The organism is Streptomyces flavidovirens DSM 40150 (assembly GCF_000429085.1).
In the GTDB taxonomy this organism is placed as follows: domain Bacteria; phylum Actinomycetota; class Actinomycetes; order Streptomycetales; family Streptomycetaceae; genus Streptomyces; species Streptomyces flavidovirens.
The window spans coordinates 112,553-226,805 of sequence record NZ_AUBE01000006.1; the positions used below are offsets into that span (position 1 = coordinate 112,553).

The 114,253-nt window shown below is 71.1% G+C and carries 100 protein-coding genes, 2 pseudogenes and 2 riboswitches (2 of these 104 cut by a window edge); of the genes and pseudogenes, 34 read left to right on the plus strand and 68 right to left on the minus strand.

What is annotated here, in order from left to right; genetic code table 11:
• Together G412_RS0111660 and trpS are read right to left on the minus strand one after the other, a co-directional pair.
• Nucleotides 1–182, minus strand: partial view of a 2'-5' RNA ligase family protein gene (locus G412_RS0111660; protein ID WP_028812257.1) — the 5' end (the start) only. The gene continues 412 nt to the left of window position 1, outside the view; 182 of the gene's 594 nt are visible here — the first part of the coding sequence; the start codon lies at nt 180–182; the stop codon falls past the left edge of the window.
• Nucleotides 183–312: 130 nt separating this feature from the next.
• Complete coding sequence (trpS, locus tag G412_RS0111665; RefSeq protein WP_037648534.1) at nt 313–1,326, minus strand: tryptophan--tRNA ligase; 1,014 nt, start codon at nt 1,324–1,326, stop codon at nt 313–315.
• 106 nt (nt 1,327–1,432) lie between these two features.
• Between trpS and G412_RS37930 the strand changes: the two are divergent.
• A pseudogene (locus G412_RS37930) lies at nt 1,433–1,606 on the plus strand (siderophore-interacting protein); the annotation flags it as partial.
• A gap of 370 nt (nt 1,607–1,976) precedes the next feature.
• Here G412_RS37930 and G412_RS0111675 read toward each other — a convergent pair.
• Nucleotides 1,977–3,248, minus strand: coding sequence for a serine hydroxymethyltransferase (locus G412_RS0111675; protein WP_028812260.1), 1,272 nt, complete (start codon nt 3,246–3,248; stop codon nt 1,977–1,979).
• Between the two features lie 41 nt (nt 3,249–3,289).
• Nucleotides 3,290–3,381: riboswitch (ZMP/ZTP riboswitch) on the minus strand.
• A gap of 119 nt (nt 3,382–3,500) precedes the next feature.
• Between G412_RS0111675 and rocD the strand changes: the two genes are divergently transcribed.
• Entirely contained in the window at nt 3,501–4,706 is a 1,206-nt protein-coding gene (gene rocD, locus G412_RS0111680) for an ornithine--oxo-acid transaminase (RefSeq protein ID WP_028812261.1), read from the plus strand.
• A gap of 129 nt (nt 4,707–4,835) precedes the next feature.
• On the opposite strand, the gene G412_RS0111685 is transcribed toward rocD, so the two are convergent.
• Both G412_RS0111685 and G412_RS0111690 read right to left on the minus strand, forming a co-directional pair.
• A complete protein-coding gene (locus tag G412_RS0111685; RefSeq protein ID WP_028812262.1) occupies nt 4,836–6,023 on the minus strand; it encodes a glutathionylspermidine synthase family protein in 1,188 nt (395 codons plus the stop codon).
• A gap of 37 nt (nt 6,024–6,060) precedes the next feature.
• Nucleotides 6,061–6,348: a hypothetical protein gene (locus tag G412_RS0111690; RefSeq protein WP_028812263.1), complete on the minus strand. Its 288-nt coding sequence runs from the start codon at nt 6,346–6,348 to the stop codon at nt 6,061–6,063.
• Between the two features lie 127 nt (nt 6,349–6,475).
• Here G412_RS0111690 and G412_RS0111695 point away from each other — a divergent pair, with 127 nt between their 5' ends.
• A complete protein-coding gene (locus G412_RS0111695) occupies nt 6,476–7,351 on the plus strand; it encodes a DMT family protein (RefSeq protein WP_037648648.1) in 876 nt (291 codons plus the stop codon).
• Between the two features lie 160 nt (nt 7,352–7,511).
• On the opposite strand, the gene pdxR is transcribed toward G412_RS0111695, so the two are convergent.
• Nucleotides 7,512–8,918 (minus strand): MocR-like pyridoxine biosynthesis transcription factor PdxR, encoded by a 1,407-nt coding sequence (gene pdxR / locus G412_RS0111700; RefSeq protein ID WP_028812265.1) that lies wholly within the window; start codon nt 8,916–8,918, stop codon nt 7,512–7,514.
• Between the two features lie 47 nt (nt 8,919–8,965).
• Here pdxR and G412_RS0111705 point away from each other — a divergent pair, with 47 nt between their 5' ends.
• Nucleotides 8,966–9,475, plus strand: a complete 510-nt coding sequence (locus tag G412_RS0111705) for a carboxymuconolactone decarboxylase family protein (RefSeq protein ID WP_028812266.1) — start codon at nt 8,966–8,968, stop codon at nt 9,473–9,475.
• Nucleotides 9,476–9,543: 68 nt separating this feature from the next.
• On the opposite strand, the gene G412_RS0111710 is transcribed toward G412_RS0111705, so the two are convergent.
• The 10 genes from G412_RS0111710 to G412_RS0111755 form a co-directional block, all read right to left on the minus strand.
• On the minus strand, nt 9,544–10,521 hold the full coding sequence (locus G412_RS0111710) for an ABC transporter substrate-binding protein (protein WP_106964081.1): 978 nt from the start codon (nt 10,519–10,521) through the stop codon (nt 9,544–9,546).
• Nucleotides 10,522–10,578: 57 nt separating this feature from the next.
• Nucleotides 10,579–12,585, minus strand: coding sequence for an ABC transporter permease (locus G412_RS34095; RefSeq protein WP_037648537.1), 2,007 nt, complete (start codon nt 12,583–12,585; stop codon nt 10,579–10,581).
• The gene (locus G412_RS34100) at nt 12,582–13,679 is read right to left on the minus strand and encodes a quaternary amine ABC transporter ATP-binding protein (RefSeq protein WP_051338295.1); all 1,098 of its coding nucleotides are present in this window, start codon (nt 13,677–13,679) and stop codon (nt 12,582–12,584) included. Before G412_RS34100 ends, G412_RS34095 begins: the two co-directional genes overlap by 4 nt.
• The gene (locus G412_RS0111725; RefSeq protein WP_028812268.1) at nt 13,679–15,211 is read right to left on the minus strand and encodes a GMC family oxidoreductase; all 1,533 of its coding nucleotides are present in this window, start codon (nt 15,209–15,211) and stop codon (nt 13,679–13,681) included. Before G412_RS0111725 ends, G412_RS34100 begins: the two co-directional genes overlap by 1 nt.
• A gap of 135 nt (nt 15,212–15,346) precedes the next feature.
• A complete protein-coding gene (locus G412_RS0111730; protein ID WP_028812269.1) occupies nt 15,347–16,849 on the minus strand; it encodes an aldehyde dehydrogenase family protein in 1,503 nt (500 codons plus the stop codon).
• A 140-nt stretch (nt 16,850–16,989) separates the two neighbouring features.
• Complete coding sequence (locus tag G412_RS34105; RefSeq protein ID WP_037648539.1) at nt 16,990–17,928, minus strand: hypothetical protein; 939 nt, start codon at nt 17,926–17,928, stop codon at nt 16,990–16,992.
• 4 nt (nt 17,929–17,932) lie between these two features.
• Nucleotides 17,933–18,319, minus strand: coding sequence for a hypothetical protein (locus G412_RS0111740; protein WP_244282914.1), 387 nt, complete (start codon nt 18,317–18,319; stop codon nt 17,933–17,935).
• Nucleotides 18,306–20,147: a hypothetical protein gene (locus G412_RS0111745; protein ID WP_028812271.1), complete on the minus strand. Its 1,842-nt coding sequence runs from the start codon at nt 20,145–20,147 to the stop codon at nt 18,306–18,308. The genes G412_RS0111740 and G412_RS0111745 overlap by 14 nt, the downstream gene beginning before the upstream one ends.
• Before the next feature lie 122 nt (nt 20,148–20,269).
• On the minus strand, nt 20,270–20,818 hold the full coding sequence (locus G412_RS0111750; protein WP_028812272.1) for a hypothetical protein: 549 nt from the start codon (nt 20,816–20,818) through the stop codon (nt 20,270–20,272).
• Entirely contained in the window at nt 20,818–21,063 is a 246-nt protein-coding gene (locus G412_RS0111755) for a helix-turn-helix transcriptional regulator (RefSeq protein WP_028812273.1), read from the minus strand. Before G412_RS0111755 ends, G412_RS0111750 begins: the two co-directional genes overlap by 1 nt.
• A gap of 113 nt (nt 21,064–21,176) precedes the next feature.
• Here G412_RS0111755 and G412_RS0111760 point away from each other — a divergent pair, with 113 nt between their 5' ends.
• Nucleotides 21,177–21,368, plus strand: a complete 192-nt coding sequence (locus tag G412_RS0111760) for a hypothetical protein (protein WP_028812274.1) — start codon at nt 21,177–21,179, stop codon at nt 21,366–21,368.
• Nucleotides 21,369–21,474: 106 nt separating this feature from the next.
• On the opposite strand, the gene G412_RS0111765 is transcribed toward G412_RS0111760, so the two are convergent.
• The 4 genes from G412_RS0111765 to G412_RS0111780 all read right to left on the minus strand — a co-directional run bounded on the left by G412_RS0111765 (nt 21,475) and on the right by G412_RS0111780 (nt 25,847).
• A complete protein-coding gene (locus G412_RS0111765) occupies nt 21,475–22,464 on the minus strand; it encodes a malate dehydrogenase (RefSeq protein ID WP_028812275.1) in 990 nt (329 codons plus the stop codon).
• A gap of 339 nt (nt 22,465–22,803) precedes the next feature.
• The gene (locus G412_RS0111770) at nt 22,804–23,922 is read right to left on the minus strand and encodes a helix-turn-helix domain-containing protein (RefSeq protein WP_028812276.1); all 1,119 of its coding nucleotides are present in this window, start codon (nt 23,920–23,922) and stop codon (nt 22,804–22,806) included.
• A 420-nt stretch (nt 23,923–24,342) separates the two neighbouring features.
• Nucleotides 24,343–24,948: a DUF3017 domain-containing protein gene (locus tag G412_RS0111775; protein WP_028812277.1), complete on the minus strand. Its 606-nt coding sequence runs from the start codon at nt 24,946–24,948 to the stop codon at nt 24,343–24,345.
• Between the two features lie 20 nt (nt 24,949–24,968).
• Nucleotides 24,969–25,847 (minus strand): bifunctional methylenetetrahydrofolate dehydrogenase/methenyltetrahydrofolate cyclohydrolase, encoded by an 879-nt coding sequence (locus tag G412_RS0111780; protein WP_028812278.1) that lies wholly within the window; start codon nt 25,845–25,847, stop codon nt 24,969–24,971.
• Between the two features lie 225 nt (nt 25,848–26,072).
• On the opposite strand from G412_RS0111780, the gene G412_RS0111785 reads away from it, so the two are divergent.
• Complete coding sequence (locus G412_RS0111785) at nt 26,073–26,720, plus strand: RDD family protein (protein ID WP_028812279.1); 648 nt, start codon at nt 26,073–26,075, stop codon at nt 26,718–26,720.
• Between the two features lie 105 nt (nt 26,721–26,825).
• Here the strand turns inward: G412_RS0111785 and purH are convergent, their stop codons facing one another.
• Nucleotides 26,826–28,388 carry a bifunctional phosphoribosylaminoimidazolecarboxamide formyltransferase/IMP cyclohydrolase gene (gene purH, locus G412_RS0111790; RefSeq protein ID WP_028812280.1) on the minus strand — a complete coding sequence of 521 codons (1,563 nt, stop codon included), beginning with the start codon at nt 28,386–28,388 and terminating at the stop codon, nt 26,826–26,828.
• Nucleotides 28,385–29,032 carry a phosphoribosylglycinamide formyltransferase gene (purN, locus tag G412_RS0111795; protein ID WP_028812281.1) on the minus strand — a complete coding sequence of 216 codons (648 nt, stop codon included), beginning with the start codon at nt 29,030–29,032 and terminating at the stop codon, nt 28,385–28,387. Before purN ends, purH begins: the two co-directional genes overlap by 4 nt.
• A 259-nt stretch (nt 29,033–29,291) precedes the next feature.
• On the opposite strand from purN, the gene G412_RS0111800 reads away from it, so the two are divergent.
• Complete coding sequence (locus G412_RS0111800) at nt 29,292–30,083, plus strand: hypothetical protein (protein WP_028812282.1); 792 nt, start codon at nt 29,292–29,294, stop codon at nt 30,081–30,083.
• A 25-nt stretch (nt 30,084–30,108) separates the two neighbouring features.
• On the opposite strand, the gene G412_RS34110 is transcribed toward G412_RS0111800, so the two are convergent.
• On the minus strand, nt 30,109–31,746 hold the full coding sequence (locus tag G412_RS34110) for a cell division protein PerM (RefSeq protein ID WP_157839080.1): 1,638 nt from the start codon (nt 31,744–31,746) through the stop codon (nt 30,109–30,111).
• Nucleotides 31,747–31,862: 116 nt separating this feature from the next.
• On the opposite strand from G412_RS34110, the gene G412_RS0111810 reads away from it, so the two are divergent.
• Nucleotides 31,863–33,119, plus strand: coding sequence for a helix-turn-helix domain-containing protein (locus tag G412_RS0111810; protein WP_028812283.1), 1,257 nt, complete (start codon nt 31,863–31,865; stop codon nt 33,117–33,119).
• Nucleotides 33,120–33,203: 84 nt separating this feature from the next.
• On the opposite strand, the gene sucD is transcribed toward G412_RS0111810, so the two are convergent.
• The 8 genes and pseudogenes from sucD to G412_RS0111845 all read right to left on the minus strand — a co-directional run bounded on the left by sucD (nt 33,204) and on the right by G412_RS0111845 (nt 42,992).
• The gene (sucD, locus tag G412_RS0111815; protein WP_028812284.1) at nt 33,204–34,088 is read right to left on the minus strand and encodes a succinate--CoA ligase subunit alpha; all 885 of its coding nucleotides are present in this window, start codon (nt 34,086–34,088) and stop codon (nt 33,204–33,206) included.
• 21 nt (nt 34,089–34,109) lie between these two features.
• Nucleotides 34,110–35,291 carry an ADP-forming succinate--CoA ligase subunit beta gene (gene sucC, locus G412_RS0111820; protein WP_028812285.1) on the minus strand — a complete coding sequence of 394 codons (1,182 nt, stop codon included), beginning with the start codon at nt 35,289–35,291 and terminating at the stop codon, nt 34,110–34,112.
• Nucleotides 35,292–35,695: 404 nt separating this feature from the next.
• Entirely contained in the window at nt 35,696–36,655 is a 960-nt protein-coding gene (locus G412_RS0111825; RefSeq protein ID WP_028812286.1) for a hypothetical protein, read from the minus strand.
• A gap of 106 nt (nt 36,656–36,761) precedes the next feature.
• Complete coding sequence (locus G412_RS0111830) at nt 36,762–37,616, minus strand: hypothetical protein (protein WP_157839081.1); 855 nt, start codon at nt 37,614–37,616, stop codon at nt 36,762–36,764.
• Between the two features lie 79 nt (nt 37,617–37,695).
• Complete coding sequence (locus G412_RS40795; RefSeq protein WP_078606946.1) at nt 37,696–38,754, minus strand: VWA domain-containing protein; 1,059 nt, start codon at nt 38,752–38,754, stop codon at nt 37,696–37,698.
• 282 nt (nt 38,755–39,036) lie between these two features.
• Nucleotides 39,037–41,349: pseudogene (locus G412_RS40800) on the minus strand (DUF5682 family protein); the annotation flags it as partial.
• A complete protein-coding gene (locus tag G412_RS0111840) occupies nt 41,346–42,467 on the minus strand; it encodes an ATP-binding protein (protein WP_028812288.1) in 1,122 nt (373 codons plus the stop codon). The pseudogene G412_RS40800 and the gene G412_RS0111840, both read right to left, overlap by 4 nt.
• A gap of 102 nt (nt 42,468–42,569) precedes the next feature.
• On the minus strand, nt 42,570–42,992 hold the full coding sequence (locus G412_RS0111845) for a hypothetical protein (protein ID WP_028812289.1): 423 nt from the start codon (nt 42,990–42,992) through the stop codon (nt 42,570–42,572).
• A 135-nt stretch (nt 42,993–43,127) separates the two neighbouring features.
• On the opposite strand from G412_RS0111845, the gene G412_RS0111850 reads away from it, so the two are divergent.
• Both G412_RS0111850 and G412_RS34120 read left to right on the plus strand, forming a co-directional pair.
• Entirely contained in the window at nt 43,128–44,468 is a 1,341-nt protein-coding gene (locus G412_RS0111850) for an SWIM zinc finger family protein (RefSeq protein WP_078606923.1), read from the plus strand.
• Nucleotides 44,469–44,484: 16 nt separating this feature from the next.
• Nucleotides 44,485–46,344 (plus strand): DUF5691 domain-containing protein, encoded by a 1,860-nt coding sequence (locus tag G412_RS34120; RefSeq protein WP_244282915.1) that lies wholly within the window; start codon nt 44,485–44,487, stop codon nt 46,342–46,344.
• Nucleotides 46,345–46,440: 96 nt separating this feature from the next.
• Here G412_RS34120 and icmB read toward each other — a convergent pair whose 3' ends face one another.
• Nucleotides 46,441–46,854: a coenzyme B12-dependent isobutyryl CoA mutase small subunit gene (icmB, locus tag G412_RS0111860; RefSeq protein WP_028812291.1), complete on the minus strand. Its 414-nt coding sequence runs from the start codon at nt 46,852–46,854 to the stop codon at nt 46,441–46,443.
• A 361-nt stretch (nt 46,855–47,215) separates the two neighbouring features.
• Here icmB and G412_RS0111870 point away from each other — a divergent pair, with 361 nt between their 5' ends.
• Entirely contained in the window at nt 47,216–48,073 is an 858-nt protein-coding gene (locus G412_RS0111870; protein ID WP_028812292.1) for a lipase family alpha/beta hydrolase, read from the plus strand.
• Nucleotides 48,074–48,299: 226 nt separating this feature from the next.
• Nucleotides 48,300–49,931: a M23 family metallopeptidase gene (locus G412_RS0111875; protein ID WP_028812293.1), complete on the plus strand. Its 1,632-nt coding sequence runs from the start codon at nt 48,300–48,302 to the stop codon at nt 49,929–49,931.
• Nucleotides 49,932–50,074: 143 nt separating this feature from the next.
• Here G412_RS0111875 and pcrA read toward each other — a convergent pair whose 3' ends face one another.
• A complete protein-coding gene (gene pcrA, locus G412_RS0111880; RefSeq protein ID WP_028812294.1) occupies nt 50,075–52,531 on the minus strand; it encodes a DNA helicase PcrA in 2,457 nt (818 codons plus the stop codon).
• Between the two features lie 309 nt (nt 52,532–52,840).
• Nucleotides 52,841–53,004: riboswitch (cyclic di-AMP (ydaO/yuaA leader) on the plus strand.
• A gap of 7 nt (nt 53,005–53,011) precedes the next feature.
• Here pcrA and G412_RS0111885 point away from each other — a divergent pair.
• Complete coding sequence (locus G412_RS0111885) at nt 53,012–54,229, plus strand: C40 family peptidase (protein WP_028812295.1); 1,218 nt, start codon at nt 53,012–53,014, stop codon at nt 54,227–54,229.
• 62 nt (nt 54,230–54,291) lie between these two features.
• On the opposite strand, the gene G412_RS34125 is transcribed toward G412_RS0111885, so the two are convergent.
• Nucleotides 54,292–55,236, minus strand: coding sequence for a zinc metalloprotease (locus G412_RS34125; RefSeq protein ID WP_208857861.1), 945 nt, complete (start codon nt 55,234–55,236; stop codon nt 54,292–54,294).
• Nucleotides 55,237–55,618: 382 nt separating this feature from the next.
• On the minus strand, nt 55,619–55,972 hold the full coding sequence (locus G412_RS0111895) for a hypothetical protein (RefSeq protein WP_028812296.1): 354 nt from the start codon (nt 55,970–55,972) through the stop codon (nt 55,619–55,621).
• 393 nt (nt 55,973–56,365) lie between these two features.
• Here G412_RS0111895 and G412_RS0111900 point away from each other — a divergent pair, with 393 nt between their 5' ends.
• The 3 genes from G412_RS0111900 to G412_RS0111910 all read left to right on the plus strand — a co-directional run bounded on the left by G412_RS0111900 (nt 56,366) and on the right by G412_RS0111910 (nt 58,457).
• Nucleotides 56,366–57,430 carry a C40 family peptidase gene (locus G412_RS0111900; RefSeq protein ID WP_028812297.1) on the plus strand — a complete coding sequence of 355 codons (1,065 nt, stop codon included), beginning with the start codon at nt 56,366–56,368 and terminating at the stop codon, nt 57,428–57,430.
• A gap of 132 nt (nt 57,431–57,562) precedes the next feature.
• Complete coding sequence (locus G412_RS40125) at nt 57,563–57,712, plus strand: hypothetical protein (protein WP_167546453.1); 150 nt, start codon at nt 57,563–57,565, stop codon at nt 57,710–57,712.
• Nucleotides 57,713–57,863: 151 nt separating this feature from the next.
• Nucleotides 57,864–58,457: an NADAR family protein gene (locus G412_RS0111910; protein WP_028812298.1), complete on the plus strand. Its 594-nt coding sequence runs from the start codon at nt 57,864–57,866 to the stop codon at nt 58,455–58,457.
• A gap of 4 nt (nt 58,458–58,461) precedes the next feature.
• Here the strand turns inward: G412_RS0111910 and G412_RS34130 are convergent, their stop codons facing one another.
• Nucleotides 58,462–59,685: an MFS transporter gene (locus G412_RS34130; protein ID WP_037648544.1), complete on the minus strand. Its 1,224-nt coding sequence runs from the start codon at nt 59,683–59,685 to the stop codon at nt 58,462–58,464.
• A gap of 70 nt (nt 59,686–59,755) precedes the next feature.
• Between G412_RS34130 and G412_RS0111920 the strand changes: the two genes are divergently transcribed.
• Nucleotides 59,756–60,133, plus strand: a complete 378-nt coding sequence (locus G412_RS0111920) for a MerR family transcriptional regulator (RefSeq protein ID WP_028812299.1) — start codon at nt 59,756–59,758, stop codon at nt 60,131–60,133.
• Nucleotides 60,134–60,136: 3 nt separating this feature from the next.
• Here G412_RS0111920 and G412_RS0111925 read toward each other — a convergent pair whose 3' ends face one another.
• On the minus strand, nt 60,137–60,832 hold the full coding sequence (locus G412_RS0111925; protein WP_028812300.1) for a LuxR C-terminal-related transcriptional regulator: 696 nt from the start codon (nt 60,830–60,832) through the stop codon (nt 60,137–60,139).
• The gene (locus tag G412_RS0111930; RefSeq protein WP_028812301.1) at nt 60,829–62,121 is read right to left on the minus strand and encodes an ATP-binding protein; all 1,293 of its coding nucleotides are present in this window, start codon (nt 62,119–62,121) and stop codon (nt 60,829–60,831) included. Before G412_RS0111930 ends, G412_RS0111925 begins: the two co-directional genes overlap by 4 nt.
• Before the next feature lie 225 nt (nt 62,122–62,346).
• Here G412_RS0111930 and G412_RS0111935 point away from each other — a divergent pair, with 225 nt between their 5' ends.
• Both G412_RS0111935 and G412_RS0111940 read left to right on the plus strand, forming a co-directional pair.
• Nucleotides 62,347–63,708 (plus strand): PspC domain-containing protein, encoded by a 1,362-nt coding sequence (locus G412_RS0111935; protein WP_028812302.1) that lies wholly within the window; start codon nt 62,347–62,349, stop codon nt 63,706–63,708.
• Nucleotides 63,695–63,970 carry a hypothetical protein gene (locus G412_RS0111940; RefSeq protein ID WP_244282916.1) on the plus strand — a complete coding sequence of 92 codons (276 nt, stop codon included), beginning with the start codon at nt 63,695–63,697 and terminating at the stop codon, nt 63,968–63,970. Before G412_RS0111935 ends, G412_RS0111940 begins: the two co-directional genes overlap by 14 nt.
• On the opposite strand, the gene G412_RS0111945 is transcribed toward G412_RS0111940, so the two are convergent.
• The 5 genes from G412_RS0111945 to guaA form a co-directional block, all read right to left on the minus strand.
• A complete protein-coding gene (locus G412_RS0111945) occupies nt 63,919–64,410 on the minus strand; it encodes a DoxX family protein (protein ID WP_244282922.1) in 492 nt (163 codons plus the stop codon). The two genes, G412_RS0111940 and G412_RS0111945, sit on opposite strands and share 52 nt — an antisense overlap.
• Before the next feature lie 202 nt (nt 64,411–64,612).
• Complete coding sequence (locus G412_RS40470) at nt 64,613–65,878, minus strand: hypothetical protein (RefSeq protein ID WP_028812305.1); 1,266 nt, start codon at nt 65,876–65,878, stop codon at nt 64,613–64,615.
• A 110-nt stretch (nt 65,879–65,988) separates the two neighbouring features.
• Nucleotides 65,989–66,777 carry a class II aldolase/adducin family protein gene (locus tag G412_RS0111955; RefSeq protein ID WP_028812306.1) on the minus strand — a complete coding sequence of 263 codons (789 nt, stop codon included), beginning with the start codon at nt 66,775–66,777 and terminating at the stop codon, nt 65,989–65,991.
• Between the two features lie 69 nt (nt 66,778–66,846).
• A complete protein-coding gene (locus tag G412_RS0111960; RefSeq protein ID WP_028812307.1) occupies nt 66,847–67,437 on the minus strand; it encodes a Uma2 family endonuclease in 591 nt (196 codons plus the stop codon).
• 188 nt (nt 67,438–67,625) lie between these two features.
• On the minus strand, nt 67,626–69,209 hold the full coding sequence (gene guaA, locus G412_RS0111965; RefSeq protein ID WP_028812308.1) for a glutamine-hydrolyzing GMP synthase: 1,584 nt from the start codon (nt 69,207–69,209) through the stop codon (nt 67,626–67,628).
• Nucleotides 69,210–69,519: 310 nt separating this feature from the next.
• Here guaA and G412_RS0111970 point away from each other — a divergent pair, with 310 nt between their 5' ends.
• Nucleotides 69,520–69,837: a chorismate mutase gene (locus tag G412_RS0111970; protein ID WP_028812309.1), complete on the plus strand. Its 318-nt coding sequence runs from the start codon at nt 69,520–69,522 to the stop codon at nt 69,835–69,837.
• Between the two features lie 542 nt (nt 69,838–70,379).
• Entirely contained in the window at nt 70,380–71,552 is a 1,173-nt protein-coding gene (locus G412_RS37950) for an LAETG motif-containing sortase-dependent surface protein (protein WP_028812310.1), read from the plus strand.
• A gap of 109 nt (nt 71,553–71,661) precedes the next feature.
• On the opposite strand, the gene G412_RS0111980 is transcribed toward G412_RS37950, so the two are convergent.
• The 6 genes from G412_RS0111980 to G412_RS0112005 all read right to left on the minus strand — a co-directional run bounded on the left by G412_RS0111980 (nt 71,662) and on the right by G412_RS0112005 (nt 84,133).
• Nucleotides 71,662–73,515 carry a GMC oxidoreductase gene (locus tag G412_RS0111980; RefSeq protein ID WP_028812311.1) on the minus strand — a complete coding sequence of 618 codons (1,854 nt, stop codon included), beginning with the start codon at nt 73,513–73,515 and terminating at the stop codon, nt 71,662–71,664.
• A gap of 28 nt (nt 73,516–73,543) precedes the next feature.
• Nucleotides 73,544–75,160: a succinic semialdehyde dehydrogenase gene (locus G412_RS0111985; protein ID WP_028812312.1), complete on the minus strand. Its 1,617-nt coding sequence runs from the start codon at nt 75,158–75,160 to the stop codon at nt 73,544–73,546.
• 143 nt (nt 75,161–75,303) lie between these two features.
• Complete coding sequence (locus G412_RS0111990; RefSeq protein WP_037648552.1) at nt 75,304–76,899, minus strand: serine/threonine-protein kinase; 1,596 nt, start codon at nt 76,897–76,899, stop codon at nt 75,304–75,306.
• A gap of 130 nt (nt 76,900–77,029) precedes the next feature.
• A complete protein-coding gene (locus G412_RS41385) occupies nt 77,030–80,116 on the minus strand; it encodes a protein kinase (RefSeq protein ID WP_028812314.1) in 3,087 nt (1,028 codons plus the stop codon).
• 150 nt (nt 80,117–80,266) lie between these two features.
• Nucleotides 80,267–82,189 carry a serine/threonine-protein kinase gene (locus G412_RS0112000; protein ID WP_028812315.1) on the minus strand — a complete coding sequence of 641 codons (1,923 nt, stop codon included), beginning with the start codon at nt 82,187–82,189 and terminating at the stop codon, nt 80,267–80,269.
• A gap of 234 nt (nt 82,190–82,423) precedes the next feature.
• A complete protein-coding gene (locus G412_RS0112005) occupies nt 82,424–84,133 on the minus strand; it encodes a glycerol-3-phosphate dehydrogenase/oxidase (protein ID WP_028812316.1) in 1,710 nt (569 codons plus the stop codon).
• Nucleotides 84,134–84,365: 232 nt separating this feature from the next.
• On the opposite strand from G412_RS0112005, the gene G412_RS0112010 reads away from it, so the two are divergent.
• The gene (locus tag G412_RS0112010) at nt 84,366–85,628 is read left to right on the plus strand and encodes a nucleotide sugar dehydrogenase (RefSeq protein ID WP_028812317.1); all 1,263 of its coding nucleotides are present in this window, start codon (nt 84,366–84,368) and stop codon (nt 85,626–85,628) included.
• A gap of 106 nt (nt 85,629–85,734) precedes the next feature.
• Nucleotides 85,735–86,220: a hypothetical protein gene (locus G412_RS0112015; RefSeq protein ID WP_028812318.1), complete on the plus strand. Its 486-nt coding sequence runs from the start codon at nt 85,735–85,737 to the stop codon at nt 86,218–86,220.
• Between the two features lie 174 nt (nt 86,221–86,394).
• Here G412_RS0112015 and G412_RS0112020 read toward each other — a convergent pair whose 3' ends face one another.
• The 4 genes from G412_RS0112020 to G412_RS0112035 form a co-directional block, all read right to left on the minus strand.
• Nucleotides 86,395–87,519, minus strand: coding sequence for a GuaB3 family IMP dehydrogenase-related protein (locus G412_RS0112020; protein ID WP_028812319.1), 1,125 nt, complete (start codon nt 87,517–87,519; stop codon nt 86,395–86,397).
• 106 nt (nt 87,520–87,625) lie between these two features.
• Nucleotides 87,626–89,128 (minus strand): IMP dehydrogenase, encoded by a 1,503-nt coding sequence (gene guaB, locus G412_RS0112025; RefSeq protein ID WP_028812320.1) that lies wholly within the window; start codon nt 89,126–89,128, stop codon nt 87,626–87,628.
• Between the two features lie 136 nt (nt 89,129–89,264).
• Nucleotides 89,265–89,840: a sigma-70 family RNA polymerase sigma factor gene (locus G412_RS0112030; protein ID WP_028812321.1), complete on the minus strand. Its 576-nt coding sequence runs from the start codon at nt 89,838–89,840 to the stop codon at nt 89,265–89,267.
• Nucleotides 89,841–90,093: 253 nt separating this feature from the next.
• Nucleotides 90,094–90,705 (minus strand): response regulator transcription factor, encoded by a 612-nt coding sequence (locus G412_RS0112035; RefSeq protein WP_003948568.1) that lies wholly within the window; start codon nt 90,703–90,705, stop codon nt 90,094–90,096.
• A gap of 391 nt (nt 90,706–91,096) precedes the next feature.
• On the opposite strand from G412_RS0112035, the gene G412_RS37955 reads away from it, so the two are divergent.
• Entirely contained in the window at nt 91,097–91,423 is a 327-nt protein-coding gene (locus G412_RS37955) for a WhiB family transcriptional regulator (protein WP_028812322.1), read from the plus strand.
• Nucleotides 91,424–91,535: 112 nt separating this feature from the next.
• Here the strand turns inward: G412_RS37955 and G412_RS0112045 are convergent, their stop codons facing one another.
• Nucleotides 91,536–92,432: a LysR family transcriptional regulator gene (locus G412_RS0112045; RefSeq protein WP_028812323.1), complete on the minus strand. Its 897-nt coding sequence runs from the start codon at nt 92,430–92,432 to the stop codon at nt 91,536–91,538.
• Nucleotides 92,433–92,512: 80 nt separating this feature from the next.
• Between G412_RS0112045 and G412_RS34140 the strand changes: the two genes are divergently transcribed.
• The 8 genes from G412_RS34140 to G412_RS0112085 all read left to right on the plus strand — a co-directional run bounded on the left by G412_RS34140 (nt 92,513) and on the right by G412_RS0112085 (nt 100,289).
• Nucleotides 92,513–93,220, plus strand: a complete 708-nt coding sequence (locus tag G412_RS34140) for an MOSC domain-containing protein (protein WP_078606926.1) — start codon at nt 92,513–92,515, stop codon at nt 93,218–93,220.
• Nucleotides 93,221–93,230: 10 nt separating this feature from the next.
• Complete coding sequence (locus G412_RS0112055) at nt 93,231–94,004, plus strand: SDR family NAD(P)-dependent oxidoreductase (RefSeq protein ID WP_028812324.1); 774 nt, start codon at nt 93,231–93,233, stop codon at nt 94,002–94,004.
• Nucleotides 94,005–94,158: 154 nt separating this feature from the next.
• Nucleotides 94,159–95,244, plus strand: coding sequence for a substrate-binding domain-containing protein (locus tag G412_RS0112060; RefSeq protein ID WP_028812325.1), 1,086 nt, complete (start codon nt 94,159–94,161; stop codon nt 95,242–95,244).
• A gap of 108 nt (nt 95,245–95,352) precedes the next feature.
• Nucleotides 95,353–96,675, plus strand: coding sequence for an ABC transporter substrate-binding protein (locus tag G412_RS0112065; protein ID WP_028812326.1), 1,323 nt, complete (start codon nt 95,353–95,355; stop codon nt 96,673–96,675).
• 7 nt (nt 96,676–96,682) lie between these two features.
• On the plus strand, nt 96,683–97,576 hold the full coding sequence (locus tag G412_RS0112070; protein ID WP_028812327.1) for a carbohydrate ABC transporter permease: 894 nt from the start codon (nt 96,683–96,685) through the stop codon (nt 97,574–97,576).
• On the plus strand, nt 97,573–98,442 hold the full coding sequence (locus G412_RS0112075) for a carbohydrate ABC transporter permease (protein WP_028812328.1): 870 nt from the start codon (nt 97,573–97,575) through the stop codon (nt 98,440–98,442). Before G412_RS0112070 ends, G412_RS0112075 begins: the two co-directional genes overlap by 4 nt.
• 59 nt (nt 98,443–98,501) lie before the next feature.
• Complete coding sequence (locus G412_RS0112080; protein ID WP_028812329.1) at nt 98,502–99,530, plus strand: hydroxyacid dehydrogenase; 1,029 nt, start codon at nt 98,502–98,504, stop codon at nt 99,528–99,530.
• 63 nt (nt 99,531–99,593) lie between these two features.
• On the plus strand, nt 99,594–100,289 hold the full coding sequence (locus G412_RS0112085; RefSeq protein WP_028812330.1) for an ester cyclase: 696 nt from the start codon (nt 99,594–99,596) through the stop codon (nt 100,287–100,289).
• An 83-nt stretch (nt 100,290–100,372) separates the two neighbouring features.
• On the opposite strand, the gene groL is transcribed toward G412_RS0112085, so the two are convergent.
• From groL to G412_RS0112105, 4 genes are all read right to left on the minus strand, one after another.
• Nucleotides 100,373–101,998 carry a chaperonin GroEL gene (groL, locus tag G412_RS0112090; RefSeq protein ID WP_028812331.1) on the minus strand — a complete coding sequence of 542 codons (1,626 nt, stop codon included), beginning with the start codon at nt 101,996–101,998 and terminating at the stop codon, nt 100,373–100,375.
• Between the two features lie 94 nt (nt 101,999–102,092).
• Nucleotides 102,093–102,401: a co-chaperone GroES gene (gene groES, locus G412_RS0112095; protein WP_028812332.1), complete on the minus strand. Its 309-nt coding sequence runs from the start codon at nt 102,399–102,401 to the stop codon at nt 102,093–102,095.
• Nucleotides 102,402–102,629: 228 nt separating this feature from the next.
• Nucleotides 102,630–103,493 (minus strand): polysaccharide deacetylase family protein, encoded by an 864-nt coding sequence (locus G412_RS0112100; protein WP_028812333.1) that lies wholly within the window; start codon nt 103,491–103,493, stop codon nt 102,630–102,632.
• Nucleotides 103,490–104,428, minus strand: coding sequence for a polysaccharide deacetylase family protein (locus G412_RS0112105; RefSeq protein WP_037648554.1), 939 nt, complete (start codon nt 104,426–104,428; stop codon nt 103,490–103,492). Before G412_RS0112105 ends, G412_RS0112100 begins: the two co-directional genes overlap by 4 nt.
• Nucleotides 104,429–104,510: 82 nt before the next feature.
• Here G412_RS0112105 and G412_RS0112110 point away from each other — a divergent pair, with 82 nt between their 5' ends.
• The gene (locus G412_RS0112110) at nt 104,511–105,710 is read left to right on the plus strand and encodes a THUMP-like domain-containing protein (RefSeq protein ID WP_425274470.1); all 1,200 of its coding nucleotides are present in this window, start codon (nt 104,511–104,513) and stop codon (nt 105,708–105,710) included.
• A gap of 161 nt (nt 105,711–105,871) precedes the next feature.
• Here G412_RS0112110 and G412_RS0112115 read toward each other — a convergent pair whose 3' ends face one another.
• The 5 genes from G412_RS0112115 to tsaB are packed head-to-tail and all read right to left on the minus strand — an operon-like array spanning nt 105,872 to nt 109,060.
• On the minus strand, nt 105,872–106,498 hold the full coding sequence (locus G412_RS0112115) for a hypothetical protein (protein WP_028812336.1): 627 nt from the start codon (nt 106,496–106,498) through the stop codon (nt 105,872–105,874).
• A gap of 34 nt (nt 106,499–106,532) precedes the next feature.
• Nucleotides 106,533–106,781: a hypothetical protein gene (locus G412_RS0112120; protein WP_208857866.1), complete on the minus strand. Its 249-nt coding sequence runs from the start codon at nt 106,779–106,781 to the stop codon at nt 106,533–106,535.
• A gap of 11 nt (nt 106,782–106,792) precedes the next feature.
• Entirely contained in the window at nt 106,793–107,890 is a 1,098-nt protein-coding gene (tsaD, locus tag G412_RS0112125; RefSeq protein WP_028812338.1) for a tRNA (adenosine(37)-N6)-threonylcarbamoyltransferase complex transferase subunit TsaD, read from the minus strand.
• Nucleotides 107,883–108,383 carry a ribosomal protein S18-alanine N-acetyltransferase gene (gene rimI, locus G412_RS0112130; RefSeq protein WP_037648662.1) on the minus strand — a complete coding sequence of 167 codons (501 nt, stop codon included), beginning with the start codon at nt 108,381–108,383 and terminating at the stop codon, nt 107,883–107,885. Before rimI ends, tsaD begins: the two co-directional genes overlap by 8 nt.
• Nucleotides 108,384–108,400: 17 nt before the next feature.
• Complete coding sequence (tsaB, locus tag G412_RS0112135; RefSeq protein WP_028812340.1) at nt 108,401–109,060, minus strand: tRNA (adenosine(37)-N6)-threonylcarbamoyltransferase complex dimerization subunit type 1 TsaB; 660 nt, start codon at nt 109,058–109,060, stop codon at nt 108,401–108,403.
• 112 nt (nt 109,061–109,172) lie between these two features.
• Here tsaB and G412_RS0112145 point away from each other — a divergent pair, with 112 nt between their 5' ends.
• Nucleotides 109,173–109,742: a hypothetical protein gene (locus G412_RS0112145; protein ID WP_425274467.1), complete on the plus strand. Its 570-nt coding sequence runs from the start codon at nt 109,173–109,175 to the stop codon at nt 109,740–109,742.
• Between the two features lie 23 nt (nt 109,743–109,765).
• Here G412_RS0112145 and G412_RS40130 read toward each other — a convergent pair whose 3' ends face one another.
• The 5 genes from G412_RS40130 to G412_RS34145 all read right to left on the minus strand — a co-directional run.
• Nucleotides 109,766–109,933 (minus strand): hypothetical protein, encoded by a 168-nt coding sequence (locus G412_RS40130; protein ID WP_167546455.1) that lies wholly within the window; start codon nt 109,931–109,933, stop codon nt 109,766–109,768.
• Between the two features lie 127 nt (nt 109,934–110,060).
• Nucleotides 110,061–110,576 (minus strand): tRNA (adenosine(37)-N6)-threonylcarbamoyltransferase complex ATPase subunit type 1 TsaE, encoded by a 516-nt coding sequence (tsaE, locus tag G412_RS0112155; protein WP_028812342.1) that lies wholly within the window; start codon nt 110,574–110,576, stop codon nt 110,061–110,063.
• Nucleotides 110,548–111,780 (minus strand): alpha/beta fold hydrolase, encoded by a 1,233-nt coding sequence (locus tag G412_RS0112160; protein WP_028812343.1) that lies wholly within the window; start codon nt 111,778–111,780, stop codon nt 110,548–110,550. The genes tsaE and G412_RS0112160 overlap by 29 nt, the downstream gene beginning before the upstream one ends.
• 13 nt (nt 111,781–111,793) lie before the next feature.
• Nucleotides 111,794–112,936, minus strand: coding sequence for an alanine racemase (alr, locus tag G412_RS0112165; RefSeq protein WP_028812344.1), 1,143 nt, complete (start codon nt 112,934–112,936; stop codon nt 111,794–111,796).
• Nucleotides 112,937–113,127: 191 nt separating this feature from the next.
• A protein-coding gene (locus G412_RS34145) for a bifunctional ADP-dependent NAD(P)H-hydrate dehydratase/NAD(P)H-hydrate epimerase (RefSeq protein WP_051338299.1) crosses the window boundary here: on the minus strand, nt 113,128–114,253 show its 3' portion. Its footprint extends 416 nt past the window's final position; only the last 1,126 of its 1,542 coding nucleotides appear in the window; its start codon lies off the right edge, out of view; the stop codon is at nt 113,128–113,130.

A 114,253-nucleotide genomic window follows, 5' to 3' on the forward strand; every position in this document is an offset into this window, starting at 1 on the left:
TGCGCGAGGTGCGTCTCGACGGCCGGCAGCAGCGCCGCGTCGACCTCGGTGGGCGGCAGGAGGGTGACATGCGTGGGGATGCCGTGCGCGGCCGGGTCCCCGAAGCTCACGCGCCGCTCCTGGAGCAGGCTGCCGTACGGCTCCGGGACCGCGATCGAAACGCCGAGCGTTACGGTCCCCACGTCGTTCTCCTCCGTCGTCCGGTACGTCCTGTGTGTGCTGGGCTTGTGGTCCTGCCAGTGTGCAGTGTGGCGGGCGCGCCGCCCCCGTGGCCAGAGTCCTTGGTCGGGACATCCGGCCGGCTGCCCGCCCTCAGTGCTTGGCGGGCAGCAGCCCGACCTTCTCGTAGGCCTGGGCGAGGGTCTCCGCGGCGACCGTACGGGCCTTCTCGGCGCCCTTGGCCAGGATCGAGTCCAGCGTCTCCGGGTCGTCCAGATATTCCTGGGTGCGGGTCCGGAACGGCGTGACGAACTCCACCATCACCTCGGCGAGGTCCGTCTTGAGCGCGCCGTACATCTTGCCCTCGTACCTCTTCTCCAGCTCGGCGATCGTCTCGCCGGTGAGCGTGGAGTAGATGGTGAGGAGGTTGCTGACGCCCGGCTTCTCCACGGCGTCGTAACGGATCACGGTGTCCGTGTCCGTGACCGCGCTCTTGATCTTCTTCGCGGTCACCTTGGGCTCGTCGAGCAGGTTGACCAGGCCCTTCGGCGTCGACGCCGACTTGCTCATCTTGATCGCCGGTTCCTGGAGATCGAAGATCTTCGCCGTCTCCTTGAGGATGTACGGCGCCGGGACGGTGAACGTGTCGCCGAAGCGGCCGTTGAAGCGCTCGGCGAGGTCGCGGGTCAGCTCGATGTGCTGGCGCTGGTCCTCGCCGACCGGGACCTGATGGGCCTGGTAGAGCAGGATGTCCGCGACCTGGAGGATCGGGTACGTGAAGAGGCCGACGGTGGCGCGGTCGGAGCCCTGCCGGGCGGACTTGTCCTTGAACTGCGTCATGCGGGAGGCCTCGCCGAAGCCGGTGAGGCAGTTCATGACCCAGCCGAGCTGGGCGTGCTCGGGCACGTGGCTCTGCACGAAGAGCGTGCAGCGGTCCGGGTCGAGGCCGGCGGCCAGCAGCTGGGCGGCGGCGAGCCTGGTGTTGGCACGCAGTTCGGCAGGGTCCTGCGGAACCGTGATCGCGTGCAGGTCGACGACCATGTAGAAGGCGTCGTGCGAATCCTGGAGAGCGACCCATTGGCGTACGGCGCCAAGGTAGTTGCCGAGGTGGAACGAGCCTGCGGTGGGCTGGATGCCGGAGAGCACGCGAGGACGATCAGAGGCCATGAACTCATTCTCTCAGGTGTGGAACCCGACTCGGCTCTCCGGTGTATCAAGAGTGTGAGGACGCGGGCGGGGGCCCTGGAGGGGGACCGCATCGGCATCGACGATGCTGGGGCGCTTCAGGGACGGCTCGGCCTTCCGGCCGTGGTTGCTGCGAATTGTCGCGAATGAGACGAGAAACACAGTGCGCTCGGCGAGTCGCCTGCGGGCCGCGACGGGGCGGGAGGCGGCGCTGCTGGGCGCCGGTCCGGTGATACCGGAATCGGCCGATCCGGCGGTCGCGGAAGCGGTGCCCGTACCGGTGGCGGAGCCGCTGCGGCGCGGTGAGCGGGTGCGGGCCCGGGCGCGGCGCGGGTGGCGGATCGGGCAGACGGCCCTGTGGTTCCCGGAGGGCCACCGGCTGACGCTGGGGCTCCTGGACGACAAGAGCCGGCCGTACGCGCCGCAGGTCGGGGCGGCGGGGCCGACGGTCCTGTGGCAACGGGCCGAGGGTCTGGCGCTGCGGCTGGAAGGCGTGACCACCATGGAGCGCGCGTGGAAATCGCGGCCAGGCGGGATCAGGGTCAGGGGGACCCGGGCCCTGATCCCGCCGGGGCCGCATCGGCAACTCATCGATTCGTAAAGGGGGTTGCGCCTTCCGAGCGCGAGGGACGTCAGTCCCTCGAAAGGCCCGGTGCCGGGAAGGCGGCCATGAGGTCCGCGACCTCGGCGCGGATCGTGGCGAGTGCGTCCTCGTCGCCGGTGCGGGCGGCGGTGACGCCCCGGTCGATCCAGTCGGCGACGGCCGGCATGTGCTCGGTGGCGAGACCGCGCGAGGTGAGGGAAGGAGTGCCGATGCGGACGCCGGAGGGGTCGAACGGCTTCCTCGGGTCGTAGGGGACGGTGTTGTAGTTGACGACGATCCCGGCCCGGTCGAGCGCCTTCGCCGCCACCTTGCCGGGCACGTCCTTCCGGGTGAGGTCCATCAGGATCAGGTGGTTGTCGGTGCCGCCCGAGACCAGGTCGAAGCCGCGGGCGAGCAGTGCCCCGGCGAGCGCCTTGGCGTTGTCGACGACCGCGTGCGCGTAGTCACGGAAGGAGGGCTGGGCCGCCTCGTGGAGGGCGACGGCGATGGCGGCGGTGGTCTGGTTGTGCGGGCCGCCCTGGAGGCCGGGGAAGACGGCCTTGTCGATGGCCTTCGCGTGCTCCTCGCGGGACATCAGCATCGCGCCGCGCGGGCCGCGCAGGGTCTTGTGGGTCGTCGTGGAGATGACGTCGGCGTGCGGGACCGGGGACGGGTGGGCGCCGCCGGCGATGAGGCCTGCGATGTGGGCGACGTCCGCGACGAGCACGGCGCCGGACTCACGGGCGATCTCCGCGAAGGCCGCGAAGTCGATGGTGCGGGGGAGGGCGGTGCCACCGCAGAAGATCAGCTTCGGGCGCTCCTTGAGCGCGAGGTCGCGGACCTCGTCGAAGTCGATGAGCCCGGTGTCGGGGCGTACGCCGTACTGGACGCCGCGGAACCACTTGCCGGTGGCCGAGACACCCCAGCCGTGGGTGAGGTGGCCGCCCATCGGCAGGGCCATGCCCATCACGGTGTCACCGGGCTCGGCGAAGGCGAGATAGACGGCGAGGTTGGCGGGCGAGCCGGAGTAGGGCTGGACGTTGGCGTGGTCGACGCCGAACAGGGCCTTGGCGCGGGCGGTGGCGAGCCGCTCGACCTGGTCGATGTTCTGCTGGCCCTCGTAGTAGCGCCGGCCCGCGTAGCCCTCGCTGTACTTGTTCTGCAGGACGGTGCCGGAGGCTTCGAGAACGGCCTGCGAGACGTAGTTCTCGCTCGGGATCAGGCGCAGGGTGTCGGCCTGGAGTCGTTCCTCGGCGCCGACCAGTGCGGCGAGTTCGGGGTCCGTTGCGGACAGGGCGGGGTGGCTGAGGGGGAGATTCATCGTGTCCTCCGGGGCGAGCGGTCAGTGTCCGGTCGTGATCCCAGGGGTGCCCAGGCGGGCGGCACCTCGTGCTGTTGTTCCCCGCACGGATTCCCCGCGGTCTGTTCCGCGTACGCCAGTCGCCGTGCGTACCGGCCACCCTAGCGGCCGCGGCGCCAAGCATGGTTTCTTCGTCCGGCATACGAGCGACGATAGAAAGGGGCACCAGCCTGCCCCTCGCCGGATGGATTTGTTTCGACGATCGGAGACCCCGTGTCGACCACCCAAGCCGCCATCGCCTCTGCCGAGGCGCACAGCGCGCACAACTACCACCCCCTCCCCATCGTCGTCTCATCGGCGGACGGAGCCTGGATGACCGACATCGAGGGCCGCCGCTACCTCGACATGCTCGCCGGGTACTCCGCGCTCAACTTCGGCCACTGCAACCGCCGCCTCATCGATGCCGCCAAGGCGCAGCTCGACAGAGTGACGCTGACCTCGAGGGCTTTCCACCACGACCGGTTCGCCGAGTTCTGCGCGCGGCTCGCCGAGCTGTGCGGCATGGACATGGTGCTGCCGATGAACACCGGGGCCGAGGCGGTGGAGACCGCGGTGAAGACGGCCCGCAAGTGGGGTTACCAGGTCAAGGGCGTGCTGGACGGCACGGCGAAGATCATCGTCGCGGCCAACAACTTCCACGGCCGTACGACGACCATTGTCAGCTTCTCCACGGACCACGAGGCCCGCGCGGACTTCGGCCCCTACACGCCGGGCTTCGAGATCGTGCCGTACGGGGACCTGACGGCGCTCGACGCGGCGATGACGGGAAACACCGTCGCCGTGCTGCTCGAACCCATCCAGGGCGAGGCGGGGGTCCTGGTGCCGCCGGCCGGGTACCTGGCGGGCGTAAGGGAGTTGACCCGCGAGCGGAACGTGCTCTTCATCGCGGACGAGATCCAGTCCGGCCTCGGGCGTACGGGCAAGACCTTCGCCTGCGAGCACGAAGGCGTCGTCCCCGACATGTACGTCCTCGGCAAGGCGCTGGGCGGCGGGGTCGTGCCGGTGTCCGCCATCGTGTCGTCGGCCGAGGTGCTGGGGGTGTACGGGCCGGGCGAGCACGGTTCGACGTTCGGCGGGAACCCGCTGGCCTGCGCGGTCGCACTGGAGGTCATCGCGATGCTGCGCACGGGCGAGTTCCAGCAGCGCGCCACCGAGCTGGGTGACCACCTCCACCAGCAACTGGGCCTGATGGTGGGCGGCGGCTCGGTGGAGGCGGTGCGCGGCCGGGGGCTGTGGGCGGGCATCGACATCACACCGTCGCGCGGCACCGGCCGGGAGATCTCCGAGAAGCTGATGGACCGGGGTGTCCTGGTCAAGGACACGCACGGTTCGACCATCCGGATCGCCCCACCGCTGGTGATCAGCAAGGAGGACCTGGACTGGGGTCTCGACCAGCTGGGCGCGGTGCTGGCGGGCTAGGAGGCGGGGGAAGGGAAGGGTCCGCCTGCGATCGTGCGTTCGCCGGGCCGTGGCAGCTACGGCACGGCCCGGCGAACGCACGGCAGGGGTGCGGAGAACGGCCCGTCGGCTGCCGGCTGCCGGCTGCCGTCAGAGGATTACGTGCGGCAGGAAGCGGGCGTACTCGTCCGTGATCAGGCCCGACGACTCGCGGATGCCGAGCCCCGCCGCCTCGTCCTCGACGACCCACGCACCGAGCACCACACGGTTGCCGTCGAAGTCGGGCAGGGGCGCCAACTCCTGGTAGCAGACGGGCTGTCCCTGCGCCGCAGGAGCCGTGCCCGGCTCGTGGATCGTGACGCCCGCCCCCTCGCGGCCGAGCAGCGGCTTGGCGACGTAACCGGGGCCGTCGGGGGCGGCCAGCTCGCGGGGGCCGTCGAGGTAGGCGGCGAGCAGGTTCGGGTGGCCGGGGTAGAGCTCCCAGAGGATCGCGAGCAGCGCCTTGTTGGAGAGCAGCATCTTCCAGGCCGGCTCGATCCACAGGGTGGTGCCGGTGCCGCCACCGTTGTCGAGGGTGTTCAGGACGTGCGGCCCGAAGCGGTCGGTCGTCAGCCATTCCCACGGGTAGAGCTTGAAGCAGCTCCGGATGAAGCGGAGCTGTCCGTCGACGAAGCGGCCGGAGAGCCGGTCCCAGCCGATCTGTTCGACGGACAGCGCCTCGGTGTCGAGTCCCGCCTGCTGGGCGGTCTCGCGCAGATACGCGACCGTCATCAGGTCCTCACCGAGCTCGTCGCCGTCCGAGTGGACGAAGTGCAGCGGCCCTGGCGGCAGGAGGTGCGCCTGGTGCTTCCACGCGTCGATGAGCCGCTCGTGCAGGGAGTTCCACTGGTCGGCGCCGGGGAAGCGCTCCTCCATCCAGAACCACTGGGGGCTCGCCGCCTCCACCAGCGAGGTGGGCGTGTCGGCGTTGTATTCCAGCATCTTGGCGGGACCCGTGCCGTCGTACCGGAGGTCGAAACGCCCGTAGATGGAGGGGAGTTCGGCCCGTCGCCGCCACGAGGTGGCGATCCTCGACGCCAGGCGCGGGTCCGTGATGCCGAGGTCGGCGAAGCGGTCGTGCTCGACGATGTGCGCGGCGGCCGCCAGGCACATGGCGTGCAGTTCCTCGACGACCTCCTCCATCGCCTCGACCTCGGGCAGCGTGAACTCGTAGTACGCGCTCTCGTCCCAGTAGGGGCGCAGCGACCCGTCGGGGAAGCGGGTCAGCGGGTAGATGAGGCCCTGCTCCTCGACGGTCTGCTGCCAGCCGGGGCGGGGTTCGATCGTGTGTCGCTTCATCGGTGAGTGCCTGCGTGCCTGAGCCCGGGGGGCTCTGTCAGCCGCCGCCGGAGCCGGAGGAGCCGAAGCCGCCCCGGTCGACCGCGGACTTGTCGAAGCTGCCGTCCGTGACCTTGCCGTCGCTGACGCGGCCGCCGTAGTAGTACCTGCCGCTGCTGGTGCGGTCATCGTCGTCGCACTTGTAGTCGGGCAGCACTTCCTTGGTGACCGGGTCCACGCACCGCTGGTCCGGCTCCGAGCCGCAGGCGGTGAGCGTCGCCGCGAGGACGCCCATGCCGCCGAGCAGGACTGTGCCCGACCTCAGTTTGCGCCGTCGTGCCGCCATGTCCCGGCCACTCCCCCGTCGTTCGAACCGATTCTCAAGACCGACCGACAGACTAGATGGCCCGCTCCCGCCGGCGGAACCCGGTGCTCGATCTCTACCCCTCTAGAGTCGTTTTGTGATCCTCGGGATGATCTGCGCGCTCAGTTCGGCGGTCTGTATCGGTACGGCCTCCGTACTCCAGGCCGTCGCGGCCCGCGCCGCGCAGCTCGGCACCGGCAGCGGAGTCGACGTAACGCTGGTGCTGCGCGCTCTGCGTCAGTGGCGTTACGTCGTCGGTCTCGCCCTCTTCGGACTCAGCTTCGCGCTCCAGGTCGTGGCCCTGCTCACCATCCCCATCTACGCCGTCGAAGCGGCCCAGGCCGGGAGCCTGGCCGTCACCGCGGTGGTCGCCGCGCCCGTACTGAAGGTCCGGCTCAGGGGCCTGGAGTGGGCCGCGGTGGCCGTGGTCTGCGCGGGCCTGGCGCTGCTCGGGCTCTCCGTCGGCGCGCAGGGGGGCAGCGGCGGCCCGCCCGCCCTGCGGTACGCCCTGCTCGGCGTCACCTTCGCCGTGCTGCTCGCGGGCGCGGTGGCGGGCCGTCTGCCGGGCCGGGCCCGCGCCCTGGTCCTCGGCTTCGGCGCGGGCACGGGCTTCGGGGTGGTGTCGGTCTCGGTGCGGCTGATCGACGACCTGGCGCCGTCGGCGCTCGTCGCCAATCCGGCCGTGTACGCCCTTCTGCTGGCCGGCGGTACGGCGTTCCTGCTGCTCACGTCGGCGTTCCAGCGCGGTTCGGTGACGACGGCGACGGCGGGCATGGTGGTCGGCGAGACGGTCGGTCCCGCCGTCGTGGGTGTCGTGTGGCTCGGCGACCGTACGCGCGAGGGCCTGACGGCCTGGGCGGCCGTGGGCTTCGCGGTGGCGGTGGCGGGTGCGCTGGCCCTGGCCCGGTTCGGCGAGGCGACGGTTACGGCGAACGCGGCGCCGGACGGGACGGCCCCGGCCTCTTCGGCGAAAGCGGAGGACTGAGGGCGCCGAAGGGGAACCCACAGGGATGGTTTATCGTTCATCTTTACGTGGGGCGGAACGTTCCGCCGCGTGGCGACAGCCGCACCCACCCCCTGCCGCCCCGGCCGGTCCCCCCGTCCGGCCGGGGCTCCTCTCTCCCCCGTCGCCCGAGCGCGAGCCGTCACGGCAGCGCCCGGCACAGCGCGTCCAGCGCCCCCGCCCACGCACTGTCCGGCGGCGTCGCGTACCCGACGACCAGCGCGTCCCGGTCCCGCTCCGCCGACGGGTGGCGGAAGCCGCCCACCCCGGCCAGCGCGAGCCCGTGCCAGGCCGCCGCCTGCACCACGGACCGTTCCGTGCCCGCCGGCAGTTCGAGCACCGCGTGCAGCCCCGCGGCGATTCCCGTCACCCGTACGTCCGGCGCCCGCTCCGCCAGCGCGGCCACGAGCTGGTCGCGCCGCCGCCGGTAGCGCAGCCGCATGGAACGCACATGACGGTCGTACGCCCCCGCGGTGATGAACTCCGCGAGCGTGAGCTGGTCCACCGCGCCCGACGCCCAGTCGACCATCCCCTTGGCCGCCGCCACCTCCTCCACCAGCGTCTCCGGCAGCACCATCCAGGCCAGCCGCAGCCCCGGCGCCAGCGACTTGCTCGCCGTCCCCAGGTAGACGACCCGCTCCGGATCGAGCCCCTGAAGGGCGCCGACGGGCTGCCGGTCGTAGCGGAACTCCCCGTCGTAGTCGTCCTCCAGGATCAGTCCGCCCGTACCGCGCGCCCAGTCCACGGCGGCCGCGCGCCGGTCCGGACGCAGTGCGACCCCGATCGGGAACTGGTGGGCCGGCGTCAGCAGCACCGCCCCCGCGCCCCGCAGCTCGCCCAGCTCCCCGGTGCGCGAGCCGAGCCCGTCCAAACCCAGCGCCGGAGTGCGCAGCCCGGCCTCCGTGAGCAGGTCCCGGTGGATGTGGAGACCGTACGACTCGACCGCCACCTCCCGTACGCGCCGCTGCCTCAGCACCTTCGCCACGAGCATCAGCCCGTGCACGAAGCCGGAGCAGATGACGACCCGCTCCGGCGTGGCGCGCACGCCGCGCGCCCGCGCCAGGTACTCGGCGACGGCGGTACGCAGCTCCACGCGCCCGCGCGGATCGCCGTACCCGAACGCCTCGTGCGGCGCGGCGGTCAGCGCCCGCCTGGCCGCCTTCAGCCACTCGGCACGCGGAAACGACGCGAGGTCCGGAGAGCCCGGCATGAGGCTGTACGCCGGTTCGCGGCGCGCACTGTGCCGCGCCACGGCGGCGGGCGCGGCCCTGCGCGGCGCGGCCACGGCCCGCCGCGCCACCCGCGTGCCCGAGCCCTGGCGGGCGGTGAGCCAGCCCTCGGCGACCAGTTCGGCGTACGCGTCGGCGACGGTGTTACGGGCGACCCCCAGGTCGACGGCGAGCGACCGGGAGGACGGCAGCCGCGAACCGGCGGGCAGCCTGCCCGTACGAACGGCTTCGCGCAGGGCGTTGATCAGGCCCGCGCGCAGCCCCGGACCGCGCAGCTCGACATGCAGATCGACCCCGTAGGTGGCCCATGAATCTGTCACGGAAGTGGACCATACCGCTGGGCTGCTCGCCCCCTACCGTCGTACCCATGACGATGAACCAGACCACTGCGAACACCGAGTACGCCCCCGAGCACACCCCCCGCCTCAACATGGCGAAACTGGCCCCCGAGGTCTACAAGGCCATGACCGCGCTGTCCGCCGCGGCGAAGAAGGGCCTCGACCCGGTCCTCGTCGAGCTGGTCATGATCCGCGCCTCACAGATCAACCACTGCGCCTTCTGCCTCGACATGCACACCAAGGAGGCGCTCGCCGCCGGCGAGACGATCGAGCGGATCATCCAGCTCGCCGCGTGGGAGGAGTCCCGGCACTTCTACACGGAACGGGAGGCCGCGGCGCTCGAACTCACGGAGGCCGTGACCGTCCTGACCGAGGGGTTCGTCCCCGACGAGGTGTGGGAGAAGGCCGCCAAGTACTTCGACGAAGCCCAACTGGCCCAGCTCACCGCCGTGATCACGGTCATCAACTCCTGGAACCGTTTCGCCGTGACGACCCGCATGGTCCCCGGCCACTACACGCCGGGCGCCTTCAAGCGCTGAGACCGGATCGAAGCGAACGGGCCGGCCGTGCCCGCCGGGTATGGCGGGCACAGCGGGCACGGCAAGGCCTACTTCTTCGGCATCCAGGCCTTCCACGTCGACTCGTTCGCCTTGACCCACTTCTCGGCCGCGGCCTCGGGCGACAGCTTCTCGTCAGCGATCATCAGGGCGACCTCGTTCTGCTGCTCGGTCGTCCACTTGAAGTTCTTCAGGAACTGGGCCGCCTTGCCGCCGTTCTTCGCGAAGTCCGCGTTGAAGAACTTCTGGAGCGGCGTCTTCGGGTACGCGCAGGCGACCTTCTTCGGGTCGGCGTCGCAGCCTTCCTTGTACTCCGGCAGCTTGACCTCGACCATGTCGATCTCGGCGTTCAGCCATTGCGGCGTCCACCAGTACGTCAGGAACGGCTTCTTGGCCTTGGCGTACTTCTTCATGGCCGTGATCTGGCTGGCCTCGGAACCCGAGTAGTTCGTCTTGAGGTTCAGCTTCAGGTTCTTGATGATCGCGTCGTCGTTGGTGACGTAGTCGGGCGACCCTTCGAGGATCTCGCCCTTGTCACCGCTCTCCGCGGTCTTGAACTCGTCGGCGTACTTGTTGAGGTTCTTCCAGTCCGTGACGTCCGGGTGCTTGTCCGCGAAGTACTTCGGCACGAACCAGCCGATGTGCCCGGTGACACCGAGGTCGCCGCCCCTGACGACGGTCTTCTTGGTGTCGACGTAACTCTTCTCCTCCTTGGGGTGGCCCCAGTCCTCCAGGATCCCGTCGATGTCGCCCTTCGACAGCGCGTCCCAAGCGAGGACCTCGCCCATCTGCTGGGTCTTGACGGTGTAGCCGAGCTCCTTCTCCAGGAGGTACGCCGCGACAGCGGTGTTGGCCTGCGCGCCGACCCACGACGGGACGGTGAGCTTCACGGTCTTCTTGTCACCGGCCTCCTGGCTCTTGCCGGTCTCGGCGGCGCCGCACCCGCTGAGGGCGAGCAGGCCGAGGGCGGCGGCGGCCGCGGTGGCCGTGCGGAGTACTCGGGTATTTCGCGTATTTCCCGTATTCATGCGCATGGTGGGGGTGACTCTCTTCTCTGGCAGGAATGAGGCAAAAGGGAGGGGGCGTCAGCCGTCGTTACGGCCGCGGGAGCGGCCCGCGCCGGGCTGGGTGAGGCGGTCCAGTACGAGCCCGAGGCAGACGATCGCGGCGCCGGCCGTCATGCCGACCCCCATCTCGCCGCGCGAAAGGCCCTTGACCACGTCGTAACCGAGCGCGCCACCGCCGACGAGACCGCCGACGACGACCACGGCGAGCACCAGCACGACACCCTGGTTGACAGCGAGCTGCAGCGCCGGGCGGGCCAGCGGAAGCTGCACCTGGAAGAGTTGCTGCCGGGAGCCGGCGCCCAGGGAGCGCGAGGCCTCCAGGGCGGACGGATCGACCTCCCTGATGCCCTGGGTGGTGATGCGGACGACGGCCGGCAGGGCGTACACGACGGCCGCGATGATCGCGGACGCGCGCGTGACACCGAACAGCGCGACCACCGGGATCAGGTACACGAACTGCGGCATCGTCTGCATCGCGTCCAGCACCGGCCGCATCCACCGCTCGAAGCGCCCCGCCCGCGCCGCCGCGATGCCGAGCGCGAAGCCCAGCAGCAGCGTCACGAAGAGCGCCGCGATCACCTGGGAGAGCGTGTCGAGGGACTTCGTCCATACGCCGAGTACGCCGATGGCACCCATCGCGAGCGTCGAGGTGAGCGCGGTCGCCCACGACCCCACCAGCCACGCCAGCGCCGCCACGGTCAGCAGCAGGGCCCACCAGGGCAGCCACACCAGGCCGTCACGCAGCGGGTTGAGCACCCACAGGGTGAAGTTCTCCGACCACACCTCCGTGCCGCCGAGGACCGGAATGCCCGAGGCGAGGTGCTCGGTGACCCAGTCCTGCGCCTTGTTGACGGGCGTGGAGATGTCGTACGTCCAGCCTTCCGGCCAGGTCAGCGGCGCCAGCGCACGGTTGGCGGCGGCAACGGCAGCGGTCACCGCGGCGACCAGCGCCCACGCCCGCCACCCGTGCAGCAGCCGCGAGCCACCCGGCACGGACGTGCCGATACGCTCGCCCGCCGCCGCGGTCGTACGGTCGAGCCAGACCGCGATCAGCACGATCGGGATGCCGGCCGCGAGGGCCTTGCCGACGTCGACCGTGGACAGCGCCGAGTAGACCTCTTCGCCGAGGCCGCCGGCACCGACGAGCGCCGCGATGACGACCATCGAAAGCGCCATCATGATCGTCTGGTTGAGGCCGAGCAGCATTTCCTTGCGGGCGAGCGGCAGCCGCGCCGTCCACAGCCGCTGCCAGCCGCCGGCGCCGAGGGAGGCCGACGCTTCCAGGACCCCGGCGTCGGCGCCGCGCAGCCCGAGGGCCGTGAGGCGGGCCATCGGCGGGGCGGCGTAGATGACCGTACAGAAGAGGGCGGCGGGCGTACCGGTGCCGAAGACGAGCACGAACGGCAGCAGGTACGCGAAGGCCGGCATGACCTGCATGGTGTCGAGCACCGGCCGCAGCATCCGGTGGAAGCGGTCGGACAGTCCGGCCGCGAGCCCGAGCAGGATGCCGAGCACGGAGGCGACCGTGACGGCCACGACCATCAGCGCGATGGTGAGCAGCGTGGCGTCCCACATGCCGAGCAGCCCGCACACGGCGAAGACGACGGCCGCGATGCCCGCCGTCTTCGCGCCGCGCCGGCCGAGTCCGGCGGCGCGCCACGCGAAGAGGACACCCATGGCGGCGAACCCGGCCCAGCCGAGCGAGTCCAGGCCGTTGTAGACGGCGTCGACCGCGTCGGTGGCGGTGTTGGACAGATGCAGCAGGAAGTACAGGAAGAGGGGGTGGGACTCGCGGTTGTCGATGACCCATGCGTTGGCGTCGTCGAGCGGACCCGACACGTCGACGGTCAGGCCGGCCGGCCAACTGCCGCCGCCCCACAGCGCGGCGCCGAGCGGTACGAGCACGAACGCGGCGACGGCGAGCGCCAGCAGCTTGCGGCCGGCGCGGTGACGTACCACCGCGGCGAACCGCCCGGCAGTGACCGCCGGCCTGTCCTTCGGCGGCGCGGTGACGGCCGCCGTCATGCGGCGACCGCCTTCTGGTCCGAGGGCCCGAGACCCGCGACAACGGCGAGCAGCCCCTGGTGGTCGACGATGCCGATGCAGCGTCCGTTCTCCATGACGCGGGCGGGCTCGCCGGTGCGGGCGACGGCCTCGATGGCGGCCGAGACGGTGGCGTCGGGAGAGACGGAGGCACCGGTCTCGGTCTCGCGCGCGTCGTCGGCGGGGCGCATGGCCGTGCGTACGGTCATGACCTGCTCGCGCGCCACGTCGCGGACGAAGTCGCGTACGTAGTCGTCGGCGGGCGAGCCGACGATCTCCTCGGGGGTGCCGAGCTGCACGATCCGGCCGTCGCGCATCAGCGCGATCCGGTCACCGAGCCGCAGCGCCTCGCTGAGGTCGTGGGTGATGAAGACCATGGTGCGGCCCTCTTCGCGGTGCAGGCGGATGACTTCTTCCTGCATGTCGCGGCGGATCAGCGGGTCGAGCGCGCTGAACGGCTCGTCGAAGAGGAGGACTTCGGGGTCGACGGCGAGGGCGCGGGCGAGGCCCACGCGCTGCTGCTGCCCGCCGGAGAGCTGGCCGGGACGGCGCTCTTCCATCCCGGCGAGGCCGACCTTCTCGACGACCTCGGCGGCCTTGGCGCGGCGCTCGGCCCGCCCCACGCCCTGGATCTCCAGGCCATAGGCGACGTTGTCGAGGACCGAGCGGTGCGGCAGCAGGCCGAAGTGCTGGAAGACCATGGAGGCGCGGTGCCGGCGCAGTTCGCGCAGCCGCGACTTGTCCATGGACAGGACGTCCTCGCCGTCGATGGCGATGGCGCCGGAGGTCGGCTCGATGAGGCGGGTCAGGCAGCGTACGAGGGTGGACTTGCCGGAGCCCGAAAGCCCCATGACGACGAAGACCTCACCCTTGTGTACGTCGAAGGAGACGTCGCGCACGGCGGCGGTGCAGCCGGTGCGGGCCCGCAGCTCCTCGGCGGACAGTTCGGCGCACTCCGGGTTCGCCGGTATTCGGTCGGCCTTGGGCCCGAAGACCTTCCACAGATTCCGTACGGAGAAGACCGGTTCGGCGGCGTTCGTGTCTGTCGTGGGTTTCGTATGTTCAGCAGCGGTCATCACGCATCACCTCCCGGTGTTGTCGTTGCGGCAAGCAGTTCGGCGCACTTCTCCCCGACCATCAGGACCCCGATCATCGGGTTCACGGCGGGCATCGTCGGGAAGACGGATGCGTCGGCGATACGGATGCCTTCGAGGCCACGGATTTTCAAGTCCGGTGACACTACGGCAAGTTCATCAGCGGAATCTCCCATTCGGCAGGTACCCGCCGGGTGGTACACGGTGTGCGCGACCTTGCGGGCGTACTCGCTGATGTCTTCGTCGGAGGTGACCTCAGGGCCGGGGCAGACCTCACGCTTGAGCCACTTCGCGAGCGGCTCGCTCTTCGCGATCTCGCGGGCGATGCGGATGCCGTCGACGAGCGTCTGGGCGTCGTAGTCGTCCTCGTCCGTGAAGTAACGGAAGTCCAGCGAGGGCTTCACGGCCGGATCGGCGCTGGTCAGGAAGAGCCGGCCGCGGCTGTGCGGCTTGGGGATGTTCGGGGTCATCGACACGCCGTGCTCGGGCCGCTCGTAGCCGAGCCGCTCCGGGTTGTCGGTGAACGGGATCTGGTAGAAGTGGAACATCAGGTCCGGTCCGCGGCTCGCCGGGTCCCGCCGTACGAACAGACCCGCGTCGGAGTCCATCGCCGAGTTCTCGGGTATCGGCCCGTCCGTCTCCCAGACGATGACCGACTCGGGGTGGTCGAGCAGGTTCTCACCGACGCCGGGCAGGTCGAGCACGACGGGAATCCCGAGCGCTTCCAGGTCCTTCTTGGGCCCGATGCCGGAGTGCAGCAGCAGCCGCGGGGTGTCCACCGCGCCCGCGCACACGAGGACCTCACGGCTCGCCTCCACGAGAACTTCCTCGCCGTCCTTCGTCCGGACCCGCACACCGGTGGCGCGCGTTCCGTCGAGCTCCAGCTTGTACGCCCAGGTCTCCAGCATGAGGTGGAGGTTCGGCCGGTCGAGGAACGGGTGCAGGTACGCGACCGAGGCGGAGGAGCGCTTGTTGTCCTCGGGGTGGTACGCGAGGTCGAAGAAGCCGACGCCCTCGTGGAAGGGCTTCTTGTTGAACCCTTCGACGCGCGGTACGCCGATCGCGTCCTGCGCCGCGTCGACGAAGTCGCGGGCGATGGCGTTCCGGTCCTTCTCGTCGACCGGCACGATGTTGTTGCGCAGCTTGTGGAAGTACGGCGCCATGGAAGCGGCGCCCCAGCCCTTGGCGCCCGCGGTCTCCCACTCGTCCCAGTCGGAGGGCAGGGGCTGGAAGGCTATGAGGGTGTTGTGCGAGGAGCAGCCGCCCAGGACGCGGGCCCGGCTGTGCCGGATGTGGGAATTGCCGCGTGGCTGCTCGGTGGTGGGGTAGTCGTAGTCGAGCTCACCGCCGAGCAGGCCCATCCAGCGGCGCAGGGTCAGGACGTCGGGCCGGTCGACGTCGGTCGGCCCGCCCTCGATGACGGCGACGCTGACCGACGGGTCCTCGGTCAGCCGGGACGCGATCACCGAACCTGCGGTGCCGCCCCCGACGACGACGTAGTCGTATACGGGCATGGGTTGCTGCTCCTCTTTCGTGCGGTCCCGGTCATCGGTCGCCGAACGCGCTGACACTTTCAGCGCGCCGGGTTCGAGGACCGGGGTCCGGGGCGGCGCCCCGGTGTGGGATGGGGCGGGCAGGGGAGAAGCCCCTCAGCCCGCGAACCAGCGCACCGGGCGGGGCTCCAGGTTCTGGTAGATGTGCTTCGCCTCGCGGTACTCGGCAAGGCCCGAAGGACCGAGCTCGCGCCCGATACCGGACTTGCCGAACCCACCCCACTCCGCCTGCGGCAGGTAGGGATGGAAGTCGTTGATCCACACCGTGCCGTGCCGCAGCCGCCCCGCGACGCGCCGCGCACGCCCCGCGTCGGCCGTCCACACCCCGCCGGCCAGCCCGTACTCGGTGTCATTGGCCAGCGCGACGGCCTCGTCCTCGCTGCGGAAGGTCTCCACCGTCAGGACGGGCCCGAAGACCTCTTCCCGTACGACGCGCATCTCGGGGTGGCACTGGTCGAGGACGGTCGGCGCGTAGAAGTACCCGTCGGCCGGCCGTACGTCGGACGGCTCGGGCCGGGCGCCGCCGCAGCGCAGGACCGCGCCCTCTTCCAGCGCGGAAGCGACGTACATCTGCGTCTTCGCCAACTGCTGCGCGGAGACGAGCGGTCCGCACTCCACGCCGTCGGCCGTTCCCCGTCCGAGGCGGATCTTTGCGGCCCGGCGGGCGAGTTCGGCGACGAAGCGCTCGCGCACCGATTCCTCGATGATGAGCCGGGAGCCGGCCGAGCAGACCTGGCCGCTGTGGATGAACGCGGCGTTCAGCGCCTGGTCGACGGCGGTGTCGAAGCCTTCCTCGGTGGCGCAGGCGTCGGCGAAGACGACGTTGGGGTTCTTGCCGCCGAGCTCCAGCGCCACCTTCTTCACGCTCACAGCCGCGGCCTGCATGACCTTCGTACCGCTGGCGAGGCCGCCCGTGAAAGACACGAGGTCGACATCCGGGTGCTCGGACATCCGCGCGCCGACGGGGTCGCCCGCGCCGGTCACGAGGTTGGCGACACCGGCCGGAAGGCCGGCCTCCACCAGCAGCTCGATCAGCGCGACGGTCGTCAGCGGGGTGATCTCGCTCGGCTTGATCACAAAAGTGTTGCCCGCGGCCAGGGCCGGGGCGATCTTCCAGCTTGCCTGGAGCAGCGGATAGTTCCACGGCGCGATGAGCGCGCAGACGCCGACCGGCTCGTGCACGACGACGCTGTGGATCTCGGGCGAACCGGCGTCGACGACCCGGCCGCCGCTCTCGTTCACGACGAGATCGGCGAAGTACCGGAAGGCGTCGGTCACGCAGTCTACGTCGACCCGACCCTCTTCCAGCGTCTTGCCCGCGTCGCGGCTTTCGAGGAGCGCGATCTCCTCGCGGTCCCGCTGGAGCAGCTCACCGACGCGCCGCAGCAGCGCGGCCCGCTCGGCCACCGGGGTACGGGGCCACTCGCCCGTGTCGAATGCCGTACGGGCCGCCGCCACCGCGGCATCGACGTCGGCGGCACCGCCCTCGGCGACGACGGCGAAGGGCTTGGCGTCCGCGGGGTCGATGATCTCGCGCGTGGCGCCGGAAGCGGCTGCCCGCCACTTCCCGTCCACATGAATGGTCTGTTGTGCCGACACGTCGCGTTTCGCCTTCCGTTCCCGATATGTTCCGCCAGTAAAGAGACGGGCATCCGGGAGCCCTCCCCCAGGGACCGTGAACCATGCGCAATAGGTGGCCGAAAGTGCCCTGTATCACGACTGAAGTGAATCAAAACCGGTCAGAACGTGTCATTTAGCTGGAAGTGTTCGATCGCCGTGTCCAGCACCTTCTGCTGCCGCGGCCACTCCCCGGCGGGCGCCGCCACCAGTACGGCCCACAGCTCACCGCTGGAGACCCGGAAGACGCGCTCGACGCCGCGCCTGCGCCCGCCGCTCTCCTCGCTGTCGTACTCGTAGACCAGCTCGGCCGACTGTCCCTCGTTCACGGCGCCGTCCACCGGGCCGACGCGGATCTCGTCGTAGCCTTCGGTGCCGTCGCGCAGCCCCTGGGAGGCGAGGCGCACCGCCTTGCCGGGGGTCATGCCCGCCTCGGTGACCTGGAAGACCTGCACCAGGGAGGCCCGGTCGGCCGTCCGGTAGAAGACGCGGTCGTTCTCCAGGCTGCGTTCCCAGCCCTCGGGGACGGCGATGGTGAAGCCCCCGGTGTCCACCACCAGCCGGTAACCCGCGGGCACCTGCGGGGTGGCCGTCGCGTCCGGGCCCGTCGCATCCGCCGTGACCGACTGCTCCGCGGTGGTCTCGCCCGCCGCGGTCCCACCGGGGAGAACCTCCTGCGCGGACGAGGTGCTCTCGGCCGACTGGACGGCCTGCGGCCCTTCCGCCCCCGTACGTGCCTGGTCGCCGCCACTTCTGCCCACGGTGAACCACACCGTCACCGTGCCCAGCGCCAGTGCGACGACGGCGACCCCGGCGGCGAACGGCGAAATCCAGCCCCGTAAGGAACGCGCGGCGGAGGTGGGGGCGAGGGGCCGGCCGGGGCCGGCGCCGGGGCCGCCGTCGTACGACGGCGGCCCGTAGGAAGGGGCGAGCGGATCCGTCGGCGGCGGCGGTACGGACGGCAGGGGCGGCAGCGGCGGAGGTGGGACATGGGGCGCGGGCGTCCCCTCGTCACCGCTCTCCCAGCGCTGCGCCTCCGCGTTCCAGTACGGCCCGGCCATCGGTTCAGCCTCCCAGCAGAGTGCCGACCGCGGCCACGGCGGCGGCCCCGGAGGCCAGGACCTCGACGCTCGGGCCGGCTGCCGTGAGCGCGTCACGGAGCCGGGCGAGGCGCCCGGGGGTGACCTGGCCCGCCTCCTCGATCTCTTCCTCCGCGGAGACGAGTTCGGCGTCGAGGACGGTGGTGGTCTCGGTGGCGACGAGCCGGTCCAGGTCCGCCCGGAGCTGCCGTACGGCGAGCAGCAGCTCCTCGTGGGCCGGGTCGCGGGGTGGGACGGCGCTGTTGTGGGCAGTGGTGTTGGTGTTGGTCACGGTGTTGCCGTTGCCGATACCGATGGCGCTGCAGTTCACGGTCCCGACGTGGACCGACGGCTGCTCGTCAGGCTTTCCCACTGCGCGCTCCCCCATTTTTGCCTGCACTGTTGCTGCTGCTGTTGCTGCTGCCACTGCCACCGCTGCTGTTGTTGTTGGTGGTGACAGTGTTCTTGTCGCCGATTCCAATGGCGCTTCCGTGCGCGGACTCGATGAAGACTCCGCCGGACCCCACGTTCACGATCTTCTGCTCGAACTCGTCGGTCTGCCAGCCCGCTTCGTGCAGCGCCAGCCGCACCCCCGCGGCCACCCGGTCCTGCACGCTCTTCAGGTAGCGGTTGATGTCCATGTCCTGGAAGAGCGAAGCGTCCCAGTCGGAGCCGAGCTCGCGCACCGACCAGGCGGGCCCGTCCGGCAGCGCGCCGCCACTTCCGCCGGTGAGCATCTTCCACCCGCTGAGGGCGCCACGCCCGAGGGACTCCAGCGCCCGCCCGAGCGAGCGGGGGGTGTGGGTGAGTGCCCAGACAGCCTTGCCGAACCAGTTGTTGTTGCGGTGCCGGTGGGCGATCCGGTCGGCGTCCTGGAACAACTGCCGTACGGGGAGCAGTACATGGGGCGCCACTTCCAGCATCAGCATTCCGCCCTGGGTGTGGACCCGTACGAAGACCGTGACCACGACCTCCTCGCTCCAGCCGCCCACCCGGATCCGCAGGAAGTGCCGACGGCTCTCGCCACCCTCCTCCACGGCCCCGCTCCGGTGGGCCTCGAACCCCACGGGGTCGTACGGCGCCTGGTCGCGCCGGGTCAGCCCGGTGACCGGCAGGAAGACGCATTCGTCCGTCCGCAGCTCACGCAACCGGTCGCGCACGGCGGCCGCGAGCTGCGGCGATCCGTGCGGCGAGGGGATGCGCAGCGCCTCGACCAGCGGCACGATGCGGTGGATGATCTTCGCGTTGTCGATCGCTTCCGGGGTGCTGTCCTTGCGCGGACGGAGCTCCACGGAGAGATTCCACGGCTGGTACGGAACCCCGGCGCCGCAGAAGGGCTGCGAGGCGTTGTACATGACCAGCGGAGCGTGCTGCTCGACGCGGATGTACCGCACGAGCCGGCCGAAGCGCGACCCCTGGCCGCGCTCGGCGGGGTCGGCCGCGTGGTTGGGGAACTGCTGAGGGGAGAGCTCGCTGGTCAGTATCCGCGCGAACTGTCCGCGCCGCAGCGCCACGACGGCGGTCAGGACGGCGAACAGCGCGAGGATGCCCCATGCGGTGCCGGAACCGCCCAGGGAGGACCCGGTAGCAGGTGCCAAAAGGTCGTTCGCACCGAAGGAGTCCGTGTCCCCGAACGGACCGGAGTCCCCGTAGCCGTCGCCGTACCCGTCACCGCCGCTGTACCGGTAACCGCCGGAGTCCCCGGAGCTCTCGGAGCCGTCGAAGCCGAAGGCGGTGAGGACCAGACCCGCGAGGATGACGGCCAGCAGGATGCGCCCGTACCAGCGCAGCAGGAACGCCGGGACCCGGCGATACAGCGGCGGCTGCCGGCTGCTTCCCCTGAGCCATCCGGCGAGGCTGAGCATGAGGCATGGACCGACGAGCACGACGAAGACGCCGCCGGTCAGCAGGACGGCGAAGACCCACAGCGCCACCACCCCGGCTGCCCAGGCGAGTTCGGTACGCCGGGCGCGCAGCGCGTGCGCGAGGACGCGGGCGGCGTCGAAGCCGTACGACGGGGCGGCGATGCGCTCCTCGTGGACGTACAGCTCGTCGATGACCGCGTCCCGGTAACCGTCGTCGAGGTAGACCCCCGCGCACAGCAGCCGGGTTGCCTCACTGGCAGCGGGGGCCACGGGATCCCTCCCGCGCAGATCGTCCTGGCCGCCGGGCTGAGTGGGTAAGGCGGTTTGAGGCACCATGCCCCTTTCGCTGTACGAGGCGCACTGCGCGAACCACCGTTCGAGCGGGGCGAGTTCAGATGGAAAGGGGTGACATTGTAAGCCCACCGGGACGCATGCGGCGACCCTGAATCATGCGATGATCACGCGTTCGCGAACTGGCCGCCGGGGTCGTCGGCCGGCTCGTCCCGCACCATCAGACCCGCCACCCACAGCGGCATCAGCCAGTGCACGGCCAGGACGGCGACCAGTACGGGAGCGATCAGCCCTTCGACTTGTACGTCACCGAGCCAGCCGGCCGCACCGACCCCGAGGGCGGCGGCAAGCAGCAGTCCGGAGGTGAGCCGGTGCGCACGGGCGCGGGCCCGGTCGCGCTCGGCGAGCTGCCGCTCGTCGAGTACGCGGCCACGCAGTTCGAGCAGGCCACGGGTGGCGCTGTTGATGACGCCGGTCACGAAGCACCAGGGCAGGAGCAGGGCCAGCGTGGCGACGAGCGCCCACACTTGCCGCTCGCCGAAGACCACGACGTTCCAGCACACCACCCAGGGGACCGTCATGAGGATGTGCGCGCCGACGAAGAACCGCCGGCGCGCGGCGGTGGCGTAGAGGGCGGCGCCTTCCTCGCGGTTCATCAGCGCGAACATGCGCCGGTCGTGCCCGGTGACTTTGACTGCCTGCTGCCCTGCGGTCATTACCGCTTCCTCCCGTAGACCTCGTCGGTGAGCGGCCGGAACGGCCGGAGGGAGAACAGTGCCTCCACCGGCAACTCGAAGAACTCGGCGATTTTCAGGGCCAGATCGAGACTCGGGTTGTACTGCCCCCGTTCGATGTACCCGACGGTCTGGTAGTGCGCACCGACGGCCTCGGCCAACGCCTGCCGCGACACCCCACGCTCAGCCCGAACCATCGCCAGCCTGTTGTGTACCTGCTCGCTCATGTATAAGAAGTACTACATGCGGATGCAGAACTGCAAGACCGGACGCACAAGTCCGTTGCTGGTGTGGGTGGGGGGGGACTGAGTGGTGAGGCAAGCTCAACGCGCCGGCTCGCGTGGCCAACTACAACCAGTGGCGCTCGCAGGCGGACCTGGCCGCCGCGGGCGAAGACGCGGACGTGCGGGCGTGCATGGAGGAAGTACTGAAAATCGCGACACTCGACCTCGTACCGTACGAGGTGGTGTCCGTGCACCGGCGACAGTGCGGTGACCGGGATGGTTCACCGGTCGTCATGCCGCTTCGGTGACGGGGGCGCCAGGACCGAGCCCGGCCGCTCTGCCGTCACACCTGGCGGCGGCGCGCCCGGATGTCCGCAGACAACCGGGCGCGCCGCACGCCGGGAGGCGGAGACGCTAGATCAGGCCGAGCTCGCGCACCGCGTCGCGCTCTTCCTTGAGCTCCTGGACCGACGCGTCGATGCGCGTGCGGGAGAACTCGTTGATGTCCAGGCCCTGGACGATCTCGTACTTGCCGTCCTTGCAGGTGACCGGGAAGGAGGAAATGAGGCCCTCCGGCACACCGTACGAACCGTCCGACGGGATGCCCATCGACGTCCAGTCGCCGGCCGCCGTGCCGTTGACCCACGTGTGCACGTGGTCGATGGCCGCGTTGGCGGCCGAGGCGGCCGAGGACGCGCCGCGCGCCTCGATGATCGCCGCACCGCGCTTGGCGACGGTCGGGATGAAGGTGTCGGCGAGCCACTGCTCGTCGTTGACGACCTCGGCGGCGTTCTTGCCGGCGATCTCCGCGTGGAAGATGTCCGGGTACTGCGTCGCCGAGTGGTTGCCCCAAATCGTGAGGCGCTTGATGTCGGAGACCGAGGAGCCGGTCTTCTTCGCGAGCTGCGACAGCGCGCGGTTGTGGTCCAGGCGCGTCATCGCGGTGAAGCGCTCGGCCGGTACGTCCGGGGCCGCCGCCTGGGCGATGAGCGCGTTGGTGTTGGCCGGGTTGCCGACGACGAGGACCTTGATGTCGTCCGCGGCGTTGTCGTTGATGGCCTTGCCCTGCGGCTTGAAGATGCCGCCGTTGGCCGACAGCAGGTCGCCGCGCTCCATGCCCTTGGTACGGGGGCGGGCGCCGACGAGGAGGGCTACGTTCGCGCCGTCGAAGCCGACGTTCGGGTCGTCGGTGATCTCGATGCCCTGAAGCAGCGGGAAGGCGCAGTCGTCGAGCTCCATGGCGGTGCCCTCGGCGGCCTTCAGGCCCTGCGGGATTTCCAGGAGACGCAGCTTGACCGGCACATCCGCGCCGAGCAGGTGGCCGGAGGCGATGCGGAAGAGCAGCGCGTAACCGATCTGGCCGGCCGCGCCGGTGACGGTGACATTCACGGGAGTGCGGGTCATGGCGATCTCCGTAAGACAGCTGGCGGTGGGGGCCCTTGCCCCTCGTTGCTGATATCCCGGCACGCCCAGGCGTCTGTTCGGGCGTCTGAATCTTGACGTGAAGAGATATCCAGCGGTCAGGCTATCCGACCTCGGGAGCCCCGGTCTCCCGACCCCGTGTGGTCCGGCGCACATACCCCCGAACGCCGGGCGGCCGCCCGCGCCGGGGGGGTGCGCGGGCGGCCATCCGACCGGGGTGCTGGACACCCGTGGGGGGATACCGTCCGCCTTCCCCGTTCGGGCTCGGGCATTCCCCACTCTTCAATCCCTCTTCGCTCCCTCTTCGAGCCGCCTTCACCGCTATTGCTGAGTGGTGCAGCCCTTCACGCCCGACATGAGCGTCGCGCACGCCTTCGCGTCAGCGGCCTTCGTGACGGCGACCATTGGGGTGTACGCGTCCCTGTCCGCGTCGACCAGGCCGTTCTGGGCCTTCGGCTTCCCGCCCTCGCTCTCGCCCGCACCGGCCGCGGCTTCCGAGGCGATCTGCACCTGGTCACCCTCCGCCGCCTGCGTGATACGGGCCCACGCCGCCCCGCATGTCTTGCTGTACCGGACCTCGACGAAGGCGGTACCCACCGTCGCGCTGGCCGTCGTCCTGGCGAACTCGCCGCCGCAGCCCATGGTCTCGGGGTCCTCGCCCGTACAGTCGTCGCCGCCGCACTTGACGCCGGCGGGCAGCTCGGGGGCCGAAGTGGTCGGTACGGCCGTCGGCTTGCTCTTCGCCACGGGGTCCTTGTCCTTGCCGCCGAGGTCGGTCAGCAGCACGGCGGCGGCTATCACCAGCAGCGCGCCCACGACGCCCGCGAGGAACATCGTGATCTTCCTGCCCCTGCGACCGCCGTCCGGCGAACCCGAACCCGGACCCGGACCCGGACCCGGACGCGAGCCCGGACCCGGCCCTGATCCCGCCCCCGCTCCCCCGCCGGGCTGCTGCGGCGATATGACGAAGCCCTGCGGCGCGCCCACCGGCGTACGCCCGCCCGCCCCGTTGGCCACCGCACCCGAGCCCGGACCGATGGAGTCAGCACCGGGACCCATCCCCGTCGGCCGGCCGCCCTTGGCGGGCGCCGGAGTCTGGTCGAGCTCGCCCAGCGCGGCCCGCGCCTGTGAGATCCGGATCGCTTCCATGGTCATGTCGTGACGCATCTCGGAACGACTCCAGGCGCGCTCCGCGAGCTCCCACATGGTGGTCAGGTGGATCGTGTTCGTACCGGTCACGTCGGCCAGTGCGACGACCGCCCCCTTGGGCGCGAGCAGCCGGCCGTTCAGATAGCGCTCCCAGGACGTCTTGCTGTACCCGGTCCGGTCCGCGACCGCCGCGATGCTGAGCCCGCTGCGGTCGACGAGCCGGCGCAGTTGGCTCGCGAACTCCTTGACCTGCGGATCGAGCTCCTCCGGTAGAGCTTTCCAACGAGGCATTGCTTCCCCCTAGTCCCCCCGTACGTGCCTGATGTGCCCCTTGCTCTCGTGTCCCCCCTGCCACGCCACCCTTCGCGGCCCGGGTCGCGGGCCACCAAGAGGGATGCGCGGAGCCAGGATGTCAGTTCCCTGAGTAGGAGCGCACGGGAGCATCCGGGAGTCCAACGCGCCCCTTGCGCGCCCCCTCCCGATTCCCCGGAACAGTGTCCCATCGAGGCGGCCCGCCGCGATCCGTAACCCCTTCTGTCGCCCAGTGATCACCCGGTGGCGGAATGGTCACCTCCGTGCCACAGGGACCCGGCACCCCTTGATCGGATTTGACGCTTCCGTGACGCTGAAAACCGTGACGGCGCCCGTCCTCCCTCGGGGGAGAGGACGGGCGCCGTCGTGATTCGGGCGCGCCCGGCGACCGCGCTCGCCCTAGCGCACCGTGAAGCGGACCGCCGACTCCAGGAGCGGGATCTCGAGCCACGGACCGGGCTGCGCCATCAGCGCGAGCAGCACGATGACGAAGCCGAGCAGGCCGTACGTCGCCATGTCGGTGAAGCGCGAGCGCACGGCCAGCATGCCGACCGACGGGATGAACCGGCGCAGCACGGCGCCGGAGATCAGGGCCAGGCCGATCAGCAGCGTGCCGAGCCGGAAGCCGATGCCGAACGCGTCGACCGCGACGAGCAGCAGCCCGAGCGCGGTGGTGCCGAGGACGACCAGGAACGGCCACTGCCTGACGGGAGCGGCGGCGTCTCCGGGGGCGGCGCGGCCACCACCCTCGGGCCGCGCGGTGTCCCGCGTGAACATCGGAAAGCGCCGCGTGGTGCGGACGGGGCCCTCCGGCCCCGGAGCGCTGACGACACCCTTGGCGGCGGGCTCGGGCTCGCCGGGCTCGCCGGACTCACCGGTCCCGGCCGTCTCACCTGTCCGGTCCGTGGCCTGTGCGTCTTCGGCGACTTGCGCGTCCTGCGTGGTCGCGTCCACGGTGACGTCCCCGGTGGTGGCCGGTTCGTCCGGAGTCGTAGCAGCACCCATCGGTGGCGCTTCCTTCCCGCTCAGCCCGTGGCCGCGTCAGCGGCGCCGGCCGCTGCGCGCTCCGCCGCCTCGACGACGTTGACCAGTAGCTGGGCGCGGGTCATCGGGCCGACGCCGCCCGGATTGGGGGCGACCCAGCCGGCCACCTCCGCGACGCCCGGATGGACGTCGCCGACGATCTTGCCGTCCTCGTCCCGGCTGACGCCGACGTCGAGCACGGCCGCGCCCGGCTTGACGTCCTCGGGCTTGATGAGATGCGGCACACCGGCCGCAGCGATGATGATGTCCGCCTGCCTCAGGTGCGCGGACAGGTCACGCGTACCGGTGTGGCACTGCGTCACCGTCGCGTTCTCGGACTTGCGGGTCAGGACCAGCGGCATCGGACGGCCGATGGTGATGCCGCGGCCGACGACCACGACGTTCGCTCCCTTGATCTCCACGTCGTGGTGGCGCAGGAGCTGGACGATGCCGTACGGCGTGCACGGCAGCGGACCGGTCTCACCGATCACGAGCTTGCCGAGGCTCATCGGGTGCAGGCCGTCGGCGTCCTTGTCCGGGTCCATCATGGCCAGGACGCGGTTGGTGTCGATGCCCTTGGGAAGCGGGAGTTGGACGATGTACCCCGTGCACTCCGGGTTCTCGTTGAGCTCGCGCACCACTGCCTCGATCTCCTCCTGGGAGGCGGTCGCGGGCAGTTCGCGCTGGATCGAAGCGATGCCGACCTGCGCGCAGTCGCGGTGCTTGCCCGCGACGTACCACTTGCTGCCCGGGTCGTCACCGACCAGCAGGGTGCCGAGCCCGGGGACGATGCCCTTGGACTTCAGCGCCGCCACGCGGGCGGTCAGGTCGGACTTGATCGCGGCTGCGGTGGCCTTGCCATCGAGAATCTGGGCAGTCATGCCCCCATCCTCGCGGATGAACCCGCCCTGGTTCCAATCAGGCCGCCTGGCGAGGTTGCACTTGCACAACACATAGGGACGCCGACTGGACAAAGAGACGAATGAAATACAACGATGATCGGCGCAGTGCCGCGGACAGCGGCGGGGGGCACCGCTCGTTCTTCTTGTGACGTTCCTCCGCTCGGGCCGCGACGTCCCCAGCACTTCCAACGGAGGAACACCGCCATGAGTTTCGGCGACCCGAACAACCCCTACGGCCAGCAGCCGCAGCAGCCCCCGCAGGGCCAGCCCGGCTACGGCTACCCGCAGCAGGCCCCGCAGGGCGTGCCGCCGCAGCAGGGTTACGGCTATCCCCAGCAGGGTGCCCAGCAGTCGGGCCAGCCCTACGGGGCGTACCCGCAGCAGCCGGGACAGCCCTACGGCGCGTACCCGCAGCAGCCCGGCCAGCCCTACGGCGGCACCCCGCCGTTCGCCCACTGGGGCCTGCGGTTCCTCGGCTACCTGCTCGACATGGTCATCATCCTCGGCCCGATGTACGCCCTGATCGGCATCGGCGCGGCTATGGGTGCCGAATCGGCCGGGGCTTCGATCCTCTCGATCATCGGGTTCCTGTACTTCATCGGCATGCTCATCTTCCAGCTCTACAAGGAAGGCACCACCGGTCAGTCGATCGGCAAGCGCGCCATGGGCATCAGCCTGCTGCGCGAGGCCGACGGCCGTCCGCTCGGGTTCGGCATGGCCTTCGTCCGCAAGCTGGCCCACTTCCTGGACAGTCTCGCCTGCTACATCGGCTGGCTGTGGCCGCTGTGGGACGAGAAGAAGCAGACGTTCGCGGACAAGGTGTGCTCCTCGGTGGTCGTCAAAATCAAGTGACGACCAGCCAAGTAACCACCTGACGTCGGTCGGGTCCCCGCGAAGGCCGCGCCCCTGGAAGAGGGGCGCGGCCTTCGCGTTGGTGCGGCCTTCGTGCGTACCGCGTCAGTGGAAGAAGTGGCGCGTGCCCGTGAAGTACATCGTCGCGCCGGCCTTCTTCGCGGCCTCGACGACCTGCTCGTCGCGGACCGAACCGCCGGGCTGGACCACGGCCTTGACGCCCGCGTTCAGAAGGATCTCCAGACCGTCCGGGAACGGGAAGAACGCGTCGGAGGCGGCGTACGCGCCCTGCGCCCGCTCCTCGCCCGCGCGCTCCACCGCGAGCTTCGCGGAGTCGACGCGGTTGACCTGTCCCATGCCGACGCCGACCGACGCGCCGCCCTTGGCGAGCAGGATCGCGTTGGACTTCACGGCGCGGCAGGCGCGCCAGGCGAAGGCCAGCTCGGCCAGTTCACTCCCCGAGAGCGCCTCACCACTCGCGAGCGTCCACGTCGACGGGTCGTCGCCCTCGGCCTGGAGCCGGTCGGTGACCTGAAGCAGCGCGCCGCCGTCGATCGCCTTGACCTCCACCACATCCGACGGGGCGTCGGGGCAGACCAGCACGCGGATGTTCTTCTTACGGGCCAGCACCTCGACGGCGCCGTCCTCGTAGCCCGGAGCGACGATGACCTCGGTGAAGATCTCGGCGACCTGCTCGGCCATCTCCACGGACACCGGCCGATTGACGGCGATCACACCACCGAACGCGGACAGCGGGTCACACGCATGAGCCTTGCGGTGCGCCTCCGCGACGTCCGTGCCGACGGCGATGCCGCACGGGTTGGCGTGTTTGATGATCGCGACACACGGCTCGGTCTGGTCGTACGCGGCGCGCCGCGCGGCCTCCGTGTCCGTGAAGTTGTTGTACGACATCTCCTTGCCGTGCAGCTGCTGCGCCTCGGCGAGGCCGCCCGTACCGGAGGTGTAAAGAGCGGCCGGCTGGTGCGGGTTCTCGCCGTACCGCAGCACGTTCTTGCGCGCGTACGTCGAGCCGAGGAAGTCCGGGAAGCCGCTGTCGTCGGCCGCGGCGTAATCATCAGCGAACCAGGACGCCACAGCGACGTCGTACGCCGCCGTGTGCTGGAACGCCTCGGCCGCGAGCCGCTTGCGGGTCGTCAGGTCGAAACCGCCGCCCTTGACCGCGTCGAGGACATCGGCGTACCGCTCGGGGCTGGTGACAACCGCCACAGAGGGGTGGTTCTTGGCGGCGGCGCGGACCATCGAGGGGCCGCCGATGTCGATCTGCTCGACGCACTCGTCCGCAGTCGCGCCCGAGGCGACGGTCTCCTTGAACGGGTACAGATTGACGACCACGAGGTCGAAGGGCTCGACGCCCAGCTCCTCCAGCTGCGCGCGGTGCGCGTCGAGCCGCAGGTCGGCGAGGATGCCGGCGTGTACGCGCGGGTGCAGCGTCTTGACCCGGCCGTCGAGGCACTCGGGGAAGCCGGTGAGCTCCTCGACCTTGGTGACCGGGACGCCGGCCGCGGCGATCTTCCCGGCGGTGGAGCCGGTGGAGACCAGGGTGACGCCCGCCTCGTGCAGGCCGCGGGCCAGCTCCTCAAGGCCCGTCTTGTCGTAGACGCTGACCAACGCGCGGCGGATGGGCCGCTTCGTACCTTCGGCGGTCACTGGATAACTACCTTTCGTCCCTCAATGTGAAAGCCGTTACGGGCCAGACGCCCCACGACATCGACGAGCAGCCGTCGCTCGACTTCCTTGATGCGCTCATGAAGAGCGGCTTCGTCGTCCCCGTCCCGGATCTCGACCACGCCCTGCGCGATGATCGGGCCGGTGTCGACACCGTCGTCGACGAAGTGGACCGTGCATCCGGTGACCTTCGCGCCGTACGCGAGTGCGTCGCGTACGCCGTGGGCGCCGGGAAAGCTGGGCAGCAGGGCGGGGTGGGTGTTCACGAACCGGCCGCCGAAGCGCGCGAGGAATTCCTTCCCCACGATCTTCATGAAGCCGGCCGAGACGACCAGATCGGGCTCGTACGCCGCCGTTGCCTCGGCCAGGGCCAGGTCCCATTCCTCGCGCGACGCGTAGTCCTTCACGCGGCGGACGAAGCTCGGCAGCCCGGCGCGCTCGGCACGCTCAAGACCCGCGATCCCGTCCCGGTCCGCGCCGACGGCCACGATCTGCGCGCCGTACGCCGCCGGGTCGTCGCCGATGGCGTCGAGCAGGGCCTGGAGGTTCGTACCGGAACCGGAAACCAGCACGACGAGGCGGGCGGGAGTGCCGGGAGGGCGGGAGGAAGGGGGCGGGGAGGCCACGGCGGGTCTCTTTCTCGCGTGCGGTTTGTGTGGTCGTACGAACGAATCGCGCCCCCTGATACGGGGAACTCTACGAAGAAGCCAACCGTCGGCAACGATACCGGCACACCGAGCGGCCCCCACGGGACGGGTGCGTGGCCGGGAGGTAGCGTCAGGGGACAGGTTCGTTCTGCGAACTGGGACAATCCGTCTCCGGACGGGAACAGATCGACACACAAGACCCTCTGTGCACCGGGTCTGAGGGGAAGACGTTCACCAGATGACGGACCGACGCCGCCGCGCGGCTCTCCGCCTGCCGCTTTCCGCGACGCATGCCGGACAGCGGGGTTCTCAGTTTCTGCTGCGGGAACGCCAGTCCTCGTCGACCCCGCCTCCGTCGCCGCAGGGCGACGACAATCCCTTCGCGCCGCCGCCCGAGGGGCGGCCGGACCAGCCCTGGCAGCCGCGCAAGCCGGCGAACGGGGGCGGCCAGGACGACGGCCAGGACCAGCACGACGATCAGCCGTCCTCTCCGGGAGGGTGGAGCCCCCGCCAGCCGGGCCGCCAGAGCGGCGGATTCGGGAGGCCCGGGCGTCAGGGCGGACCCGAGGGCCAGGGAGGCGGCAGCGGCCCGGCACTGCGCTGGGACCCGACGGACCCGGCGCAGCGGCGGGCGCGTTACGCGCTGCTGTCCGGCATGTGGGCCTTCTTCTTCGCGCTGTTCGACCTCCCCGAGGTGGCGCTGCTGCTGGGTGCACTGGCGCTGTACTGGGGCATCAGCTCACTGCGCGCGAAGCCCCGCCAGGACGCCACAACGGGCACGTCCGCCGCACCGAACACGGGCGCACCCGCGCCGACGGCCGCCAGCACCAGGCCGCAGACGACGGCGGCGGTGAGCGGCCTGGTCACGGCGGCGCTCGCGCTGACGATCGTGGCGACGACGTTCACGGTGCAGCTTGTCTACCGCGACTACTACACGTGCGTGCAGGACTCCCTGACCCAGTCCGCGCAGGTGTCCTGCAACGACCTGCTTCCGAAGCCCCTGCGCCCGGTCTTCGGCGTAAAGGAGTAGCCACCGCCTCGCCGCCCGCCGGGAGCTAGCGCGGCTCCTCCGGGGCGGCAGGGCCATCACCGACCGCAGCAGTGGAAGCCTGCGGGCACGACTCCGGCGGCACCACGGTCTCCGAGGGCCTCACCTCGCGGGCCCCGCTGTCGTGCCAGTCCACACCGACGGTGGCGGCGGGATCCCCGATGGGCAGGAAATCGGCTTCGCTGTCGTACGGCCCGGAAACGTCGTCTCCCACGGCACCGCGCCCGCCGGGACGCCACCACGCCGCGCCATCCACCGGACCGGGGCTGGCGGCCACCTCACCACCGCCGTTCCCACCCCGCCCGAGCCGCCACCTCCCGCGCTCCGCACCACCACCGCCCCCTCCCTCCGCGCCCCGCGTCGACCACCGACGGGGAGTACGGTCGCGCAACCGCCACGCGCGCAGGGTGAGGGCGGCCGGGACGCCCACCGCCGCGGTCCACACCGCCGCCGCCGCGCCCGTACGCCACCACACCGGCCCGAACTCCGACAGCGCCCCCACCCCCAGCGGCCCCCCGGCCAGCGCGGCCAGTACCGCCATCGCCATCGCGGACCCCACTGCGGCGAGCGCCGCCGTGACGGCCGTTTCCCGGAGCGACCAGGCTTCCTCGCGCAGGGCGAACGGCGGCGCGGCCGTGCGTACCGTGAACCACGCCACCACCACCGCCGCCACGACCGGCACAGCCGGCGTCGCCCAGTGGACCGGCAGAGCGCCCTCCCCGACCGGCAGCGCCGCGACCAGCGGGAAGTGCGGCAGCGCCGGTGTCCCCACGACACCCAGCGGCGCGGCGGTCGCGCCCGCACCGAGGGCGAATCCGGGGCCCAGCCCATACGCGGCGCCCCACACAGCGGCGTTCGGCGCGAACGCCAAAACCAGCAGCACTACGGCGAGCCGCCCCGGCCAGTCCCCCGCGAGCTGGAACAACGCCCCGTACGCCGCTCCCGCGTGCCAGACCAGCGACGCCAGCGCGAGTACCGCGCCGCCGCCGACCAGCGCCACGACACCTGCCCCGGCGGCCCGGAGCGCGACCCGGAACCGGGGGCGCACAGCGGCCTCCCGCACACCCCGCGGCACCCACCCCAGCAGCGACCCACGCGGCCGGCCGTCAGCCGTCCACACGCCTGCGGCGGCGCCCGCCGCCGCGACGAGGGGCACATGGAGCGCCGAGCTGACGGCGCTCGCGGGAAGCGGCCCCCCGTAGGCGTACAAGAACGCGGCGGCGCCGACGGCCACATACCCACCGACGACACCGAAGAAGGCACCCCCCACAGAAGACACCACCCCCTCCTCCCCCTCCTCATCCCCATCCATCGCATGCCGTGCGGCCCGGTGGGTGAGCCACACCGGCAGCGCGACGAGCAGCATCGGAGTCAGCCCCACGGGCGCGGGAACACCGGAGAGCGTGTCGTACCGGACGAGATCGGCCCCGTGGGCGAGCAGCCACAGCCCGGCGGCGACGCGCAGCGCCTCGCCGGGTCCGCTGTCGGGGTACGGCGAACTGATCCACAGCACCATCACGAGGACGGCGAGCGAGCCGAGTCCGAGCCCCGCAGCGATCACACCCCGTACGAAGCAGGCGGCCTGCGCCGAGGAGCGGCTCTGCGCGGATGGCAACCACGTACCGCGATGGGTCACTTGAGTCACCCGGCCATGCTGCCAACGACACGCGCTTAATCCATGTAACGGGAGAATGACTGACGTGTCGCTCAATATACGTTTATGTACTTTTTTGCCCGGTGTAGCGCTGCGGGGGGACTTTCATGACGCAGAGCACCGAAACCGCCCCCGCCGCCCCACTGCCCTCCCCCGAGGAGAGACGCAGGCTGCGCGAAGCGAAATCGCTGACCCAGGAGCAGGTGGCGGCCGCCCTGGGCGTGAGCCGCGAGACGCTCAAGGCATGGGAATCCGGCCGCGCGAACCCCAAGCGCCGCAAGCGCGCGGCGTACGCCAGACTCCTGGCCTCCTTCGCAGACGAGACCACCCCCGCCCACCACCCAACGGGGCAAGAGACCACCCCCGCCCACCAGCCAACGGTGCCGGGCGGGGACGTGTCGGGGCGCTCCCCGCAGGGCGTTGAACGCAACCACCGCGAACGAACCAACGCAGTACCCGAACGTTCGACGCCCGAGGAGACGCCCCGGCACGGCACCGCCCCCGAAGCCACCGCAAAAGACGCCCACCCCACCCCCGAAACCCCCGCCCAGGCCTTCGACGCCCTCTACGCGTACTGCGCCCAAGCCCTGGTGAGCCAGACCTACCTCCTGACAGGAAGCCGCCCCCTGGCCCGGGAATCCGTCGAGTACGCCTTCCGCCTGGCCTGGCAGCGCTGGCCCGACGTAGCCACCGACCGGGACCCGGCGAGCTGGGTCAGGGCAGCGGCGTACGACTACGCGCTCTCCCCCTGGCACCGCCTGCGTCGCCGCGCCCACAAACGCCCCGACCTGCCCCCCGCCGACCGCGACCGCAAGGTGCTGCTCAAGGCGCTGCTGGACCTGCCACCCGTGCACCGCCGCACCCTGCTGCTGTACGACGGCCTGGGACTGGACCTCCCCGACACGGCGGCCGAGACGGAGGCGAGCACCCCCGCGACAGCGAACCGCCTGCTCAACGCGCGTGCCGCGATCGCCCAGCGGCTGCCGGAGCTCGCCGACGCCGGCACCCCCGCCGAACAGTCCGCGCTGCTCCAGGAACGCCTCGGCCACCTGGCCGAGCTCGGCATGGCGCCGCCCATCAAGCTGTCGCCCGCCCGAGCCGTACGCACGGGAAGCGAGCGCAGGACGAGGTTCTGGACGCGCGCCGCCCTCTTCTTCACCACGCTGATCGTCAGCGCCACGGGTTTCACACTGGCCACGGCCCCCACCCGGTACGAGCCCCCGCGAGCTCCCGGCGAACCGGTGCGCGGCGTCCCGGTGCACGCCGGCCCGCAGCCGCTCACCCCCGAGGACGAGGAGCTGCGCAGCCTGCTCCACTTGGCGCCCGTGACCGGCCCGGCCCGCCTGGTCCCGGAAGGCCGCTGACCGAACGCGGGCGGGCCCGTACCCCCTGACCAGGGGATACGGGCCCGCACCAGACCACCGTGCCGCCGAGACGGCAGCGGCGTACTAACCCGCCAGAATCGCGCGAGCCAGCTTGGCCGTCTCGGTCGGCGTCTTGCCGACCTTGACGCCCGCGGCCTCGAGGGCCTCCTTCTTGGCCTGTGCGGTGCCAGAAGAACCGGACACGATCGCGCCGGCGTGACCCATCGTCTTGCCCTCGGGGGCGGTGAAGCCCGCGACGTAACCGACGACCGGCTTGGTCACGTTCTTCGCGATGTAGTCAGCGGCACGCTCCTCAGCGTCGCCACCGATCTCACCGATCATCACGATGAGATCAGTGTCGGCGTCGGCCTCGAAAGCAGCCAGAGCATCGATGTGCGTAGTACCGATGACCGGGTCGCCACCGATGCCGACGGCGGACGAGAAGCCGATGTCACGGAGCTCGTACATCATCTGGTAGGTCAGCGTGCCGGACTTCGACACGAGACCGATGCGGCCGGGCTTGGTGATGTCGCCCGGAATGATGCCGGCGTTGGACTGGCCCGGCGTGATGAGACCGGGGCAGTTCGGGCCGATGATCCGGGTCTTGTTGCCCTTGGCACCGGCGTACGCCCAGAAGGCCGCGGAGTCGTGGACGGCGATGCCCTCGGTGATCACGACGGCCAGCGGAATCTCGGCGTCGATCGCCTCGACGACGGCGGCCTTCGCGAAGGCCGGCGGCACGAAGAGAACCGACACGTCGGCGCCGGTCTTCTCCATCGCTTCCTTGACGGAGCCGAAGACCGGGACCTCAGTGCCGTCGAAGTCGACGGACGTACCGGCCTTGCGCGGGTTCACGCCACCGACGATGTTGGTGCCGTCGGCCAGCATGAGCTTGGTGTGCTTCATGCCCGTGGCGCCGGTCATCCCCTGGACGATGACCTTGCTGTCCTTGGTGAGGAAGATAGCCATGGTGTTGGAGTCCCTCGTCCTTTACTTCGCTGCCGCGGCGAGCTCAGCGGCCTTGTCGGCCGCGCCGTCCATGGTGTCCACACGCTGAACGAGCGGGTGGTTCGCGTCGGAGAGGATCTTGCGACCGAGCTCCGCGTTGTTGCCGTCGAGGCGCACGACCAGCGGCTTGGTGACTTCCTCGCCCTTGCTCTTCAGCAGCGCGAGCGCCTGGACGACGCCGTTGGCGACCTCGTCGCAGGCGGTGATGCCACCGAAGACGTTGACGAACACGGACTTGACGTCCGGGTCGCCGAGGATGATCTCCAGGCCGTTCGCCATGACCTCGGCGGAGGCGCCGCCACCGATGTCGAGGAAGTTGGCGGGCTTCACGTTGCCGTGGTTCTCACCGGCGTACGCGACGACGTCCAGCGTCGACATGACCAGACCGGCACCGTTACCGATGATGCCGACCTCGCCGTCGAGCTTGACGTAGTTGAGGTTCTTGGCCTTGGCAGCAGCCTCGAGCGGGTTGGCTGCGGCGTGGTCCACGAACTCCTCGTGGCCCGGCTGGCGGAACTCGGCGTTCTCGTCGAGAGACACCTTGCCGTCCAGCGCGATGATGCGGCCGTCGGCGACCTTCGCGAGGGGGTTGACCTCGACGAGGAGCGCGTCCTCGGCGACGAAGGTGTCCCACAGCGTCACCAGGACCTCGGCGACCTGCTCCGCGACCTCGGCCGGGAACTTCGCCTGGGCGACGATCTCGCGGGCCTTCTCGATCGTCACGCCGTCATTGGCGTTGACCGGGACCTTCGCGAGAGCCTCGGGGGTCTTCTCCGCGACCTCCTCGATGTCCATGCCGCCCTGCACGGACGCCATGGCGAGGAAGGTGCGGTTGGTGCGGTCGAGGAGGTACGAGACGTAGTACTCCTCGGCGATCTCGGGTGCGGTCTCGGCGATCATCACCTTGTGGACCGTGTGGCCCTTGATGTCCATCCCGAGGATGTCCGTCGCCCGGGCGACGGCCTCGTCCGGCGTCGCGGCGAGCTTGACGCCGCCGGCCTTGCCGCGGCCGCCGACCTTCACCTGCGCCTTGACGACCGACTTGCCGCCCAGCCGCTCAGTGGCCTCGCGCGCCGCCTCAGGCGTTTCGATGACTTCACCGGCCAGCACCGGTACACCGTGCTTGGCGAAGAGGTCCCTCGCCTGGTACTCGAACAGGTCCACGCGCGTCCGTCCCTTTTCTGGTGATCGCGGTTCGTTGCGTTGTCTCCAATGGGCGTGCCGCGAAGGGCAACGTGACGGCGCTGTCACAAGGGAGGCGTAACGGTGTCCGGTACGCGGCATGTCCGTCTCGCAGGTTATCCCCGTGGGCCGTGGGACCCTAAATCGCAGATCACACCTGGGCGGTGATACCGGTCACAGCCGGTCACGGAGCGCACGTGCTACGCGTCGGCGGCCGCCCCGCAGGCCAGACACGGAGCCGGATAGGGGCCGGTTACGGGCCGGATACGGAGCCGGGCGGCCTCCACCCCAATGGAGACCGCCCGAGGAACACCCGACCCGCCTGCCGGATGCCCTGCTTCAGATGCCGCGCGTCAGATGCCCTGCGTCGCGTCAGGTGTCCTGCGTCAGATGCCCTGCGTCAGGTAAGACGCGTAGCCAGGGGTGACCGAGCCGGCGGCGTCCTGGGCGCCGTAGGCGGCGTTGCCGGCGAGCGGCGTCGAGGTGACCGTGCCGGACAGGTCGTGCGCGAACGGCTGGACGTCGGACACGACGCCACCGGCGAACGGCGACACGTCGCCGGCGACGCCGTGCGCGAGGGTGTGGGCGCTGCCGCCGACGCCGTACGCCACCGGCTCCAGGTGGTCGACGACGGTCTGGACGAACGGCTGGACCGCACCGTGGACGCCACCCGCGAACGGGCCGACCTCGGAGACGACGCCACCGGCGAACGGCTGCACGTCGCTCACGACACCACCCGCGAAGGGCGCCACGTCACCGACCGCGCCCCGGGCGAGGCCGCCGGCGTCACCGACCGCCTGACCGGCGACCGGGAGCACGCCGTGCACGGCGCGGGCGGCGATGGGCGGCAGGGTGTCCTGGGCGACGGCGTGGGCGAGCGGGGTGGCGTGGCCGGGGGCCTGGCCGGCGTAAGCCTGAGCCTGGCCCGGCGCCTGCTCGACCTCGGACGCGAAGGTGGACAGCGGCCCGAAGAGGTAGTCGACCTCGGCCTCGGCGCCGGCCCGGGCGTCAGCGTGGGCGTCGGACGCGGCATCGGCCCCCGCGTGGGCGGCGTCGGTCACGTCGGTCACGGAGGGGACGGCCGGCAGGCCGACCTCGGCGTCGTGCCGCACGTCCTGGACGTCGGCCTTCGCGGTGACCTTGGCTGCGGAGGCCGCACCGGCGGCCTCGTCGGCGACCCCGGACGTGACGTCCTTGACGTCCGCTACGGCGTCGGACGCCTGGTCGGGCGTCGACAGCGGCACCGAGACGGGCAGCTCGGCCGCGCTCGCGGCGGCGGTGCCGAGGGCCCACATGCCGCCGGCGGTGGCGGCGACGGCGATGGAACGGCGGATGTTCTTGTTCATGCTTTTGTCAGATCCTTCGAAATTCATTCGGCTGTCCGGGTTTCCGGATGGCGGGCAGACCTGTCCCGCCCCCGCGCGGCAGGTCATTGAGCGGGGACGGTCTGCCCTAGCCGGGGAATTCGAGGACTTCGTGCGGCCGGTCGTACGTCGGTGCGGCGGTCGTCGGCAGCGTTGCCCCGCGCACCAGCCCGAACCGGGCGCCGTCCGCGGACGCGGCGGCGTGCTTGTCGCCGGAGCGCGACGGATTCGCGTCACCGGCCGACTGCCATACGCCGTCGCCGCACGGCCCGGCAGGCGCCGGTACGGGCGCCTGCCCGCACTCCGGGCGGCCCGGACCCCGGTGTGCGTCATCGCGCTGCGGCCCGGTGAGGCCGTACGGGTACGCGCCCTGGTCGGCAACGCCCGCGATGGCGGTCAGAGACCCGCTCCCGTCCGGCAGGACCCGTTCGCCGGAGCCCTGATGCACGGATCGCTCCGGCCCTACCGGGGGCTCCGTACCACCATCGGCAGACGGCACCTGCGCCACGGGCACTGCGGGCACGGGCACTGCGGGCGCTGGGGACACGGGCACTTCGGACACGGGCGCTGCGGGCTCGGGAACTCCCGGCACCGGCACTTCGTGTGCGGGAACTTCGTGTGCGGGCAACGCGGGCACCGGCAGGCCGGGCGCCGGCAGCTCGGGCGTCGCCGTCGGCTGTTGCTGGACGACGCGGTCCTTCAGCTCGTCGACGGGCCGCGTGACGCCCCGTACGACATCGGCCGGCGGGTCCACCCCTTCAGGCACGGCCTGCGCGGCGGCCGGGGCCACCGGCGCCGCCTCGGCTGCGTACGCCTGGCCGCCCCACAGAAACCCCAACGCCAGCAAGCCCCCCAGGAAGAACACCACCCGCAGCGCACGCCGCCGACCCGCCCGGCGCAGTACGCGCAGAGCGGCAAGGGGGCGAGCAACCACGGCAGTCAAGAGGAACAGCGCCTTCGCAGGGGGAGGAAACGACGGGCTGATGCTTGCACGAGCCTCCTGGGGTCGCGCAAGTCGGATGTTACTGATGAGTCGCCATGTCCGGTATGGGTAGTGGTCGTTTCTCGATCGCCGCCGCCATCACCTCCGGAAACAGGTCCGGCGTACAGGCGAAGGCGGGGGCGCCGAGGGCCGCGAGAGCCGCCGCGTGCTCCCGGTCGTACGCGGGAGCGCCTTCGTCGGAGAGCGCGAGCAGTGCCACGAACTGCACTCCCGACGCCTTCATCGCCGCCACCCGCTTCAGCATCTCGTCGCGTATGCCGCCCTCGTAGAGGTCGCTGATCAGCACGACGACGGTGTCGGCCGGCCGGGTGATCCGCGACTGGCAGTACGCGAGGGCGCGGTTGATGTCCGTCCCCCCGCCGAGCCGGGTGCCGAAGAGAACGTCGACCGGGTCGTCCAACTGGTCGGTGAGGTCGACGGCGGCGGTGTCGAAGACGACGAGGCGGGTGTCGACCGAGCGCATGGAGGCGAGGACCGCGCCGAAGACCGACGCGTAGACCACGGACGCGGCCATGGACCCCGACTGGTCGATGCACAGGACGATGTCCTTCTTCACGGACTGCGAAGCCCGCCCGTACCCGACGAGCCGTTCGGGAACGACCGTCCGGTATTCAGGAAGGTAGTTTTTCAGGTTGGCCCGGATGGTCCGGTCCCAGTCGATGTCCCGGTGGCGTGGGCGGCTGACGCGGGCGCTGCGGTCGAGAGCGCCGGTGAGGGTGGCCCTGGTGCGGGTGGCGAGACGCTTCTCCAGGTCTGCGACGACCTTGCGGACGACGGCGCGCGCCGTTTCCCTGGTCGTCTCCGGCATCGCCTTGTTGAGCGAGAGCAGCGTCCCGACGAGGTGGACGTCCGCCTCCACGGCCTCCAGCATCTCGGGTTCCAGCAGCAGCGCCGACAGGCCCAGGCGCTCAATGGCGTCGCGCTGCATGACCTGCACGACGGAGTTCGGGAAGTACGTACGGATGTCGCCGAGCCAGCGCGCGACGGACGGCGCGGAGGCACCGAGCCCGGCCGAGCGGCCGGACGAACGCTCCGCGTCGCGCCCGCTGCCGTACAGCGCGCCCAACGCCGCGTCCATGGCGGCGTCCTGACCAATGAGCGACACCCCGGTCCCGTCGGCCGCTTCCCCACCGAGCACGAGCCGCCAGCGCCGGAGCCGCTCGCCGCTGCCCTCGCTCGTGTTCCCCAAACCGCCCTCTCCCGCTGCGACATGTGCGGCCCCGCCGCGTGGCGGGCACACACGGATCGGCAGTTGCCGCAACGCGACACCCTCCACCGCACCCGCACCCGCACCCGCACCCGCACCCGCACCCGCACCCGCACCCGCACCCGCACGCCCAACGACCAAACCCTCACCCACCGGACGGGCCGCGTCGGCCGTCCCGTCGCCGAGCAGCAGCCCCAGCACCGGCAGCACCGCGTCGGCACGCTCCTCGTCCAGACCCGGGCCGAAGCCGGGTGTCCCGGACTCCGTACGCGCCGGGTGTGCGGCGGACGGGCCGCGCCTGACGAGTTCGCCCAGTGTGCGCCGTACTCCCGGCTCGTACGCCGAGAACGTGCGGCGCAGCAGCGGCAGTACGCCGGTGAAGGCGTCGGCGGACACACCGGTCAGCCAGGTGTCGACCAGGCCGAGCAGCCGTTCGTCGTGTACGAGGAGCATTCCCCCGCCCGATGCTCCGCCGACGAAGCCCTCGATCCAGGCCGCGGCGTCGGCCGGCGGTGTCCCGAGTGACAGGGCGAGCGACATGAGGCGCGCCGCGTCCTCCTCCGTGAGCCGCCCGTCGTCCAGCAGCAACCGCGCCGCCCGGCCGCGGATCACACCGCCCACACTGTCCCGCCCGGCGAGTCTGCTCAGCACCGCCGACCAACGCCCGCGCACGTCACGGCGCTCGCCGGGCGCGGTCCCGGCCAGGAGGCCGACCGCCGCGTGGACCGCGTCGAGGTGGCGGCGCATGTCCGCCGTACCGTCCGCGTCGAGGCCGGTGCAGGCGGGCGGCAGCCCGACGCAGATCCGCTCGGCGAGGCCGGCCGCGACCTCGCCCAGCGCGACCGTGTCCGTGCCGCGAACGTCGCCGTACCGCAGCGATCGGGCGAGCGCGGGCAGCGCCTGGGCGAGGTGGCCGACGTCGGCGTCCAGCGCCGCGCGGTCGGCGAGTGCCCGCATGACCACCGGGAGGGCGTCGGGGAGTTCGGCCAGCAGGCACTGCTCGGCGAGCGCGGTGACGTCGGCGAGCGCGGTGGCCGACACGGCGTGGGTCTCGGCCTTGGCGGTGGCCGCGGAGAGGACCGTGGTGCCCCACACCCCGGCCTCGGCGACACGCACCGGCAATTCGGGCTCCCAGCGCAGCCGCCAGGCCTCCCGGAACGTCCCCGTGCTCCCTCGCGCCTCGGCCGGCTCGCCCCAGCCGATGGACAGCAGCCGCAGCCGGTGCAGCAGCCGGCTGCGCGCCGCGTCGGTCTCCTTCCGCAGATCGAGCTCCACGTTGCGTTCCTGTGCTTCCGGTTTGAGCCGCAGACTGCGCTGCGTCCGGGTCAGGTCGCGTTGCAGCGGTACGGCGGGCGCCGTGTCCGGGACCTCGCCGAGAACGTCACCTACGACGAGCCGGTCGTGCACGAGCGCGAGCGGCACGTCGGAGCCCTCGCACATCACGGCCCGCACCGCGTCCATCGTCTCGGTGAGCCCGGCGAGCGGCCGGCCCCGCATGACGGCGAGCGTTTCGGCCAGCCGTACGGCCTCGATGACGTGGGCGGAGGAGACCGGTCGGTCCTCGGCCCGCAGCAGCCCGGCGACCTTGGTCATCCAGCGCTCGACAGGCCGGTCGGGGGCACCGAAGAGATGGCCGTACCAGCCGGGCGACTCGATGCCCGCACCGTAACCGCTGCGCCGGGCCAGCCTGCGGTGGGTCCACGGCACCCAGGTCATTTCGGCCCTGACCTTGGGCAGGCCTTTGAGCAGCGCACGGTCGGCGGTGGCGGTGGCCACCTTCTCGCCGAGCGCCGGCAGGTGCCACGCGCCGCAGACCACGGCGAAGTCGTCGCCGAACTCCTTGCGCGCGGCTCGCAGCCGGAGCCTCATGTGGGCCTCGCGCACGCGGTCGCGGGGGTGCCCTCCGTCTCCGTACGTCTCGCGCAGGGCCCCCATGGCCTCGGTGAGCGCCCCGAACGGTGCGAACGGGTCGCCGGCCCCGTCCCCGCGGTGCTCGATGACGTCCTCCCACCACCGCTCCGGATCGTCGTACCCGGCAGCCTCGGCGAGCACCCTCACCGGGTCGACGGCAAGGGACTCGGCCGCACGCTCCTCACCCCCACCGTCCTCCTCCCCCTCCTCCCCCTCCTCCCCCTCCTCCGTCAGCGCCAACGAGTGCGCCGCGGGGAGGTCGATGAAGCGGACCGCTGCGCCGTGCCCGAGCGCCCAGCGGATCGCGACCCACTCGGGGGAGAACTCGGCCAGCGGCCAGAACGCGGCCCGGCGCGGGTCGTCCGCGACGTGCGCGAGCAGGGCCACGGGCGGGCGCATCGCGTCGTCGGCCGCGAGTGGCAGCAGCGCATCGGCCTCGGGCGGTCCTTCGATCAGTACGGCCCGGGGCCGCGCCGCTCGGAGCGCCGCGCGCACCGCACGGGCCGAGCCGGGCCCGTGGTGGCGAACGCCCAGCAACAGGGGGCCGGGCGTCATCCCGAGACCTCCCGGCAGGCGCGGTAGAAGTCCTTCCAGCCGTCCCGTTCGCGGACGACCGTTTCCAGGTACTCCTGCCAGATGACACGGTCCGCCGCCGGGTCGCGCACGACCGCCCCGAGGATGCCGGCCGCCACGTCGCCGGAGCGCAGTACTCCGTCCCCGAAGTGCGCGGCGAGGGCCAGACCTCCCGTGACGACGGAGATCGCCTCGGCCGTCGACAGTGTCCCCGAGGGCGACTTGACCTTGGTGCGCCCGTCGGCGGTAACACCGGCACGCAGTTCACGGAAGACGGTGACGACACGCCGGATCTCGTGGAACCCGTCGGGCGTGGCCGGCAGGTCGAGCGAGCGCCCGATCTGGTCGACGCGCCGGGCCACGATGTCGACCTCGGCTTCCGCCGTCTCGGGCAACGGCAGCACCACCGTGTTGAACCGGCGCCGCAGCGCGCTGGACAGGTCATTGACCCCGCGGTCGCGGTCGTTGGCGGTGGCGATGAGGTTGAAGCCGCGGACGGCCTGCTGCTCCTGCCCCAGCTCGGGGATGGGCAGCGTCTTTTCCGACAGGATCGTGATCAGCGTGTCCTGTACGTCGGCCGGGATGCGGGTGAGCTCCTCGACCCGCGCGGTCATGCCGTCGGCCATGGCCCGCATGACGGGGCTGGGCACGAGCGCGTCGCGGCTCGGCCCGTGCGCGAGCAGCCGGGCGTAGTTCCAGCCGTAGCGGATGGCTTCCTCGGGTGTCCCGGCCGTGCCCTGCACGAGCAGGGTCGAGTCACCGCTGACGGCCGCCGCGAGATGCTCGGACACCCAGGTCTTGGCGGTGCCGGGCACACCGAGCAGCAGCAGTGCCCGGTCGGTGGCGAGCGTGGTCACGGCGACTTCGACGATCCGGCGCGGCCCCACGTACTTGGGCGTGATCACCGTGCCGTCGGGCAGCGTCCCGCCGAGCAGGTACGTCGCCACGGCCCACGGCGACAGCAGCCACCTGGCGGGCCGCGGACGGTCGTCGGCCGCGGCCAGCGCCTTGAGCTCGTCGGCGAAGGCGTCCTCGGCGTGCGGCCGCAGGGCCTCGCCGGTGTCCGCACTTGCGCCGGCCTTGGTTTCGGGCACGGTCATGGATCCCCCTCCAGATTTCCCGGATGTGGGATCCACCGTGCACCACACCACTGACAATCGGCCGTCGCCGCAGGTCAGGGCCCAATTGGTAGCCTGTGATCGCTACTTCACGATCGGGGAGACCGCGATGCAGCCGAGCAGGGCCTTCTCGCCCTTCGCTTCCTTGATCGTCTCGCCCTTGTAAACGACCTTGCAGGTCAGCTCGGCGGTGTTCTCAAAACCGATCGGTGAGACGGCGGGCGGCATGATGCCGCGCAGCGTGACGGTCTTCTTCCACGGCAGCGTGGGCTTCTTGACCGACTCCATCTTCGGGTCCATGGCCGTGCCCTTGCCACCCGCGAACTCGATGGACTCGACGCTCTTGCCCGTGACCTCGTACGTGACCTCGTACTTCTCGTCGATGGACTTGTCGACCTGATCGACGGCCTCGTCCTTCGCGGCTTCGGTCGCCTCGCAGGCGCCAAGGCCGAAGGTGAGACCGGTGACGGCGACAGCGCAGACTGCCGTACGGATGAAGCGGTTCATGTGGGATCCCCCCGGATCTGGATGCAGGTAAGGGCTCGCACCCAATCGCAAAGGATGAAGTCGAGTCAAGTCATGGCGATCCGCGAAACCGCAGGTGAAGGCCGATTGTCAGTGGCGCCCCGTAGCGTCTTGCCCATGAACCAGCAGGGGGTGCGCTGGACTGCGGAACAGGTGCTGGCCTTGGCTCCTGACGATGCGTCGCGCAAAACGGGAAGCAGGCTCGGCACGGCCGGGCCATGGTCGGAGACCGGGAGCAGCGGTTCGGGGGCGGTGTGGGGACTGTGCGAGGGCAGTGGCAGCACCCCGTACCGGACGGTGGTCGACACAACGGGCGCCAGCCCCGCCTACAAGTGCAGTTGCCCGAGCCGCAAGTTCCCCTGCAAGCACGCACTGGGGCTGCTGCTGCTCTGGGCCGCCGACGAGCCGGCCGTTCGGGACGCCGAGGTGCCGGGCTGGGCCCAGGAGTGGCTGGAGGCTCGCAGAAAGAAGGCAGACGAACCGGATACGTCCGCCAGGACGGCAGACCCCGAGGCGGCGAGGCGCAGGGCCGAGCAGCGCGCCGAGCGGATCACCATGGGGGCTTCGGAGCTGGAGCAGCGCCTGAGCGACCTGCTGCGCGGCGGTCTGGCCACCGCCGAGCAGACCGGTTACGGGCTGTGGGAGGAGACGGCCCGCCGCATGGTCGACGCCCAGGCGCCGGGGCTGGCCGCGCGGGTGAGGGACCTGGGCGCCGTACCGGCGTCGGGACCGGGCTGGCCGGGGCGGCTGCTGGAGGAGTGCGCGCTGCTGCACCTGCTGGACGCGGCCTGGCTGGCGCGCGACCGGCTGCCGGAGCCACTGGCCGCGACCGTGCGGACCCGCGTCGGCCTGACCGCGTCCGCCGCCGGACCGCCGGTCCGGGACCGCTGGCTGGTGCTCTCCCAGCACGACACCGCGACCAGCAAACTCATCACGCGCCGCATATGGCTGTACGGCAGGGAGTCGAAACGCACGGCGCTGGTGCTGTCCTTCGGGGCCGGGGGCCGGGCCCCCGAAGTCGCGCTGCCCACGGGCCTGATGTTCGACATGGAGCTCACCTTCTACCCGGGCGCCGGGCAGCCGAGGGCCGACGTGGGCGAACAACCGGCCCTCCCGGTCCCGATCGACGCCCCGCCGCCCGGCATCGGCCCCAACGAAGCGGTCCACGCCTACGGCAGGGCCTTGAGGGACGACCCATGGCTCGACTCCTGGCCAGTAACGCTCAGCCGCGTCATACCGACCCCCTCGGCCAACACCTGGCAACTCACCGACGAAGAAACCAACTTCGCTCTGCCCATCACTTCCACAGCCCTGTCCCGCCCCGGCCTGTGGAAGCTCGCCGCCCTCTCCGGTGGCAGCCCCGTCACGGTCTTCGGCGAGTGCGGCCACCAAGGCTTCACGCCGCTGACGGCCTGGTCCGACGACTCAACAGAAACCGTCCCGCTGACCGACCCCTGACCGCACGGAGGGCCCGATGACCAGCAGCACGCCAGCACCCCCGCAGCCCCACCACGCGCCCACCCCGGTCAGCTCCCCCCACGCCACCACCCCCGCTCACCACCCAACGGTGCCGGGCGGGGACGTGTCGGGGCGCTCCCCGCAGGGCGTTGAACGCAACCACCGCCAACGAACCAACGCAGTACCCGAACGTTCGACGCCCGAGGAGACGCCCCGGCGCGGCACCGCCCCCGAAGCCACCGCACCCCCACCAGCACCAGCACCCGCACCCGCACCGGTCACGTGGGAAGAGCTAGTCACCACCGCCCTGCTCGGCACCGACCGCCGTACGCTGCCGCCCGCCGCCGCGGCGCCCGGCAAGGACGCCCCCGCCGCGCTGCTAGACGCCGCAGCGCGGCAGACCGTACGACGCAGGGCCGGCCTCCTCCCCGCGCGTGCCGCCACGCGCCCCACCCCCGCCCCGCACGACCCGCGCCCCCCACTGCCCGCCGCAGCCCGCCACCGGCTCGCGCAGTTGCTGGCCGGCCGCTCCTCATCCCCCGCCGCCGGAGGCCGACGCGGCACCGCACCCGATCTCACGGAGCTGCTCCCCCAGTGGCTCGCCGCTGCAAACCGGCGCCGCTTCCAGGCGCCGCCGGCCCTGCTCCCCGCGCTGCTCGACGCCGCCCGCGCCCGCACCGACCTACGGCCGCAGACCCTCGCCTTCGCCGGGCCGCGCGGCCTGTGGCTGGCCGGGCTGAACCCGGACTGGCGGTTCGCGCTGCGCGGCGCGTCCGGTGGAAGCGCACTGCCCGACCCCCACGACGCGGCAGCAGTGAAGAGCCTGTGGGAGGAGGGCCTGTTCGCGGAGCGCGTCGGCCTCCTCACCGCCGTCCGCGCCCAGGACCCCGCGGCCGCGCTCGCACTGCTCGCCGGCACCTGGCCCACCGAGCGCGCCGAGGACCGCCTGATGTTCCTCGATTCCCTGCGCTCCGGCCTGTCCGACGCCGACGAGCCGTTCCTGGAACAGGCGTTGTCGGACCGCAGCCGCAATGTACGGGCCACCGCCGCCGAGCTGCTGTCCGCGCTGCCGGGCTCCGCGCTGGCCGCGCGGATGGCGACGCGTGCCGCCAGCTGCGTCAGCCTGGACCGTTCCGGCCGCGCGACCGGCGGCGAGCGCATCGCCGTGGAGGCCCCGCACGAATGCGACGCGGACATGCAGCGCGACGGCGTGTCGCCCAAACCGCCGGGGGGCCGGGGTGAGCGGTCCTGGTGGCTGGGCCAGTTGGTCGAGTCCGCACCGTTGCGCACGTGGCCGCACCGGCTGGGCGACCGTACGCCGCAGGAGATCGTCGCCCTGCCCGTGGACGACGACTGGAAGGAGGAGCTGCACGCCGCCTGGTGCCGCGCGGCGACACGGCAGCGGGACGCCACGTGGGCCTGCGCGCTGCTCGGCGTGCCATCCGCCCCACCGGCGACCGGCCCCGGTACGTCGTCCCTTGCCGAGCGCGCGAAGCTGCTGGCCACGCTGCCGGACGACGAACGGGCGGAGTGGGTGGCCGCGTTCGTCGCGGCGCACGGCCTCTCCGAGGCGTTCCAGCTGCTCGGGGTGTGCACCGTGCCCTGGGCGGAGCCGCTCGGCCGCGCGGTGGTCGACGCACTGGACATCGCGCGGGACGCGGGGAGCTACCCGTGGAGCTTCAGCGGAGTCATGGGGCTGGCGGAGCGCTGCCTGGACCCCGGCGAGGCGGACCGCCTCCAGATACTCACGACGACGCCGGACGAGCAGGAGGACGCGTCGCCCGGCGCGGCCGGCTATTGGTCGGAGGCCTTCCAGCGCCTGGTCGGCACGCTCCGCCTCAGAGCGGCGATGCTGTCGGAGCTGTCGGAGAGCTAGACCCTCGGCCTGGAGAGCTCCGGGTCCCGGCCCCAGGCCCAGCCGGAGCCCCGCTCCCCAACCCCAGCCAACGAGCCCCCAGCCCCCAGCCCCCGCTTACGCCTGCGCCGCCTGGCGGACGTGAGTGTTGACCCACTCCACGATCGACTGCGTCGTAGCGCCCGGCGTGAAGATCTCCGCGACACCCTTCTCCTTCAGCGGAGCGATGTCCGCCTCCGGGATGATGCCGCCGCCGAAGACCTTGATGTCCTCCGCATCGCGCTGCTTGAGCAGCTCGATGACCTTCACGAAGAGCGTGTTGTGCGCGCCCGAGAGGATGGACAGGCCGATGGCGTCGGCGTCCTCCTGAATGGCGGTGTCCACGATCTGCTCGGGCGTCTGGTGAAGGCCGGTGTAGATGACCTCCATGCCGGCGTCGCGCAGGGCCCGCGCGATGACCTTCGCCCCACGATCGTGTCCGTCGAGTCCCGGCTTGGCGACCACCACGCGGATCGGCCCGGTCACACCCATCACTGCCTCCATGTACCGACTGCGCCGTCATTGGCACGCGCCCCGCACCGATACGGACGGGGAAGTGAACGAACGTTATCGCCAGCATCCCGCACCGGCCCGTTTCACGGTGGACAGGGAGGGGGAAATCACACATGGGACATGTTCGCCAAGCGTCGTTCCTGCCGCATCAGGCACTGCGGCGGCACCAGCCGCAGCCGGCCGGGACGACCGCGAGGGGAGCCGCGACGAGGTCGCCGTTCCACCGTGCCGTCAGCCGCGTGGCAGGGTGGAACGGCCCGCCGAGTTCTTCAGTACGGCACCCCATGAGGGCACACGGGGGACGGAGCCGCCTCCCAGCGTGCCGTTCGGGAGGTCGGCCATGAGGCTCCTGCCCTACTTCTTTCCGCCTTTTCCGTGCCGGCTGCGTCCGTCGGCCGCGCTCCTGAGAGCCACCGCTCTGGAGTTCGCGATCCTGGCCGGGCACCTGGTCCTCTACCCGTCCGGCATCGCCCAGGAGCGCCGCCGGAGCGCGGGCGCGCTCCCCGGCCCGGAGCCCGTACCGCCCGAGACCGGGGCGACCCGGCTCCCCATCACCGGCCGGGACCGCCCGCCCGTCGTGCTGCTTCACGGTTTCGTCGACAACCGGTCGGTCTTCGTCGTGCTGCGCCGCTCCCTGGCCCGGCACGGCTGGCACCGGCTGGAATCCCTCAACTACTCCCCGCTCACATGCGACATCCGCACAGCGGCCGAGCTGCTCGGCCGCCACGTGGAGGAGATCTGCGACCGTACGGGCCACCCCCGTGTGGACATCGTCGGCCACAGCCTCGGCGGCTTGATCGCCCGCTATTACGTGCAACGGCTGGGCGGAGACGTGCGCGTACGCACTCTGGTCACCCTAGGCACCCCGCATGGGGGCACCAGCGTGGCCCCGCCGATGAGCGCCCACCCCATCGTGCGCCAAATGCGGCCCGGATCCGACGTGATCGAGGAGCTGCGCAGGCCCGCGCCCTCCTGTCGTACGCGGTTCGTGAGTTTCTGGAGCGATCTCGACCAGCTCATGCTGCCGGCCGAAACCGCGTGCATCGACCACCCGGATCTCATCGCCCAGAACGTACGGGTGACAGGAATCGGCCACCTTGCCCTGCCCGTCCATCCGGCGGTCGCCGTCGGCATCCGGCAGGCACTCGAGGAGCAGGACGCGGCGGCGGGCTCCGCAGGCACGGCCTCGGTCGCCTGAGACCCACTGAACCCAGGTCGAACATCCGTCGAACGCAGCACCAAAGCTGTGCCCGGCGTCCGCCAAAAGACGGCCGAATGCCCGTTTCCGGACCACGCAAAATCTGGCGAAGATTGTCGCCGTCCCATACCGCCGGGTACAGTCGCGCCACTGCTTAGCCTCTGGGGCCCCTCCCTGGGACCCCAGCCCCCACAGGTCCTGCATTGCCGAGGCGAGAGAGAAGTTGGTGGACGACCAGCACGCCCACGCCGGGTACGACGGCTACTCCACCGGCAGCTTTCAGACAGATCCCCTGTTCGGAGCCCTTCCCACCCAGGGAAGCCAGTACGAGGCAGGCCACAGCGGCCAGTACGACACCACCCAGTGGGGCGCCACGGGCGGCCCTCAGACGGTCGGTTACGACGCGTACGGCACGCACCAGCAGTACGACGCCACCGGAGCGTGGCCCACGGCCGGCTATCAGACGGCGGCCGAAATCCCGGCACAGTCCACCGGCCAGTGGGACTCCAACACCTGGAACCAGACAGGCCAGTTCGACACCAGCCACTTCACCACCGGCCAGCACGCAACGGGCCATGTCACCGCCGGATTCGCCACCGGCCAGTACGAGACAGGCCAGTACGAAACAGCGCAGTTCACCCAGGCCGCCGACGCGACCGGGCAGTGGAGCACGACGCCGGCCTACGACACCGGCGCCTACGACGCCACCGCCTGGAACTCCGGCCACACGAACGGCCACACGGACGGCCACACCGGCGTGTACGAGACCGTCCCACCCCAGCAAGTCTTCTACGGGACAGCCGAGTTCCCGTCGGTCGACCTGGCCGAGGCCCCTGCGGCGTACGAGCCGAATGAAGGGCACCGGGAACCCCACGAAGCGCACGAGACGCACGAGGCGCCCGACAGCGTCGGCAACGGCCCCGGCGACACGCCCGGCGCCGAGCACGAATACGCCCCGGAGTACGCACCCGAACACGAGCCTGAATCCGAGCCGGAACCCGACCCGGATCTCGAACACGCCCCCGCCGCCGCGACAGCGGCCACGGTCGCCGCGGCCGCCACCCCCGGCCCCCGCTCGGCCCGCCGCAACGCGGGCAACTCCGGCCGCGGCCGCCGCCGTACCCCCGCCAAGCGCTCCGCCCTCCTCACCGTCGCCGTCCCCTCCGCGTGCGTGATGGGCGTGGCCGGCATCGCCGCTGCCTCGGTCGGCAGCGTCGGCGGCGGTGCGCAGGCCGAGGAGAAGAAGGACACCACCACGACGGCGTCAGCGGCCGATCCCGGCTCGGTGAAGCCCGTCGCGGTCAACAACAAGCTCGACACCCAACTGGCCAACCTCAGTACGGACGCCGAGGACTTCGCCGACCGCGCCAGCCGGACGCAGGAACGTATCGACCTCAGGGAGCGCCAGGCCGCCGAGAAGAAGCGCAGGGCCGAGGAGGCCGCCCGCAAGGAGGCCGCCCGCCCGAAGTTCGCGCTCCCGGTCCAGCAGCACGGTCTCAGTGCGTACTACGGCCAGGCCGGCGTCAACTGGATGTCCGTGCACTCCGGCATCGACTTCCCCGTGTCGTACGGCACCCCGGTGATGGCCGCGACCGACGGCACGGTCCGCACGCAGTACAACACCGCCTACGGAAACATGGCGATAGTGACCGCTGCCGACGGTACGGAGACCTGGTACTGCCACCTCAGCAGCACCAAGATCCGCTCAGGCCCGGTCCAGGCCGGCGACGTCATCGCGTACGCGGGCAATTCCGGCAACTCCACGGGCCCGCACCTGCACTTCGAGGTGCGCCCCGGCGGTGGCTCGGCCATCGACCCCCTGCCCTGGTTCCGCAGTCACGGCCTCAGCCCGACCTGATCCCAAGCTCCGAGTGCCCCCGGCTCCGGGGCACAAACCCGGAAGTGACGCGCCGACCCCGGAATGCGACGCGGAAGCCGCCGCGCCCGGAGCGACGGCCCCAGGTCGCGGCGGTGAAGGCTCGCGCCCTTCCGGGGCCGCCCCTAAAGCTTCTCGACCGGCGCGTACCTGAGCAGCAGCTTCTTCGGCCGCTCGTCGCCGAAGTCGATGGTCGCCTGCGCGTCCGACCCCGTCCCCGTCACCGTCATCACGGTGCCGAGCCCGAACTGGTCGTGCGTGACCCGGTCCCCGACCGACAGCGCGACCACCGGCTTGTCCGACGTCCGCCGCGTGGCGAACCCCGAAGCCCCGCCGCCACCCCGCGACCGCGAGGCCAGCGAGGACGACAGCGACGAAGCGACGCCCGACACCGGTCCCGCCGGGGCCTGCGCGCCCTTGCGCTTCCACGTCAGGTACGTGTCCGGGATCTCCTCCAGGAACCGCGACGGCGGGTTGTACGAAGGCTGCCCCCACGCGCTGCGCATCGAGGCCCGCGTCAGGTAGAGCCGCTCGCGGGCGCGCGTGATGCCGACGTAAGCGAGCCGCCGCTCCTCCTCCAGCTCCTTCGTCTGGCCGAGCGCGCGCATGTGCGGGAAGACGCCGTCCTCCATGCCCGTCAGGAACACCACGGGGAACTCCAGCCCCTTGGCCGTGTGCAGCGTCATCAGCGTGATGACGCCCGACCCTTCCTCGTCCTCGTCGGGGATCTGGTCGGAGTCGGCCACCAGCGCGACCTTCTCCAGGAATTCGGCCAGCGTCCCCGGCTCGTCGCCCTCGCGCTCCTGCTCGAACTCCAGCGCCACGGCGGCGAGCTCCTGGAGGTTCTCGATGCGCGTCTCGTCCTGCGGGTCGGTCGACGCCTGCAACTCCGCGAGGTAGCCGGTCCGTTCGAAGACCGCCTCCAGCACCGTGGCGGGCCCGGCGCCGGACTCGACGATCGTACGGAGCTCCTCCATCAGCGTGTTGAAACGCTTCACGGCGTTCGCTGAGCGGGCAGCCATGCCGTACGCCTCGTCCACGCGCCGCAGCGCCTGCGGGAAGCTGATCTTCTCGCGCAGCGACAGCGCGTCGATCATCGCCTCGGCCCGGTCGCCGATGCCCCGCTTCGGTACGTTCAGGATGCGGCGCAGCGGAACGGTGTCCTCGGGGTTGGCCAGGACGCGCAGGTACGCGAGCACGTCCCGGACCTCCTTGCGCTCGTAGAAGCGCACGCCGCCGACGACCTTGTAGGGCAGCCCGACGCGGATGAAGATCTCTTCGAAGACACGGGACTGGGCGTTCGTACGGTAGAAGACGGCGACGTCACCGGCCTTCGCGTCGCCCGCGTCCGTCAGCCGGTCGATCTCCTCGGCGACGAACTGCGCCTCGTCGTGCTCGGTGTCCGCGACGTACCCGGTGATCAACGAACCCGCGCCGGCTTCCGTCCAAAGGTTCTTGGGGCGGCGGTTCTCGTTGCGCTCGATGACGGCGTTGGCGGCGGTGAGGATGGTCTGCGTCGAGCGGTAGTTCTGCTCCAGCAGGATCGTCTTCGCGTCCGGGTAGTCCTCCTCGAACTGGAGGATGTTACGGATGGTGGCGCCGCGGAAGGCGTAGATCGACTGGTCGGCGTCGCCCACGACGCACAGTTCGCCCGGCGCCCGGCCCTCGCCCGAGGGGCCCACCAGTTCGCGTACGAGCGTGTACTGAGCGTGGTTGGTGTCCTGGTACTCGTCGACCATGACGTGCCGGAAGCGCATCCGGTAGTGCTCGGCGACGTCCGGGAACGCCTGGAGCAGGTGCACCGTGGTCATGATGATGTCGTCGAAGTCCAGGGCGTTGGCCTCGCGCAGCCGCGCCTGGTACATCGCGTACGCCTGCGCCAGGGTCTTCTCGAAGCCGTCGGCGGCCTGCCCGGCGAAGGTCTCCTCGTCTATCAGCTCGTTCTTCAGGTTCGAGACCTTGGCGCTGAAGGCCTTCGGCGGGAAGCGCTTCGGGTCGAGGTCCAGATCGCGGCAGACGAGCGCCATGAGGCGCTTCGAGTCGGCGGCGTCGTAGATCGAGAACGAGGACGTGAAGCCGAGCTTCTTCGACTCGCGGCGCAGGATGCGCACGCACGCGCTGTGGAAGGTGGAGACCCACATGTGACCGGCGCGGGGTCCGACGAGCTGCTCCACCCGCTCCTTCATCTCACCGGCGGCCTTGTTGGTGAAGGTGATCGCGAGGATCTGGCCGGGGTGCACACCCCGCTTGGCCAGCAGGTATGCGATCCGGTGGGTCAGGACACGGGTCTTGCCGGAACCCGCTCCCGCCACGATGAGCAGCGGTGACCCGGTGTGCACGACGGCGGCCCGCTGCTCCTCGTTCAGCCCTTCGAGCAGCGCGGAGGCGTCCACGACCGGGCGCGGCGCGCCGTCCCTGTAGTGCGCGTCCCTGGGCGCCGGGGGCGCGTCGAAGGCGCCGCCGAAGAGGTCGTGCGGGACCTCCTCCGGGGCGTGGTCCTCGGGGGGCGGCGGGGCGGTGTCCTTTGCGTACTCCGAGTGCTGGAGGTCGGCCAGGAAGCTGTCGTCAAAGAGGCTGCTCATCGTCTACCAAGCTTAGGCGGGACCACCGACAGCCCGCCCCGGTTTCACCCCGGCCGCACGCATCGGAGCGGAAGGAGAACCGGCCCTCCGCACGTCCGTACGTCCCTTGCCGCCGCGTGTGACCTTGCGCACGCCCTGTGACCCTGCCGACGCCCTCCGCGCCCTTGCAAGCCCCGCAACGGAATCAACTCGGCCAGGTCACGGAAATGTATCGGGCATATCGAACATCGGGCTTCCCAGCAGTCACGACTCTTGGCTAGCGTGCCGAGTCGGGCAGCTCGTACCCCCACCGGCGAACAGCGCCGGAGCGGGCGGCCCACGCCGAATCCGGCCTGCCCGCAGGGCAGTTCGGAACCGGGGACCCACGCGCATCACCTGGGGTGAATCGGTCCGCAGTCCCACGGACCGTAGGGCACCTTCCGTTTCCGCCCGAACCCGACAGCTAACCCGGTAGGCGGTCCACGGAAGGAGATGCCGGCCTTGGCGTCGCATCGCAAGCCGCGTACCCGGGTACGCACCACCGCTCCCGCCCTGGGCATCACGACGGCCGCATTCGCCTCAGTCGGCCTGCTCGCCCAGACAGCGGGTGCGGCACCCGCCGCGCCGACGGCTCCCCAGCCGACCGTCGAAGAGGTGCAGAAGAAGGTCGACGACCTCTACCGGCAGGCCGGTACGGCCACGCAGAGGTACAACCTGGCCAAAGAGAAGACCGAGCAGCAGCGCAAGTCCGTGGACGGCCTGCTCGACGCCGTGGCCAAGCGCACGGAGAGGCTGAACGAGGCGCGGCGCAAGCTGGGCAACTACGCGGCCGCGCAGTACCGGTCGGGGTCGGTCACCCCGACCGCCGCGCTGCTCCTGGCGGACAGCCCGCAGGCGTACTTCGACCAGAACCGGCTGATGGACCGGATGACGGAACGCCAGCAGACGGACGTGACCGACTTCGAGCAGCAGCAGGCGGCGGCATCGGAGAAGCGGGCCGAGGCGTCGCGGAGCCTGGAGACCCTCACCGAGTCGCAGGCCTCCCTCAAGACCTCGAAGCAGGACGTACAGAGGAAGCTCGGGGAGGCGCGCGAGCTGCTGTCCCGGCTGACCGCCGAGGAGAAGGCGCGGCTGGCGGAGCTGGAGAAGAAGCGGGAGGCGGAGGCGAGGCGCAAGGCGGAGGCGAAGGCCGAGGCGGAGCGCAAGCGCCAGCGGGAAGAGGCCCAGAAGGCCGGGAGCGATACGGACACAGATACGGGCAGAGACACCGGCACGGCCCCGGCCCCCGGACCCGCCGCCACCGGCACCGGCACCGGCACGGCCCCCGGACCCGGCACGGGCACCGGCGCCGGCTCCACCGATGCGTACGCTGCCAAGGCCGAGAAGGTCCTCGCCTTCGCCCGCGCCCAGATCGGCAAGCCGTACGTCTGGGGCGCGGCAGGCCCCAGCTCGTACGACTGCTCCGGCCTGACCCAGGGCGCCTGGAAGGCCGCCGGTGTCGCTCTGCCCCGTACCACCTGGGACCAGGTGAACGTCGGCACCCGCGTCGCGACCGACAACCTCCGGCCGGGCGACCTCGTCTTCTTCTACGACCACATCAGCCACGTCGGCGTCTACATCGGCGGCGGCAAGATGATCCACGCCCCCAAGCCCGGCGCGTACGTCCGCGAGGAGTCGGTCTTCTACATGCCGATCTACGGCAGCGTCCGCCCCGCGTAGCGACGAGGGGCCGGACAGGGCTCGCGCCCCCGTCCGGCCCCTCGGCCCGCGTGTGCCCGGTGCTACTTCGGGACGGTCCAGAGCTGGATCTGCGTGCCGTTGACCGTCTTCCCGCCCTTGACGTCGAGGCACTTGCCCGCGAGCCCGGTCACCCTGCCCTGCGGAGGCAGTGCCGCGCCGCCGCCCTTCGCGAGGTGGCGCAGGCCCTGCATGTCGAACTGCTGGACGTACGTGCCCGCGCGCTTGTCCTGATACGCGTAGGCGGGCGTGCACATGACCGGCTGCTGCCCGGAGTCGCTGCCCTTCACGCAGTCACCCGGCGTCGCGCTGCGATTCGCGTGATCCAGCGACAGTGTGTGCCCGAGTTCGTGGCTGATGTGGTTGCGCGTGTACGTCTCGCCCCGGGAGGCCGAGGGCTTGCCGTCCGCCGTGAAGAACTCGCTGTCGATGTAGGCGTGTCCGCTGGTCACGGTGGAGGGGACGGACGACGCGTAGAAGCCGCAGCTCAGGTTGGCGGTCCCTGACCCGTCGCGCACGACCTTCCAGCCCGTGTTGCCGCCCGAGGGCGGCACGCAGGGCCCCTTCAGGACGCCAATGACCACCTCGCCCTTGGGCCGTACGTAGTCCCAGCCCACCGGCGTGGTGTCGACGGTGACGGACAGGTTGGTGACGCGCCGCAGATCCGCGGCCGACGCCTTCACATAACGGCCCAGCCAGTCCACGGACTTCTGGTCGTAGAACTTGATCGTGTAACCGGTGGGCGGCAGCTTGGTCGCGCCGCTCAGCTTCCACCCCTCACCCTGCGGCGGCGCGGCTGCCGCCATCCTCGACGCGGGTGCCGTGTTCAGCGACATGACATCGCCCTTGAAGGCCGTCCCGTCGGTGCGGGTGGCCCCGAAGTCGTCCGGCCCTGAGCCGGTCACCCCGGCGACAGCCGGGGGTGCGGGCTCCGGCCTCTTGGCGTCGGTCCCGAAAGCGCTGGGCGAACTCTGCAGCAGAGTCCCCACGATCGCTGCCGCCGCGCACGCGGCGACGATGGATATTCGACGCTTACCTGTAACTCGCAAGTCCCCGTTGACCTTTCGCCGAAAATGCTCTGGTCCCTCGGCGGCCTTCACCAGTAAGGCGCCCGAGGTCGAGGAGATGGTAAAGCAGCGCCTCGAAGCGGCTGTGGGCTACGACAACGCGCAGCGCATGGACGAACTCGGCTTCGGTGTCCGGCTGGACCCCTACCGCTGCGCGGCCGGGGAACTGACCACCGCCGTCGACCGGCTGCTCACCGACACCGCGCTGCGCACCCGCCTGTCGGCCATGGGATCCCAGATCCGCAGCCGCGACGGCCTGCGCACGGCGGCCGACGCGATCGAGTGGCGGCGGAGGCGACCGGACTCAGGTCCAGAGCCCCGCGATGAAGATGTTCGCGACGGTCAGTCCGCCGACCGCGCCGAAGAGTGCCTTCCCGGCCTTCTCCTCGTCACGCTTGACGTACACCAGGCCGAGGATCACCACGAGGATCGCGAGCTTGATGCCGATCTTGAGGTTGTTCACGGCCTGGCCGTCGGCCTGGTTGAGGCCCACCAGCGCCATACCCGTGACGAGCATGGTCAGCGCGCCGTGCAGCATCGCCGGGCTGAAGCGGGCAGTGCCGGCACCCATCGCCTTCATCTGGGTCAGGAAGCCGCCGAGCAGCGCGGCGATGCCGATGATGTGCAGGGCGACGAAGACATTGATGAGTACGTCCATGAACCGGAGCCTAGCTCCGGCCATAGCAGGCCCGGCAGCCAGGTTCCCGCGTCATCGCCGTTTCGGTCGCGGAGGAGCGGAATGTTCGCTTCCGGCGGGAGTCGGCCTCTCAACGCCGTGCAGGCGACGGCCGAATTCGACCACTGTCGGTCATTACACCGCTCTCCCGTGACTCGCAGGTTTAGCGTCCTCCCCCAGGTGACCGACTCCCCACCGCCGTTCCTCCCCGGAGCGGCAGTCGGACACCACCGCCGAAAATCCGGCGGCGGTCCCGTTCCCCTGTGCGGACCGCCGCCGGATGCGAGCGGCTCGACGTACAGCGACGTACGGCGACGTACGCGATGTACGACGTACGACGTACGACGTACAGGACGGAAGGACGTGGACGCCCTCGTGGCCACGCACCGAAAGCCCAAGCAGCGCACCCTGTCGGGCAACACCGCCCGCACCGCCGTCACTTTCGCGCTCGCCGGAGCGGCGAGCACCGCCGCGTTCGACGGCATCGGGCACGCGGAACCCGCCCTCACCGCCGCTCAGGTGAAGGCGAAGGTCGATCGGCTGTACCACGAGGCCGAGGTCGCCACCGAGAAGTACAACGGCGTGAAGGAGCGGGCGGACACCGCCGGCGAGTCGCTGGACGCGCTGCGCGACGAGGCCGCCCGCAGGACCGGCCGCCTCAACACGGCCCGCAACGCGCTCGGTTCGCTCGCCACCGCGCAGTACCGCACCGGCGCCGTCGACCCGGCCGTGCAGGTGGCGCTGACGTCCGACCCGGACCAGTATCTGGAGCGCGCCGCGATCGCCGACCGCGCGGGCGACCGGCAGGCCGCGGCCGTCACCGGCATTCGGCGGCAGCTCGGCGAGATCGAGCAACTGAGGGAGGAGGCGGACGACCGCCTGGCCGAACTCAAGGCGCACCAGAAGGACCTGCGCAGGCACAAGGCGACGATCCAGGACAAGATCGGCGCGGCCGAGAACCTGCTGTCCCGCCTCACGGCGAAAGAGCGGGCGCGGTACGCACAGCAGGACGGCCACGGCGCCCCGCCCGCCACCCCTGTCCGGGCCGACCGTGGCGCCCCGCGCGGCGGCCAGCCGGCCGGTGTGCCCAACTCCCGCGCCGGGCAGGCAATTTCCTTCGCGTACGGGGCGATCGGCAAGCCGTACGTCTGGGGCGCCACGGGACCGTCCGCCTTCGACTGCTCGGGCCTGACGCAGGCAGCGTGGAAGGCGGCGGGTGTCTCGCTCCCCCGTACGACGTATACGCAGATCAACGCCGGCCGGCGCGTCTCACGCGCGGAGCTGACTCCGGGGGACCTGGTCTTCTTCTACTCCGGCATCAGCCACGTGGGCCTCTACATCGGCAACGGCCAGATGATCCACGCGCCCCGCCCCGGCGCACCGGTGCGGGTCGCCCCGATCGACGAGATGCCGTTCGCGGGGGCGACGAGACCGGCGTAGGGCCTGTAGCCAACATGTCGTAGGCAGGTCTCGGACCCGTCAGACGGGGTAAGTGGCGTACAGAGAGACATGGGCTCACCCCACATGGGGCACCCATAGCCACCTGCCACCACCGTGAACGGAGGGCCGACCATGCCGGGCATCATCAGCCGGATCAAGCAGTACGCACGCAGCCCGCAGGGGCGCCGGACGATTACGCAGGCACGCCGCGCGGCGTCCGACCCCAGGAGGCGCAGCCAGGCCAGGCAGCTGCTGGGGCGGCTGCGGGGCCGAAGGCACTGAGGGTGGGGCGGGCGCCGGCCCGGCGCCCGCCCGTCGTCGCTCGGCTCCGCACGGTCGAGCAGGCACTTGATGTACGAAGCACCGCCGGCCGGAACGTTGGTGGTCATCAATTGCCTTGAGGCGTCCGGCTCCGGTGTGTGACGGTGCGTCCATGTCGAACGACCGTCGTGCGCGCCCCCCTCTCCCCCGGTCCGTCGAGGAGGCCATCGCCGCAGAACAGGCAGTCGGCCCCCGGCAGCGCCTCCGCTACCTCTACTTCTGGGGCCACCGGCCGACCCCCGGCACCGCCAGCGGTCCCGGCTGCCTGAGCCAGTGGTGGCCCGTGGAATTCACCGAGGACGGCCGCATGTACCGCTCCGCCGAGCACTACATGATGGCGCACAAGGCGTGGCTGTTCGGGGACGCCGAAACCGCCGGCAAAGTCCTTCGGGGCAAGACGCCCGGCGAGGCCAAGGTCCTGGGCCGCCAGGTCACCGGCTTCGACGAGGCGATCTGGCGCGAGCACCGCTACGGAATCGTCGTACGCGGCAACATCGCCAAGTTCGGCCGGCACGACGCCCTGCTCCAGTACCTTCTCGCCACCCGTAACCGCGTCCTGGTCGAGGCCAGCCCGCTGGACCCGGTCTGGGGCATCGGCCTCTCGGCCGACGACGCCCGCTCCATGTCACCCACCACGTGGCGCGGACTCAACCTCCTCGGCTTCGCCCTGATGGAAGCCCGCGAGACGCTGGCCGAGGCGGCGTAAGCGCTCACGAGGTCCTGCCCGCCCACCTCGCCGGGAAGCCGTGCACCCGCGCGGCGAGCACCACCAGCATCACTGGCACCAGCAGCACCAGCACGCTCCACGGGAAGGAAGTTGAGCCGAGGCTGTCCAGGAGGATCCCGCCGGCCACTCCGCCGCCCGCCATGGCCGCGTTCCACAAGGTGACGAGCATCGCTTGCGCGGCGTCGGCCGCGTCGCCGCCCGCGTCGCCCACGGCGGTCTGCAGGAGGGTGGGGGCGCCTCCCCATCCGAGCCCCCACAGCGTCACCGCGACGTACACCATGGCGGGGCTGTCGGCCAGCACCGCCAGGATCGCCGCCGCCCCGGCGACCAGGAGGGTGCTGACGACGGTGAGGGCCCGCAGTCGGCGGTTGATTTGCGCGCCCACGATCCAGATGCTGACCAGGGAGGCGGCGCCGAAGACCAGCAGCACGAGGTCGGTCGAGTCACCCATGCCGAGCCGCTCCAGGAACGTGGCGATGAAGGTGTAGAGGATGGTGTGCGCCAGCACAAAGACGAAGGTGACGAACAGGACCGGCGTTACGCCCGAGACGCGTAGCGCCCGCAGAACCGGAGCCCGGCGGCCGTCCTGCCGCCGCTGTCCGGGATAGTCCGGGACCGTCGCGGTGATCCAGCCGAGCAGGACCACGGTCAGCGCGGTCATGATCAGGAACGCCACTTGCCAGCCGAGTGCATTGCCCAGGAAGGTCCCGGCCGGCACTCCCAGCGACAGGGCGACCGGAATGCCGGCCATGGCGATCGCGATCGCTTTGCCCTGCAGGTGTACGGGCGCCATGCGGCGGGCGTATCCGGCGAGCAGCGCCCAGGCCAGACCGGCGGCCACTCCGGCGACGAAGCGGGCCACCATGGTCAGCGAGTAGTTCTCCGAAAGTGCCGTCACCGTGTTGGCGGAGGCGAATCCTGCCATCGCCGTCAGCAGCAGGCGCTTGCGCCGCCACCCCGCGGTGGCGGCGGTCAGCGGGATCGCCGTCAGCGCGGTCCCGATCGCGTAGACCGTCACCGTCTGCCCCGTCGCGGACTCGCTGACGGCCAGGTCGGCGCTCATCGCGGGCAAGAGGCCGGCGGGCAGAGTCTCCGTCAGGCTGGTGATGAAGACGGCTGTGGCAAGTGCCAGCAGGGCGGGCAGTGGCAGCTTCTGGGTCTTGAATTCGGCTTGGGGGCGCGTGCGTTCCGTGGTGTGGTTTCTCATGGTGGCTATGCTCGAACCCTCACATCGATGTGAGGGTCAACGCGGTCAAGTGAGATGTGAGGCAGGCCACATGCGCATCGGAGAGCTGTCGGAGCGCACCAACACACCCCGGCGACTGCTGCGCTACTACGAGGAGCAGGGCCTGATCGCCGCCGACCGCTCCCCCAACGGCTACCGCGAGTACGACGAACGCTTCGTGGACCGCGTCATGCAGATCAGAGGACTGCTCGACGCCGGACTGCCGACCCGGATCATCAAACAAATCCTCCCGTGCCTCGACAAACCCCGCGTCATCCACTTCCCCGACGCGACACCGGAGATGCTCGCCACGCTGCGACACGAACGCGACCGGATGAACGCGCGCATCGAATGCCTCATCCGCAACAGGGACGCCATGGAGGAGTACCTCGACGCGGTAAGCGGCACCCTGCGCCGGCACTCCGTGTGAACGTCACACCAGCCGGCGCGCCGTCGCCCAGCGCGTCAGCTCGTGCCGGTTCGAGAGCTGGAGCTTGCGCAGCACCGCCGACACATGGGACTCGACCGTCTTCACCGAGATGAAGAGCTGCTTCGCGATCTCCTTGTACGCGTAACCCCGCGCGATCAGCCGCAGCACCTCCCGCTCCCGCTGCGTCAGCCGGTCCAGGTCCTCGTCGACCGGCGGTGCGTCCGTCGACGCGAACGCGTCCAGTACGAATCCCGCGAGCCGCGGCGAGAAGACCGCGTCGCCGTCCTGCACCCGGAAGACCGAGTCGACGAGGTCCGTACCCGTGATCGTCTTCGTGACGTACCCGCGCGCCCCGCCCCGGATCACGCCGATCACGTCCTCCGCCGCGTCCGACACCGACAGCGCCAGGAACCGCACCGGGTTCTCCACCGCCCCCATCAGCGGCGCGCACCGGCGCAGGACTTCGACGCCGCCGCCGCCCGGCAGGTGGACGTCGAGCAGGACCACCTCGGGGCGGGTCGCCGTGATGACCGTGACCGCCTGGTCGACGTCGGCGGCTTCGCCGACCACCTCGACGCCGGTCGTCGCGGTCTGCCCGATCTCCGCCCGCACCCCCGTACGGAACATCCGGTGGTCGTCCACCAGGACCACCCGCACATGCCGGCCGGGCCGGTCCTGGGTTCCCTCGGTCTCCGTCATGCGTCCGCCGCCCTTTCCATCTCAAGCTCGACTTCCGTGCCCCCGTCGGGCGCGGAACGCAGTCTCGCCGTGCCGCCGTTGCGCTGCATGCGGCCGATGATCGATTCCCGTACGCCCATACGGTCGCCCGGCACCGCGTCCAGATCGAACCCCGGCCCCCGGTCCCGTACGGAAACGAACACCGTCCGGCCCTCGACTTCCGCGTACACCTGCACCGCCCCGCCCTCGCCACCGTACTTGGCGGCGTTCACCATCGCCTCGCGCGCGGCCTGCATCTGCGCGACCAGTTTGTCGTCGAGCGGGCAGTCGCCGACGACCACGACCTCCAGCGGTACGCCGTGCTGGTCCTCGACCTCCGCCGCCGCCCGCTTGACCGCCTCGGCCAGGGTGCCGGGCTCCTCGGACTCGTCCTTGCCGGTGCCCTCCGGCTTGTAGAGCCAGTTGCGCAGCTCACGCTCCTGGGCGCGGGCGAGGCGCCGTACCTCCCCCGGCTCCTCCGCGTTGCGCTGGATCAGCGTCAGGGTGTGGAGGACCGAGTCGTGTACGTGCGCCGCTACTTCGGCGCGTTCCTGGGCGCGGATGCGCATCAGGCGCTCCTCGGACAGGTCCTGGGTCATACGGACCAGCCAGGGCCCCGCGAGGAGCGCGATGCCGGTGACGACCGCGAGCGCCGCCGTCAGTACGTTGCCGAGCTGCGCCGCGGAGCCCCGTACCACCAGGAATGCCGTGAGGCCGACGCCGACCAGCGCCACGCCCGCCATGCCGCGTGCCAGTTGCAGCATCCGGCGGCGGCGGGGCGCTTGCGTCCAGTGGGCGCGGCGCGCGTTGTCGGCCTGGCGCCATACGAGGACGACGCCGAGGCCGATCAGCAGTGCCGGCCAGACGTACCGCCCGGCCTGGCCGCCCACGTCGACGTTGGTGACGAAGGTGACGGCGCCGACGAGAAGCGCGAAGAGAGCGAAGACCTGGCCCTTGTCGGGCTTGCGGAGCTTGCGGCGCCCGTCGGGTGTGGTCGCGAACGCCGAGCGCGGCGCGTCCACGCCGCCCACGCCGAGCGGCACCACGAACCAGAAGACGGCGTACAGCAGCGCGCCGAGGCCGTCCGAGAGGAAGAGTGCGAGGAAGACGATCCGTACCCAGACGACCGGCAGCCCGAGATGCCCGGCGAGCCCGCGCGCGACGCCTCCGAGCATCCGCCCTTCGGCGCTGCGGTAGAGCTTGCGCGGCTGCGGCTCCTCCGGTTCCGGGGCGCGGGCGCTCGCGGCTCGGCGGGGCGTGGCGACTGGCATGCCCCGATGGTCACATGTACGGGCAGGTCCGGGCATCAGGGTCGGTCCCCTACATACCCCTGACTGGTGGCCTCGGCAGACCCCTGAACCCTGGCTGCCCGCCCCGGCCGCCCCCGCCCCGCCCCCGGCCTCCGCGGCCCCGCCGCCCGGCTCGGGGTCGAAATCAGGGATCGTCCAGGGTCGGCGCGGGTGCCGCGGCGCCGGACCGGCCCTCACCATGGACGTATGACACAGCCGTACGACGCTGCCGCTCCCCCGGGGGCCGCGGACGAGCCGATGGAGCAGCCGCCGCTGCGCCGCAGCAAGCGGCACAAGCTGGTGGGCGGCGTGTGCGGCGGACTGGGGCGGCACTTCGACCTCGACCCGGTGATCTTCCGGATATGCCTTGGCGTCCTGACCGTCACCGGCGGCCTCGGCCTGATCTTCTACGGCTTCGCCTGGCTCTTCATCCCGCTCGACGGCGAGGACGAGAACGAGGCCCGCCGGCTCCTGACGGGCCGCGTCGACGGCGCCACCCTCATCGCCGTGCTGTTCGCCCTCGTCGGCTGCGGCCTCTTCCTCTCCATGCTCAACAACGGCACCGTCCTCGGCTTCGCCGTGCTGCTCACGCTCGCCCTCACCGGCGCCACCTACTGGTCCCAGCGGCGCCGCCTCGTCGACCCCGAGACCGGACCGGTCGACCCGGTGGCCGCGCAGGCGGCCGCCGTCGCACCCCCCGAGACACAGGCGCCGCCCGTCCCCGGTGCGCCCTCCTGGTGGCGGGACCCCATCATCAAGGACGGCACGACGGGCCCGGTCAGCACCGGCTACCTGTGGGGGCCCGAAAGCGCGGTCGTCGACGAGGCGCCGGACCCGGGCCGGGGCCCGGCCGACGCCCCCGGCCTTTCCCCGCAGCGGCGGCGCGACCCGGCGACGCGCGGGCCGCGCGGCATCGGCGGGCGGGTGTTCCTGCTCGCCGTGCTCGCGGGCGGACTGGGCACCGGCCTGTCGTGGGACGCGCAGCCGCTCGGCACGAGTCTGCAGATCGGCCTGTCCTGCGCGCTCGCCGTCTTCGGGCTCGGCATCGCGGTCAGCGCGTTCCGCGGGCGTACGGGCGTCGGCACGATCCTGCTGACCGTGATCACGGCGCTGATGCTGACCGGCGCCTCCGCGCTGCCGAAGCAGATCTCCACGGACTGGATGCGTACGAACTGGAAGCCCGCATCGGCCTCGGCCGTGCGGCCCGCGTACGCACTCGGGTCGGGCGTGGGGACGCTCGACCTCAGCGGCGTACGCGTCCCCGCGGGCTCCTCGGTGGCCACACGGGCGGAGGTCGGTGCGGGGCAGCTCAAGATCGTCGTACCGAAGGACGTGACGGTGGAACTGCGCATGAAGGTGGGTGTCGGTGACATCCAGCTTCCGGGGAACAAGCCACAGGACTTCGTCATCCACACGGACCAGGACCAGCGCCGGACGCTGAAACCGCCGGAGCCGCTGAAGCAGCCGGAGCCGACGGAGCCGACGGAGCGCGGCAGGTCCGCCGGGACGCTTCGGCTGGATCTCGAAGTCGGCGTCGGCCAGGTGGAGGTGACCCGTGCCGCAAAGTGACATCCCGAGCACCGAGAACCGGCCCGGACAGCGCCCCACCCGCTTCCGGCACGAGTTCAGGCCCGGCAAGCTGATCAGCGGCCTCGTCGTACTGGGCACGGCCGCGGCGTACACAGGAGACGCCACAGGCGCATGGCAGGTGCCCGCCTACGCCGCGGTTCCGGTCATCTGCCTCGGGCTGCTGCTCGCGGGCGCGACGAGCTGGGTGGTCTACAGCGTGCGCCGGCGGCGCGCCGCGAGGGCGGCGTCGACGGAGAAGTGAGCGGCGCCCCCGAGCACCAGCGGCAGCCAGGCCATGAGATAGGCCAGGTCGTTCCCGTAGTAGTACGGGTCCGACGCCCAGCTCACCGTCAGCCACAGGCTCAGCGAGATCAGCGCCCCGCCGAGCGCGGCGAGGCGGGCGAGAAGTCCGATCAGGGTGCCGATGCCGACGGCGAGTTCACCGATAGCGATGGCGTGACCGAAGCCCTCGGGGTTCTTGAGCGCGAGATCGACGAGGGCGGGGATGGCGGAGGTGTCACGCACGCCGCGCATCATCTCGCCGACCGACCCGGTGCCGCTCGCGGACATGAACTGGCTGTCCGTCAGCTTGTCGAGACCGGCGTAGACGAAGGTGACGCCAAGGAAGATCCGCAGCGGCAGGAGCGAGTAGCGACGCGCCGTGGCCCGCAGGCCGCCGCGCCCGCGCGGCCCGTCGCCCATTCCCGTGCCCATGCCCGCGCCCATGCCCGTTCCCGTCATGACGCCGTTGCCGCCGCCGGCCCGATACCCGTGACTCATGGTCTGGTCCCGCCTCTCCGAAGCGTCAGCGCCGTGCGGCGCGGGCACGATTGTCCCCGCGCCCCTCGAAGAGGGATACGTATGCAACGGTGATCCGGCTCAAACGGCCGGTCACGAGTGCTGCTCAGTCGGTGACGTCGATCGTCACCCGGTCGGTCTCCGCACCCGCCGCCGTCACCACCTGCACATCGACGCGGCCCGGCTCGACCTCCACCGGGACGGGCACGGTCAGCACCGTGTCCGTCGGGTTGGCGAATCCGCCGGGCACCGGGATCAGCGGCACATGGACGTGCACCGTCCCGATCCGTACGACCATCCGCGCCAGCCGCTCGGGAGTCCCCGCGCCCGGTGGTACGAAGCCCGCGCCACGGATCTCGATGTCGTCGCCGGTACGGATGGGCGCGTCCAGATCGCCCGCTTCCCTGGCCCGTACGACCGACAGCACCACCGGACGGCCGCCCTCCGCGAACTTCCCCGCGAAGTACGTCGCCGCCGAGACCGCCACCAGCAGGGCCAGGCCCCACGGCAGATCGGGCAGTTGCTCGGGCCGCCGGGCGAGACGTACCGCCGCGAACACCACCGCGACCGCGTTCACCAGGACGTACTGGACATCGGCGAAGTTGCCGCGGCCCGCGTCGTCGGTGAGCAGGTCGGCGGCACGGGGACGGTCGGCCCGTACCTTCTGCAGGCGCCGGCTGAGGACGCGCAGGGTCACCACATGGCGTACGACGACGGCGATGGCGCAGGTCAGCGCGAGGACGGTCAGCATGCCGAGGCCGCGGGCGAGTTCCAGGCCGGCGATGAGCGCGTCGCGGTCGGCGTGGTCGGACGCGCCGGCCAGCTCAACCGCGATCACCAGCACGGCGAAGACGACGAGCAGCACCCAGCTCCCGGCGACGGCGCGCGAGGTGGACAGCCGGTTGTCCTCGCCGATGAGGGGCGCGAGGAGACCACCGCGCGCCCGGTGCGCGCGCGCCGCGCCGGTCAGCAGGGCGGCGGTGACGAGCGCGGCGACCAGCCCCGCCGTACGGGCGGAGGTCCAGCCGGCTCCGATGGCCGTGAACGCCTGAACGAGCATCAGCACGACGACCCCGCCCCACACCACGAACAGCGTGGAGCGCCACACCATGCCGAGCCACGCCTCGCCCGCCTGCCGGCTGCGCTCGGCGACCGCGCGCGCCGACTGGGTCAGCTCGTCCGACACCCACTGACGCGAGGCACCGGCGGAATGGGCGACGGCGGCGGGCAGGCCCTGACCCGCTGCCAGGCCGTCGCGCTTGGCGAGGAAGGCGGAAACGGCACGGCGGTGACCCTCGCGGGCGCCGTGCGGGCAGTCGCCGCACGTGCAACCGCCACTGTGCGTGCTCTGTCGTGCCTCTTGCACAGCCACGGAAGTTGCCGCCCTCTCGAAACCTGCTGAAGGGAACTTCCCTCCGGTGTAGGGGAATTGTGCCGTACGAAGAGAGGTCCCCGCGTCACCCACAGGGGGGTGGGCGCGGGCTAGGCGAACAGCTCGGGCTCGGCGCGGCTGATCCGGCCCCACAGCGGCTGGTGGTTGATCCACGCCACGAGGTCGCTGCCCAGCTGATCGCGCGTGGCGACCGCGTCCTTGTGGTCGATCGGTACGGGCCGGCCCGCCGCCCGCGCGGCAAGCTGCACCTGGCAGCAGCGCTCCATCGCGATGAACCACCAGGCCGCCGCGTCGACCGAGTCCCCGACGGTCAGCAGCCCGTGGTTGCGCAGGATGACGGCCTTGTGCGGCCCGAGCGCGCCCGCGATCCACCGCCCCTCCTCCGCGTCGACGCAGACGCCGGTGTACGCGTCGTACAGCGCGTGGTCCTCGTAGAAGGCGCACGCCTCCTGCGTGATCGGATCGAGCAGCTCACCCAGCGCGGACAGCGCCCGGCCGTGAACGGAATGGGTGTGCGCGACGGCCACGACATCCGGCCTGGCGCGGTGCACCTGTGCGTGGACCAGGAACGCCGCCTGGTTGACGTGGCGGCTGCCCTCGACGACCTGCCCGTCACCGTTGACGAGGATCAGGTCGCTCACGGTCATGTCGGCGAAGGCGAGCCCGAAGGGATTCACCCAGAAGCAGTCGGCGTACTGCGGGTCGCGTGCCGTGATGTGCCCCGAGACGCCTTCCTCGTACCCGTACCGCCCGAAAAGCCTGAGCGCCCCGGCGAGCCGCTCCTTGCGGTACTGGCGCTCCTCGGCGGCGCTCGCGTGGGTGGGCGGCATCGCGAAATGGAGCTGATCGAGGGGTACGGGCGCCGGTGTCTCGTTCATGGGGCGGAAGCTACCGCGAGGTACCGCAGGTGAACAGGGGTGTCTGCCGCTTATTGCGCAGGCGTGCGTCTACAGCTCGTCGATCGCTGCCAGGTCGATGTCGACGGAGAAGGGAACCGACAGCTTCAGGTGGTCGTGGTGGATGCCCACAAGGCCGTACGCCTTGGTGGCCGGGTCGAGTTCGTAGACATACACGACCGGACGGCCGTCTTCGCCGCGCTCCACTCGCCAGAAGTGGGCGATGCCACCCTGGGCGTAGATCTGCGGCTTGCGCTCACGGTCGCGCTTCTCGGAGTCGGGGGAGACCACCTCCACGGCGAGGAGCACGTCCTTGGCCCGGTAGTGCGTCTCCTCCGAGTCGGTCACCGCTGCGGCGCGGATCACCGACACATCGGGCTCGGGGCCCTGCCTCTTGTCGACGACGACGGTCATCTCCCGCCGCACCCGAAGATCCTTCGGGACACTCGCGCGCAGGCCTGTCTCCAGCAGGAACATCGCCAGAGAGTGGAAACTCCTCTGCGGGCTCACGAAAACCAGGCTCCCGTCGATCAGCTCGGTGTGCGGCGGGAGGTCGGGCAGCGTCAGCAGGTCGTCCACGGTGTAGCCGTCCTGCGGCGGCACCGGCCACGAGATCTCGGTGGACAGCGGCTCAGCGGTCATGGTTCCTCCCATGGACGGGATTCTCGGGCCTGCGGCCAGCGTACCGAGCGGATACGACAATGCCGCCGCCCAAACGAATGAGCGACGGCATCGCCTTGACCCTGCGACCAGGGTTACTGGATTACTCCACTCGATCGTGCCCGGCGTCGGTTCACCTCCGCGTCAGCGGAGACAGGCACGCACCGAAACTACTCCCACTCGATCGTGCCCGGCGGCTTGCTCGTCACGTCGAGCACCACGCGGTTCACGTCCGCGACCTCGTTCGTGATGCGGGTCGAGATCTTCGCCAGTACGTCGTACGGCATCCGCGTCCAGTCCGCCGTCATCGCGTCCTCGGACGAGACCGGGCGCAGCACGATCGGGTGCCCGTACGTCCGGCCGTCACCCTGGACGCCCACCGACCGTACGTCCGCGAGCAGCACGACCGGGCACTGCCAGATGTCGCGGTCGAGACCGGCCGCCGTCAGCTCCTCGCGGGCGATGGCGTCGGCCTCGCGCAGCAGGTCGAGGCGCTCCTTGGTGACCTCTCCGACGATACGGATGCCCAGGCCGGGGCCGGGGAACGGCTGGCGCTGGACGATCTCCTCCGGGAGGCCGAGCTCCTGGCCGACCATCCGGACCTCGTCCTTGAACAGCTGGCGCAGCGGCTCGACGAGCTCGAACTCGATGTCGTCGGGCAGGCCGCCCACGTTGTGGTGGGACTTGATGTTCGCGGTGCCGGTGCCGCCACCGGACTCGACCACGTCCGGGTAGAGCGTGCCCTGCACGAGGAACGCGACGTCCTCGCCCTCCGCGCCGGCCTCGGCGACGATCTCCGCCTGGGCCTGCTCGAAGACGCGGATGAACTCGCGGCCGATGATCTTCCGCTTCTTCTCGGGGTCGGACACCCCGGCGAGCGCGTTCAGGAAGCGCTCCTGCGCGTCGACGACCTTCAGCTGTACGCCGGTGGCCGCGACGAAGTCCTTCTCGACCTGCTCGGTCTCGCCCTTGCGCATCAGACCGTGGTCGACGTACACGCAGGTCAGCTGGTCGCCGATGGCCTTCTGCACGAGCGCTGCCGCGACCGCGGAGTCGACGCCGCCGGACAGGCCGCAGATGGCGCGCTTGGTGCCGACCTGAGCCTGGATGGCGGCGATCTGCTCCTCGACGACGTTGTGCGTGGTCCAGTCGGGGTCGATGCCCGCGCCCCGGTAGAGGAAGTGCTCCAGGACCTGCTGGCCGTGTGTGGAGTGCATCACCTCGGGGTGGTACTGCACGCCGTACAGCTTCTTCTCGTCGTTCTCGAAGGCGGCGACCGGCACGACGTCCGTGGACGCGGTGACGGTGAAGCCCTCGGGCGCGGCCGAGCAGGCGTCGCCGTGCGACATCCACACCGACTGCTCGGTGGGGGTGCCCTCGAAGAGCGTGGACCCGGCCTTGGAGACGGCGAGAGGGGTACGCCCGTACTCGCGCGCACCGTTGTCGTCGACGGCGCCGCCGAGCGTGGTGGCCATGAGCTGGAAGCCGTAGCACATGCCGAAGACGGGGACACCGGCCTCGAAGATCTCACGGTCGAGGGTCGGGGCGCCCTCTTCGTACACGGACGACGGGCCGCCGGAGAGGATGATCGCCTTGGGGTTCTTGGCCAGCATCTCCGACACCGGCATGGTGCTGGGGACGATCTCGCTGTAGACCCGGGCCTCACGGACACGGCGGGCGATGAGCTGGGCGTACTGCGCGCCGAAGTCGACAACGAGGACGGCGTCGGGGGCGGCGGGGGGCACTGCTGGCACGGGCGGCCTTCCGGCGGTGAAGGGTGTCGGGACTGTCAATTCTAACGGGGGCGCGACATTCCCCTTGTCTCACCATCCGAACCCGGCATCGGCCGACGGCCGGCGACCGGCATACTGGCCTCATGCACAAGCCGCTGAGCTTCCTCTTTACCTATGGCACCCGGTCCGACCGGTGCCATGGTCGAGCTGCTTGAGCTACTGACAAGCGACTTCACAGGCGCCCCGGACCGACAAGGTCCGGGGCGTTCTGTCATTTTCCGGGCCTGGTCGCCTCGGGGGCCGCCCCCCTTCACATCCAGGAGTTACGGACATGAGCACCGCCACCGCCACCCCCACTGCCCCCACCGCCACCGCCACCGAGAAGACCGGCGCGCGCACCGATGAGGCCGCGGACCTGATCGGCAACGCACGGGAGCGCATCGACTCGCTCGACGACAGGATCATCGGCCTCATCCAGGAACGGATGGCCGTTTCGGCCGTCATCCAGGAGGCCCGCATCACCTCGGGTGGTCGCCGTGTGAACCTGTCCCGCGAGATGGAGGTCCTCGGCCACTACAGGGACGCGCTCGGGAAGCCCGGCACGGCGCTCGCGATGACCATGCTGGAGCTGTGCCGGGGCCGTATCTGAGTTCGGGAGCATCCTCACCCGTACGGCGCGTGACCGGGCCCACGGAGGGTTCGTTGGTCCCGGTGTCCGCGCCAGCCAGGGGCGGGTGCGCAGAAAGAACCACGCGTGGCTCCGCCGGGGCGTGCGGCGTACTGCACGTGCGCCGTGGGACCTCGTCCCGGTGTGCGTGACCGGTCGGCAGGGGACAGCAGCCCGGTCACCCAAGGCGGCCGGTTCCGGGGACGCCCGGAACCGGCCGGCCGTGTCCCCTTCCCACCCTCTTCCCCCCTCCCCCAGCTCTCCTGGGATGCCGTCGAAGCCGTTGCTGACGGCCCGGGCCCTGCGGATCTCCCCCCTCCGCGGGGCCCTTCGCTTTGCCCAAGTGGTGGTGACGGTGGCGATGTGACGCGAGCCACATAAGAAACCTCTGAGGTCCCTGCAACCCTTTACGCCGGCCACAGGTCATCTATGCGAACCAACGGCCACCCGTGCACCCCCACTCACGGCGGCCCTCACATCTCGTGCCGCTAGCCGTGCGGTACGCCAGACTTTCTGAGGTCTATATGAAGCTTCGCCGCGCCATGGCCCTTGCGGCCGCGACGGCCGTCATAGCTCCTGCCGCTTTCCTGGCCGCACCGGCCGCGTACGCCGAGAGTGACCCCGCCGCCACCACGCAGACCGAGACGACCGACCCGGGCCAGGCGTCCGACCCCGACGTGTCCGACCCGGCCGACGAGGACCCGGCGGACGAGAACCCGCAGACGGACCCGGATTCCGCCGACGAGCCCGACCCGACCAACGAGGACCCGGCCGACACGGACCCGGCCGACGAGGACCCCGCCGACGACCCGGCGACGGACCCCGAGGGCGACACGGACCCGGCCGGCGAGGACCCGGCGGCCGACCCCGACGGCGAGCAGGACCCGGACGGCGACAAGGACCCGGGCGAGGAGCCCGGGGACGACGAGAAGCCCGGTGATGACGAGAAGCCGGGCGATGAAGAGAAGCCCGGCACCGACCCCGGCGAGGAAGACCCCTCCACCGACCCCGGCGAGGACGAGGAATTCCCGGAGGTCTGCGAGACCTCCGACCTCGAGCTCGCGGTCAAGGGCCTGCCGGGCAAGATCGCCGCGGGCAGCGGCTGGCGCCAGTTCAGCCTGAACGTCTACAACTCGTCGGAGACGACCGTCTCGGACGTCTACTACTTCGCGGGTGCGTCCTTCGACAAGGACGGCGAGAAGCTGATCAAGTCGAAGCAGGTCACGCTGCAGGCCTTCAACGACGACAGCGGAAGCTGGGAGAACCTCGTCGACCCGATGGGCAACGCCGTCGGTTACGTCGGCGAGTCCAGCGAGATCGAGCCGGGCTACGAGGTCGACATCAAGCTGCGGATCAACGTCGCGGCCAGTGCGCCGGCGGGCACCGCCTTCACCCTCGGTGCCGGTCTCTACAGCGGTGACCAGGACTGCCTCGGCTTCGCCGACGTCTCGTACAAGTTCGAGATCGTCAAGCCCGGCACCGACACCGACGGCACCAAGCCCCAGGAGGGTGGCAAGGCCCCGGTCCCGAGCGAGAAGCCGGCCGACAGCACGGCCCCGGCCGTGACCGGCAGCCTCGCGGAGACCGGTTCTTCGTCCAAGATGCCGATGTTCGCCCTCGCGGGTGGCGCGGCCGTGGCGCTCGGCGCCGGTGCGATGTTCGTCGTACGCCGCCGCCAGGCCGGTTCCGAGGCCTGATGCGTGGCCGGGCAATCCCGGCCACCCACGCATGACCCGGTGACACACCGGTAGAGCCGGCAGGAGGGGCTGCACTCGGAGGGGGGTGCAGCCCCTTTTGCCTGTCCGCTCAACTCTTCGGCGGGACCACCGGCATGCCGAGGAACGGCAGCTTCAGCGCGCCGAAGGCATCCTTCGGCACCACGGGTGCCTTCGGCTCGATCGCCGCGAGGCGCTCGTACGCCGCTCCCTGCGCCGGGCGCACGTCCGGCTCGCCCTTGTTGGGCCAGTACGCCATGGCGCGCTCCGCCTGCGCGGTGATCGTCAGCGACGGGTTGACGCCCAGGTTGGCGGAGACCGCCGAGCCGTCGACCACCGAGATGCCCGGATGTCCGTACAGCCGGTGGTACGGGTCGATGACGCCCTGCTCCGGTGTGGCGCCGATCGGGCAGCCGCCCAGGAAGTGCGCGGTCAGCGGCGTACCCATGAGCTCACCGATGTTGCTGCCGGCGAAGCCGTTGATCTCCTCGGCGAGGAGCGTCGCGGCGCGCGCCGCCTCGGGGATCTGCTTCGGGTTGGGCGCGCCGTGGCCCTGGCGGGCGGTGAGCAGGCCCTTTCCGATGCCGCCCGGCTTGCGGTACGTCGTCAGGGAGTTGTCCAGCGACTGCATGACCAGGCCGATGATGGTCTTCTCCGACCAGCGGTAGTTGGACAGCGACCGCAGGGTGAGCAGCGGGTGTCTGGCGGCGTTGCCGAGCCAGCCCAGTGCGCGCGGGAACTTGTCGGCGTACGGCACCTGGATGATGGACATCGCGCCCATCGCGTTGGAGCCCTTGCCGTAACGCACCGGCTCGATGTGGGTGTTGTCGTCGGGGTGGATCGAGGACGTGATGGCGACGCCCCGTGTGAAGTCGGCCTTCTTCGCGCCGGTCTTCGCGCCGTGTTTCTTGCGGTAGCGGCGGTCGGTGGTCTGCGAGCCGACGAGGGCCTCGGAGTTGGTACGGGTCAGTTCGCCGAGCCGAGGTGAGATGCGGGGCAGGTCGCCGCGGTCCTTCATGGTGTGCAGGAGGGTCTGCGTACCGTACGTGCCGGCCGCGACGACGACCTGGCGGGCGCGCAGAGTGCGGGGCCTGGCCTTGCGGCGGGCGTCAGTGGGGACGGTGGCGACGCGGTAGCCGCCGTCCGGGTGTTCGGTGAGGCCGACGACGGAGGTCATGGGGTGGACGACGGCGCCGGCCTTCTCGGCGAGGTGGAGGTAGTTCTCGTTGAGGGTGTTCTTCGCGCCGTGCCGGCAGCCGGTCATGCACTCGCCGCATTCGGTGCAGGCTCTGCGGGACGGTCCGGCGCCGCCGAAGTAGGGGTCGGGAACTTCCTCGCCGGGCGCGGCCGTTGAATGACCGTCGGCGTCCTTGCCGTCGCCGTAGAAGACGCCGACCGGTGCCATGTGGAAGCTCCTCCCCACTCCCATGGCCTCGGCGGTCGCCTTCAGGTGTACGTCGGACGGCGTCATGGTCGGGTTGAGGCGCACCCCGAGCATGCGCCTGGCCTGGTCGTAGTACGGCGCGAGTTCGTCCTGCCAGTCGGTGATGTCCGCCCACTGCCGGTCCTGGAAGAAGGGAGCGGGGGGTACGTACAGCGTGTTGGCGTAGTTGAGGGAGCCGCCTCCCACTCCCGCGCCTGCCAGCACCATGACGTTCCCGAGCAGGTGCACGCGCTGGATGCCGAAGAGGCCGAGCGCGGGCGCCCACAGGTAGTTCTTGATGTCCCAGGAGGTCTTGGGCAGCGTCTCGCGGGTGAAGCGGCGGCCCGCTTCCAGGACGCCGACCCGGTAGCCCTTCTCCGTCAGGCGCAGCGCGGAGACGGACCCGCCGAAGCCGGATCCGACGACGATGACGTCGTAGTCGTAAGCGGAGTCGTGCGCGGAATCTGCCTCAGCTTCCTGGCTGTGGACAGACTGGCTGTGGACAGAGCTCTCCTGTGGCATTGGCGCTCCTCGTCGGAAAAACCTGGGATCAGCGGAAACGCAGGACCTTGAGCGCCTTCAGGCTGCTGCTCATGAACGCCGCGTACTTCTCGTCGTCCATGCCGAAGGAGGGGGCCATCGGGATCAGCCGCTGGTGGGCGACGGTCTGGGCCTCGGTGTACTTGAGGATGCCCTCGGAGCCGTGCCGGCGGCCGAGGCCGGATTCCTTCATGCCGCCCATCGGCGCCTGGACGCTGCCGTACGCGGGGGCGTAGCCCTCGTTGATGTTGACCGTGCCGGTGCGCAGCCGGGCGGCGATGGCGTGGCCGCGCTTGCCGTTCTTGGTCCATACGCTCGAATTGAGGCCGTACGGCGTGGCGTTGGCCTGCTCGACGACCTCGTCCTCGTCGGTGAACCGGTAGATGGAGACGACCGGGCCGAAGGTCTCCTCGGTGCACACCGCCATCGGTGCCTCGACGCCGTCCAGGATGGTCGGCTCGAAGAACAGCGGGCCGATGTCGGGGCGGGCGACGCCGCCCGCGACGAGCGTGGCGCCCTTGGCGACGGCTTCCTCGACGTGGCGCTTGACGTTCTCCAGCTGGCGTTCACCGGCGAGCGAGCCCATGTCGGCGCCGTACGCGAGGGACGTGCCGAGGCGCATCGCCTTCGTACGGGCGGCGAACCGGGCCACGAAGTCGTCGGCGACCGACTCGTGGACGTACAGCCGCTCGATGGAGATGCACAGCTGTCCGGCGGAGGAGAAGCAGGCGCGGACGGCGCCCGCCGCAGCCTTCTCGATGTCGGCGTCCTCCAGGACCAGCATGGCGTTCTTGCCGCCGAGTTCGAGGGATACGCCGATGAGGCGGGCGGCGGCGCCCCGGGCGACCTCGCGGCCGGTGCGGGTCGAGCCGGTGAAGGAGACGTAGTCGGCGTGCTTGACGATCTCCGGGCCGACGACCGGTCCGTCGCCGAGGACCACCTGGAAGACCTCGGCGGGCAGACCGGCCTCGACGAGCAGGTCACGGGCCCACAGGGCGGTCAGCGCGGTCTCGGTGTCGGGCTTCATCACGACGGCGTTGCCGGAGACGAAGGCGGGCAGCGCGTCGCCGATCGACAGCTCGAAGGGGTAGTTCCAGGGGGCGATCTGGCCGACGACACCGCGCGGCTGGCGTAGCTCGGTGACCTTCGTCAGGGTCGGGATCGCGCCGGTGCGCCGCTTGGGCCTGAGGTACGAGGCGGCCTTGCGCCCGTAGTGGCGGGCGGCTATCGCGACGGCCTGGACCTCCTCGTGCGCGTGCAGGCGGGCCTTGCCGGTCTCCAGCTGAATCAGGTCGAGGACTTCGGCCTGGCGCTCCAGCACCAGGTCGTGGAAGCGGAGCAGGATCGCGGCGCGCTGCCGCACGGGTACGGCTGCCCAGACGGGCTGGGCCGCGCGGGCCCGCGCGAAGGCGGTGGCGACGTCCTCCGGGGTGGACTCGGGCAGGTCGGCCAGCTTCTCGCCGGTGAAGGGCGTGTGGTTCGCGGTGCGGCCGGAACCGACCACGTCACGCGTGAGCTGTGCGACCACCTCGGGGGTGACCACGTCTGCCGCGGTGCGCGCACCTGCGGGGGCGGCGGCGGTGGGGTTCGTACCGAGGGCGGCTGCGGGGGCCTGCGAGTCCGTCATGAGGGCGAGAGTAAGCCTCCGGCGATCCTTTTGGTACCCGTCGGTAATACCTTTTCGCCGGCCCCTCACCACCGTGCCAGTGTTCACTGGCAAATAAGCCGTGATCAGGGGCTTGTGTCAGGTCTCGGGGCCCGGTTCGCGGTCTAACCGCGGGCGAACGAGTCGAGGGCGGTGTCGAAGTGCCGCTTGCCGTCGTCCTGCCTGCTGACCGGCGCCGAGACCCAGACGTCGTACATGAGACCGCCCTCCTCCCAGCACAGGTCGTACGTGTGCCGGTCCTCGTCGCCCGGCTCGAAACCGTCCCGGACGAACTCCCACAGCGCGGCGGCCAGCCCGTTGTGCGTGGTCCGGGTGACCTTGCCGGCGCGATAGCCGGGGTGGGTGTCCGGGCCCTTCGCGTGCGCCCGCCGCATCTCGCCGAGCGGGCCGCCCGCTACGGGGCTCTGCTGGCGTACGCCGACTCTGATGCTCTTGTCCGGCGACAGGTACGACACCCCGTTGTCGTCGGCCGAGCGGTCGTAACCCTCGGGGACCGCGAGCGTGAAGCCCGCCGGGTCGGTCACCCTGCGGTAGCCGGGCGGCGGCGTGCGGGCGGCGTCGGCCGTGCCGGTCGGGGCGTGCACTCCGCCGCCGGGACGCGTCGACACGGTCGAGGTGACCGTGCGGGTGGGCGCGGAGTCCGTACGGCCGCCGCCACTGCTGTCACCGTCGCCGTCGCCGTCGCGCAGGAACAGCGTCGCCGTCGCCGCTCCCGCCCCCGCCATCACGGCGACGAGCATGCTCGCGACGAGCGCGCCCCGGACACCGCCGAACCGGGGGCGCGACGACTTGGCGGCGAGGGGGATGCGCGGATGCGTGGCCGCGCAGGGAGCCGCGGAGTCGGGGGCCACGCCGGTCGCGAGGAACGCGAACAGCAGCCGCTCCGCCTCGGCCGCGCCGAGTCTGCGCTCCGGATCGCGCTCCAGGAGGCGTCGTACGACGGGAAGCAGCGGGCCCGCGGCGGCGGGCGGCACGATCGGGTCGTGCATGACGGCGCACAGCACGCCGCTCAAGGAGTCGCGGTGGAAGGGGGACTCGCCGCTCACGGCCGTACACAGCAGCACGCCGAGCGACCACAGGTCGGAGGCCGGGCCCGCGGCCCGGCCCTCCATCCGCTCGGGCGCGGTGTACTCGGGAGAGCCGACGAAGGACCCGGCGTCGGTGATCGTCGTACCGCCGTCGAGCCGCGCGATCCCGAAGTCGGTGAGGACGACCCGGCCGGTGCCCGCCTCCAGCAGGACGTTGTCCGGCTTGAGGTCCCGGTGCAGTACGCCGCGCTCATGGGCCATGCGGAGCGCGCCGACCAGCGCCAGGCCGATCCGTGCGGCTTCGCGGACGTCGAACGGGCCGTCGGCGGCGATCCGGTCGGCGAGCGAATCGCCGTCGATCCGCTCCATGATGATGTACGACAGTCCGGCGCCGAGTTCCTCGACGATGTCGTGGACGACGATCACATGCGGGTGGACCAGCTGGGCCACGGTCCTGGCCTCGCGCAGCGCCCGCTCGCGCCGCAACTGCGCGTCGGCGGCGGGCAGGCCGGGCTCGTCGCCTCCGAAGTGGAGCTCCTTGACGGCTACCTGCCGGCCGAGCAGCTCGTCGGTCGCCTGCCAGACGGTGCCCATGCCGCCGCGCCCCAACTGGTCGCCGAGACGGTACCGACCGGCGATCAGGCGGCCGCCGCCCCCGGTCCCGCCGGTCATCGCGTGTGAGTGGTCCACGTCTCCTGTCCCTGTCCCGCTCCTGTCCTGGACCGCTCCTGTCCCCTGGACCGCTCCTGGCCCCCGGCCCGCTCCTGTCCCCTGGCCGCCTTCCACGAGTTCAAGGGGCTGGTCAGCCGCCCGTCACCCGATAGGCCTTCGTGGCCTGTTCGTAGATCTCGGTGACCTTGTCGCGCTGGGATTCCGGGCCGATCGCCTGGACGACGTGATAGCGGTCACCGACGATCATCGCGAGGTTACGGACGTACACATCGCGCCCGCTGCTGTCCTGCCAGGTGAACTGGCCTTCCGCCATGGCCTGCTGCCCCACGTCGATGCGGCGCAGCCCGTGCTGGGTCGACCAGGAGGAGTCCCTGACCGGCTGGAGTTCGCGCTCCTTCTTGAGCTGGTAGTCCATCGGGTCGCTGCCGTGCTCCTTGACGGTGTCACGGCCGGGGACTATCAGCAGCTCGAATCCGCTGCCCCGGTAACGGACTTGGCCCGCGTCATTGACCGGCCGCCGCTCCCAACCCTTATCCACGGCTACCTGAAACCCCTCGGGGTCCTTGCGGACCTCGTACCCCTTGGCCACATCGGTGGCCGGAACGGAGGTCTGCGGCTGCTGGGAGCCGGGCGTCTCCTGCGCGGGCGGGGGCGTCGACTCGGTCCCCGCCGAGGGACCGGGGGTGGTGGGCGCACCGGTGCTCCGGCTGTCGCCCGCGTTCTTGGGGGCGCTCCGATTTCCGTCCTGGCTTCCGTCCTCCTCGCCGGCCTTCGGCATGAAGACCATCGCGTAGACGAGCGCGGCCGTCAGGCCGAGGAGGATCAGGAGGAGGAGCGTACGCCCGAGTGCACGGGGGCCGCCGCGCTGCTTCTTCTGGATTCGCGGCTCCCTGATCCGCGGCTCGCGGGGCGCCCTAGGCTCCCTCGGCGCCCCCGCGTCTCCTCTGGTCCTGGTCTTCTTGTGCCGGTGGCGGCCGTGCACGTCGGACGCCCTGGCGCGGCGCTTGCGTACGAGCTCGCCTCGGCGGCGCACGATGGGAAGCCGCGCGGCGTCGACGGCGGGCAGCGGCACGATGTCCGCACCGGCCTCCGGTTCGGGCGCCGACCGTACGAGCGAGCGGAGCCAGCCGCGCAGTTCCTCGAAGTCGGGCCGCTCGGTGGGGTCCTGGCGCAGCAGCGACTCGACGACGGGACGCAGCGGGCCGCACTCCTCGGCGAAGGCGGGCGGCTCGGCGCAGACGAGCTGCACCAGCTCTACGGCGCTCTCCTCCGGGTACGGGGCGTGGCCCTGCACGGTACGGAAGAGGAGCGCTCCCAGGGCCCAGAGGTCGGTGGAGGGGCCGATGGGCGGGGCGAGCTGCCAGTTCTCGTGGACCGACCCGGCCTGTTCGGGCGCCCAGCGCTCGGTGACGGCGCCGACGACGGCGATCCGGGCCTGCCGGGCGCGCTCGGCGGCGAGCGGATTGGCGGGCCCCCGGTACACGTCGACCTGGCCGCCGTGCTCGCCGTGTCCGCCGTTCTCGCCCTGCCCGCCCTGTCCGCCCTGTCCGCGCGCCACGACCTCTTCCCAGCTGCGGGCCCGGGTCGGGGCGGGGCCGGGGCCGGCGTGCGTCTCGGCGCCGGGGTGGCCTGGCCGGGGTGCCTGGGCCTGGCCGTGCCGCTGATCCGGCAGCTGACCGTGGCGCTGCCCGTACGTACCGCTTCCCTGCGCCGGTGTCCGGTGTCCGGCCTGGGCGGGGGGCATGCCTTGGATGCCTTGCGCCGGGCCCTGGTCTTGGCGCGGCCCTTGGTCTCGGCCTTGGCGCGGCCCCTGGCCCTCGCGCGGCCCTTGGTCTTGGCGCCGCCCTTGGCCCCAGCCCTGGTCCTGGTCCCATCCCTGCTCCCAGGCCTGGCCCTGGTCCGGCGCCGGGCCGCCGGCCCGGCGCTGTACCGGGCCCGGCTCCGGACGGCGGTCCTGGCCGCGTCGCAGGCCGTCGGCTCGCATTCCGTCGCCCGCGGGGGAGCGGGGGACCGCGCCGTGCCAGGAGTCGTCGAAGTCGCCGGACGCGGCCGGGGGGCGGCTGCCTCCAGCGCCACCGGGGGCCGCCGGGGCGGAGCCCGGCGCTCCGCCGGCACCCGGATGCCGGCCGGCGCCGGGGGCCGCCGGGGCGGAGCCCGGCGCTCCGCCGGCACCCGGATGCCGGCCGGCGGCGGTGCCGGGCCGGCCCGGACGGGTGCCGTCCTGCCAGGTGCCGGCCAGTTCCTGCCGCTGGGGGCGCTCGGCGGATGCGGGTCCGGGCGACGCGGGCGTGGGCTCGGCGTCGACGTACGGGCTGATCGCGCGCGGGCCCCCGGCCGGGCGCTGGGCCGGGAACGGGCCTGTGCCGCCCGGGCGCTGCTCCTCGGTGCCCCGTGCCGCTGCGCGGGCGCCCGCGCGGTACGCCGCGATGGCTCCGGCGCGCGCGGCCCGGACCTCGGCGGCGGGGCTTCCGCCCCCCGCGGGCGACGCGGTGCGCACCGCGTCGCCAGGAGCGGGAGCGGCGGCACCGCCGTACCGCGCGGACGGCTCGTGCCCCGTGACCCGGCCGGGGCCGCCCCAACTGCCGCCCCCCTCTTCCGCGTCCGTCGCCGACTCCGCCGGTACGGGAACCGGGGCGTACCCGCAGAGCGCCTCCTCGGCGGCTCCGGCCGCGAGCCCGGTCAGGACGATGCGGCCGTCGTCGCAGACGAGCACCGTGCGGACGGTGATGTTCCGGTGGGTCCAGCCATGCGCGTGCAGGACCCGCAGAGCGGTCAGCACGTCGGCGGCGATCTCGGCAGCCCGGTAGGGATTGAGCGGCTTCTCGGCGAGCAGCGCCGCCAGCGGTCGCGCCGCCACCAGTTCACTCACTATCCACAGCGAGCCGCCCTCGGCGAAGACGTCGAAGACCTGGTCGAGCCTGGGGTGGTCGGGGATCTGCGCGGCAGCCTGCGCCGCCTCGATGGCCCGCCGTACGGCAGGATCGGTCGGCCGCCGCGTCGTACGTCCGGCCGCGCGCCGCCCCGCCGCCGCCCCGCCACCGCCCTCGCCGTCCAGGATCTCCGCTTCCACGACCTCAGGCAGCGGCACCTGACGGACCAGCACTTCCTGGCCGCTGTACGTGTCGAACGCCCTGGTCTCGACGAGCTCGTACGCATCGGAAGGCGGCAGGGGAAGGCGGTAGCGGTCGGCGAGCACCCGTCCCGCATAGTCGTCCACGACGCCTCCCCAGAGCGCGCTGTACCTCCGACCCGGTGCACCGGCACCAAGTCGTCAATTCCGGTCGCGTACGGTCAGTCCACGAGCTCTCACGATACGTGGCCGGGCCCGGCCGTGCGCAGAGTCTCAGCAACCCGGCGGTCTCGTATGTCAGTCCTTCGGCTGGAACGTGTCGAACGCCGTCTCGCGCAGCGTCCGGCACTCCTTTCCGTTCCACTCGCTCGCCTTGCAGGTCACCATGATGGAGTAACCGCGCTTCGCGTCCACTTTGAAGCCCCGGTTGAGCACATGCGTCCGCATTCCCCGGCTGTCGCGCTCGAACTCCCAGTCGGCGGTGGTCGGGTAGCCGTTGTAGTCGACGGTCCGTATCTCGAGGTGCTTGTAGTTGTTGCTCCTCGCGGCGACTCCGAGCCGGGCCGCGGCCCAGGCCGCCCGCGCGTCGCCGCCCGGACTGTCGGTGAAGTCGACCTGGACGCTCGGGTATCCGCCGTTCCTGTTGTACTCACCGCCGGAGTTCGCGCCCGCTATGCGGTTGCGCTGGAACCCCTTGGGCATCGCCATCGTGAAGTGGAACCGGTCGTCGCTGACCTTCACGTACCCCTCGGGCAGCCCGCCGTCCTTCGCCGGGTCGCCGGTCCCGGAGTCGTCGGAATCACCCTGACCGTCGTCGTTGCCCGCGTTCTCACCCTGGCCGTCGTCCTGGCCCTGGCCCTGACCCGGAGCCTGGCTCTGGCTCTTCCCGCCGTCGGCTTCCTTGCCCTTGTCCGCGTCGCCCTTGGCGTCGCCGCCGGCCGTGGCACCGCTCGAAGCGGACGTCCCGTCCTTGGACTTGCCCTGGGCGCCGCCCTCGTTCCCGCCACCGTTCAGCGCGACGGCGAGCACGGTGCCGATCAGCGCCAGCGCGGCGACCACCGCCACTATCACCAGCGTGCGACGCGGTACGACATCGGTGAGCGAGGCCCGGGCCGGCGGCCTCGGACCCGTCGCGGGCTGCGCCTGCCGCTGCGCCTGGGAGCGCGCCTGGGCAGCCTGCTTCTGCTTGGCCGCCTGGGCCGCCGCCGCGTTGCGTACGGACTTCAGCGCGCTCCGCATCCGCTCGCTCGTGGCCGGGCCCTCGCCCGCCCCCGCGTCACTCCTGGCCGGCCGTACCGCGCTGAGCACGTCCTCGGGGACGGGCGGCAGCGCCACGACCCGTGTCGCCTCCAGCGACGGCTCGGGCTCGTCCGGCTTTTCGGGCAGATGGATCACGTCGTTGAGGAGAGCGCGCGCGCCCGCCTCGTCGAGCCGCTGAGCGGGGTCCTTGGCCAACAGGCCGTAGATGACCTCTTCCAGCGGCCCCGCGTTCTTCGGCGGGTCGAGCGGCTCGGTCATCACAGCCGTGAGGGTCGCTATCGCCGACCCCTTGTCGTACGGCGGGGTGCCCTCCACCGACGCGTACAGCAGACCGCCCAGCGACCACAGGTCGGCGGCCGGGCCCGGCTTGTGACCACGGGCCCGCTCCGGCGAGATGTACGAGGGCGCGCCCACCAGCATGCCGGTCGAGGTGATCGAGGGGTCGCCTTCGACCTGCGCGATGCCGAAGTCGGTCAGCACGACCCGGCCGTCCTCGGAGATCAGGACGTTGGACGGCTTCACATCGCGGTGCAGGATGCCCTCGCGGTGCGCGGAGCGCAGTACGTCGAGAATCGCGAGCCCCACCTCAGCGGCACGGCGCGGCGTCAGCAGTCCGTCCTGGCGCACGACATCGGCCAGTGACTTGCCCTCGATCAGCTCCATGACGATCCACGGCCGGTCGTCCTCGTCGACGACGTCGTAGACGGTCACGGCGCCGTTGTTACGGATCCGGGCGATCGCCTTCGCCTCACGCAGCGTGCGCGTGATGAGCCGGCGCTTCTCCTCTTCGTCGATGCTCGTGGGGAAGCGCAGTTCCTTCACCGCGACCGTGCGGCCCAGCGTCTCGTCGACCGCGCGCCAGACCGTACCCATGCCGCCCCGGCCGAGCACCTCTCCGAGCCGGTACCGCCCCGCGAGAAGACGCCCCTGGGGGTCCTTGGACTGCTCCGCCTCCGACATGCGTCCCCTCTGCGATCCCTGATCTTCGCCCGCGATGGCTGCGTTCCAGGGTGATGCTGTAACAAGCCCTGGCAGAGCCTTCATTGTCCCTCACCGCGCGACCGATCGTGGTCCCGGGTCGCCGGGGCCTGCGCACAGCACGAACAAAAGGGACCACGCGCAGGTCACAGCAGTGTCAGGACAGCTCCACCGAACCTCCCCACCACCTCGCCGAGTTCACCGCATCACGGCCAGTCACTGGATCGGCGCGATGTCCGGGGCCCCCAGCCGCGCCGCGTCGGCCGTCTGATCGTCCGGCTGGAGCTGCGACTCCCGCTCCGCCTCCACCCGCTTCTCGTAGTGCTCGACCTCCTTCTGGATCTGCTTCTTGTCCCAGCCGAGCACCGGCGCCATCAACTCCGCGCACTCCCGCGCACTGCGCGTCCCCCGGTCGAAGGTCTCGATGGAAATGCGCGTACGCCGTGTCAGTACGTCGTCGAGATGCCGCGCCCCTTCATGCGAGGCGGCGTACACGACCTCGGCCCGCAGATAGTCGTCCGCCGCGCTCAACGGGTCGCCAAGGCCCGGGTCACGGGCGATCAGCTCCAGCAGCTCCTCGGCCAGCGAGCCGTACCGGTTCAACAAGTGCTCCACGCGCACCACATGAAGTCCCGCCCGCGCCGCGATCCGCGCTCGCGCGTTCCACAGTGCCCGGTACCCCTCGGCCCCGGCGAGCGGCACGTCCTCCGTCACGCAGGCGGCGACCCGCTGGTCGAGTGCGTGCACCGCCTCGTCCACGGCGTCCTTCGCCATCACCCGGTACGTCGTGTACTTGCCGCCCGCGACCACGACGAGCCCCGGCACCGGGTGCGCCACCGTGTGCTCGCGCGAGAGCTTGCTGGTGGCGTCCGACTCGCCGGCCAGCAGCGGCCGCAGGCCGGCGTACACGCCCTGCACGTCGTCGCGCGTCAGGGGCACCGCCAGCACCGAGTTCACATGCTCCAGCAAATAGTCGATGTCCGCGCTGGACGCCGCCGGATGCGCCTTGTCGAGGTCCCAGTCGGTGTCGGTCGTGCCCACGATCCAGTGCCGCCCCCAGGGGATGACGAACAGCACCGACTTCTCGGTCCGCAGGATCAGCCCGGTCGACGAGTGGATCCGGTCCTTCGGTACGACCAGATGGATGCCCTTGGACGCCCGCACATGGAACTGCCCGCGCTCGCCGATCAGCGCCTGGGTGTCGTCCGTCCACACACCGGTCGCGTTGACGACCTGCTTGGCCCTGACCTCGTACTCCCCGCCGCCCTCCAGGTCCCGCACCCGCGCTCCGACAACCCGCTCGCCCTCGCGCAGGAAGCCGACGACGCGTGCCCGGTTGGCGACGTGCGCGCCGTACTGCGAGGCCGTGCGGACCAGTGTCGTCACATAGCGCGCGTCGTCCATCTGGGCGTCGTAGTACTGCAACGCGCCGACCAGAGCGTCCTTCTTCAGCGCGGGCGCCACCCGCAGGGCGCGCTTGCGGGAGAGGTGACGGTGCATCGGCAGTCCGCGCCCGTGCCCGGACGACACGGACATCGCGTCGTACAGCGCGACACCCGACCCGGCGTACCACCGCTCCCACCCCTTGTGCTGGAGCGGGTAGAGGAACGGCACGGGTTTGACGAGATGCGGTGCCAGCCGCTCCAGCAGCAGTCCGCGTTCCTTCAGCGCTTCCCGTACGAGCGCGAAGTCGAGCATCTCCAGATAGCGCAGCCCGCCGTGAATCAGCTTGCTCGACCGGCTCGACGTGCCCGAGGCCCAGTCCCGCGCCTCGACCAGACCGGTCGAGAGCCCGCGCGTGACGGCGTCGAGAGCCGTCCCCGCACCGACCACTCCGGCGCCCACGACGAGCACGTCCAGTTCACGCTCGGCCATCGCCGCGAGCGCCTCGGCGCGCTCGGCGGGTCCCAGTGTCGCTGTCCTCACTGCTGCCTCCCGTAGTGGTCGGGGTGGCCGGGATCACATCCCTGCCTCCTCGATTCTGTCTGTGCCGCCCGTCTTCAGCCACCGACTGTGGACAACACTCCCGCGCCCCGGCCTCCCACAATGCCGCATAACGGTCATATTTACGCTTAGTCTGAAATTGCGCTCGCTCGAACTGTCCACAGGGCTTGCGTCTTGCCTCCCCTCCGGCTACTGGGAAGGACGGCCCACCGCCATGCCCGCAGATCTCGCCGTCATCGGACTCGGCCACCTCGGCCTGCCCCTCGCCCAGGCCGCAGTCGCCTCCGGCATCAACACCATCGGCTACGACACCGACCCACACCGCCTCGCGGACCTCGCCGCCGGGCGCGCGCCGGGCGACGGCTCCCTCACCGCCGCCGACCTGCGCCGCATGCTGGCCGGCGGCTTCCGTACCGTCAGGGCCCCCGCCGAGCTGGGCCGGGTCCGTACCGCCGTCATCTGTGCCCCCACCCCGCTCGGCGCCGACCGTACGCTCGACCTCAGCGCCGTCGGCGACGCCGCCAGGGCCCTGGCGGCGCAACTGCGCCCGCACACCACCGTGCTGCTCGAATCCGCCGCCTACCCCGGCACCACGGAAGAATTCCTGCGCCCCATCCTCGAAGAAGGCTCCGGACTGCGCGCGGGCCGCGACTTCCACCTCGCGTACTCCCCCAGTCGGGTGGATCCGGGCAGTCGGCTGCACAGTTTCGCCGGCACCCCGCAGGTCATCGGCGGCCTCACCCCCGCCTGCACCGAATCGGCCGTCGCCTTCTACGCGCGCCTCACCGACAAGGTGGTCCGCGCACGCGGACCACGCGAGGCCGAGACCGTCGGCGTACTCGAAACGAACTACCGACACGTGAACATCGCACTGGTCAACGAGATGGCCGTGCTCTGCCACGACCTCGGCGTCGACCTCTGGGACGTCATCCGCTGCGCCGAGACCAAGCCCTTCGGCTTCCAGGCGTTCCGTCCGGGACCCGGCGTCGGCGGTCACGGCGTCCCCGTCGACCCCAATTACATCCCGCACAGCAGCCGCACCCCCGGCCACCCCCTGCGCATGGTCGGCCTCGCGCAGGAAATCAACGACCGCATGCCGCAGTACGTCATCCAGCGCTGCGCCACGCTCCTCAACGAGCACGGGAAATCCGCCCGCGGCGCCCGCGTCCTGCTGCTCGGCATCACCTACAAGCCGGACCTGGCCGACCAGCAGGGGTCCCCCGCGCAGGAGATCGCCACCCGCCTGATGGACCTGGGCGCCCAGATCGGCTACCACGACCCGCTCGTCCCCGACTGGCGCGTACGTGACGTCCCGGTTCCCCGCGCCGACTCCCTCTACGAGGCGGCCGCCAACGCGGACCTGACGGTACTTCTGCAGAACCACCGCACGTACGACCTCCAGGCGCTGGCGGTAAAGGCCCAGCTCCTCCTCGACACGCGGGGCGCGTCCCCGACGGGCGCGAGCCACCGCCTCTGAGCGCCGAGGGGTACGGGAATTCCCAGGTCCACTGTGTACGGGGCTGCTAGCCTGCGGCGTCATTTCCCGCACACCCGTGCGCATGCATCCCTGGGGGGATTCTCAGATGAGCCAGCCCGTACCGCCGCCGTCCTCCGGCAATCCGTTCGCCGACGGCGCCTACCCGCAGACGCCGGCCCCGGCCAGGGCGCGCGACAACGTCGCCCTGGGCGTCGCGGCGGCCTTCGCCACCGCGCTCGTCAGCGCCGGGATCTACGGCGGCATCATCGGCGCCATCGATTACCAGATCGGCTTCGCGGCCGTCGGTGTCGGCTACCTCATCGGCCTCGCGGCCGGCAAGGCCGGCGGCGGCAACCCCGCCCTGCCGGTGGTGAGCGCGATCCTCTCGCTGGGCGCGGTCTACCTCGGCCAGCTACTGGGCCTGGCGATCGCCCTCTCCGACATCCTCCGCCTCACCGTGACGGAGCTCTTCTTCGAGAACTTCGAACTGCTGACCACGGGCTGGAAGGAACAGGCGGGACCGATGTCCTTCCTCTTCCTCGCCATAGGCGCCTTCGCCGCCTTCTCGGCCGCCAAGAAGTCAGCGGCCTGAGAAGGCGGCGAAGGGGCGGCCGGCCGAAGGTGAGTGGCCCGGCGATCCGTCAGCCGAAGGCCCGTCACCAGCCTGTCGAAGCACACGCTCTCCGGGAAGAAACGGGGCCGACCAGCACGTCGCCCCGCCCGGAAAACCGGGCGGGGCGAAGCGTGGAACGCGTACGCGCAGGGGTCAGCGCTTGTGCTCGGCCGGGGAGACCGTCACCTCGACGCGCTGGAACTCCTTGAGCTCGCTGTAGCCCGTCGTCGCCATCGAGCGGCGCAGCGCGCCGAACAGGTTCATCGAGCCGTCCGGGGTGTGCGACGGGCCGAGGAGGATCTCCTCGGTCGTGCCGACCGCGCCCAGGTCCATGCGCTTTCCGCGCGGCACGTCCTCGTGGACGGCCTCCATGCCCCAGTGGTGGCCGCGGCCCGGCGCGTCGGTCGCGCGAGCCAGCGGGGAGCCCATCATCACGGCGTCCGCGCCGCAGGCGATGGCCTTGGGCAGGTCGCCGGACCAGCCCACGCCGCCGTCCGCGATGACGTGCACGTACCGGCCACCGGACTCGTCCATGTAGTCGCGGCGGGCGGCTGCCACGTCGGCGACGGCGGTCGCCATCGGGACCTGGATGCCCAGCACGTTGCGCGTGGTGTGCGCGGCGCCGCCGCCGAAGCCGACGAGGACGCCGGCCGCGCCCGTACGCATCAGGTGCAGCGCGGCGGTGTACGTCGCGCAGCCGCCCACGATGACCGGCACATCGAGTTCGTAGATGAACTGCTTCAGGTTCAGCGGCTCGGCGGCGCCCGACACGTGCTCGGCGGAGACCGTGGTCCCGCGGATCACGAAGATGTCGACACCGGCGTCCACGACGGCCTTGGAGAACTCAGCCGTACGCTGCGGCGACAGCGCGGCGGCGGTGACGACGCCCGAGTCGCGCACCTCCTTGATGCGCTGCCCGATCAGGTCCGCCTTGATGGGGGCGGCGTAGATCTCCTGGAGGCGGCGGGTCGCGGTCTCGTCGTCGAGCTCCGCGATCTCCTGGAGCAGCGGCTCCGGGTCCTCGTACCGCGTCCACAGACCTTCGAGGTTCAGTACGCCGAGACCGCCCAGCTCACCGATGCGGATGGCGGTCTGCGGCGAGACGACGGAGTCCATCGGAGCGGCCAGGAACGGCAGCTCGAAACGATAGGCGTCGATCTGCCAGGCGATCGAGACCTCCTTCGGGTCTCGGGTGCGCCGGCTCGGCACGATGGCGATGTCGTCGAACGCGTACGCCCTGCGGCCGCGCTTGCCGCGCCCGATCTCGATCTCAGTCACGTGTGTGGCCTTTCCCTCTTGGTATGCCGTTCCAGTATCCCCGACACACACGGGAGGGGCGGCCCCAGGGAATCTCCGGGGCCGCCCCTCAGCGCGTATGCGCCTGTTACTTCCTGCTGTAGTTCGGCGCCTCGACCGTCATCTGGATGTCGTGCGGGTGGCTCTCCTTGAGACCCGCCGAGGTGATCCGTACGAACCGGCCGTTCTGCTGAAGCTCCGGAATCGTCCGGCCGCCGACATAGAACATCGACTGACGCAAGCCCCCCGCGAGCTGGTGCACGACGGCGGACAGCGGACCCCGGTAGGGCACCTGGCCCTCGATACCCTCGGGCACGAGCTTGTCGTCGGTGCCGACGCCCTCCTGGAAGTACCGGTCCTTGGAGTACGACTTGGCCTGGCCGCGGGACTGCATCGCGCCCAGCGAGCCCATGCCGCGGTACGACTTGAACTGCTTGCCGTTGATGAACATCAGCTCGCCCGGCGACTCCTCGCAGCCCGCGAGCAGCGAGCCGAGCATCACCGTGTCGGCGCCCGCGACGATCGCCTTCGCGATGTCGCCGGAGTACTGGAGGCCGCCGTCACCGATGACCGGCACACCGGCCGCCTTCGCGGCGAGCGAGGCCTCGTAGATCGCGGTGACCTGCGGTACGCCGATGCCGGCGACGACGCGGGTCGTGCAGATGGAGCCGGGTCCGACGCCGACCTTGATGCCGTCGCAGCCGGCGTCGATGAGCGCCTGGGCGCCGTCGCGGGTGGCGACGTTGCCGCCGATGACGTCGACCGTGGAGTTCGACTTGATCTTGGCGACCATGTCGCCGACGAGCCGGGAGTGGCCGTGGGCGGTGTCGACGACGATGAAGTCGACGCCCGCCTCGATGAGTGCCTGGGCGCGGTCGTACGCGTCACCGGCGACACCGACGGCCGCGCCGACGAGCAGCCGGCCCTCGGCGTCCTTGGCGGCGTTCGGGTACTTCTCGGCCTTGACGAAGTCCTTGACCGTGATGAGGCCCTTGAGGATGCCCGCGTCATCGACCAGCGGAAGCTTCTCGATCTTGTGGCGGCGCAGGAGCTGGACCGCGTCCACGCGGGAGATGCCGACCTTGCCCGTGACGAGCGGCATCGGGGTCATGATCTCGCGGACCTGGCGCGCGCGGTCGGTCTCGAAGGCCATGTCGCGGTTGGTGACGATGCCGAGCAGCTTGCCCGCCGGGTCGGTCACCGGCACGCCGCTGATGCGGAACTTCGCGCACAGCTCGTCGGCCTCACCGAGCGTGGTGTCCGGGCGCACGGTGATGGGGTCGGTCACCATGCCGGACTCGGAGCGCTTGACGAGGTCGACCTGGTTGGCCTGGTCGGCGATCGACAGGTTGCGGTGCAGCACACCGACACCGCCCTGCCGTGCCATGGCGATGGCCATGCGCGACTCGGTGACCTTGTCCATCGCGGCGGACAGCAGCGGGACGTTCACCCGTACGTTCTTCGAGATGTACGAGGAGGTGTCGATCTGGTCGGGCGCCATGTCCGACGCGCCGGGCAGCAGCAGCACGTCGTCGTAGGTAAGCCCGAGCATCGCGAACTTCTCGGGCACTCCGTCGACGTTGGCAGTCATGCCTGACACCTTCCCAAATGGTCTTGCTCGGCGCGGATGTCCATGCTAACGGGATCGTGCGGTGTCTCATTCCACGAGCAAGATCACCTGGCGAGTTTGTACGTTCACACGGGACGCCGAGACGTGAGGTATGGCTCTACTGCCCGGCGAGCGCGCGCAGGCGGCTGAGCGCGCGATGCTGCGCGACCCGCACGGCGCCGGGTGACATGCCCAGCATCTGCCCGGTCTCCTCGGCGGTCAGGCCGACAGCGACCCGCAGCACCAGCAGCTCGCGCTGCGCCTGGGGAAGATTGGCCAGAAGTTTCTTCGCCCACTCCGCGTCGCTGCTCAGCAGCGCCCGCTCCTCGGGGCCGAGGGAGTCGTCGGGCCGCTCGGGCATCTCGTCGGACGGCACGGCGGTCGATCCGGGGTGTCGCATGGCGGCCCGCTGGAGGTCGGCGACCTTGTGCGCGGCGATGGCGAAGACGAAGGCCTCGAAGGGCCTGCCTGTGTCCTTGTAGCGCGGCAGCGCCATGAGGACCGCGACGCAGACTTCCTGTGCCAGGTCCTCCACGAAGTGACGGGCATCACCGGGCAGTCGGCTCAGCCGTGTGCGGCAGTACCGCAGTGCCAGCGGGTGGACGCGGGCCAGCAGGTCGTGCGTCGCCTGCTCGTCGCCCTCGACGGCACGTCGGACGAGTGCACCGATCACCGTCGTCTCGTCGTCGCGCATCGGTCCATGGTGCCTTGATGCCGGACCATCCGTGGCACCACGTCCGTAGTTGTGCACCGAAGCGTTATGAGCAGGTACGCCGGAACTCATCTCCTGAGCCCTCCCCTCCCGCTCGACCGAATCGTCCCCGAGGAACTCCACCCCTCAAGGATGCGGCATCGGCGGCGGAAAGGGGCACGGGCGTCCGTCGCCCCGCCCGCCGGACGGCGGACGGGGAGCGTGGCACCCACGCGGGAGCACACCGGCCCCGGTCCTATCGGACCAGGCCCCAGCGGAATCCGAGCGCGACCGCGTGCGCCCGGTCCGAGGCGCCGAGTTTCTTGAAGAGCCGCCGGGCGTGCGTCTTGACCGTGTCCTCCGAGAGGAAGAGCTCACGGCCGATCTCCGCGTTGGAGCGTCCGTGGCTCATGCCTTCGAGCACCTGGATCTCCCGCGCCGTGAGCGTCGGCGCCGCACCCATCTCCGCGGACCGGAGCCGGCGCGGGGCGAGCCGCCAGGTCGGGTCGGCGAGCGCCTGGGTGACGGTCGCCCGCAGTTCGGCGCGCGAGGCGTCCTTGTGCAGGTAGCCGCGGGCGCCGGCGGCGACCGCGAGCGCGACCCCGTCGAGGTCCTCGGCCACCGTGAGCATGATGATCCGGGCGCCAGGGTCCGCGGAGAGCAGCCGACGCACGGTCTCGACGCCGCCCAGACCGGGCATGCGTACGTCCATCAGAATCAAATCCGAGCGGTCGGCACCCCAGCGGCGGAGGACTTCCTCGCCGTTGGCCGCTGTCGTCACGCGCTCCACACCGGGCACGGTCGCGACCGCGCGGCGGAGCGCCTCTCGGGCAAGCGGGGAGTCGTCGCAGACGAGGACGGATGTCATGACGGTCCTCCGCGGCTCTCACAGCTGCTGCGCGTCACCTTGAGCCTCCAGGCTGGTACATATCTCGTCACCTGTGCGATTGACGCTCTCGGACACTTGCCCGATCGCTTGTTCTCTCAACCGCCTCGCACTCTCAACGACGGTCACTCGAAAGAGTTACGGGTCGGACGGGCGCCATCAGCACTCTACGTGAGGGCTCGGTTGCACAGAAGCGCATCGAGGGTCGCCATGCCCCCTAAGTAAAGCTATGCCCCATTTAGCGGCTTTTCTTCCGTTTTGCTGGTGTCTGTGGCTAGATTCGCAATGAGTCATATTTACATCTACTTGCACAAGTAGATGCCACCTCACGGTCCAGACGCACTCTCGATGCATCGATGCAAGGGGACAAGCAATGGCAGATTTCTCCCGCCTTCCCGGACCCAACGCCGACCTGTGGGACTGGCAGCTCCTCGCAGCGTGCCGCGGGGTGGACAGCTCGCTCTTCTTTCATCCGGAGGGAGAACGGGGCGCGGCACGGAGTGCGCGTGAGAACTCGGCTAAGGAGGTCTGCATGAGGTGCCCGGTACGCGCGGAATGTGCGGCACACGCCCTCGCGGTGCGTGAGCCCTACGGCGTATGGGGCGGACTGACCGAGGACGAGCGTGAAGAGCTGATGGGCCGCGCGCGCACCCGCCTCATCGTGGCGTCAACAGGGCCCACCAATACGCCATCTCCCTGAAGGAACGTTTCTGCACGGCGCCTGAGCCCACGTCAGAGCCGGAGCCCGAGCCCGAGCCTGAGCCCGCGAGCGAACCCGCACCCGGCCCCCACAGACGACCGCACGGCCCCGCTCAGCGAGCCGCAGCCAGCGCCAGCTGGTCGAGCGTGGCCGCCACCGCCGGCACCTGAGCCAGGTCGGGCAGCGTGAGCGCCACGATCTCGCGCCGCACGGCGGGCTCCACCGCCACGGTGCGCGCCCCCTTCGGGCGTACCGACTCCATCGCCAGCTCCGGCAGGACCGCGACCCCCAGGCCGGCGCCGACCAGGCCGATCACCGCCGGATAGTCGTCGGTCGCGAAATCGATCCGGGGCGCGAAGCCCGCGCTCTCGCACACCTCGACCAACTGCCTGCGGCAGCGCGGGCAGCCCGCGATCCACGGCTCGTCGGCCAGTTCGCCGATGCCGACCTCGCCGGCGTCCGCGAGCCGGTGCCCCTCCGGGACCAGGCCGACGAGGCGGTCGGTGAGCAGCGGGCGTACGACCAGATCGTTCCAGTCCTCGGTGGCGCCGCCGGGCCCGTACCGGAACGCCAGCGCCACGTCGCAGTCGCCCTCGCGCAGCATCTCGACCGAGCGCGGCGGCTCCGCGTCGACCAGTGAGACGCGGGTGCCGGGGTGGGCGGCGCGCAGGGCGGCCAGCGCGGTGGGGACGAGGGTGGAGCTGCCGCTGGGGAACGACACCAGGCGGACGCGTCCGGCGCGCAGGCCGGCGATGGCGGCGACCTCCTCCTCGGCGGCGGTCAGCCCGGCGAGGATTCCGGCGGCGTGCCGGACGAGCGCCTCGCCCGCCTGGGTGAGGCGCATCTCACGGCCCGTACGGATGAGGAGTGTGGTCCCCGCCGAGTGTTCCAGGGCCTTCATCTGCTGGCTCACGGCGGGCTGCGTGCAGCCCAGCTCGCGCGCGGCGGCGGAGAAGGAGCCGGTGGCGGCCACGGCGCGCAGGACACGGAGATGACGGGCTTCGATCACTCTTCAAGCATAAGTGACTCTTGGGTTTGCCGCAGAATAATGGCGAGCAACTTTGAGTCACAGCCGGTTAGCGTTCGGCCATGAAGCTTTTGACAGTGAATCTGGGCCGGGCACAGGCAGTGGACTACACCGATGCCCCGAGTGGCAGGACCGGCATTCACAAGCAGCCCGCCGATGGACCCGTACGGGTGGTGGCGCCCGGCCCGAAGGGTGTCGGGGCGAGCGGCCTGGTGGGGGACGCGGTGTGCGACACGCGCCACCACGGCGGGAACGACCAGGCGGTGTACGCCTTCGCGCGTGAGGACCTCGACGGCTGGGAGCGCGAGCTCGGACGCACCCTGGTCAACGGCTCGTTCGGCGAGAACCTCACCACCCTCGGGCTCGACGTGAACGGCGCGCTGATCGGTGAACGCTGGCGCATCGGCGGCGACTTGGTCCTGGAGGTGACCTGCGGGCGCATTCCGTGCCGTACGTTCGCCACCAGTCTCGGCGAGAAGGGGTGGGTCAGGCGCTTCACGCGGCAGGCCGCGCCCGGCGCGTACCTGCGGGTGATCGCGCCCGGCGAGATACGGGCGGGCGACGCCATCGAGGTCGTGCACCGCCCCGCCCACGACGTCACGGTGAGCGTGCAGTTCAGGGCGGGGACGACGGAACGCGAGCTGCTGCCGCGCACGCTGGCGGCCGGTGACTCGCTGCACCCCGAGGCGCTGGAGGCCGCGCGCAAGTACGTCACCCGACAGTCCTCGGCGGGAAAGCCTGAAGGGCAGGCGGGGTATCCGGGGCACTAACGTGCCCCGCATGACGACTGCACTCATTACAGGGGCGACAGCAGGCATCGGCGCCGCCTTCGCGCGACGCCTCGCCACGGACGGGCACAACCTGGTGCTGGTGGCCCGCGACACCGAGCGGCTCCAGGAGCAGGCGACAGAACTGCACGACCTGCACGGCATCGAGGCGGAGGTGCTGACCGCGGACCTGTCGACAGAGGCCGGGATCGCGTCGGCCGAGACGCGGTTGTCGGACCGCAGACATCCGGTGGATCTGCTCGTCAACAACGCCGGCTTCGGCAATAAGGGGCGCTTCCTCGAAGTGTCCATGGCCGACGAACTGACCATGCTGAAGGTGCACTGCGAGGCGGTCCTGCGGCTGACGGCGGCGGCCACGGCGGGGATGAAGGAGCGGGGGCGCGGCGGTGTCGTCAACGTCGCGTCGGTCGCGGCCTTCGTACCGCGCGGGACGTACGGCGCCTCGAAGGCGTGGGTCGTGCAGTTCACGCAGGGTGCGGCGCGGGACCTGGCGGGCAGCGGGGTACGGCTGATGGCGCTGTGCCCCGGCTTCGTGCGTACGGAATTCCACGAGCGGGCCGGGATGGGAACGGACAACATCCCGGCGTGGATGTGGCTGGACGCGGACAAGCTGGTGGCGGCGGCGATGGGCGATCTGGCGCGCGGGAAGACGGTGTCGGTGCCGGACCCCCGGTACAAGGCGCTGATGGGCGCGGTGAAGCTGGCGCCGCGCGGCCTGCTGGGAGGGATCACCTCCAAGACCGGCCGCAAGTACGGGCCCCAGTAGTCGAGTCCTCGGCACGGGTGCGCTCGTCGAGGGGCGTCGCCGGAACGCGGAACCCGGCCTGATCGAACGTCAATGGATTGCGGTTGAATGATCGAAATCCTATCGTTCGATCACGCTGGTTTCTGTGCCACACACTGCGAGGGGGACTGCCGCCGTGCGCGAGAGTGCTGCTGAACGTCACGACCGACTGCTAGGCCTGGTACGGGAACGGGGCTCGGCCCGCGTCTCGGAGCTCGCCGGCCGGCTGGGCGTCTCGGCCGTCACGGTGCGCCGGGACGTCGAGGAGTTGGCCGGGCGGGGGCTGCTCGACCGGGTGCACGGGTCGGTGTCGTGGCCGCGGGAGAAGGGCGGTCCGGCGCCGGCCGGGGCAGGCGCCGGCCTGGTGCTCGGCATGCTGGCCCCCTCGGCGACGTACTACTTCGCCGAGGTCATCCGGGGCGCGCACGAGGCCGCGGCGCGGGCCGGCGCCCGGCTGATCCTGCGGATCTGCGACTACCGCCCGGAGGAGGACCAGGCACGCACCGAAGGCCTGCTGGCGGCCGGGGCCGAGGGGCTGCTGGTGGCGCCTGGATGGCGGCGGCCGGGCGACCCGGCGGCGTACGGCGACTGGATCACCTCGCTGCCCGTGCCCACCGTGCTGCTGGAGCGGCAGCCGGTGCCCGGGTCGCCGCTGGACGGGCTCGACCGGGTCTGCTCGGACCACCGGCACGGGGTGCTGCTGGCCGTGCGCCACCTGATGGAGCTGGGGCACGGGGCGCCGCTGCTGATGGCCCGTGACGACTCGCCGACGGCTCTCGCGGTGCGTTCGGGGTACGCGGAGGCGCTCGGCGCGCTGAGGGTGCGGGCGCCGCGGGAGGTGATCGACTCCGTACCGGCGGAGGTGCGTCCGGACCGGTTCGAAGCGGCGGTGCAGGCACTGCGGGCGGCGGTCGCCTCCGGGACGGCAACGGCCGCGCTGATCCACAACGACGTGGACGCGATCCAGGTGGTGCAGCGGCTCGCGGAGCTCGGTGTGCGGGTGCCGCGGGATCTCGCGCTCATCGCGTACGACGACGAGGTGGCGGCGCTCGCGGACACCCCGCTGACAGCGGTGGCACCGCCCAAGCACGAGGTGGGACGGCATGCGACCGGGCTGCTGGTGGAGCGGCTCGGGCAGCAGCGCGGGGCGGACGGGCAGGAGCCGCGGCGGCATCTGACGCTGCTTCCGCAGTTGCGCGTACGGGCGTCCTGCGGAGCCTGAACCATCTGTTCTTTTCTCGATCAATCGATCTTTCGCTCTTGACTTCGCTCAGTGCTGGCTCAAGGATCACGGCCAACGCAATGTCGCCGCCCGTTCAGGAGCCGTGCCGTGAGCCCCAGTTGGAACAGAACGTCCCCTGCCATAGTCGGCGCCGCCACCGCCCTCGCCGTTCTCACGGCCTGCGGCGGCGGCGGTAACGGCAGCAACGACAGCACCGACGGAACGAAGCCCGTCTCGATCACCTTCTGGGGGTGGGCCAAGGGCTCGAAGGAGGTGGTCGACGCCTTCAACGCCTCGCACAAGAACATCCGGGTGAAGTACGAGGAGATCCCCTCCGGCAACGCCGGTGGCTACGCCAAGATCTCCAACGCCGTGAAGGCCGGCAACGCCCCCGACCTGGTATCCATCGAGTACCCGATGCTCCCGGAGTTCGTCAGCCAGGGCTCGGTCCAGGACATCAGCGGCCACCTGACCGATGACGTGAAGAAGAAGTTCCTGCCGCAGGCGGTCGAGCTGACCACCCTGGGCGGCAAGAACTGGGCCGTCCCCTTCGACGCCTCGCCGCAGGCCTTCTACTACCGCAAGGACCTGTTCACGAAGTACGGCGTCGAAGTCCCCACGACATGGGACGAGTTCCGCGAGGCCGCCGAGAAGGTCAAGAAGGCCGACGGGAAGGCACGCATCGGCACCTTCTTCCCCGACGACCCGACCACCTTCCAGGCGATGGCCTGGCAGGCCGGCGCCCAGTGGTTCAAGGCCGAGGGCGACACCTGGAAGGTCGACACGAGCGACGCCGCGACGACGAAGGTGGCGGCGTACTGGCAGGGGCTGCTCGACGACGGCCTGGTCCGCAACAACGCCTCCTTCAGCCCGGAGTGGACCAACTCCCTCAAGAGCGGCGGCACCATCGGCTATCTCGGCGCCTCCTGGGGCGCGGGCGTCCTGACGGGCACCCTGCCGGAGCAGAGCGGCAAGTGGGCCGTCGCCCCGATGCCGTCGTGGGACGGCAAGCCGGCCAGCGGCATGCTGGGCGGCTCGACCTTCGCCGTGACCAAGGGCAGCGACAAGACCGGGGCGGCGGTCGAGTTCGCGAAGTGGATGACGACCACGGAGGACGGCATCAAGGCCCGGATCGCCTCCGGTACGTCGAGTGCCTTCCCAGCCGCGGCAGAGCTGCGGCCGGCCGCGAAGCAGGCCTTCGACGCGACGTACTACGGCGGCCAGGACATCTACCAGGTCTTCGAGGACGCCGGCGCCTCCATCAGCCCCCACTGGGCCTGGGGTCCGAGCACCGGTACCACCAACACCGTCATCAAGGACGAGTTCGGCAGGGTCGCGCGCGGCGGCGCGACGATCGCCGACGCGGTCAGGGCCGGGCACGACGCGACGGTCTCCGAGCTGAAGAAGCGCGGCCTGAAGGTGGAGGGCTGAGAAGAACGTGAAGGCCACCCGCACCCATACCGCCGCCGGCGTACTGCTGACTCCCTTCTTCGTCCTCTTCACCCTGGTGATGGTGGTGCCGATCGGATACGCGGTCTGGCTGAGCCTGTTCACCGAGAAACAGTCGGGACTGGGCTTCGGCGGAAAGGAGACCGTCTTCAGCGGCCTCGCCAACTACGCGGCGGCGCTGGGTGATCCGGCCTTCCGCGAGGGCTTCGCCGTACTCCTCGGGTACTGCGTCTTCTACATCCCGCTGATGATCGGCGGAGCCCTCGCACTCGCACTGCTCCTCGACTCCACGCTGGCCCGCGCCCGCCGCTTCTTCCAGCTCGCGCTCTTCCTGCCGCACGCCGTACCGGGCATCATCGCCGCGCTGATCTGGGTCTATCTCTATACGCCCCAGCTCAGCCCGGTCGTCGACGCCATGGAGGCCGGCGGCATCGGCTTCGACTTCTTCGCACCCGAAGGCGCCCTCCCCTCCGTCATCAACATCGCGCTGTGGGAATGGCTCGGCTACAACATGGTGATCTTCTACGCCGCCCTCCAGGCCGTCGACCGCTCCGTGCTCGAAGCGGCCACGGTGGACGGGGCGGGCGCCTGGCGCATCGCGCTCAGCATCAAGGTCCCGCTGATCCGCGCCTCGGTCGTGATGGTCGCGCTGTTCACGGTCATCGGCTCGCTGCAGCTCTTCACCGAGCCGCTGATCATCAACAAGGGCACCGGATCATCCGTCACCTCCACCTGGACGCCGAACATGTACGCGTACACCGCGGCCTTCGACCGTAACGACTACGGGCTCGCGGCCGCCGCCTCCGTACTCCTCGCGCTCACCGCCGCGCTGCTCTCCTTCGCCGTCACCCGCTTCACCGGCCGGAAGGGGAAGAAGGCATGAACTCTCCCGCCAAAGGCTCTCCGACCCAGGCCAGTCGCCGGCTTTCGAAGACCGCGGTCAACGGCGCGCTCGTCCTCGCCACGCTCTACATGCTTCTCCCCCTCGTCTGGCTGGTCACCGCCGCCACCAAGGACACCGGCGGCCTGCTCGCCGGAAACGCCTTCTCCTTCGAGGACTTCAACCTCGGCGCGAACCTGTCCGCGCTGGCGACGTACAGCGACGGCGTCTACTTCCGCTGGTACCTCAACAGCCTTCTGTACGCGGGCGGCGGAGCCGTGGTCAGCTCGCTGATCAGCGTCGCCGCGGGCTACGCCTTCGACAAGTACCACTTCCCCTGCAAGGAGAAGCTCTTCGGCGTCGTCCTGCTCGGCGTGCTGGTCCCGACCACCGCGCTCGCCCTGCCCATGTACCTGCTCGCCAGCGAGGTGGGCATCGTCAACACCTACTGGGCCGTGCTCGTCCCCGTACTCGTCCACCCCTTCGGCGTCTACCTCGCCCGGGTCTTCAGCGCCGGCTACATCCCGGACGAGGCCCTCGAAGCCGCCCGTATCGACGGGGCCGGCGAGCTGCGCACCTTCTGGTCCATCGGTATGCGCATGATCATGCCGGGCTTCGTGACCGTCTTCCTCTTCCAGTTCACCGCGATCTGGAACAACTTCTTCCTCCCCCTGGTGATGCTCTCGGACCAGGAGCTCTTCCCGCTGAGCCTCGGTCTGTACGCGTGGAACAGCAACGCCCACGGCGAGCCGGAGTTCTACCCGCTCGTCGTCACCGGCTCCCTCCTCGCCGTCGTCCCCCTGATCGTCGCCTTCGTCTCCCTCCAGCGGCACTGGAAGGCCGGGCTCACCGCCGGAAGCGTCAAGTGACGCACGTGAGCGACCGTCACGCGCCCGTCACGCGACCGAAGAGGAGCCCGACTTCCACCATGCACCACGCCACTGACAATCAGCCGTCCCTGCTCCTCGCCATGGCCCCCGGCATCGCGGAACGCCTGTTCACCGAGCGCCACCGCGCCCGCCTGGCCGAGCTGTCGCGCACCGATCCGCACCTCGTCGCGCACGACCTCACCACCCCCGCACCGCACATCGCGGCGGCCTTCGCCGAGGCGGAGGTCCTCTTCACGTGCTGGGGCGCCACCCCGCTCACCGCCGAAGTCCTCGACGCCGCCCCGAACCTGCGCGCCGTCATCCACGCGGCGGGTTCCGTCAAGCACCACATCACCCGGGCCTGCTGGGACCGCGGCATCGCCGTGACCTCGGCAGCAGCCGCGAACGCGCTGCCCGTGGCCGAGTACACGCTCGCCGCGATCCTCTTCGCCGGCAAACGCGTCCTGCTCGCGGCCGCCCGCTATCGCGCCCTGCGCGCCGGCCACGACTGGCGCGCGGAACTCGACGGCGCCGGAAACCACCGCCGCACCGTGGGCATCGTCGGTGCCTCGCGCATCGGGCGCCGCGTCATCGAACTGCTGCGCCCCTTCGACCTGGACGTCCTGCTGTACGACCCGTACGTCGACCCGCGCGAAGCCGCCGCGCTCGGCGTCGAGCTCGCGCCCCTCGACGAGCTGTGCGCCCGCAGCTCCGTCGTCTCGGTCCACGCCCCCCAGCTCCCGGCGACCCACCACATGATCGACGCCCGCCGGCTGGCCGCGATGCCCACCGGCGCAACGCTGATCAACACCGCCCGCGGCTCCCTCATCGACGAGGCCGCGCTGCTCCCCGAGCTGGCCTCCGGCCGCCTGAACGCCGTACTCGACGTGACGGAACCGGAACTGCCGCCCCCGGACTCGCCGTTGTACGACCTCCCCAACGTCCTGCTGACGCCCCACATCGCGGGATCCCTCGGCGACGAACTCCACCGCATGGCCGACCAGTCCCTGGACGAGCTGGAGCGTTACGCGGCGGGCCGCCCCTTCGCCGATCCCGTCCACCCGGCGGCCCTGCACCACTCCGCCTGACACGGACGGACAATCCACGCATTTCACTAGACTGGACGTGTCCCACCCCAGACGGGAGGCGCCATGAAATTCGTACAGCTAATCGATTACAAGACCGAGCGGTCCGATGACATGAACCGGCTCATGGACAGGTGGGTCGAACAGACCAAGGGCAAGCGGACCGCCACGCACAACATCATCGGCAAGGACCGGTCCGAGACCAACCACTACGTCGAGATCGTCGAATTCCCGTCGCACGAAGAGGCGATGAAGAACTCCCATCTGCCGGAGACCGATCGCACATTCCAGGAGATGGTGACGCTCTGTGACGGGATGCCGTCGTTCACCGACCTCGATGTGGTCCGCGACGAACAGCTGAACAAGGACCTGTGCAACCGGTTCTTCGACGAGATCGCCGTCGGCGGCAACCTGGACGCCATCGACGAGGTGTTCGCGGCCGACTACCGGGACCACGACATCCTCAAGGAAGAGGACACCACGGTCGGCGCCGACGTCATCCGCAGTGACCTGACCGGCTGGCGCGACGGCTTCGACTTCCGCTTCACCATCGACAAGCAGGTGGCCGAGGGCGACGACGTCGTAACGCTGTGGACCTGGAACGGCACCCACAAGGGTGAATTCATGGGCGTCGCCCCCACGGGCAAGAAGTGCGCCATGACCGGCACCACGGTCTTCAGCTGCCACGACGGGAAGATCCGGGAAGGCTGGTGGCACATGGATGCCATGAGCCTGATGCGGCAGCTCGGCGCGATCCGTTAGACAGAATCCCGCACAGAAAACAGCGAGGCCCCCGTCCCCACCACTGAGCGGTGGAAACAGGGGCCTTCTGGCGTCGTACGACGTCAGTGGCTGTGGCCGTGGCCGCCGTGACCGGCGTCCCCCTCGTCCTCGGCCGGCTTCTCGACGACCAGGGTCTCGGTCGTGAGCAGCAGCGACGCGATGGACGCGGCATTCTCCAGCGCGGAGCGGGTGACCTTGACCGGGTCGATGACGCCGGCCTTGACCAGGTCGCCGTACTCGCCGGTCGCGGCGTTGAAGCCGTGGCCCTTGTCGAGCTCGCTCACCTTGGCGGTGATGACGTAGCCCTCAAGGCCCGCGTTCTCGGCGATCCAGCGCAGCGGCTCGACGACGGCGCGGCGGACGACCGCGACACCCGTGGCCTCGTCGCCGGTCTTGCCGAGACCGTCTTCCAGCACCTTCGCGGCGTGGACCAGAGCGGAGCCACCACCGGAGACGATGCCCTCCTCGACCGCGGCGCGGGTCGCGGAGATGGCGTCCTCCAGACGGTGCTTCTTCTCCTTCAGCTCCACCTCGGTGGCGGCGCCGACCTTGATCACGCACACGCCGCCGGCCAGCTTCGCGAGGCGCTCCTGGAGCTTCTCGCGGTCCCAGTCGGAGTCCGTGGACTCGATCTCGGCCTTGATCTGGTTGACGCGGCCGGCGACCTCGTCGGCGTTGCCACCGCCGTCGACGATCGTCGTGTCGTCCTTGGTGACGGTGACGCGGCGGGCGGTGCCCAGCACGTCGAGACCGGCCTGGTCGAGCTTGAGGCCGACCTCTTCGGCGATGACGGTCGCACCGGTGAGGGTGGCGATGTCACCGAGCATGGCCTTGCGGCGGTCACCGAAGCCGGGAGCCTTCACCGCGACGGCGTTGAAGGTGCCACGGATCTTGTTGACGACCAGGGTCGACAGGGCCTCGCCCTCGACGTCCTCGGCGATGATCAGCAGCGGCTTGGAGGCGCCGGCCTGGATGACCTTCTCAAGGAGCGGCAGCAGGTCCTGGATCGAGGCGATCTTGCCCTGGTGGATCAGGATGTACGGGTCGTCGAGGACGGCCTCCATACGCTCCTGGTCGGTCACCATGTACGGCGACAGGTAGCCCTTGTCGAAGGCCATGCCCTCGGTGAAGTCGAGCTCCAGACCGAAGGTGTTGGACTCTTCGACGGTGATGACACCGTCCTTGCCGACCTTGTCCATCGCCTCGGCGATGAGCTCGCCGACCTGCGAGTCCTGGGCGGAGAGCCCGGCCACGGCGGCGATGTCGGACTTGTCGTCGATCGGACGGGCGTTCGCGAGGAGGTCCTCGGAGATCGCCTTGACCGCGGCGTCGATGCCCTTCTTCAGGGCGGCCGGGGAAGCACCGGCGGCGACGTTGCGCAGACCCTCGCGAACCAGGGCCTGGGCCAGCACGGTAGCGGTGGTGGTGCCGTCACCCGCGATGTCGTTGGTCTTGGTCGCCACCTCCTTCACGAGCTGGGCGCCCAGGTTCTCGTACGGGTCGTCGAGCTCGACCTCACGCGCGATCGTGACACCGTCGTTGGTGATGGTGGGGGCGCCGAACTTCTTGTCGATGACGACGTTGCGGCCCTTGGGGCCGATCGTCACCTTCACCGTGTCGGCAAGCTTGTTGACGCCGCGCTCGAGGGCGCGACGGGCGTCCTCGTCGAACTTCAGAATCTTCGCCATGGAGCTTCTCTGTCCTCTCAAACGAAATGCGCCCCGGGCCACCCGGCATTCGCTGGGGGCCAGGGGCGCAAATCAAAAGCAATCTTCGGGCGAATTACTTCTCGATGATCGCGAGCACGTCGCGAGCCGAGAGGACGAGGTACTCCTCGCCGCTGTACTTCACCTCGGTGCCGCCGTACTTGCTGTACAGCACGACATCGCCGACGGATACGTCGAGCGGCAGGCGCTCGCCGTTCTCGAAGCGGCCCGGGCCCACGGCCAGGACGACGCCCTCCTGGGGCTTCTCCTTGGCGGTGTCCGGAATGACCAGGCCAGAGGCCGTGGTCTGCTCGGCGTCGAGCGGCTGGACCACAATGCGGTCCTCGAGCGGCTTGATGGCAACCTTGGAGCTGGTGGTCGTCACGGTCCGGTCTCCCCCTTCGGAGATCTCACGGGGTTAACTGATGTGGGGTGGCGACCAGGTGGATCCGTCGTCGCGGGTGCCGGACCTGCCCGTCGCTACTGTTGGCACTCCCCAGTGGAGAGTGCCAACGCCGAGACTATGACGCGGTTAGCACTCGGTCAAGCGGAGTGCCAATCCTGCGCCGCCTCACGTGTTGACGGACGGGCCCCCGGGGGCCGGCCGGCAGCGTCAGAGGTAGTCCTCCAGCCGCGCCACGGCGAACCCCTGCTCCTGGATACGCCGCAGCATCCGCGTCGTCATCTCGGTGATCGTGGCGCCCTTGAGCTCGCCGGGGCCGCAGAAGTGCGCCAGCACGATGTCGCCCGGCCGCAGCCGGTCGCCGTACGCGTACCGCAGGTCGTTGATCTGCATCGAAGCCCCCCACAGCACCACCGCCTCGGCCCCGCAGTCGCCCGCCGCCCGCAGCGTCTGGTTGTTGTACGCACCGTACGGCGGCCGAAAGAGCCGTGGCCTCGTCCCGAAGCGGGCCTCCAGGCGGTCCTGCTGGCCGCAGATCTGGGCGCGCTGTCCGGCGTACGGGAGACCGGGCAGGTACGTGTGGTCGACGGTGTGGTTCTGCACGGTGCTGAGCCCGCCGCCCGCCCGCCTCAGCCGGTCGAAGTGGTCGTATCCGGGAGAGGCCACGCTGTCCGTCAGGAACATGCTGATCGGAAGCTTGAGCTCGTCGACCATCCGCACGAACTCCGGATCGCGCTCCGCCCCGTCGTCGAAGGTGAGGAAGACGACCTTGTCGCGGGTCGGTACGCGGTGCACGACGAAGGGGCGCTCCGGTTTACGCACCGGCGGTGCCGGCGCGGCACGCAGCGGCGCCCGCAGTCCCCAGCGGGCGTACGCCCCGGCGCGCGGGGCCGGTGGGGGGTGCGCGCGGAGCCCCTGGGCGCCGGCGGCCCCCACGGCGCGCACCTTGGGGGCGACGCTGCGCACTGCCTTCCTCCCCAGCCGCTCGATCGGTTCCACGGACTGCGCGCAGCCGGTGAGCGTCAGCGCACCGGCCGCCAGCAGCCCGGCCGCCAGCCGGTGCGCGCGCCTCACAGGTAGTCCTCCAGCCTGGCGACGGCGTACCCCTTGGCGGTGACCGTCTTCATGACCCGCCGGATCATGTCCGGCATGGTGCCCTTCCAGTCCCCCTTGCCCCGGAAGTGCGTGAGGATGATGTCACCGGGATGCAGGTCGCGGTCCCACTCGCGCCACTCCATCCGGTCGGGGAACGCCTCGGCGTTCCACAGCGGCACGGCCTCGATGCCGCAGGAGCGGGCGGCGCGCAGGGTGTCGGCGTTGTAGTTGCCGTACGGCGGCCTGAAGAGCTTGGGCCGTTTGCCGTACCGCTGCTCAATGACGGTCTGCATGCCGCAGATCTCGCGCTTCTGCTGGGCGTAGGAGAGGCCGGGCATGTAGCGGTGGTTGAGGGTGTGGTTGTGCAGCGCTACGCCGCGGCCCTGCATCCTCTCGAAGTAGCCGTAGTTCTCGCGTACCAGGTAATCGCTGAGGAACGCGCTGTAGGGGATGCCCAGTTCGGTCATCATCCGCAGCAGCTCCGGGTCCTTCTCCGCGCCGTCGTCCATCGTCAGGAAGACGACCCGCTCCTTGACCGGCACGGTGGTGAAGACGGGAGGCAACCCCGGACCCGCGCTGAATCCCTTGCGGGTGGTGATCTTGGGTTTCACCGCGGGTGGTGGGGGCGCGGCGAGCGGGGGTCGCGCGAGGCCCCACTTCTTGGCGGCGGCGACGCGCAGGGCCTGGGCCCGCCGCAGCCGTTCGGCGTATCCGGCCAGGTCCTGGTCCGCCCCCGGCCGGTACGCCTGCTGCTGGCCGGGGGCGGGGGTGGGCTGCCCGCCCTGCTCCGGCGTGTCGGCGGGCCCGGTGGCACATCCGGATCCGATCGCGGAGGCAAGGAGCACGGCCAGGACCATACGGACCTGCCTGCGACACTTCCTCCTAGTTTCTTCCTTTTGTCGTACTAGCTGCATGGTGTGGGATCCTGTCAGCGCACGGCACCGTCTTGGGGGCGACACCGCGACCGGGCGCGTACGGTCCCCCGGCTGGCCCACAATTGACCGGGTGAACGACCTCGATGCCCCTGACGCCCTGGAATCCTTCGCCGCCCTGCGCACCGAAGAGGGCCACGCCCTCCTCGCCGCGCTCCGTGACCACAACCCCGCGGACGAGCTGGCGACGGCGACCCGGCTGCGCCGTGACCACCCCGCCGCGCTGGTCTCGGCGGCGCTCGGGCAGGCGCGGCTGCGGCAGCGGGCGGTGGCGAAGTTCGGCGCCGAGGACGCGTACCGGATGTTCTTCACCCCGAACGGCGTGGAACAGGCCACCCGCACGGCGGTGGCGGCGTACCGCGCCGGGCGCTTCGCCGCTCTGGGCGTACGGAGCGTCGCCGACCTGTGCTGCGGCATCGGGGGCGACGCGATCGCGCTGGCCCGCGCCGGGATCCGGGTCCTGGCGGTCGACCGCGACCCGCTGACGGCGGAGGTGGCCCGCGCGAACGCGGACGCGCTCGGCCTGGCCGCCCTCATCGAGGTCCGCTGCGCCGACGTCACGACCATCGACACCTCGCCGTACGACGCGGTCTTCGTCGACCCCGCACGGCGCGGCGGCCGCGGCCGGATCTTCGACCCGGAGGCCTACTCCCCGCCCCTGTCCTGGGCGATCGAGGCGGCCCGTACGACCGGGCACGCCGCACTCAAGATCGCGCCGGGCGTCCCGCACGAGGCGGTCCCCGCCGACGCCGAGGCGGAGTGGATCTCGGACGGCGGCGACGTGAAGGAGGCGGTGTTCTGGTTCGGCACGGCCCCGAAGACGGTCCGCGCCACCCTGCTCCCCGGCCCGCACACCTTGGTCGGCACCGGGTTGCCGGACCCCGGCCCCGGCATGGTCGGCCGCTACCTCTACGAGCCGGACGGCGCCGTCATCCGCTCGCATCTGGTGGCCGAGGTCGCCGAGCGGGTGGGCGGCCGCCTGATCGACGAGACGATCGCGTACATCACGGCGGACGAGCTCCACCCGACGCCGTACGCCACCGCGTACGAGATCACGGACCAGCTCCCCTTCGGCCTGAAGAAGCTGAAGGCGCTGCTGCGGGAGCGGGGCGTCGGCGTACTGACGGTGAAGAAGCGCGGCTCGGCGATCGAGCCGGAGGAGCTGCGCCGCAAGATGAAGCTGTCCGGGCCGCACTCGGCCACGGTCTTCCTCACCCGAGTGGCGGGCGCCCCGACGGTACTGATCGGCCACCCGGCGCCATAACCCCTGGCCGCCCCTGCGGGGCCCCGCCCCTTCCCGGCTGTGACATGTGCGGCTCCGCCGCGGGGGGCAAGCCCCCAGGCCCCGGACGCCCTGCGGGCGTGTCCTCAAACGCCGGACGGGCTGGTTTGCCACGCAGCGGCCACCCGCACGCCCCGCACCCCTCAGCCCCGCCCCGCCCCCATCCGCACCGCCCACCGGTAGTGCCCCACCGCCTTCGCCGCGCCGAGCAGGCCCGCCAGCCACAGGATGACGCCGAGCCCGATGAAGAAGACCGCGTCCGTGTACGTGTCGGACCCCGGCCGCGCCGTCACCGCGAAGCCCAGCGACGACCACAGCCCGAGCCCGCACACCGCCACGGAAGAAAGCAGCCACGCGAGGCTGAGCCCGGGGGCGCGCCACGGGGCGGCGGAGAAGCCGTGGTCCCGGCCCACCTGCGCCCATCCCACCAGCAGCCGGCGGACCGTACGGTCGCGCCGCACGCCCATGCCGAGGAAGATCCAGCACGTCACGACGCCTGCGAGCCCGAGCGCGCCGAAGACCGCGCCGAAGACGGCGACGAGCGGGTCGCCCGGCCCCTCGAACGCCCGGAGGGCCGCCCCGACGATCCCCCACCCGAGCGCAGCGCCCCCCACCAGCAGCCAGAACCGCACCAGCCGTCCGGGCCCGAGATGACGCGCGATCAGCTCGTCCATGGCCCGTGCCCGGTCGGCGAGCATCGCCTCGGCGCCGGGCCAGGCCCGTAGGTGCTCGGGCGGCGGGGGTGGAGGAAGCGGCGTACGGCGAGGCATGCGCACGACACTACCCAGTGCCCCACCGGCAGGTTCAGGCCCCGTCGACCGACTCGAAGCGCCAGCGGTGAACCGCCCGCGTGATCAACCCCGCCTCCGGCTCCGGGAGTTCCGGCAGCTCCGCGTCGTACTCCGCGTCCCACCACGTCATCACGAGCACCCGGTCCTGCGGCGCCCGCAGAATCTCCGTGCGCTCCGGCTCACGCGCCAGGACCCGCGCCTGCGCCCGCGCCCACTCCAGCAGCTCCGCGCCCCTGCCCTCGACGGCGCGGGCCTCCCACATCAGCGCGACGGTCACGAGTAGAGGTTGTCCTTACTGATCTCGTGCACGTGGTCGTGGCCGTGATGCGCGCCCGGTACGTGCGGCTCCGTCACCGGCAGCGACGAATCCGCCGACAGGTCCCAGTCCGACGCCGCCCGGCCCCGCGCCACCATCTCCGCGCCGAGCGCCGCCACCATCGCCCCGTTGTCCGTGCACAGCCCCGGCCGCGGCACCCGCAGCCGAATGCCGGCCCGCTCGCACCGCTCCGCCGCCAGCGCCCGCAGCCGCGAGTTGGCCGCCACACCGCCGCCGATCATCAGGTGGTCGACGCCCTCGTCCTTGCACGCCCGGACCGCCTTGCGCGTCAGTACGTCGACGACCGCCTCCTGGAAGGAAGCCGCCACATCCCGCACCGGCACGTCCTCGCCCGCACTGCGCTTGGCCTCGATCCACCGCGCCACCGACGTCTTCAGCCCCGAGAAGGAGAAGTCGTACGCCGCGTCGCGCGGCCCGGTCAGACCGCGCGGGAAGGCGATCGCCTTCGGGTCGCCCTCCTTCGCGAGCCGGTCGATGACCGGCCCACCCGGAAAGCCGAGATCCAGCACCCGCGCGATCTTGTCGAACGCCTCGCCCGCCGCGTCGTCGATGGTCGCGCCCATCGGCCGTACGTCGCTCGTGATGTCGGGGGCGAGCAGCAGCGACGAATGCCCGCCGCTCACCAGCAGCGCCATCGTGGGCTCGGGCAGCGGCCCGTGCTCCAACTGGTCGACGCAGATGTGCGAGGCCAGGTGGTTCACGCCGTACAGCGGCTTCCCGAGCGCGTAGGCGTACGCCTTCGCCGCGGATACGCCCACCAGCAGCGCACCCGCGAGCCCCGGACCCGCCGTCACCGCGATGCCGTCCAGGTCGGAGGCGGCGACCCCGGCCTGCTTCAGCGCGCGCTCGATGGTCGGAACCATCGCTTCCAGGTGCGCACGCGACGCGACCTCCGGCACCACACCGCCGAAGCGGGCGTGCTCGTCGACGCTTGAGGCGATGGCGTCGGCGAGCAGGGTCGTACCGCGCACGACGCCGACGCCGGTCTCGTCGCAGGAGGTCTCGATGCCGAGGACGAGCGGTTCGTCAGCCATGGTGAATCTCGGTTTCTTGTTCTTGTACGGAGGTCGCTGGGTTTGCCGGGTCGGTCGTCGTCGTCAGCCGCATCACGAGCGCGTCGACATTGCCGGGCTGGTAATAGCCGCGCCGGAAGCCGATCGGCTCGAAGCCGAACCGCTCGTACAGCTTCTGGGCGCGCGTGTTGTCGACACGCACTTCGAGCAGCACCTCGGTGCATTCGAAAGCGGTCGCGTGCCCCAGCAGGTCGGTGAGCAGCCGGGACCCGAGCCCGGTGCCCCACTGGTCCTTCGAGACGGCGATGGTCTGTACGTCGCCGAATCCACCGGCGGCGGCCAGTCCGGCGTACCCGACGATGCGGCCCGCCTCCTCGGCCACCACATAGCGGCGGGTGGCCCGCGGCCCGCGCGCGTGAGCGAGCTCCGACCAGAACATCCCGGCCGACCAGGCGTCCTCGGGGAACAGCTCCCGCTCCAGATCGAGCACCGGGTCGATGTCCCACCAGCGCATCTCTCTCAGCACCGCGGTCACTTCGGAGTGACCACCTTGTAGTTCTTCGGGACCTGTGCGTCGGGCCGGCGCAGATACAGCGGCAGCGGCGCCAGAAAGCCCCCGGCGTCCCCCGCCGCGAGCTTCTCGGCGGCCAGCGACGCCAGGGCGCCCGCCGACTGGTGCTCGGGTCCGCGCGCGTCGGGGAAGGCCTCGGGGTAGAGCAGCGCGCCGGAGCCGACCACGGGCAGGCCCGCGAGCTGCTCCGCGATGTCGGCGGGCCGGTCGACGGCGGGATCCCCCACGCGCGTACGGGCATCGGCGTACCGCGCCCAGTAGACCTCCTTGCGGCGCGCGTCGGTGGCCACGGCGAAGGGCCCGGCGATCCCCGCGGCGTACGCGAGACCGTCCAGGGTGCACAGCCCGTGCACCGGCACCCCGAGCACGAGGCCGAAGGTCTCGGCCGTGGCGAGCCCGACGCGCAGTCCGGTGTACGGGCCGGGGCCGACGCCCACGACGATCCCGGTGACGGCGTCGAGTTTCAGACCGGCTTCGGCGAGGACGCGGTCGACGGTGGGCAGCAGCAGCTCCCCATGACGGCGTGCGTCGACCTGACCGGCCTCGGCGACGACGGAATCCCCGTCGTGGAGGGCGACGGTGACGGCTGGGGTGGCGGTATCAACGGCGAGCAGGAGCACACAAACAGCCTACGGCCCGCGCACGGCGTGCACGGCGTCCCCCGTCCTTCCCGGCACCTGCTGCTACCGTCGCCACCACATGCGCCCCAGCACGAACATGAGGTGGACCAAGGTGGCAAGGAGCAGCTCGGGAATCGTGGCCGGGCTCACCGCGGCAGCCGTGGCGGCGGTCGCTTTCCTCGCCTACCAGGCGTCGGCGAGTGCCCCTTCCCCCGAGCAGCTCGCCGAACCCCGCGCCGGCAAGGCCCCCGCGGCGCACGCCTCGCAGCCGCCCAAGGGGCCGGCCAAGGAGAAGGACGCGCTCGCGGTGCCGGCCCGGTCGGGCACGGGGACCCGCGTGGTCTACTCGCTGGCCGAGCGGCGGGTGTGGCTGGTGGACGGGAAGGGCAGGGCGAGCAGGACCTTCCAGGTCGCCCCGAGCACGGTGAGCCCGCCGCCCGGTACGTACGCGGTGAGCTCGCGCTCGGGGAGCATCACCGGCTCGGACGGCGTGCAGGTCGAGCACGTCGTACGGTTCGCGACGGTCGAGGGTGTGTCGATCGGCTTCAGCGCCGCGGTCGACGGGTCGATGCCGGTCCCGGACCCGAAGAGCAAGACCGGCGGGGTACGCATGCCGCGCGCCGACGGCGACGCGATGTGGAGCTTCGCGACGGTCGGCGTGAAGGTCGTAGTCGTCCCGTAAATACGCCCGCAAGAGGGACAGGGCTAGGCGGCGTCGCGCTGCCGCGCGCGCTCCTCGACGGGCGCCTCGGGCGCCTCGCCCTCCTGCGGCTGTTCTCTGGGCGGCGTGGAGACCGCAGTGGCCGCCGCGCACGAGGCCAGCAGGTCGCGCATGGAGAGAGGCTGAGGCGCTTCGTTCTCTGAAGCCGGCATGGATGCCTCCTGGGCTCCGGTTGAGCAGGCGTGGTTAGGTAGACCTAACCAGTCTCGGTACCCATGTGACCATGCCTGCCCGCACCGGCGCAACATCTTGCCGACGTCTTGTCGGAACGTACGGACGTCAGGCGCCCAGCGCGGCCAGGTCCTCCCCGGCCCAGCGCGCGCCGATCCCGTGCACCGTCACGTGACGCACATCGTCGTCACAGTCGCCCACAGCCCGGTGGATGACCACGTGGAGCCGGTCGTCGGACAGTTCCTCGACCTTCCCGTCGCCCCACTCGACGACCACCACGGAGTCCGGCAGCGAGACGTCGAGATCAAGGTCCTCCATCTCGTCGAGCCCGCCGCCGAGCCGGTACGCGTCGACGTGCACCAGCGCGGGGCCGCCGGTCAGGGAGGGGTGGACACGCGCGATGACGAACGTGGGCGACGTCACGGCGCCGCGCACCCCGAGCCCTTCACCGAGCCCGCGCGTCAGCGTCGTCTTGCCGGCGCCGAGCTCGCCGGAGAGCATCACGAGATCGCCGGGCCGCAGCACTTTGGCGAGCCGGCGCCCGAACTCCTGCATTAGGTCGGGCGAGTGGACAACGAGGGCGGCGGAGGTGACATCAGCCGCCGGGCTGTGCGGTGCTTCCATACGTCCCAACGTTAGCGGCTGCCGGTACGGCGCCCACCCTGGCCAGCAGGTCCGCGAGCCGGTCGGTGACCACCTCGGGGTGCTCCAGCATGACCAGGTGACCGGCGTCCGGGACTATCACCAGCTCGGCGTCCGGCAGCAGCCGCGCGATGCCCTCGCTGTGCTCGCTGGGCGTCACCAGGTCCTTGTCGCCCGCGAGCACGAGGACCGGCACCTCGGCGAAGATCTCCAGTGCGTCCGCCTTGTCATGGTCGGTGAACGCCGGATAGAACTCGGCAACGACATCGATCGGCGTCCCCTCGATCAGCCGCTCCGCGAACCGCGCCACAGCCGGGTCCACGTCCTTCGAACCGAACGAATAGCGCTTGATCAGCCCGGCGAAGAGATCAGCGGTCGCCCGCCGCCCGCGCTCGACGATCTCCGCCTGCGTTCCCAGCGCGCGCAGCAGACGCGGCAGGACACGGCGTACGGCGTTCACGCCCGCCACCGGAAGCCCGAAATTGACCTCGCCGAGCTTTCCCGACGACGTACCGACGAAAACAGCACCCACCACCCGCTCGCGGACGATCTCAGGGAACTGATCCGCCAGGGCCATCACGGTCATGCCGCCCATCGAGTGCCCCACCAGCACCAGCGGCCCCTGGGGCGCGGCGGCGTCGATGACGGCCTTCAGGTCCCGCCCCAGCTGCTCGATGTCGACCGCGACACCACGCCCCTGGGCCGCCCCGCGCTCCGAACGGCCGTGACTGCGCTGGTCCCAGTGCACAGTCCGGACAACACCCCGCAGGGCCGCCCGCTGAAAATGCCAGGAGTCCTGACTCAGACAGAAGCCGTGACTGAAAACGACAGTGACAGGGGCCGGGTTCTTGCGCCCGAAGAGCCGGCGCCGCCGCGGGCCGGACGACGCACCGTCCGCCTCCACCTCGTCCACTTCGTAGTAGATCCGGGTCCCGTCGTCCGCCAATGCCTGCCCCGGCATCCCGCGCAGCGCGCCGTACGGGCCCGAGGCGTCCAGCGCGAGCCGCGCCTTCCGCCGCATGCCGCGACCGACGGTCAGCCGCTCAAGGGCGACACCCGCGGCCGCGCCCGCCGCGACCACACCTATCGCGGCACCGGCCACACCCGCCCGGCGCCAGTTGCCGACGGCGGCGGTCGCGGCCTCCGCCGCCACCTCCGCCACGCCGGGCGCGCTGCTCTCGCTCACGGTGCCGCTCCTCCTAGCTGTCGGGGTCCTCATTCACATAGACGCGTGGTACCCGCGATCCGATGCGGGTGACAATTTCGTACGCGATGGTGCCCGCGGCCTGCGCCCAGTCCTCTGCCGTCGGCTCTCCCCGGTCGCCGGGCCCGAACAGCACGGCCTCGTCCCCCGGCTTCACCACGTCCGGCCCGAGATCCACCACGAACTGGTCCATGGCGACCCGCCCGGCGACCCGCCGCCACTTGCCCCCCACCAGCACGGGCCCGGTACCGGACGCGTGGCGCGGGATGCCGTCGGCGTACCCGACCGGGATGAGCCCGAGGTTCGTCTCCTCGCCCGTCACGTAGTGATGCCCGTAACTGACGCCGTGCCCCTCCGGCACCCGCTTGACCAGCGCCACAGAGGCAGCGAGCGTCATCACGGGCCGCAGCCCGAAGTCGGCGGGTGTGCCGAGCTCGGGGCTCGGCGAGACGCCGTACATGGCGATGCCGGTCCGTACGAGATCGAAGTGCGTCGCGGGCAGGGTGAGCGTCGCGGGCGAGTTGGCGAGGTGCCGGACCTCTGGCTCGGCCCCAGCCTTCTCGGCGTACTCGACCAGGTCCCGGAAAACAGCCAGCTGAACAGCGATCGAGGGATGCCCGGGCTCGTCCGCACAGGCCAGGTGCGACCAGAGCCCGGTAACCCTGACGGCGTCCCGCGCCTCCAGGGCATGCCGGACCAACTCGGGCCAGTCAGCGGGCTGGCACCCGTTGCGCCCGAGCCCGGTGTCAGCCTTGAGCTGTACGCGCGCCACCCGCCCCGCCGCGCGCGCGGCCCCGACCACTTCCTCCAGCGCCCACATCCCGCTCACGGACACGTCGATGCCCGCCTCGACCGCCGCGCGCCACGGCCCGCCGGGGGTCCACAGCCAGCACATCAGCGGCCCGTCGAACCCGGCGGCGCGCAGAGCCAGCGCCTCTTCGGGGGTGGCTGTCCCGAGCCAGGTCGCCCCGGCGTCGAGGGCCGCGCGGGCACAGCGCACGGCGCCATGTCCGTACGCGTCCGACTTCACCACAGCCATCAACTGGGCCCCCGCCGCACGCGCACGCAAAGCCCGCACGTTGGCTCGCAGGGCCGCCAGGTCGATCTCGGCGCGGGCTCGCATGGGGGTATGGGTCATCGCGGTCATCGCGCCAAGTGTCTCAGAGCCGTACGACAGCCCCGCTCTCCCACCACCGCGCTGCTCCCAGGGTCGATGGGTATCCACCAACCGGCGGGCCAGGAGCGAGACGGCGCGAGGGGGCGGGACGCGCAGGGGGCGCTGTTCGGGACGTAAAGCGTGATTTGTGGGCAGGACGCGGGCTTCGCACCTCAACACCGCACCGCGCCTAAATCATGCAGTCCCGAACGGCGCCCCCGGAGCGGCCCGCCCCGCCCCACAACCCCCCGCCAGGCCCCCGGCACCGCGTCCGCAACGTCGTGCGCCCCCACAGGCGCCGCGCCCACCCCCGCACCGCCCGCCGCCAACCGACCCGCCAGCCCATGCAGATACGCCGCCACCGACCCCGCGTCCACCGCCCCCAGCCCCGCCGCGAGCAACGCCCCCGCAAGCCCCGACAGCACGTCCCCACTGCCCGCTGTGGCCAGCCACGGGGTCCCCGTCGGATTCACCCGCACAGGCCGCCGCACAAACCCCGCACCCGCGCCCCCCGCCGGCGCCACCAGCGTCGTAGACCCCTTCAGCAGCACAGTCGCCCCGTACAGCGCGGCCAGCTCCCGCACCGCGACCAGCCGCCCCGCCTCCACTTCCTCCCGCGACACCCCGAGCAGCGCGGCCGCCTCCCCGGCGTGCGGCGTAAGCAGCGTCGGCGCGTCCCGCCCCCGCACCATCTCGGGCTCCAGCGGCCGCAACCCGTCCGCGTCCACCAGCACCGGCACATCACTCGCCAGCACATCCCCCAACGCCCGGCCCGCGTCCTCCCCCAGCCCCGGCCCGACCACCCACGCCTGAACCCGCCCCGCCTTCGACGGCGGCCCCGCGTGCACCAGCGCCTCGGGGTAGCGCGCGATGACCGCGTCCGCCCCGTGCCCGACGTACCGCACAGCCCCGGCACCGCCCCGCAGCGCCCCCGCGACGGCGAGCACCGCCGCCCCCGGATACCGCTCCGACCCGGCCACGACGCCCACCACCCCGCGCCGGTACTTGTCGCTCTCCGCCCCGGGGACCGGCAGCAGCGCGGCCACATCCGCGTGCTGCAGCGCCTCGACATCGGCCTCCGCCGCCCCGAGGTCGAGCCCCAGCTCAACCAGCCGCACGGCCCCCACGTACTCCCGTGCGGGGTCAATCAGCAGTCCGGGCTTGTACGTACCGAACGTCACCGTCGCGTCAGCGCGCACGCACTCCCCGCGCACCTCCCCACTGTCGGCCTCGACGCCGCTGGGCAGATCCACGGCGACGACAATCGCCCCGGAGTCCCGCGCGGCCTGCGCGGCCCGC

What these genes read in the sequence shown, in the direction of transcription:
- trpS (WP_037648534.1), bottom strand. Translation starts at nt 1,326, where the DNA reads ATGGCCTCTGATCGTCCTCGCGTGCTCTCCGGCATCCAGCCCACCGCA.
- G412_RS0111675 (WP_028812260.1), bottom strand. Translation starts at nt 3,248, where the DNA reads ATGAATCTCCCCCTCAGCCACCCCGCCCTGTCCGCAACGGACCCCGAA.
- G412_RS0111685 (WP_028812262.1), bottom strand. Translation starts at nt 6,023, where the DNA reads ATGAAGCGACACACGATCGAACCCCGCCCCGGCTGGCAGCAGACCGTC.
- G412_RS0111690 (WP_028812263.1), bottom strand. Translation starts at nt 6,348, where the DNA reads ATGGCGGCACGACGGCGCAAACTGAGGTCGGGCACAGTCCTGCTCGGC.
- G412_RS0111695 (WP_037648648.1), top strand. Translation starts at nt 6,476, where the DNA reads ATGATCTGCGCGCTCAGTTCGGCGGTCTGTATCGGTACGGCCTCCGTA.
- G412_RS0111705 (WP_028812266.1), top strand. Translation starts at nt 8,966, where the DNA reads ATGACGATGAACCAGACCACTGCGAACACCGAGTACGCCCCCGAGCAC.
- G412_RS0111710 (WP_106964081.1), bottom strand. Translation starts at nt 10,521, where the DNA reads ATGAATACGGGAAATACGCGAAATACCCGAGTACTCCGCACGGCCACC.
- G412_RS34095 (WP_037648537.1), bottom strand. Translation starts at nt 12,585, where the DNA reads ATGACGGCGGCCGTCACCGCGCCGCCGAAGGACAGGCCGGCGGTCACT.
- G412_RS34100 (WP_051338295.1), bottom strand. Translation starts at nt 13,679, where the DNA reads ATGACCGCTGCTGAACATACGAAACCCACGACAGACACGAACGCCGCC.
- G412_RS0111725 (WP_028812268.1), bottom strand. Translation starts at nt 15,211, where the DNA reads ATGCCCGTATACGACTACGTCGTCGTCGGGGGCGGCACCGCAGGTTCG.
- G412_RS34105 (WP_037648539.1), bottom strand. Translation starts at nt 17,928, where the DNA reads ATGGCCGGGCCGTACTGGAACGCGGAGGCGCAGCGCTGGGAGAGCGGT.
- G412_RS0111745 (WP_028812271.1), bottom strand. Translation starts at nt 20,147, where the DNA reads ATGGTGCCTCAAACCGCCTTACCCACTCAGCCCGGCGGCCAGGACGAT.
- G412_RS0111750 (WP_028812272.1), bottom strand. Translation starts at nt 20,818, where the DNA reads ATGACCGCAGGGCAGCAGGCAGTCAAAGTCACCGGGCACGACCGGCGC.
- G412_RS0111755 (WP_028812273.1), bottom strand. Translation starts at nt 21,063, where the DNA reads ATGAGCGAGCAGGTACACAACAGGCTGGCGATGGTTCGGGCTGAGCGT.
- G412_RS0111765 (WP_028812275.1), bottom strand. Translation starts at nt 22,464, where the DNA reads ATGACCCGCACTCCCGTGAATGTCACCGTCACCGGCGCGGCCGGCCAG.
- G412_RS0111770 (WP_028812276.1), bottom strand. Translation starts at nt 23,922, where the DNA reads ATGCCTCGTTGGAAAGCTCTACCGGAGGAGCTCGATCCGCAGGTCAAG.
- G412_RS0111775 (WP_028812277.1), bottom strand. Translation starts at nt 24,948, where the DNA reads ATGGGTGCTGCTACGACTCCGGACGAACCGGCCACCACCGGGGACGTC.
- G412_RS0111780 (WP_028812278.1), bottom strand. Translation starts at nt 25,847, where the DNA reads ATGACTGCCCAGATTCTCGATGGCAAGGCCACCGCAGCCGCGATCAAG.
- G412_RS0111785 (WP_028812279.1), top strand. Translation starts at nt 26,073, where the DNA reads ATGAGTTTCGGCGACCCGAACAACCCCTACGGCCAGCAGCCGCAGCAG.
- G412_RS0111800 (WP_028812282.1), top strand. Translation starts at nt 29,292, where the DNA reads ATGACGGACCGACGCCGCCGCGCGGCTCTCCGCCTGCCGCTTTCCGCG.
- G412_RS0111810 (WP_028812283.1), top strand. Translation starts at nt 31,863, where the DNA reads ATGACGCAGAGCACCGAAACCGCCCCCGCCGCCCCACTGCCCTCCCCC.
- sucD (WP_028812284.1), bottom strand. Translation starts at nt 34,088, where the DNA reads ATGGCTATCTTCCTCACCAAGGACAGCAAGGTCATCGTCCAGGGGATG.
- G412_RS0111825 (WP_028812286.1), bottom strand. Translation starts at nt 36,655, where the DNA reads ATGAACAAGAACATCCGCCGTTCCATCGCCGTCGCCGCCACCGCCGGC.
- G412_RS40795 (WP_078606946.1), bottom strand. Translation starts at nt 38,754, where the DNA reads ATGGACGCGGCGTTGGGCGCGCTGTACGGCAGCGGGCGCGACGCGGAG.
- G412_RS0111840 (WP_028812288.1), bottom strand. Translation starts at nt 42,467, where the DNA reads ATGACCGTGCCCGAAACCAAGGCCGGCGCAAGTGCGGACACCGGCGAG.
- G412_RS0111845 (WP_028812289.1), bottom strand. Translation starts at nt 42,992, where the DNA reads ATGAACCGCTTCATCCGTACGGCAGTCTGCGCTGTCGCCGTCACCGGT.
- G412_RS0111850 (WP_078606923.1), top strand. Translation starts at nt 43,128, where the DNA reads ATGAACCAGCAGGGGGTGCGCTGGACTGCGGAACAGGTGCTGGCCTTG.
- G412_RS34120 (WP_244282915.1), top strand. Translation starts at nt 44,485, where the DNA reads ATGACCAGCAGCACGCCAGCACCCCCGCAGCCCCACCACGCGCCCACC.
- icmB (WP_028812291.1), bottom strand. Translation starts at nt 46,854, where the DNA reads ATGGGTGTGACCGGGCCGATCCGCGTGGTGGTCGCCAAGCCGGGACTC.
- G412_RS0111870 (WP_028812292.1), top strand. Translation starts at nt 47,216, where the DNA reads ATGAGGCTCCTGCCCTACTTCTTTCCGCCTTTTCCGTGCCGGCTGCGT.
- pcrA (WP_028812294.1), bottom strand. Translation starts at nt 52,531, where the DNA reads ATGAGCAGCCTCTTTGACGACAGCTTCCTGGCCGACCTCCAGCACTCG.
- G412_RS0111895 (WP_028812296.1), bottom strand. Translation starts at nt 55,972, where the DNA reads ATGGACGTACTCATCAATGTCTTCGTCGCCCTGCACATCATCGGCATC.
- G412_RS40125 (WP_167546453.1), top strand. Translation starts at nt 57,563, where the DNA reads ATGCCGGGCATCATCAGCCGGATCAAGCAGTACGCACGCAGCCCGCAG.
- G412_RS0111910 (WP_028812298.1), top strand. Translation starts at nt 57,864, where the DNA reads ATGTCGAACGACCGTCGTGCGCGCCCCCCTCTCCCCCGGTCCGTCGAG.
- G412_RS34130 (WP_037648544.1), bottom strand. Translation starts at nt 59,685, where the DNA reads ATGAGAAACCACACCACGGAACGCACGCGCCCCCAAGCCGAATTCAAG.
- G412_RS0111920 (WP_028812299.1), top strand. Translation starts at nt 59,756, where the DNA reads ATGCGCATCGGAGAGCTGTCGGAGCGCACCAACACACCCCGGCGACTG.
- G412_RS0111925 (WP_028812300.1), bottom strand. Translation starts at nt 60,832, where the DNA reads ATGACGGAGACCGAGGGAACCCAGGACCGGCCCGGCCGGCATGTGCGG.
- G412_RS0111930 (WP_028812301.1), bottom strand. Translation starts at nt 62,121, where the DNA reads ATGCCAGTCGCCACGCCCCGCCGAGCCGCGAGCGCCCGCGCCCCGGAA.
- G412_RS0111935 (WP_028812302.1), top strand. Translation starts at nt 62,347, where the DNA reads ATGACACAGCCGTACGACGCTGCCGCTCCCCCGGGGGCCGCGGACGAG.
- G412_RS0111945 (WP_244282922.1), bottom strand. Translation starts at nt 64,410, where the DNA reads ATGGGCGACGGGCCGCGCGGGCGCGGCGGCCTGCGGGCCACGGCGCGT.
- G412_RS0111955 (WP_028812306.1), bottom strand. Translation starts at nt 66,777, where the DNA reads ATGAACGAGACACCGGCGCCCGTACCCCTCGATCAGCTCCATTTCGCG.
- G412_RS0111960 (WP_028812307.1), bottom strand. Translation starts at nt 67,437, where the DNA reads ATGACCGCTGAGCCGCTGTCCACCGAGATCTCGTGGCCGGTGCCGCCG.
- G412_RS0111970 (WP_028812309.1), top strand. Translation starts at nt 69,520, where the DNA reads ATGAGCACCGCCACCGCCACCCCCACTGCCCCCACCGCCACCGCCACC.
- G412_RS37950 (WP_028812310.1), top strand. Translation starts at nt 70,380, where the DNA reads ATGAAGCTTCGCCGCGCCATGGCCCTTGCGGCCGCGACGGCCGTCATA.
- G412_RS0111980 (WP_028812311.1), bottom strand. Translation starts at nt 73,515, where the DNA reads ATGCCACAGGAGAGCTCTGTCCACAGCCAGTCTGTCCACAGCCAGGAA.
- G412_RS0111985 (WP_028812312.1), bottom strand. Translation starts at nt 75,160, where the DNA reads ATGACGGACTCGCAGGCCCCCGCAGCCGCCCTCGGTACGAACCCCACC.
- G412_RS0111990 (WP_037648552.1), bottom strand. Translation starts at nt 76,899, where the DNA reads ATGACCGGCGGGACCGGGGGCGGCGGCCGCCTGATCGCCGGTCGGTAC.
- G412_RS0112000 (WP_028812315.1), bottom strand. Translation starts at nt 82,189, where the DNA reads ATGTCGGAGGCGGAGCAGTCCAAGGACCCCCAGGGGCGTCTTCTCGCG.
- G412_RS0112010 (WP_028812317.1), top strand. Translation starts at nt 84,366, where the DNA reads ATGCCCGCAGATCTCGCCGTCATCGGACTCGGCCACCTCGGCCTGCCC.
- G412_RS0112015 (WP_028812318.1), top strand. Translation starts at nt 85,735, where the DNA reads ATGAGCCAGCCCGTACCGCCGCCGTCCTCCGGCAATCCGTTCGCCGAC.
- guaB (WP_028812320.1), bottom strand. Translation starts at nt 89,128, where the DNA reads ATGACTGCCAACGTCGACGGAGTGCCCGAGAAGTTCGCGATGCTCGGG.
- G412_RS0112030 (WP_028812321.1), bottom strand. Translation starts at nt 89,840, where the DNA reads ATGCGCGACGACGAGACGACGGTGATCGGTGCACTCGTCCGACGTGCC.
- G412_RS0112035 (WP_003948568.1), bottom strand. Translation starts at nt 90,705, where the DNA reads ATGACATCCGTCCTCGTCTGCGACGACTCCCCGCTTGCCCGAGAGGCG.
- G412_RS37955 (WP_028812322.1), top strand. Translation starts at nt 91,097, where the DNA reads ATGGCAGATTTCTCCCGCCTTCCCGGACCCAACGCCGACCTGTGGGAC.
- G412_RS34140 (WP_078606926.1), top strand. Translation starts at nt 92,513, where the DNA reads ATGAAGCTTTTGACAGTGAATCTGGGCCGGGCACAGGCAGTGGACTAC.
- G412_RS0112055 (WP_028812324.1), top strand. Translation starts at nt 93,231, where the DNA reads ATGACGACTGCACTCATTACAGGGGCGACAGCAGGCATCGGCGCCGCC.
- G412_RS0112075 (WP_028812328.1), top strand. Translation starts at nt 97,573, where the DNA reads ATGAACTCTCCCGCCAAAGGCTCTCCGACCCAGGCCAGTCGCCGGCTT.
- G412_RS0112080 (WP_028812329.1), top strand. Translation starts at nt 98,502, where the DNA reads ATGCACCACGCCACTGACAATCAGCCGTCCCTGCTCCTCGCCATGGCC.
- G412_RS0112085 (WP_028812330.1), top strand. Translation starts at nt 99,594, where the DNA reads ATGAAATTCGTACAGCTAATCGATTACAAGACCGAGCGGTCCGATGAC.
- groL (WP_028812331.1), bottom strand. Translation starts at nt 101,998, where the DNA reads ATGGCGAAGATTCTGAAGTTCGACGAGGACGCCCGTCGCGCCCTCGAG.
- G412_RS0112105 (WP_037648554.1), bottom strand. Translation starts at nt 104,428, where the DNA reads ATGCAGCTAGTACGACAAAAGGAAGAAACTAGGAGGAAGTGTCGCAGG.
- G412_RS0112115 (WP_028812336.1), bottom strand. Translation starts at nt 106,498, where the DNA reads ATGCCTCGCCGTACGCCGCTTCCTCCACCCCCGCCGCCCGAGCACCTA.
- G412_RS0112120 (WP_208857866.1), bottom strand. Translation starts at nt 106,781, where the DNA reads ATGTGGGAGGCCCGCGCCGTCGAGGGCAGGGGCGCGGAGCTGCTGGAG.
- tsaD (WP_028812338.1), bottom strand. Translation starts at nt 107,890, where the DNA reads ATGGCTGACGAACCGCTCGTCCTCGGCATCGAGACCTCCTGCGACGAG.
- rimI (WP_037648662.1), bottom strand. Translation starts at nt 108,383, where the DNA reads ATGCGCTGGTGGGACATCGACCCGGTGCTCGATCTGGAGCGGGAGCTG.
- G412_RS40130 (WP_167546455.1), bottom strand. Translation starts at nt 109,933, where the DNA reads ATGCCGGCTTCAGAGAACGAAGCGCCTCAGCCTCTCTCCATGCGCGAC.
- tsaE (WP_028812342.1), bottom strand. Translation starts at nt 110,576, where the DNA reads ATGGAAGCACCGCACAGCCCGGCGGCTGATGTCACCTCCGCCGCCCTC.
- alr (WP_028812344.1), bottom strand. Translation starts at nt 112,936, where the DNA reads ATGACCCATACCCCCATGCGAGCCCGCGCCGAGATCGACCTGGCGGCC.